The following is a 115,343-nucleotide window of genomic DNA, read 5'->3' as shown; positions in this document are numbered from 1 at the left end:
TTTAGCTACATATAAGCGTCCGTTATGTACCACAAATTGCCCGGCGTTATAGACCGTTCCAGATGACCAAGGTAGAACGCCGTTGCATGGAACCCTGAATTTAATTGATTGAGTGGACGGAATTGTAGGCATGTAACTGTTTCCTGCATGGCTTGGCATGGTTGAAGAGACCGCTCCTGAAATAGCTAAAGTAATCAGATACTTTGTTAAAATGTACATCTGATAAAATATTTAGGGTAAAAAAATATAATATTTCAAATTTAACGAGTGCCGCTGTTTTGTCCCAGCAGTGAAATTTTTTGCCACTCTTACACCGTTACCGGAATAAAAATAGACGATCTACAGGCTGAGCCCGGGCCTGGCGAAACGCTGATACAGGAAGAAAGCCGGGATTATGCGCCCGAATTTATCCCGGCCCGTTTTTCCGACAGCGCCGGGGCCATTGCTCCCAAACTCTCGGCATACAAAGCTGATGGCGCGGTAGTATCCATGGTGGGCGCGGTAAGCCTCCGGTATGGGCAGGAACATGGCTTTCATATCATCCCGCTGCTGACCGCAAAAAACAACGAAGCGTTGGCTATTGCGGCCGAAAGACAAGTACAAGGTAAAACGCAGCGGATCATCGTGACTGGTGATGCTGATTTTATGAGCTCCGGCGAGCTGGCGCGGCGCAAACCGTATATATGGAACCAGCCGCTGATCACGGAAATGTTCCGCTGGTTCACCCATGGCAAATTTCCCGTCAACACCGGCGCTATCAGGTCGAAAGATGTTATTGATACGAATGATAAGGGTATCCTTGCCATGCGGATATTTTTCTTTGGCGTGATACCGGGATTGCTCCTGGTGTTTGCAACGGTGCTGTTGCTGTACAGGAAAAGGAGATAAGATTGACGATAATACATATTCTTTCAAAGATTAAACAGCCGGTTTTTGCCGGCTGTTTTTTTTATCCTGGAAAAAGCCCATACCTGAGCGGTCAAAAAAACATGTAAATTGGTCAAAATGCATCTGGCAGGAGTGCGTTCGCACAGGCTACATTTGAGCTGACTGAAACAGATAAGAAAAAAGTAAAATTCCCGGGATGAAATTGGAGCGGCTTATATTGGGAACGGCCGGCATCGGCGGTGTTTGGGGGCCGGTGGATCCGGCGGCGTCCGTTGAAACGGTGCTCGCGGCGCTGGAACATGGAATTGGGGCGATAGACACCGCTCCGGCATATGCCCATGCAGAAACTTATGTGGGTGAGGCCCTCCGGCAATGGGAAGGCCCCGTACCCGCTGTAAGCTCCAAAGCTGGCCGCCTGCAAGGTTTTACTGCCTACGACGGCCGGTATGATTACAGCCGCGGCGCAATGCTTCAAAGCGTGGGCGAATCGCTCGAAAAACTAAAGCTCCCGGTACTGGATGTACTTTTCCTTCACGATCCTTCCCAGGTTCCCCGGCAGGATTTCGGGCATGTCGTGGACGTGTTGCGGGAAATCAAAGAGATGGGCCTCGCAAAGGCCATCGGGCTGGGCGGCAATCCACCGGAATGGGCCTGGCCATGGCTCCGGGATGGTGCATTTGACGTTTTGATGGAGTACAACCGGCTGAACGCCTGCAGTACCGTGGCGATGGAAACCTCCCTGCCGGAAAGCCTCAGCGCGGGAGTGCGTTACTATGCAGCCAGCCCGCTAAACATGGGCGCACTCGGCGGGCAATTTTCCGCATTCACCGGCAATCCCCCCGGGTGGCTGCCCGAAGCGGACATCGAAGCCGCCCGGCGGCTCCACGCCCTTGCGCAAACCGAATGTATGGAGCTTCGCGCCATGGCACACCGTTTCCTCCTTTCCCTACAATTTTCTTTCAACATCGTTATCGGCCCTTCCAACCCGCAGCAACTGGAAGCGACCCTCGGCGATTTCGCCGCCGGACCGCTGCCACAGTACCTGTTTGAGAAAATTTTGCATTACAGCAAGGACACATTACCAAGATGAAAGCAATCAACGACCAGATTTTTAATATTTCCCGGGTGAAGCTTAATGTGCTGGAAACAGTACCGGCCGTAACGCCCTTCCAGGACGCTACCATGGGCCCGTTCCTCACATTCGGCCTGGCGGTCATCACGCTGGAGGATGAAAACGGTATCCTCGGCGAAGCGCCGGTATACAGCAGCTACACCAATATCCTGGAATCCTGTTTCCTGCCCATCCTCCTGCACAGCAAAGGAATGCCTTACAGCGAACTGTACAGCAAGTTGTATTGGTCTATCCGCAACGAAGGATTCCGCGGTGCGGCGGCAGCGATGCTGGGGCAGATAGATTTCGCCCTGCACGATCTGGCTGCGCGCCGTGCAGGCAAACCTTTGCACCGTTACCTGGGCGCTGGAAGGGACCACGTAAAGGTCTACGGCAGCGGAGGCGGTACCAATTATACCTACGCACAACTGGAATCGGAAATAAGTTATTTTCTCGATAAAGGCGTGGACTGTTATAAAATGAAGATCGGGAAAGATTTTGGCGGAAGGCTGGAAGAAGATGTGGAACGCGTGAAGTTCGTGCGCAGCTTGCTGGGCCCGGGTGTACAGTTGGCGGTAGACGTGAACCAGGTGTGGGACTGCGATCAGGCCCTTCGTTTCCTCGATCTTTCCGCCGCGCAAAACATTGCATGGATCGAAGAGCCGGTGCATTCAGCCGGGATGGAACAGATCCAGCGTTTGTGCGCTGCATCGCCCGTGAGAGTTGCTTTTGGGGAATCGGAGCGTACATCGCGCATGTTCCCGACGCTGCTGCGCCTCGGTGTAAAACATATGCAGCCCGTGCCCACGCAGATTGGCGGAGTGCGCGAATGGGCGGAAGTGCGGGACCTCGCGCAGGCGGGCGGGGCAGATTTTTCATCGGGCGGATATTCGCTGTACACGGCGGGCCTCATGGCTACAGCGGGGGAACACTGCCGCGTTGAGTACCTGTATTCCATCATGTCAGGGCTGGAACAGTATTTTAGCGTACGGCCGGAATGGAGCGGGGGCGGCTGGGAACTGCCGGATATCGAAGGGGCGCCGGTGCGGGTGGATTGGGATTACTGGAAACGAGCCGGTAAAATCACGCGCACGGCGGAATGGGATGCCGCCGGTATGGCCTCTTACCTGCCCAATGTAATTTTATAAACTTTAAAATCGACCATACTTGGACATTACGCTGGACGGATCTGATTATGCAGTGTTGCTACTGTATGTAGCGGTGCTGATGGCAATCGGTTTTTACCTGAACAGCCGGAGCAAAGCCGGTGGCCGCGACATTTTCCTGGGCGGGCGCTCGCTTTCCTGGTGGCAGATCGGCTTTTCGTTGTTCAGTGCAAACGCAGGCCCTTCGATGCTCGTCGGTTTCGCCAGCATCGGATTCACCCAGGGCATGGTGGGCAGCAATTTCGAATGGCTCGCGTGGATATTCATTTTCCTCATGTCCATGTTTTTCCTGCCTCATTACATTTCCACAAAAGTATACACCATGCCGCAGTTCCTGCTCGTCAGGTTCGGCAAACGTTCGTATAATTTCCTCGTCATCTACAGCCTGATATCCATACTGGTCGTATGGCTGGGCTGCGCACTTTACGCGGGAGGGCTCATCATCTCACAGGTTTTTGATATCCCGCTCATGCGCGCGGTGGTGGTGGTAGCCGTTATCGCTTCCAGCTTTACCGCGGTGGGCGGGTTAAAAGCAGTGGTAAGGACCGGTATTTTCCAGTCTGCCGTTATCATCCTTTCATCCGTCATTCTTGTGTACCTGGCGCTCCAAAAGGCGGGCGGGATACAGGCGCTGGTGGATGCGGCGCCGGGGCATTACTGGCGGCTGTTCCGCCCCGCGTCGGACCCGGAATATTCCTGGGTGGCGATGATCCTGGGGTATCCGGTTGTAGGGATCTATTACTGGTGCACGGACCAGACGATCGTGCAGAAAGTACTGGCGGGAAAGGATATGAAAGAAGGACAGTATGGCGCGATTTTTATTTCGGTGTTGAAAATTATCATGCCCTTCATTTTTATTTTCCCGGGCATCATTTGTTTCGTGTTGTACAAAGACATTGCGCAGCCGGACAATGCCTACATCACACTCGTCAGCCAGGTAATGCCGCATGGTTTCCTGGGCCTGTGTATTGCGGCATTGATCGCGGCGCTGATCGATACGGTGTCGTCCGGCCTTAACTCTTTCAGCACCGTATTCACGCTGGATGTGCTGGCCCGCTTCCGGGAAATGGACGATGATGCCAGGAGACGGACGGGGCAGTGGGTGACCGTGCTGGCGGCCGCGCTGGCTGTTGGTGTGGCGTACTTGTTTTCCCATTCAGGGAAAGGGTTCTTCGAATTAAGCCAGGGCATGGTATCGATCCTGGCGCCGCCGCTGTCGGTGGTGTTTGTTGGCGGCATTTCCTGGAAACGGGTGAACCGCGCCGCGGCGGAGGCTGTGCTGTACGGCGGAGGGCTGGTGTGCCTGGTCGTGGGCGCATGCCATGTGCTGAACTTTCCGTCGAAAGAATTCTGGCCGCATTTTATGCTGTTGTCGTTTTATCTTTTCATTGCGATGTCTGCCGTATTGATCGTTGTAACTTTATGCACAAAGCCGCCGGCTGTGCAGGCCCTGCCGTCTATTGCTGAGTCGTGGCGGAGGGGAGGACGTACCAGCGCCGGCGTTTGGACAATGTGGGGACTGCTTGCGGCCGTCATGTGCGCGATTTACTTTTATTTTGCCTGACCTTAATCCGAAATAAATGCGTCATTTTCTAATAGTATCCTTGCTGCTTGTTTTTTCACTCGCCGCCTGCAAACAGGAAGAACGGTTAACCGAAAAGGTGTTCGTGGTGAACATCAAACCGGGCGATGACCGGCTTCGTGAATACCTCGATTATCATCAGGCCGTTTGGCCCGAAGTGGAACAGGGTTTTCGGAAAGCGGGTTACCGCAGCATCCGTATGTTCCGCAGTCAGCATACGCTGGTGATGGTGATTGCAGTGCCGGAAGGCGCCGATCTGGATGAGATGGGGAAGATAGCGGAGTCGCACGATAAACGGTGTGCGGAGTGGAACCGCCTTATGGCCGGTTACCAGGAAGGGGTGGCAGGTACACAGTCCGGGCAGACGTGGACGGAAGCTGTTCCGTTTTACCAGTTCGGGAAATAAGTGATGGGATTAACGGCCGGCGGGCATGTCGTATTGCCGCATGAAATCCCTGGGGGAGAGGCCCTTTACCTCTTTGAAATGTTTGTTGAAATTTGAAAGATTGTTATACCCGCTCATGTAACAGGCCTCTGTTACATTGTGTTTCTTTTCCAGCAGGAGTTTGGCGGCATGCCCGATGCGCACCTCCTTCACAAAATCGATCAGCGTACGATTGGTGCGCGCTTTAAAATACCGGCAAAACGCCGCGGGTGACATCGGCAGGATGTCCGCTACCGCTTTCAGCGAAATTTCTTCCCGAAAATTCTGGAAAATATAATCGAACACTTTGTTGATCTTTTGCGCTTCGCCGGAAGTATTCACAGAATTGTAGTACGGCGAAGAAAGCACGCGTGCCTGGTCCGCATTCGCCAGGATGTCCAGCAAACTGAGCATGAGCGCTACCCGTGCCATGCCGGTTGAGAACAACATCTGCTGCATGATCAGCTTGGCCGTCTGGATCGTATAGCCGGAGAAAGAGATCCCCTTGGCCGCGCGTTCAAACAGCTCATTTATCTGTCGCGCCTCCGGTTTCTCCAGCAATTGCCGCCCCAGGAAATCAGGAAAAAAATGAATGACGGTGGCCTGCGGCGGGATCATGGGATCAAGCACGGTGTAATATTGCCAGCAATGCGGGAGATAACTGCCCATCAGTACCAGTTCGGTGCCTTCGAAGTCTTCGATATGATCCCCGATAAACCGCTTGCCGCTGCAATTTTCCAATAATGCAATCTCGAAATTGATGTGTGATTTCAGCGCCGCATATTTCTTTATCTCCAGTATTTCTGAACGGACGGTAAATGACTGGTCTGGCGGAAAAGTGAAATTTTCATATATGTACTGCATATGAGATTATCTCATTGAAACGACCCTGGAATTTATGTCACTGTATGCTGTGTGCGACCAAATGTACCTAAATATATTGAATTACGCCACCCGGTAGCCGGGCCGAAAATAACCGGCCTGCAAAAAAAACATAGCTAATAGTCAAATTTAGGGTGGTGGAAGGAAAGGTATTGTTGGAATTTTATGTCATTGCTGACACGAAGAGGATATTCCGCCTATCGAGGGGAACTGTTGGTCATTTTTCCACCTATACAATTCCATTTATGAATCAATCAAATCTTAAGCGCTGGATGCTGGGCCTTTTTTGCCTGGTCTTGTATTCCACCAGTATGTATGCACAGGAAAAAATTTTAGTAAAAGGCGTCGTGACCGATTCCCTGGGGGCGCCACTGCCCGGGGCTTCCGTCAGCCAGACGGACGGGGAGAAAATAAATGTTGCCGCGGATGCGGAAGGCAAATTTGAGCTGAACGTTGCCCCCGGCGCCAGGCTCCGTGTTTCCATGACCGGTTACGAACAGGCAATGGTAACGGTTTCCGGTGCTTCTATCCGGATCGTGCTCAGGCAATCGGCCACCTCGCTGAAAGACTTTGTTGTAACAGGCTATGGCTCGCAGCGGAGAGATCTTGTAACCAGCTCCGTTGCCACGATGAAAATGGACGAAGACCGCCGCAATTTTCCAACCACATCGGTTGCAAACCTATTGGCAGGGCAAATGCCGGGCGTATTTGTTTCCACGCCTTCCGGCATTCCCGGATCGTCGCCGGGTGTGCGTGTGCGCGTGGGGACCTCTTTTAACAGTCAGAACGCGCTGTTCGTTATCGATGGTATGATCGCTTCGGGCGACGATTTTAACGCGCTTGCGCCGAACGACATCGATAATATTTCCGTTCTCAAAGACGCGGCGGCAGCCTCTGTATATGGCGCCCGCGCGGCTGGCGGTGTAATCGTCATCACCACGCGCAGAGGCGCAAGCGGCAGAGCACGCATCAGCTATTCCTTCAATACCGGGTTTTCCAAACGCGGTAAAAATGCGGAGCGCACCAGCGCTATTGAAACAGGGGAGATCTTTAACCGCCTCAACCCCGGTTCCAACACCACCTGGTCACAGTCTGATTTCGATTATTTCCGGAAGATCAACAACGGCTGGGGATACGACCAGCTGAACGAAGTGTATAACGATCCCAGCATTACGTCTCACAACCTTAGCGTGAGCGGCGGCAGTGAAAAAATTAAATACTTCGTATCCGGCGCCTATATCAAAGAAGACGCCGTGATGAAGAACCTGACCTTCGACCGCTATAACTTCAGGGCTAACCTTACAGCGGATATCACACCGGAGCTACAGGCCTTCGCCGGCGTATCGCTGGCCAACAGCCTGACCTACGGTCCTCCGAACACCGCGGTTGCCGGTAATCCCAATGACCTCTACCGTAAACAACTGCTCTGGCAACCCGAACAGCCTGTGTGGACAGACAACGGGAATCCCATCGACTACGGCTGGATCGCCAACGTGGGTGCGGAAGCCCGTGGCGACGGCGGTTATATCAAACGCAACTGGCTTTCTCCCAATATCAATCTGCGCCTTCAGTACAAGGTGCCCCGCATTCCCGGCCTCACCGCTTCAGGGCAGTTCTTTAAATCCTATTCCTACAACCGGTCCAAGGCTTTCGAGAAACAATACGACATGTGGGTGATGAAAACGACCGGAGTACGGCAGATCAGCACCGCCGACGCGGATCGTGTTGCGATCAAGAAGTCATCGCAGATCGGAAAGAACTTCCTGCAGGAGGATTATGCGTGGATGTCGTCATACACCCTGAACTTCCAGCTGAACTACGATACCACATTTAATAAAGTGCATCACGTGCGCGCCATGGTGCTGTTCGAGAAATCGCACTGGGAATCTGGTGGCATCAGTACAGGGCGTGATAACTTCCCCGTTTATCTTACGGACCAGTGGTGGGCTACCAGCGGGGACAGGCTTGATTCCTACAACGGCGGCAATACCGAGCAGGCCAACGGCCGCCGCTCCTGGGTGGGGCAGCTCGGCTATGACTACGACGGGCGTTATATCGCGGCCTTCAGTTACCGTTATGACGGTTCCATGCAGTTCGCCTACGACAAACGCTGGGGCTTCTTTCCTTCCGCTTCCGCCGGCTGGATCATTTCCCGGGAAAACTTCTTCAGTAGCGTTAAAAACATACAGTTCCTGAAACTGCGCGGTTCCGTGGGCATTACCGGGAACGACGCAGTGGGCGGCTGGCAATGGCAGCAATCTTACCAGAACGGCAGCTCCGCTTATTTTGGCAACGATGGTAAAACTAATACGGGCATTACCTACGGCCCTATTGTCAATACCGGCCTTACCTGGGAAAAGACGCTCAGCTACAATGCCGGTGTGGATGTGAATTTCCTGGACCACTTCAATGCCACACTGGAACTTTATAAAATGAAAACCTACGATATCCTCGGCCAGCGCCTTGCATCGGTACCGCCCACATTTAGCCGCACGCTTCCCAGCGCAAACTATGGGGAAATGGAGGCGAAAGGAATTGAGTTTTCAATCGGGATGAACCGTGAGGCCGGTGATTTTAAATATTTCGCGAATGCAAATATGGGTTACGGCGCCGCCAAATACATTACCCGCGATGAGAACATCACTTACCCCTGGCAAAAGACAGTTGGCTATAATGCGAACAGGGTAGTGTCCCGCGTGGTTACGGGGATGTTGCGCACGCAGGCGGATGTAGATGCGTTTATGTCAAAGAATCCGTACTACAAGTATTATGGTATTTCGCCCCAACCGGGACAACTGACGTATAAAGACATCAGCGGCCCGAATAACCAGCCTGACGGGCTGATCGACGATTGGGATGCGGAGGTGCTGAAGCCCAACAATAACCCGGTGACCGTTGGCCTGAACCTGGGTGGAGAATGGAAAGGCATTGCATTGCAGGCCTCTTTCAGCGGCAACTTCCACCAATGGCGGATGGTGAATAACCTGGTAGACGGCAACGTGGAATGGAACCGCATGTGGCGCAAATGGTATACAGACGGCTGGACGCCGGAAGCCCCGGGTGCTGAACTGCCCCGCCGTTATTCCGCAAATGACGGCGCCAGGAGAGTAACCAACGACGCCAGTGATTTCTGGATGAAAGACGCCAGCTTTATGAGGCTCCGTTTTCTCGCGGCGTCTTACAGCCTGCCTTATTCCATCACAAACAGGGTGGGCATTGCCGGGCTGAAGCTCTATTTCAACGGCTCCAACCTTTTTGTCATCAGCAAATTCGGGAAAGAATATTACGATCCCGAAATGGCCGACGGGTTCACTTACCCCATCATGAAAGCATTCAACTTCGGCGCCATCCTTTCGCTGTAATCACCTAATTCCGTCAATCATGAAATTCAACAATAAACTCTTTATAATACTTGTTGCGGGCGCCGCGGCGCTTTGCGGTGGCCAGTCCTGTAAAAAAGGGCTCGATTACGAAAACAACAACAACCTTAACCCGGAGACCGTTTGGAAAGATTCAGCCATGATCAAGGCGTTCCTCAGCGACATCTATGGGCGTATGATGCCGGGATGGCCGTTTAACGGCAACAGTTCGGACGAAGGCATCAGCAATGTGCGCAGCATGCCGGACTACAACCGGGGTATCATTTCCGTATCGTCCACCACTTCCGGCCTGAACTACGCACAGATCGACCGGATCAATTTTTTCCTCGACCAGCTGCAGCAAACGCAGCCGGATATTCTTTCTACGCCCACAAACCAGCAATACCAGGGCGAAGCGAAATTCTGGCGCGCATGGTCATATTTCGGGATGGTGAGCAATATCGGCGGCGTGCCGCTCATTCTGCATACCCAGGATGCTGAGAACGTGGATGCGCTGTTCGTACCACGCAACAAAACATCCGAATGCATCGCGCAGATTGTGAAAGACCTCGACAGTGCCATTCTGCTGCTACCGGGTGTGTACCCCAATGCGGCGATGGATTACGGGCGTATCACCCGCGTGGCCGCTATGGCGTTCAAGGGAAAGGTCCTGACGTATTGGGCCAGCCCGCTGTTTAATCCGGCTAACGACCCGGCAAGATGGCAGGCGGCTTATACTGCCACCAAAGCGGCAATGGACGAAGCGGTTACGCTTGGGCATGCACTGCATCCGGTATTTAACAAAATATGGGTACAGGAGCGGAACAAGGAGATCATCATGGTGAACCAGTTCCAGTACCCGAACCATTCCAACAATTTCAACGGCATCAGGCCGGAGCCGCTGACCAAAGATGCATCGAACAACAACCAGCCAATTTTGTCGCTGCTGCTGGCATTTCCTAAGCGCGACGGTTCGCCGATGTTATTCGATAAAGATCAGTTGAATGATCCGGCCTATAATGCGCAGTTTCTCACCGATTTCTACACCAACCGCGACGACCGCTTTTACGCCACCGTATTCTGCGGTGGAACACCTTACCCCACACCGGACGAAGTGGCCCCCATTTACGTGAAAGGGAACAGTTTCTGGAACGTTTGGCGTTACGATGCAGCCGGTAATAAATATGTCAATATCATGAACGTGATACATCCCGCTATGCCCGGGAACCCCAGCATTACCGGGTTCTTCCAGCGAAAAGGGCTTGACACCACGGTGACGGCGGGCCTGGGGGGACAGGCGCAGACCGACTGGCCGGAGATCCGTTTTGCGGAAGTGATGCTGAACTACGCGGAATGCGCCAACGAAGCCGCCCGCCCCGCCGAAGCCCTCCAGGTGCTGAAGGATATCCGCAAACGCGCGGGCATTCTGCCGGGTGCCGGCAATAATTACGGTGTCACAGCTGCCTCGCAGGGGGATATCAGGGAAGCTGTCATCCGCGAACGTTTTGCCGAGTTTGCATACGAAAACAAACGCTTTAGTGATCTCCGCCGCTGGAAACGGTATGATATCCTCAACAGCCAGGTGGCACGTCACGGTCTTTATATCACATTAAAAGATGGACAAATGGTCACACCGGCCGATAACATTATGACAGATGCCGTGAGGGCCAGGTTCACCGCCAATTACATCGACAATCTCGACAACGATCCGAATTTCAAATTTAACATGGACCTGAACCACTGGTTCTATGCGTTGCCCGAAAGCCAGTTGTCGCAGTCAAAAGGCGTGCTGAAACAAAACAAGGAATGGGGAGGAGATTTTGATCCCCTGCAATAGATAACACCATCATCTACAGAAAATACCGACCAGGAGAAAGGAAATGCTAGAAAGATGAACATTATCACCAAAACTTTATGGCTGAGCGCGGCGCTAACGGTTTTTACCGTTGGTGCCGGTGCTTTTGGTCAGCAGAAAATGTTTGGTACAGACCACTCCGCGTTTGCAAATGAGAAGGAATTGTATGCTAAATAGAATAAAAATCTTGTGTGTGTGGCTGATGTTGGGATGGTCAGGTAACACCTGCGCGAAGCAGTCTGAACTTCCCGCAGTCCTGCGCCCGCTGAATGGCGGGCTGCAGGTCAGCCTGATGCAGTATGAAGGAACGGATATCAGGAAAATACTGGTTTTTCACGGCGATGTACTCACCGATGGGGAGAACGTGTGGCAGCTCACCTGGAATACGAAGAAAAGCGAAGACGATGGAGACGCCGTTGAGCTAACATGCAGGCTACTGAAAGGGCGGGCAACGAATACCGCGCTGGCGGTAGATTTTGGCTTCGGGAAATGGAGCACGGACAACTATGTGATGGTGCCGGGCATTGTATACAACGGCAACAGGTATCGTTCCATCGGCAACGGTTATAACCCGGACTACCCCAAAGACATGTATTTTAATCCTGCTGTTCCGGTTACGATTTCCAACAGCCCGAGGCTTTCGCTGCCGGGCAACGATATTTCTTTTCTCGAACTGGCAACTACCAACACCGCGGCGCCCGGCATGAATTTTTACGCGCCGGCGGCGGGCAGGAGCTGGTTTATACTTACGGAGCAGCAGACCAACCTGGGCAATAGCGGCCTTTATATCTTCGAAAATAAAAAACGCGACAGCTGCACCTTCCGCATTACGGCGCCCGCCATGCGCAAAAGCGCCGCGGGGTTCGGTGATTTTCATCCCAGCGGGGACAAGGCCCCCGACTGGTCGGCAGGCGATGAAACAAAACTCCGCTTTAAAATATGCTCAAAGAACTCTTCCGGTATACCAGCCCATTTGCAACATTTTATGGCAATCCGCAAAACGGTTACCGGTCCCGGCCAGCCGCGCAACCTCGTGCCTATGAGCAAGCTGGCGCAGTTGGGGACGGACATTTGCAGGGGCAATTTTATTGAAACAAAAGCAGGCAGCTATTACCTTCCGGAAAACAGCCGTCACTTCCAGCTCGGATGGGTGAGCGGCATGATCAATACCTTTCCCATGCTCGCGTTGAACGACTCGTTGGAGCGTAGCCGCGTAGCGCGGGAACTGGATTTTATTACGTCTGAAATGCAAGGGCGCAGCGGATACTTTTATGGATTTATTTCAGAAGATGGAAAGATAGGCACAGAAAAAGCGCATCCCGATTTTCCGATGGTGCAGGCAATGGTGCGTAAAAACGGGGACGTCCTGTTTTGGCTGATGAAACATCTCATGCTGTTGAAGGACCAGGGTTATGGAAGCATCATCAACTCTCAGTGGGAAACGGCCGCGCAACGGCTCGCCGCCGCCTTCGTAAAAACCTGGAAGCAACATGGCGAATTCGGGCAGTACATCGTACCCGAAACCGGTGAGATGGCCGTTTTTAATTCCTCCGCCGGGGCCATTGTGCCGGCGGGCCTTGCACTGGCATCGGGATACTTTGGAAAGCCGGAATGGCTTTCCGTTGCGGAATCGTCCGCCGCTTTTTATTACCACCGCGATGTGGAGCAGCGGGGCTTCAACGGCGGAGCTTGCGGCGACATCTCGCAGGATGCGGACTCTGAAACAGCGTTCGGGTTCCTGGAATCGTTGATGGCATTATACCGTTTTACCGGGAAATCCATATGGCTATCGCGCGCCGAAGCGCAGGCTGCCCTTTGCGCCAGCTGGACCATCGCCTACGATCCCGTATTTCCTCCCGGCAGCGCCATCGGGAAACTACAGGGCCGGATGGCGGGAGCGGTGTGGGCCAGCAGCCAAAACAAACATGCAGCTCCCGGCGTTTGTACTTCTTCCGCGGATCATATTTTTAAGCTATACCGGGCTACCGGCAACAGCCGTTATGCCGAACTCATCCGCGATATCCAGCACGCGCACACCGAGGCGGTCAATATGCCCGGTCATATCACCTCGAACTACCGTACCGGCAGCAGCATGGAGCGCATACAGCCCAGCGACGCCGAGGGTAAAGGCGGTACCGGCAATTTTATCCATACCCGCAACTCATGGACCGAAACCAACGGTATACTGATGGCAATAGAGCTTCCCGGTATCTACGCGCGCCCGGGAGAAGGAAAATGGTTCGTGTTCGATCACATTGAAGCGGAGAAAGTGTCGGAAGGCAAAAATTCTCTCACCTTACGACTCACCAATCATACCCCTTACAATGCGGCTGTGTCCGTATTCGCGGAGACGGCGCGCCAGGCTGCCAAACCAATGGGATACACCGCGTTTTCGCACTGGCCGAAAGTATCCGTACCTTCCGGCGGAGAGGTTATCGTGCAAATCATGGCCGACGGCGCCGTCCGTACCAGGCCTCACAAACCTATAACAGCAAATTGAATATGTACGACAGCAAAGGAATTATGAAGACGATCTATCTGACGACGGTATTCGCGGTATTGTCCGCAGCTGCCTCTGCGCAGGATCATTCCGCGATTCACTACAATATGGGCCGGGCCGGCGCGGTTACCTACGCCACGGCGCCCGATACGCTCTGGCCTGCGTCAGGGCCCCGGCTTGCACTTAAGCGGAAAGGCCAGCCATTGTTTTTTGCAGACGCTCCGGCCGAAAAGAAACTCGCCGGAGAAGGCGCTGTGCTCTTTAAAGAGAACGCAGGTTATGCTTCTCAGGGCGTGCTTGGCATTGGACAACAGGATTTTGTGCTGGAAGCCTGGTTGCAGGCCAATGCCCGCCAGGGTGCTGCCGACCGCCTGCCTGCTAAAACTGCCGTGCTGGCTTTTGGTGGAGGAGGATCGGGGTATGCCGTTTGCAGGGAAAACGGGCAATGGGTTTTGTATCTGAACGGTACAGCTGCCGCGTCACCTATCGGGCCGGTTGTGCCAGGAGAATGGGCGCACATTGCCATCGCCGTTGCAGGCAATAAAGCGGTGGCTTATCTGAACGGGAAAAAAACGCCCGCTGAAGTTGCGGTAGCCCGCATGCCGGCGGACACGCTTTTCCTTGGCTCAAGCGCCCGTATGCAGGCTTTCTCCGGTCTCATTTATGAAGCACGTATCACGCCGCTCGCAAAAGGGAAATTTAATCCCGCGAAAGATCTTCATTTCAACCAGCAAGCCGTTGTCCGCAATAAACAATTAGCTGAAGCGCGGCAGAAAAAGGTCATTTCCGCTATCGCCTCTAACCGGCAGGTGCGGACAATGGAGGATGCGGACAAAGTTGTTGTGCAGGAAGACTGGTTGGTGTCACGTATTGCGACGAAATCGGAAGTTAGTTTCAAACCTTCTCCGGACGGACTGAGCGGCAAGCTCGGATTATCCAACGGCCTCATTAGCCGTGAGTTTTATATTGGGGACAACCTTGCCGGCGTCAGCTTTAAAAATCTTAGCAACGGCGCTCAATTCCTCCGTGCGGTTAAACCGGAAGCCAGGATTAAATTCGGTGATACCTGGTTTGATATCGGCGGCCTTTCAGGGCAGCCGGAAAAATCCTACCTCCTCGAATCCTGGCTCAAAGATATGGTGACCGACCCGATGGCCTTCCAGTTCTCCGGACTGGAAGTACTTCAGCCGCAGGCCCGCTATCCCTGGCAGCAGAAATACAACGCGGCGCATGCGGACTGGCCGCCGAAAGGATTGCAGGTGGTGATGCATTACGAGCCGCCTGCAGGCAGGGCCGAATGGAAAAACTCGTTGAAAGTTTCCGTTCATTATGAATTGTACGACGGCATCCCCGTGCTGGCCAAATGGATCACTATCCGCAATGGTACCGGTGCGCCCGTATTGGTGGCCGAAACGGAATGCGAAGTGCTGGCGGTGAACCAGGACCAGGAAAAACGGCTCCATGTGGAAAGCGATTATTCCTTCGCGCTGGCCAATGCTGACCGCCGGGGAAGCGCGCTCATGCATTACAAGGGCGAGCCGCCCGCATATCATGTGGGGGGCTCCACCACATCCTGGGAAGTGGACAAGGATTATCATACATGGGCGTCGCACAACCAGGCGGAAGACAAGTTCCTGGATTTTCCTCATCATTCACTGCTGGTGAGCCGCCTGCCGATGGGTCCTTCGGAAATGCTTGCGCCGCAATCCGTATTTACTTCTTTCACCACCTTCGAATTATTGCACGACAGCGATGACCGTGAGCGGCAAAGCCTTGCCCACCGGAGATTCTATCGTACACTTGCGCCGCAGGTGACGGAATCTTTGCTGACGGGCGGCATTACTTCCCATGATCGCGTGGAGCTGAAAAATTTCATTACACAAATGGGTGAGCTCGGCTTCGAAAGGCTGGATATTATGGCCTGGCCGGGTATTTCGCACGATAAACTCGATACTGCATATGTGGCGTTGTGGAAAGAAATTGCGGATTTCGCGAAAGGAAAGGGCATCGTGATGGGTGGATATGAATTGCAGGTAGCATCAAGAGGAAGAGGCGCGGATGTGGATTGTGTGGACCCGGAAACGGGAAAGCCCGGCAGCCTGTTTGGGCAAAGCGTTTGCATCGCCAGTAAATGGAAGGACACGTATTATCCGAATATGTGGAAGTTCTACGACCGAACGGGGCTTATGACTTACAATATGGACGGCCCTTACCACGGTGACGTATGTGCTTCCACTTCCCATGCGCATCACCGGGGACTGGAGGATTCGCAATGGAAACAATGGCAGACGCAAGTGGAAGTATTACACGAGCTGCAGCGCAGGAACATGTATGTCCCAATTCCGGACTGGTATTTCCTGAACGGGCAATCGGCTACGGGCATGGGCTACCGCGAAGCAAGCGCCAATCTTACGCCGCAACAGCAACTGCTGCTCGGCCGCCAGTACATCTACGACGGCACCTGGCACAAAACGCCTACGATGGGCTGGATGAGCCTTCAGCTGGTAGGTTTTTATACGAACGATCCACGGGTGGGACTGGAGCCGCTTGCCGATAACCTCGGGAGATACGAAACTGGCCTGTTCCAGCACCTGGCAAGCGGTTGCCAGTTTACTGTACGCGGCAAAAGACTCTACGATACGCCTGAAACAAAGGCGATGGTTTCAAAATGGGTAAACTGGTTCAAACAATACCGCGAAATCCTCACCTCCGACATTATCCACATCGGCCGCCCCGATGGGCGCGACATCGACCTGATGCTGCACGTCAACGCGGGTATTCAGCATAAAGGCATGTTGATTGCTTTTAATCCTACCGACCGGGCCATTACCAAAGCCGTGAAAGTGCCGCTTTATTATACCGGCATCAAAAGAAATGCGAAAATTACCGGTGGAGATGGTAAGGAAATGGAGGTGGCTCTGCGGGAAGGTGATTTTATTGATATGCAACTGACTATACCGGCCGGGGGATTCGGCTGGTACCTGATACAGCAAGGGAACTAAACCGAACGAATTGAACTTTCATTCACTGTCTGTCCTCATTTTCCACGTTTTTTACACGTAGTATCTGATTTGAATAATTGAATGCACCCTCCGCTTTTTACGGAGGGTGTTTTTTTATACTCCCGCCATCATGGTGCGGTTTCCAGCCACCTGAACGACTTTGTATCCGCTTCCAGTATATCTTCGCCATCATTTACCCGCCGGAACCGTAGCGCCACGACTGCCGTGGCACGGGGAGATACGCGATCGTCCGAGCGGTGAGTATGGAGGACATAATACATTTTCCCATCCCTGTCAAAGAACACATCGCCGTGGCCCGGGCCGTTTTGCCCGACCATTTGCCGGCTGATAACCGGGTTGCCGGTGTATTTTTTCCAGGGCCCGGTTGGGGAATCGGAAGTGGCGTAGCCCACCGCATAATCCTTGTTGCGGAAATCGTTGGCGGAATAGATCAGGTAGTAGATGTTTTTATGTTTGAGGACGGTCGGCCCCTCTGCTACCGGCCAGCCGGCTGCGGCTGTGTTTTCCCACCCTTCGGTACTGGAGATACATTCCTTTTCCGTGCCGGGCACTATGTCTGTCAGGTCCGGCTTCATTTCCGCGACGAAGATCCGGTTCCCGTTTTGCAGTTTAACATGGTATAAATAGATCTTTCCGTCTTCATCAAAAAACAGGAAAGGGTCGATCTGCTTGCCGGTACCGCTAAGCGGCAGGGGAGCATCCTGCCGGAAAGGGCCTGCCGGACCGGATGCCCTGGCAATTGCAATCTGTTCGTTGGCAGTATAGGCCATATAATAGCTGTTACCATGTTTAAACACCTGCGGCGCCCAGAAACCGCTGCTGCCGAAAGCGTCTCCGCGTTTCAGGGCAAGGCGCCGGGTGGAATCTTTGGGCTGGCTCCAGGTCTTCAGATCAGCAGATTCATAAAACAGGAAACCGTGGTTGCTGCCGGTCCCGTACAGGTAATACTTTCCTTTGTCCGCAAAAATGGTCGGGTCTGCGAGGAATATCGCCGGTTGCTGCGCTGCGCTGTTGATGGCCGCTGAGGTGATTGCAACTGTGAGTATAAATGTTCTGAGATTAGCCATAATTTAAATATAGGAAAAAAGTATTGTTTGATATGGAGAGCTTCCGCTGCGTGAAATTTTCAGCAATCAAACCGGGAATTAAACTACGAACACGGGAAGGGAAATTGAATCCGGACCGGTTTGTGTTAATTTTTGGTACACCCCAAAGGACTTTTCCCGAACCAATTTTTGGCAGGGGGTAAAAATTTTACCAGGTATGTGGATTGTATAATTGATTGAATATTAATAATTATCAATTCATACCCGCGCCCCGGACTGTATAGACAAACGACAATAAGCAGTTGCCGGACCCTGTGTTTTCGCGCAAACCATCCATAAGCGAATGCCCCGGGAATTGGCGGTAATCTGGGAAATTTCATTTAAACTTTTACCTTTGCCCCCGATCTGCCGTCTTCATCCGCGGCATTAACCATTTTAACCGACGTATTTTCCGTTCCTGTTCTATCCTGCCGCTCCCGATTACAATAACATTTAACCAGGAACTATTTAACAAGTGCCGGCTGAACCGCTACATAATGATGATACCGCGCTACTCCTGCGTATCGCCGAAGGCGACGAACAGGCATTTGCGTCCTTGTTTATGGCCTGGGCCACGCCGCTGGCCGCTATTGCCATGAGGATATTGAAGAGCGAATATGCGCGCCAGGAAGTGGTGCAGGAGGTATTCATTAAAGTATGGCTGAACCGGGACAAGCTGGGCAAAGTGGAGCATCTGGGTGCCTGGCTGCGGAAGATCACTATCAACCAGAGCCTGCTGGCGCTGCAGCGGCATGCCACCAGCGACAAACGCCTGGCGGAGTTGCGGCTGTCGCAGGAAGAATTGCAGGAACAGGCCAATGCCCTGGAGCTGAAAGAAACGCGCCGCCTCGTGCAGGAAGCCATCGAATCGCTTCCGCAACAGCGGAAGAATATTTACAAGCTGAACCGGGTGGAAGGAAAAACCACGCGGGAGATTGCCGAAGAGTTGCAGCTCAGCCACGGTTATGTACGGAACGCCCTGAGCGCTGCCCTGGCGGATATCCGAGACCGGCTTTCCACTTCCGGGCTGCTGGTATTGCTGGTGTTCGTCCTCTACTAAAATTTTTTTTTCTTCTCATGATGACATTCCTCCCTTTCCCCTGATCTTATATACGAACAGCATGGAAAATACCCGGTTACATAAACTTGTGCAGGACTTCCTGGATGATAAGCTGGATGCGGCAGGCCAGCGGGAGTTTTACGCACTGCTGGGCGATCCGTGGCAGCGGGAAGCCCTGGCGGGGATATTCATGGACCTTACCGGCCAGCCGGATATGACGCTGGCATTCGACGAATCGCTGCTGCCGCTGCTTGAAAAAGCAACAGCGGTGGACGTTCCACGCACAACACCTGTACGGCGCATGCGCTACTGGAGCTGGGCTGCAGCCGCGGCGCTGCTGATCCTCGCCGCCGGTGTTTACCGGCTTACGGATCATCGCGTGGTAAAGCTCGCCGGCCCGGAACAACATGCCAAACACGACATTCCGCCCGGCAAACAGGGCGCCGTGCTCACACTGGCGGACGGCTCCACTGTGATGCTCGACAGCATGGGAGATGGCGTAGTGGCCAGCCAGGGAGGCACCAGCGTGGTGCTGGACGAGGGCCAGCTGGCGTACGACCCCGGGGAGAGCGGTGCGGCGGGCAATTCGTTCAACACCATTTCCACACCCAGGGGGCGGCAGTTCCGCATCGTATTGCCGGACGGAACGAAGGTGTGGCTGAACGCAGCTTCCTCTATACGTTACCCGGTATCATTCACAGGAGATACACGGGAGGTGAGCATTACCGGCGAAGCTTATTTTGAAGTGGCCGCGGATGCATCCAAACCATTCTCCGTGTATTTCTCGGAAAAAGGTGTGGTGGAAGTGCTCGGTACTGCTTTTAATATTAACGCATATGCGGACGAGCCGGTGGCGAAAGCCACACTGCTGCGCGGGAGCATCCGTGTGAACAGGCAGCAGGTCTTACAGCCGGGAGAACAGGCGAATATTAACGACAACAACGATATGACCGTGAACAGCGAGGCGGACGCCGCGAATGCCATCGCCTGGAAAAACGGATTGTTTGTAATGAACAGCACGGACTTGCCGGCACTCTTCCGGCAGATTTCCCGTTGGTATGATATAGAAGTTATAATGAAGGGGCAGCTGCCCCACCGCTCTTTCGGTGGTACTATCGGCCGAAATGTAGGACTGGCGGACATGATCGAAGCATTGAATATATATGGGGTGAACTGCAGACTGGACAACGACCAATTGATCGTACAACCATAAAGACATTAACCAAAATAAAAAACCGCCCCGTCTGACTCACGGAGCGGTAAAAAGGTCGGGTTAATAAAAACCAATACAAGTTCTGTTTTATTTATCAACCAAAACCAACCCAATGTATGCATTTAATTGCGTTTTTGGCCCGGCAATCTTATGTGCCTGCCGGATTGCTGATGAGACGTTTGCGCTGTACGAGAACAGCCGCGTTCCTTCTCCTTGTTGTATGCCTCCAGGCCAGCGCCGCTAGTGCGCAAAGGGTGAACCTGAACCTGAAGAAGGCTTCCCTGAAAGAAATATTCGGAAAGCTGGAAGCGCAAACCGGTATGTCTTTTATGTGGGACGAGCAGCTGATCCGCCAGGCCACCCCACAGAACGTACAGTTGAGCAACGCCACACTGCCGGAAGCGATGGACGTGGTGCTGAACAACCAGCCGCTTACTTATCGCATCGTGAACAGAATGGTGGTGATCAATCAAAAGCCAGGCGCCGTATCTGTCCCTGTTGCCATGATCCTTACCGGCACCGTGCGGGACGAATCCGGTAAACCCGTTCCATTCGCCACCGTGCGTATGAAAGCGACCACTTTCGGCGCAGTCACTTCGCCGGACGGTACTTTCCGTTTTGAAGTAAGAGGTTTTCCCCTGGTGCTGCAGGTGAGTTGCCAGGGTTACGCTCCGCTTGAACTGACCGTAAAGGCGGCAGGACCGGTGAACGTGATGCTGAAACACTCGCAGCAGCAGATCAACGAAGTGGTGGTGACCACAGGGATTTTTAACCGGAAAAAAGAAAGTTTCACCGGAGCCGTGACCACCGTGACCGCTGAACAACTCGCCGCTTTCGGCAACCGCAACCTGGTTACTTCCCTGCGCAACATTGATCCTTCCTTCAACATCGTGGAGAGCAACACCTTCGGCTCCAATCCAAACCGCCTGCCGGAGATCCAGATCCGTGGTAACTCCAATCTGCCGAATGTGAACGAGCTGCAGGACGAAACCCGCGTGGGTATGAACACACCGCTGGTGATCCTGGACGGATTCGAGTCAACGCTGCAGAAGCTGCTGGACATCAACCAGAACGAAGTGGAATCCATCACGATGCTAAAAGATGCTTCCGCCACGGCCATTTATGGTTCCCGCGGCGCAAACGGCGTGATCGTGATCAAAACCAGGGGGCCAAGGCCGGGTAAGCTGCGCCTGGCTTACCGCGGGGATGTGAACATCGAGATGCCGGATCTTTCCGCCTACGACGTGCTGAACGCCCGCGAGAAACTGGAGCTGGAATATAAAGTAGGTCTGTACAACAATGCCCGCGCGGAAAACGACGTGCCGCTGAAACAGTATTACAACTACCTGATGAGTGAAGTAAACCGCGGCGTGGAAACAGATTGGTTGTCCAAACCCGTGCGCACCGGCATCGGGCAGCGGCACAACGTACGCATGGAAGGTGGGGACAACCAGTTCCGTTATTCTATCTCCGCGCAGCTGAACGACATCCAGGGTGTGATGAAAGGTTCCAGCCGCCGGGTGTTCAACGGTACCATCAATCTCAGCTATTATTACCGCAACGTACGCTTTACCAATAACCTGCAGATAGGGCTGGGAGAGAGCCATGAGAGCCCTTACGGCTCCTTTTCCGATTATGTGGGGATGAACCCCTACTGGTCCCCCTATGATGAAAAAGGCCGCATCAAAAAAATACTCGGCGACCCAGGTTCCACCATTTACACCAACCGCTGGAACCGCCTGCCCACCAATCCCCTGTACGACGCCACCCTTAACACTTTCCAGGAATACAAGACCTCGGACATCACGAACAACCTTTCCGTGGAATGGAACATCACCCCGGACCTCACTTTCCGCGGCCGGCTGGGCCTTACCAAACTTAATTCGGATTCAGACTACTTCCGCCCCGCGGAACATACTGCCTTCGCTTCCACGGAAGATATCCTTCGCAGAGGATCTTACCGCTACGGCGTGAACAAAGGTTTCCGTTACGATGCCAGTGCCAACCTGAGCTATACCCGCCAGATGGGGAGCCATGCGGTATTTGCGGGGCTGGATTACAACATCCGGGAGAACAAAGCCTCCGGCTACAGCTTCATGGCGGAAGGGTTTACCAATCCAAACTTCGACTTCATTTCCATGGCGCTGCAATACGCAGAGAACGGCAAGCCGGGCGGCAACGAAAGCCTTTCCCGTTCCGTGGGCCTTACCGGCAGCGTGAACTATACTTACGCCGAACGATATTTCATGGACCTGTCCCTGCGTTCTGATGGGGCTTCGCAGTTCGGACGGCTGAACCGCTTCGCGCCTTTCTGGTCCGCCGGCCTGGGGTGGAACCTGCATAAAGAATCCATGTTCCGGAACCTCTCCTGGGTAAACCGCCTGAAGCTGCGCGGCTCCGCGGGCGTGACCGGCTCGCAGAACTTCAACGCGTACCAGGCGCTGAGCACTTACCGCTATTACACGGACGACCGGTATTTTAACTGGACCGGCTCTTACCTCATGGGCCTCGGCAACGAGTACCTGAAATGGCAGCAGAAAATGAACTACGACGTGGGCCTGGAAGCGGAACTGTTCAACCGCCGCTTTTCCATGGTAGCTGATTATTATATCGAGACGACGAACGGCCTTATATCCTTTGTAAACCTTCCGGCATCCAGCGGCTTTTCCGGCTATATCGAGAACATCGGGAAGCTGGAGAACCGCGGGATAGAACTGAAAGCCACCGTGTACCTGGTGCGGAACATGCGGAAAGGGCTTGTATGGAGCGTGAGCGGCGCGATGGTGCACAACGTGAACAAGATCGCGGAGATCTCCGAGGCGCTCAAAGCAGCCCAGAAAAGCATCGCCGGGGCGGCGGGCGCAGTGCCGGGATTCCTGTACATGGAAGGGTATTCCACGAACACCATCTGGGTAGTGCCTTCGCTGGGCATAGACCCCAGCACCGGCAAAGAACTTTACCTGGACCGGAACGGCCAGCCCACCTATCTCTGGAATTCCCTTGACCTGCGCGCGAGCGGCATCAGCGAGCCGAAGTACTTTGGCAACTTCAGCACTTTGCTGCGGTATAAGAATTTCTCCATGAACCTGAGCTTCGGCTACCGTTTAGGCGGGCAGCAGTACAACCAGACACTCATCAACAAAGTAGAGAACGCGGATTATGCCTACAACGTGGATTCCCGCGTGTACGACAACCGTTGGCAAAAGCCGGGGGATAACGCTGCTTTCAAAGGACTACTGGTAACTACGCCGACAAACAGGACTTCCCGCTTCGTGCAGGACGAAAGAACGCTGAACCTGCAGAACGCGAACTTCCAGTATGATGTAAAAAGCGCCTTCGCAAAAAAGCTGAAGATGGAATCGTTGTCTTTCTCCGCGAATATGGCGGATCTCTTTTACCTGTCTACCGTAAGGCGGGAGAGAGGTACGGACTACCCGTTTTCCCGGCAGCTGTCCTTTACCGTAAACGCACTCTTTTAACCGGCAAATTTCGTGTTACATGACACAGATGAAATATATTCTCACAGGCCTGCTGGGCATCGCGATCTGCGGCAGCTCCTGTAAAAAATGGCTCACCGTGCAGCCCAAAACGCAGATGCCTGCAGACGTGCTGTTCAGCACGGAAAGCGGTTTCCAGGATGCCCTCACAGGCGTGTACATCCAGCTGAAGTCCCCCGGCGCCTATGGCAAACACATGACCTTCGGCACGATCGAAAGGCTCACATCCTCCTGGGATGTGATCGCTAATAGCACCGATCAGCGATTAGGCCTGTTCAACTATGCGGACGAAGGCGTGCAGAACTCGCTGTCTTCCATATATGAGGTGGAATACGGCATTATCGCCAGCATCAACGCCATACTCGGCGAAGTGGACGCCAGGAAGGACGTGTTCGGTGCCGCCGGGGGCTACGAAATGATGAAAGGCGAATGCCTGGCGTTGCGGGCGTACTGTCACCTGGACCTCCTGCGCCTCTTCGGGCCGGTGCCGGGCAACAATCCCGGTGGCACAGTGCTGCCATACGTGACGAAAGTGTCCCGCGTGCCGAACCAGCATCTTTCTTATGATGAATACAAAGCCGCACTGCTGAAAGACATTTCGGAGGCGGAGGCATTGATGGCGGAAGCGGATCCCTTCACCAGGTATTCGCAGGCTGAGCTATCCAACCCGGGCGGCAGCAGTTCCCCTTTCCGTCCTGAAAACACGTATTCCGGCTGGCGTTACCTGCGTATGAACTATTATGCCGTGAAAGCCCTGCAGGCCCGCGCTTACTTATGGTTTCAGGACAACGCGGCCGCTTATGCCGCCGCTAAAGCAGTGATAGAGGCGAAGAACCCGGATGGTAACGCCAAGTTCCGCCTCGGCACGCTGAGCGATATGTCCGCCGGCAACCTGAACCTGTCCGCGGAGCACATCTTCGGGCTGTATGATTTCCAGCTGGAATCCAAGTACAAGACGGATTTCAGTTCCGGCCTTTTAAAGAAAGGCAGCGCCGTGACCACGGTGAAGAACCAGCTGTATGGCAATACCGGCACAGACATCCGCGAGGCCAACCTCTGGGAGCTGGTCACTTTGCTGAACGGATCCAAATGTTACATCCTGAAGAAATACCGCGCGTCCACCGAAGCCACCGTGGTAGCGCCTTTCCAGATACCTATGCTGCGCATTGCGGAAATGTACCTCATTGCGGCCGAAGCCGCGCCTGCGGGCGAAGGCCAGCGGTACTGGAACGAGTTCCGTACGTCCAGGAACATTACCGTTTCCACTTTGCCGGCAGACCCTGTACAGGTACAGCTGGAACTCGTGAAAGAATACCGTAAGGAGCTTTTCGCGGAGGGCCAAAGCTTCTTTGCCTACAAACGCATCAATGCGCCCAAAGCCAGTTTCCTGTGGGTGCCTTCGGCTGCCGTGATCAATTACACGCCGCCGCTGCCATTAAGTGAATTCGCTCAATAAAAAAATGCCGGCAATGAAAAAGATATTGACACTGGCCGTGCTCACCGCAGCACTGGCCGCTTGTAAAAAAGACCAGTATTATCTCTACAATGATATCGCCCGCCTGCAGTTCGGCCCGCCGATCGCCCAGTTGTATTACAACCTCGCGGATATGGCGGATACCCTGAAACCATACACTTTCTATTACGAGCCTGATGCCGTAGGGCAGGACACGGTGAATTTCGATATCTACGCCATCGGCGGCACCAGTGGCGAAGACCGTCCCTACGAGCTGGAACAGGTGATGATGGAAGGAGAGGAGAACGCCGTAGCCGGGGTGCATTACAAAGCTTTCAGTGACGTTTCCCTCAAAAACACCTATGTGATCAAAGCAGGTGAAGTGCATGCCTACGCACCCGTGATCGTGCTGAGGGACGCTTCGCTGAAGAACAAGACGGTGAAACTTCAGCTGCGCGTAAAAGCCAACGGGCAGTTCCAGCCTGGGGAGATCAGGAAATTGTGGAGAAAGATGGAACTGACGGACCGCCTCAGCCAACCCGCCGCCTGGAACAATAGCGCCACACAATATTACTGGGGCAAATACAGCCGGGTAAAACATTCTTTTATGGTGGAGCAGACCGGTGAAAAATGGGACCAGGAGTTCTTCAATGAGATTAACGCGGACTACGCGCTGATCAGCTTCTGGCGGCTAAAGCTGCGCACATTGCTCACCGATTATAACAATGCACATCCCGGTGAGCCGCTCACGGATGAATCCGGCGAAACGGTAGTATTCCCTTAATCTCTTCAACAATGCAACCATGAAACGCACATACCAAAGCCTGGCTGCCTGCTGCATGCTGCTGCTGAGCGCCTGCTACAAGGACCATGGCAATTATACATACGATCTGCCCGAGGAGATCACCATCACGGGCATCGGCAGCGATTACGACAAAGTATCGCTGGTGGATCGCATCACCCTCGACCCGAAGGTGAGCTCCACGGATCCGCAGGCGGAATTCTCCTGCTGGTGGGGTATTTACGAAACCAACGTGCAGGGCAGCGCCCCGAAGGTGGACACCATCGGTCGTAGCAAAGCCCTTGACTACCTTGTAAAACAGCCCGCCAAAGGCTGGGTGCTCGTATTCGGCGCAAAGAACCTGCACACCGGCTTCAGCAAGATCGTGACCGCCCGGGTGAATGTGATCACCCAGTTCACCCGCGGCTGGTACGTCATGAAACACACCGGAGGACAAACGGATGTGGATCTTTTCCTCACGCCTTCCGGCATCATTGGGGAGGGTAAAATGGAGAACGTGTTCTCCCTCGTGAACGGCCGCAAGCTGGACGGCGCGGCGCGCCTCTTCGGCTACTATACTAACTACAAATCTGACGTGACCGGCGCGATGGCCAATACGAAAGGCCTGTTCATCCTCACGGACAAAGACGTAAGCGTGGTGAATATGAATACATTCAAAGAGATCCGCGGATTTAATTCACTGTTCTACGAAACGCCTGCCACAAAACGCCCCGGCAGTATCAGCGAAGGCTCTTCGGCCAACTACCTGGTAAACGACGGGCGGCTGCACAGCATTTACTCCATGTCCGCCAATGTGGGCATGTTCGGGGGCGTGCAACTGCGGGATGACAACAACAGTCCTTACAATCTTGCGGATTATTTCCTGACCCTTAATTATTATAATCCCTTCTTTTTCGACCAGTCGAGCAGCTCTTTCGTATCCGCCACGGGTACGGGTACGGTACTGTCTTCCGTATCGGATGCCACCGGTTCCGAAATGTCCGCCAACCGCAACAACAAAACATTGCTGTTCATGGGCATTGTGGCCTCGAGCCCTTACACGGGCGTTGCGCTTTTTAAAGATAAGACGGACGCGGGGCTGAAAATTTTGTCTGTCATTACACCGGAAAACTACACGCTGAAGATCGTGAACGATACACTGGACGCCGCGGAGAAATTGTACAATGCCCAACGTTACGGCCTGATCGTAACGGATGAAAGCATTCTTTATTTTTCCGTCGGTAATGAAGTGTGGTCCAGGAACCTGGCGAACGGTGCGGAGCGGTTGCAGTTCACGGTACCGGCAGGCGAGCAGATCACGTTTATTCGTCACCGCAAGTATACCGGTACCACCTCTACGGAGCTGCCTTATTATTTCAATTACATGCTCATTGGCACGGAGAGCGGCGGGCAATATAAAGTGCGCGTTTTCCGGAAGACCTCCGGTAATCTGAACGCCAGCCCGGACTTCGTGCTGGAAGGACAGGGGAGCGTTGGCGACGTGATCTACATCGCCCCGTCTATGAGCAATTACACATACCCGAATAGTTATTAACCAATCAGACGCTTACGAAATGAAAAAATTGCAACTCAGCCTCCTGGCCCTGGTGGCCCTGCCTGCCTTCCTGCAGGCACAGGTAACGGTAACCGGCGAATGGCTGCGCCGCCACGACGGCCGTGTGAAACTTTACCGTGTCGAACACGGAAGGCTGGAAGAGATCGCCGCTTCCAAACCCGGTGCTGATTCCGCATTCGGCTTCTATTTCAAACCCGAGCATGAAGGCTTCTACGTGATCGGAACCGGCACCCAGATGACGCCGCAGGACAAATACAGCTTTTACTTCAAACCGAAAGACCAGCTGAACCTGAAAGTGACCGATACCAGCTACGTGCTCACCGGTCAGAATTCCCCGGAGAACAAGGCCGTGGAAAAATGGCATAACACTGTGCTCCCGCTGGAAAGGAAAGGGGTTTATTTCAGCATGAGCCGCAGCTCGTACGTGGATTTTTTCCCGATGCTGGAACAGATCAATGCACAGGTGAAGCAAACGAAATATCCTTCCACAGGCAACAAGGCGTTCGATACGGAGTTCGCAATGTACCGGGAGATGGACCTGCTTTTCACTGCCTCAGAGCTGCTGAGCACGCCGCGCTCCGTACATCCTTCGGCGGGAGATTTTACGCCGTTCTTTAAAAGCATTGAGCCGGAACATTTCGCTACAGACACCCGCCTGCTGCGTTACCCTCATGGCATCCGCATGATGCGGTCCATACAGATAATGCCCGCGCGGCTGGGCAAAGGCGATGCGACGGACTACAGCCTGGAAAACCGCCTGAAAGGCATCGTAAACGATACGCTGAAAGGGGAAGTGGTGCTGCAGCAGTTTGCCGGGCTCAAAACCTATCTTGGTTATATGGATCTCAATAAGGAATATGGTAAATACATCCTTACAGCCGACCAGTCCCTCCGTGCCAAAGTTTTCGAAACGGAGCTGGCCAAAAAAGCCACCGCTTCCGGCGGAAAGGCTGTTGACTTCACCTATCCTGACGTGGACGGAAAAAACATATCACTGAGCGACTTCAAAGGAAAAGTGGTGCTGGTGGACGTTTGGGCTACCTGGTGCGGGCCGTGTAAAGGAGAAATTCCGCATTTGAAGAAACTGGAGAAAGAGATGCATGGAAAAGATGTGTTGTTCCTCAGTGTATCCGTGGACGAGCTGAAGGACCACCAGAAATGGAAAGACTTTATTAAGTCCGAGGAGCTGGGCGGCGTACAGCTTTTTGCCAGCGGGTGGAGTGATATTGCAAAGTTCTACAGCATCAAAGGGATTCCCCGTTTTATGGTGTTCGACAAACAGGGGAACATCGTTTCTACCGATGCGCCAAGGCCTTCGAATAAAGAATTGAAGCTGCTCCTGGAGAGCGAGGCTAAAAAGTAATATTGACAAACCAACCATTAGAATCAAAAAGGGCTGCCTGCCAGGCGGCCCTTTTTTGTTGATGAGGGTTGTTTTTAACGTTGGAGCGTTGGCCATCCTGCACTGTCCTGTGGGAGCGACCGGGCCTGTTTTTGTACCTTAACAGCTGAATGCCGGCTTCTGCGAATAAAATAATATATTGTTAATGTGTGAAAAAAGCTGAACTATATAACTTTGCTCGATTTTTCTAAAAAGCATTCAAATGGCTGATATCGAAAATCATACTCCGGGAGAAGAGCAGGAATTCCGGCAATTATTTGATATCTATTTTGAAAAGGTGCACTACCTGAGTATGCGATATATCCGCAATGGCAGCTTGTCGGAAGAGGTAGCTATGGATATAATGTTCCGGATATGGAAAAACCGGCAGCGTATCAGTGAAATTGAGAACAGGGACGGATATATATTCAAACTGGCTTACAACACAATCATTAACACATTACGCAAAAAAGAACATCTGTTATTTTCCATAGATTCCTTTGAAGAAAATAACCAGCCTGTGGCTGACCGTTCGCCACTTTATACATTATATAGTAAAGAACTTCATGCGGCATATGAAAATGCCATACTTGCCTTGCCGGAGAAGCGAAGGCAAATATATATAATGAACCGTGAGCAAAATCTTTCTTCTTCCGAGATAGCCCGCATTCTCGGTATTTCCCCCCGAACAGTTGAACACCAGATAGGCAGCGCTTTACGTACGATCCGTGAAGCCATGAAACAATACGGCGTTTTAATGCTGCCTTTTATCATTTGATGCGCCTGCTCCCAATGACGCCGGGTTTTCTGTAAAAAAAACTCTGAAAAGCTTACACTTTTGACTTTCAGCAACAGTTCACGTTGCCCTGCCGCTTCATTTTCCAAAGATTAAGGAATTGTTAAGCGATAGGTAATATTTCCGGGTACCTGTGTTTATATAAGTGAACACAGTACACAACACCCTTAACGGAAATAAATATAGAACATGGGTCCCGGAAAATTTCCATTCAACGAAGCATTGCTGCAAAAATACCTTACGGGCGAGCCCTGTACGCAGGAAGAGCTGGATGTTATAAAACAATATTTTACTACCGATGTGTATGCGCCGGTCATCAGGCAGGTAATGGAAGCGGAATGGTCTCACCTGGATACAGTTCAAGCCGGCAGAACGCCCCAGGATGAAAACTACGACCGGTTTATCACGACTAAACTGCAACCTTTCCTGGCACGGCGGCGGAAAGTGGTCAAAATGGTCATACAAAGTATGAAGTATGCCGCCGCGGCTGCTGTTTTGGTGCTGTGCGTGACAATATTTTACCCCTTTAAAAATGAAAAAAGGCAAGTGGCCGCCGCTAATCAATGGAATGAGAAATTTGCCGCCCGCGGCCAGCGGTTAAAGTTAACCATGCCGGACAGTACTGTCGTTTACCTCGCTCCGGAAAGCCGTATCTGGTATCCTGCCGCTGAGCAGTATATGTCCGGCCAACGGACAGTTCGCCTGGAAGGGGAGGCATATTTTGATGTAGTGCATGACACGGCACATCCTTTTACTGTACAGACCGGAACAATACGTACGGTGGACGTCGGAACGGCTTTCAATATCAGGGCCTACCCGGATGAACGGGCTATTGCGGTGACGGTGGCGGAAGGCGAAGTGCAGGTAGTGAAAATGGATCCCGGCCGGTTGGCCGTTTCAAAAACATTGATCGAAAGTGAGGGGATCGTATTCGACAAGGACTTGCAGCAATGGAACGATGTGGTGGTCAATACAAATGAAATAGGGAATTGGCGGAAAGGAGAATTTGAATTCGCGTCCGAACCCCTGGAAAATGTTGTAGCCATCCTGGGAAGGCACTATGATATGCAGTTTGCATGGAAAGATGAGTCGTTAAAAAGAAAAAAGATCACCATTCAGTTTTATAGCGATAGCCGGGCAACAGCCCTGGACCTGCTTGAATTAACGGCGGCAGTCAGGTTGGAGAAAAAGGGTGATACGATATGGATCAGTAAAAAAAGTAAAAAATAAAAAACGGTAATCATGAAAAAACGGGCGAAGAAGCCACTCGTGTCAGTCATATTTTTCTTAACGAGTTTATCCCTATACGCACAGGTTAGAATGGACCAGCGCGTTACCATCGATCTGAATAATGTCACGTTAGTGCAGGCAATAAAAGAGATTGAAAAAAGATCCGCTATCCGTTTTTCTTATGCAGAGGAAATCCCCGTGAGGTATCATCAACGGATTACGGTAAAGTTGGAGGATCAGCCTGTTCAAAAATTATTGGAGCAGTTATTTACCGGTAGCCCCGTTACTTATAGCATCCTGGGTGACCGGGTGATATTGCAGCCCGATCCTGCCTGGAAACCGGATTCCACGATCCGGCAGGGTGCTGCGATAGAAGGCCGCATCATGGAGGATACGCGTGATTATCCATTGCAGGGCGCTTCAGTTCAGCTGGAAGGCGCAGGTCGCTCGGCGGTCACCGACGAAAGCGGGTATTTTATATTTAACGGCCTGCAACCCGGCACATACAAACTTACCGCTTCGTTTGTCGGCTTCGAGAAGACTTCTTCCGGGAATATACTGGTCAGGGAGGGGGAGAAAGTTACCGCTGCAATCAGGATGCCGGTGTCGAAAGGTTATCTGCAAACAGTGGTTGTACGTACCGGCCGGCGGCTACAACCGGTGAACCACTCTTCTGACAGGATGATCATTGAGGAGATCAAACAATCACAGGGCGTGGTGTCTGGCATTTCCAGCGAGCAAATTGCCAAATCCGCCGATAACAATGCTGCCGAGGTAGTGAAGCGAATTTCCGGCGTTACCGTCACGGATGAGAGTTTTATCGTAGTGCGCGGCATGAACCAACGGTATAACGTAACCTACCTGGGCGACAATATTGCGCCATCTACCGAGCAATACAGCAGGGCCTTTGCGCTGCAGCTGATCCCTTCCCGGATCATAGACAAAATAATGGTGTACAAGTCGCCACGGCCCGATCTTTTCGGCGATTTCGCCGGAGGAGCAGTGAAAGTATATACCAAAGATGCTTTGGCCGTAAAACATTTCGACGTTGGCCTGCGCCTCGGTTATCTGCCGGTGTCCACGTTCAAAAACATGAACAGTTACAAGGGCGGCAAAACGGACTGGCTGGGCTTTGATGATGGCAGCAGGAAATTGCCCGCGTCGGTGCCCGGTTACGGCGATTTCAGGAAAGCGTCACTGACCCCTGCGGAATACGTCAAATCGTTTAATCCCGGGCTTTCTTACGGCACCAGGACGGCTTTGCCCGACCTTCAATTTACACTGAACTATTATGATGTCTTCAAGTTGGGCAGCAGGCGGCTCTACAACGTAACCGCCTTTGCCTTCACCAACGAGAACCGTTACAATGATGATATTTACCGCCAGCAGGGCAATACACTCGCCGCTACAGAATACGGTTTTCAAAACTCCATGACACGTGAATACAGGAGTATAGAAACCGGGCAGGCCAACCTGATGCAGAATTTTGTGCTAAAGCTCGATGGCCACCACCAGTTGTATTTCAGGAACTTTATCCTGCAGGATGGGAAGAAAAGCACACAGGTACGCGTATCAAGGCCCAATGACGGGGAAGAGTTGTCAAGCCTGACCAAAAGCAACGTGCTCGGGTTCACCAGCCGGTTGCTGTATACCGGCAATCTCGGCGGTAATCACCTGTTCGGCAAAGACAAACAAAACCTGGACTGGAACCTTGGCTATACAAACACACGGTATTATATGCCAGACCAGCGGGTGATCAACCTGGGCATTCCCGGGGGGCATACCCTGGAAGGCGTTTCCATGACAGATGCGAACTGGCTGGCGGCGGTACGTACGGGAGGACTGAAGGAGCGGCAGGTAGGGCTTATTTCAAGATTTTTCCTTGACAGCCGTGAAAAACTGTACAACGCTTCCGCCGATTACAACTTCCACCTGGCGGAGGGCGCAGATATCAAAGTTGGCACCTATCATTTCTGGAAGGAGCGCGCGCTGTTTCGCAGGGTGTATGTAGTGCACGACGCCCAGTTCTCATTCGACTTCACTAATACGCAAAACCTTCCCGGTACAGCTGATTATATAAATCCCGCACTGGTTTGGTTCAGGGAGAAGGACCTGGACAAAGTGTGGAGCACGGATTATTTCAGGGATGATGCAACCGGGCTTGCCATATTTGATTATACCTCACCCACTGATGCCTACAAGGCAACAGAACAATACAATGCGGGATATATTTCGATGGAAGCACGCCCCTGGAAAGGCAAAGTGGAATTGACGGGCGGCGTCCGCCTGGAACATGACCGGCAAAAGATCGCCGCTGCCCTGGAAATACCGTCATTCAATGTGCCGTTGCTGGTAGACAGGCCCAGGACCGTATGGCTCCCCTCCATCAACGGCAGCTTCCGGCCAAACGACAGCTGGGTGTTGCGCGCCGGGTACGGAAGAACCGTAAACAGGCCGGAATTCAGGGAAATAGCGCCCTTTACAGATTTTGATTACCTGAACCGGGAAATGGTGGTAGGCAACGTGCAACTGGAGACCGCCATGATCGACAATTTTGACGTACGGTTTGAATTTTACCCGCAGAAAAATAAAGGAGAAACATTCAGCATTGGCGCCTTTTACAAACACCTGGACAAGCCTATCGAACGGATCGTTTTCTCGGACGTACTGGACGAATCCGCTTTTAACAGCATCACTTTCCGGAATGCTGATGAAGCCAGGGTATACGGGTTGGAAGCGGAAGTGCGCAAAAGCCTGTCTTTCATTCCCGGCAAATTTTTCAGGCATCTTTCCGTGGTCGCCAACGGCGCCTGGATCCGCAGCGAAACCTGGAAGGACAGCCTGCGTGCCGATGAAAGAGGGCAAATAGCCTACGGGCGGACATTCCGCCGTCCATTGCAGGGGCAGTCGCCTTATGTGTTGAATGCCGGCCTCTTTTACGACAATCCGGTGATGGGCAGCAAAGTGTCCCTTATCTGGAACGTGTCCGGCGTCAATATCTATGCGGCGGGTGTTCATACGGAAAGCAATTATGCGAACAGCAGCACCAGGGGCTCCATTCTGCAACTGCCCCGCCACCTGCTGGACGCGGCCATTACGCAACGCCTTGCCAAAAGATGGCAGGCAAGGCTCAGTGCACAGAACCTGCTCAATGAAGCGATCACATTTGTGGAGGATAACAACTTCGATAATAAATATAATCCTGAAAAAGTGGTGGAAGATGGTTCGCCGCTGACGAAATACGAGGGTGACAATATTTCCCAGCGATACAATCCCGGCCGGTATTTTTTATTATCGCTCCTGTACTCATTTTAATTCCCGGATAAAAAACCTGAAAATATGTTCTTGAAAAATACATCTCATACAAACGCCCGTTATGTGCTGTACGTAGCTTTGTTATTGATTATTATCACAACGGGCTGCAAGAAAACAGACAAGTTTTACACGGAACTGGAAGACATTCTCCAGGTAGCGGGTGAAAAGTTCGGCTACAAATCCACCTATGCGGTAGGCGATACTATTTATTTTTATGGCCGTTTCGGTACGCTGGACAGCGATCTCCGCATCCGCATCGGAGATGCCGACGGGCAGCTATTGAGCAGGAGTTATGTGGAAGCTATTCAGAACAGTTACCTGGATGAAGTGCAGCACCATAAAACCCTGCAATTGGTAAAGGTGCTTGTTGATGAAAAAATGGGAACAGGACCAGATCGGCAGGTTCGTTTTACAATGGGCGCTCAAACCGTGACGGGCACTCCCGTATATATCCGTAATGGCGGCACTCCCGCCGTATTTAACGATACACTTAACCTGAAACAAACCGGCTTTGACTATGATCTGTCCAAACACTATTTTATCCAGGCCTGGACCGGGACAGGGAAGGTGTTTTATTTTAACTACATGGACAATACGCTGAATGTATGGCAAGATAGCGTGTCAACCATTCTTCCTGTTGTGTTTGAAGATGCTGTAGGCTTATTCACGATCACCACGGTGTATTCCGCCCATGTGAACAGGTCCGAAAGGCAGCTTGTTTTTTGCGCATCCACAAAGAACATTTCTACCGGTACTTCGGCTCAACGGCTTTGCAGGATAGACCTTTCCAATTTGGAGCTTACCACCCTGAACCTGACGGCGGGCTCCATCAGCGGCGGCCCCTGGGAAGGCCCGGTGGGCAGTGTCAAATTGCCGATTATCCGTTTAATGGCCGTTGGGGAAAGCGGCCGGATCTATTTTCATACCGGGCAGCTATACAGGCAATATTTAACGAGCGCCATCGGGATGGTGAACGAAGAAGGCGATGTAGCTTATATAACGGGCAGCCTGTCCGGCACTACCGTCAGCAATGCCCCCATCGTTTTTAGCAATACCGGTGGCGTAAACACCGCCGGCGTTGCGCCTACGCCTGTGGCCTTCGACCCGGACAAACATTTGTTCTACCACCTGGCGTATGCAGACAGCTATGCGTTTTTCCGGCATAGCATCCTTAATGTTTTTGACCTGTCGCAGCGACGGGAAGTGAATACCTTTGCGCCGGAACATGCCGACCTTGGTGTGCAAATGATACTGGACGCGCCTTTTAAAGCGGCGAAGTACGACCAGTGCGGGCCCTGGTTTTTGCAGGAAGGCAAACCGGTTTTTTTCCTGAGCGACAACTATTCGCGTAATGATGTGGGCGCTGCCGTTGTGGTTGATTTTGAAGGCAGGAAAACCTATACCTACGCCCCCAGCTTCATCTACCAGCGGCAGCCCTCGAGCGGGGCTATGGTTGACAGGATCGCAATGAACTATACGCCGGAAGGACATGTGATCTTCAGGCGGCCGTACACCTCATCTGAGCCTCAATATCCTAAATCGACACTGGAAATTACAGAGATCAAAAATTAAAGCATTGTATGCAAACGAGAAGAATATATATTGGTTTATTCGTGGCCATCGCCTTTTTGCTGGCATGTAAAAGAGAAATAGATCCCCCGGCATTCCCCGCGGATGCCCGTATTAATTTTTTCAACGCGGCGCATTATCCTACGCCTTACATTGCCGTGGATGCATCTGATGCCGCCCATTTCCAGCATCCCGCCGTGTTGGACTTTTTCGGGAGGCAGAGCTACCCGATCAGCTTGTATGGTGGTGAGGTCAAACAGGGCGCTATTGTCTATATGTCTTTACCCGCAGGGGCGCACCAGTTTTATTTTGCCGATACGGGAAAGGTGCTTCGTACGGAAAAAGAACTGGACATGCAGGCCGGCAGTTACACCGCATTGTACTTAACGGATAGCCTGCTTCATTATGATGTGATAGCAGTCGCGGCGAATCCTTTCGAACAGCATCCCGGTAAAATAAAGATAAGGATCATCAACCTGGTGCCGGACCTGCTGCTCAATGCAAAAATGGTGGCCGGAGATGGAAGCCAATATAGCAATGGTCTGCCCCGGGAAATACCGTACAAAACAATTACGTCCTATTTTGAGCCTGATACAAGCCAGGCGCTGAACGGGAGCTTTTTCTTTCGCTTTTATCACCAGGATGCCAATGGAGAAGTGCTGGTGGGAACAGCTCCCGCAGTAAAGGCAACGCCCGGTCGCGCCTACACGGTAGTTGTGCAGGGATATAGGGATCAATATTCCGTTTCAGGTATAGCATTCAAAAAAGGGATTACCGCAGTTGTAAGAGTAGAAAACTGAATCGTCCCTAGGCAATCCCCGGTGAACATCCGGGGATTGTTCCTTATTGCCACTCCGGCACATAATACAAACGTCTTTAGAAATCGCTCCCCCGTTACGGCGCCTTGTTCACCGGAGGCGCCCCTGTATAACTTTCCCTTACATACTGCCTGTAGGCGTCTTTAAAGCCCAGCTGCTGCCGGTAACAGAAATAATCGTGTACCGTCCGTTCACTGGTGCGGAAAGGCTGGAAGTGCCCGTCCATGCCCCTCATTTTCACACTATCAGAGGTTTTGATCACCTCGTTCCGGTAATTGCAGCCCAGGGTGGTGGAGCTCTTTTTCGATGGACTAATGGGTATCGGGCCCAGGAATTTTTTAAGCAGCACGCGGTCGCGGTCGTTATAGCCAATGTAAAAGAAGTGCTGCGCGTTGAGCGCCGGTGAAATGGTATTAAAGGTGGTGACACCGGGCATACCGGGAGCATTCATGAAAAAGAAGGTTTTTTGCGGCAATGGAGGCAGTTCGCGGAACGCTTTCACAAAATACCGGTTAAGATGTGAGCAGGTATCTTTCATTTTCTGTATCGGGTGCAACACCGTGCCTGCCGCTACGGTGGCGCCGAAGGAGTGCGAGATGATATTTACCTGAAGGGTGGGGTCTATATCCTTCATTAGCTGGCGGATCGTCAGGGAGGCCAGGTATGCAGTGTTTGTAATGTAGTTATATAACTTTCCCGTGCCCGGCTCCACGTCGTCTTTGATGGTGCAGCCATTCTTTGAGAACCGTAAGGTTTTGGCATCATTACTGGGCCAGAACACACGCACGAACAATACTTTCTCGTTAAATCCGGTCAGGCGGCATTCCGACATAAAGTCCCGGATAAGGTCATTTCCCTGCAAGTGCGCTACGCTGTAGGGTACGTTGTAGCCGTGAATAAAAAATACAACGCGGCGGATATTATTTTTACATATTACCTTCTTCATTGAATCAGCGAAGGCTTTCAGATACCGGTCGTTCCAGATTTGCCGGAACTTCAGCAAAAACGTGTCCGACGAGCACGCGGGATTTTTTGCATACGGCTCGATGGTCGCTTGTAATGTGTCGCACAATGTGTCAAGACGGGAGTCGAGCATACCGTCATGATATCGCATCATGGAATAGAAAGTGCGGGAGCGTAAATTTTTCCTTGATGGTTTATCATCGAGGAAAATAGATTGAAAGTCGTTATTGTTGATGCTGGCGGGGTAGACGCAGCCAGCTCCATCAAGTCGCAGTGAAAGGTTTACTACCGAATCTTCCCCGCAGGGTAAATGCGTTTCCAGGTTTTCACCGGCGAACTCGTACCAGTTATCCGCAATGACTTTTCTTTTTTCAAGATTGAACCGGTCGTACAGAAAACCGACGCACAGGAAGTTGGGCGTACACTCCTTACATCCCGGCAGCAGGTTGAAGTAAGAATACAGCCGGTTCTTCTTAAACCTGATGATCATATCCTCCCCATTTTTGCGGAATACGAAATAAAATTCCTTTTTTTGCAGGTCTACGTGAATTGCGCAGTCTTTAGATTGCAGCGTTTCTCCTTTGGATTTATCATCTCTTATCCGCACCTTTTGAAAAATCAAATTGAACGAATTCTGCTTCTCATAAAGCGGCATTAATACCAGCGATTCGCCGGTAGCCTTGTACTCGAATCCATCTGGTACAGCTATACGCACGGCTTCTACTTCTTTGCTGCTGCTATCACGATCGGCCAGGTCCCAATATTCCTCCCGGTTGTCTTTTGCATTCACACGGAAATAGAGCGTATCGCCGTAACCGTTTTTCAGGTTTCCGAACCGGATCTGGTTCAACTTATAAACATTTACATCCACCACTTTCGGCGTGTCTGCCGCCGGGAGGAGTTTAGAGCTAGACGAATATACCTTTTCATGTTTATTCTTCAGGTAATTGATCACGATTACCTTGTTGTGAACTTGGGATATGAACATAATTTCCGTTTCCACCGTATCCCGCCTTGCACCTGTCGGGTTCCGGTCGCTACAGTTACACGGAGCGGTATAATTTCCATCTCCCGTGTTGCGTGTGTCCGTGCAGATCAACCGCACATAGGTAACAAACGTTGTATCGATGACCGTTGTTTCCATCCGCCCGGGGCCGGATGGTAGCCGATCGGCGGGATGGAAGGACGGGCCTCCCGTCAGCCAGCGGTAAAACCGGGGTATGAACCAGTTCTGCTGCGCCTGGCTCTGGATGGTCATGCAGCAGCACACCAGCAATAGTAAGTATCTCATTTTTTTAACCCGATTTTAGATTGTTGATAATAACCTGTGATGCCGCCGGCCGTGCTGCCTTTGTAAGGCACCAGGTGCAGGGAGTAAAACATATTGTCGTGGATCCTGTGCTGGAAGTCGGTCCGGGGATAGTTATAAAAAATCGCGTACATGCCGTAACCTCGGGCGGTATTGGATGCACTGAAGATAAGGGATGATTTGTTGTAGTAGTTTTCTTCCATGTTCTTATACAGGACGTAGGAATGACCCAATTTATTACTGAGTTCGTAAGCGCTGGGCGAATAACCGGTGAACTTGCCGAAGCTGGCTTCCAGCAGGTTAAACGGCGCTTCATCATCCAGGTGATAGGTGATCAGCCCCCCACCGGTAAAGTACCGGTCTTTCCGGTCGCCCAGCGGCGGAATGAAGGGCGGACCGTCATTGATGTAACTGAACTGCAACCGGTCCGCATGCAGGTTGAGGAAACCTACAGCCTGCCGGTTATACAACTTCCTGGTGAGGAACAACACGTAATTGCCACCACCCGATACCGACCAGCGGTAAGGGTTTTGTAAAGGCGGCAACGTATAGTTCTGGAAGTAATACAGCGGGTAATTGCGTTCTCCCGGCCGGTATTTCCCATTTTCCAGCATACGGTAGCTGGTGCCCACCGTAAGTGTGTAGGAGAAGATAAAGTCTATTTCTATACTGTTGGCAAATTTTACCACGCCTGGTCGGTTACTGCCAAAGCCGCCGCTATAGATCATGAGATCGGCATGTGCCGAAGGATACAACCAGTCATTGCCTAAACTGCTGCCTACACCGGCAGAAAGGCCAAGCCGGAAATTAAATCTTTCCAGTTTTGAATAGTCTATTGACAGTTTGATACCATAGCCGATTTGTGTACCGGCGGCGTTATCATAAGTAGAAAAGTGTTTCTGGGCCCTTGCTTTGGGCACCAGGCACAGGTACATCAGGGCTGCCAGGCTGTAAGCCGGCCATCGTTTTCTGCATTGGGGCATTGTGCGATCGATTTAATGGAAATTCAAGAGTGATAGTGGTTAAAATGGGGAGGGGGTCGAATGCGGTTATAGGTTGTGCTAAAGTAAAAATAGTACAGATTCTTTAAAGTTCAATAGCTTTTGAAAAGATTTTTACTCTCGCTGTATTCTGCACTTCCGGATGTAAACACTATGTGTTAAGATCAAAGATATATGTGGAGGAATGCGGCGAAAACAAAAATGCTTGAAAATAAAATAGGTTGTAAATCTAACGACTTACAACCTATTGACGTGCCCAGAACTGGATTCGAACCAGCACACCCTTGCGAGCGCTGCGACCTGAACACAGTGCGTCTACCAATTTCGCCATCTGGGCATCTTGTTTCAGGGAGTGCAAAAGTAAATCATTATTTCATTTTTCCAAATTCCGGGTAAATATTTTTAATGACAGCTGTATAAAAAAAACTCCTGGAGGTCTTCCAGGAGCTGACATTTCCAATTGCTAACCCTTTGCTGAAGCAAAAGATTAGTGATCGGGATGATACAAACTATGAATAACGTATAAAGTTGCTGAGTGTTCGTTTTAGTTAAAAAAAGCAGCCGCGCATTCGCCCGGCGAGCCCGGCTGCTTTTTGTCTATGCTGAATGAATACTCCCTAAATGGTGAAACGGAAATAACACCAGCAGCTCCATGCACAATACCTGTCGCCGATCTTTGCCCTTACTCTCCAACGGCCCGGTTGCGCACCCACGAAGTTGTGGTTGAAAGTGGTGCCGGTAATGCCATGGTATACTGCAAAGCTCCGGAAAGATTGTGCGGCCCATTCGCCGCCGTTCACCGCGCCGTGTGCATCGATCTCGATGCTGTAGGTTGCGCCCGGAATGTTCACCGGCGCCCATTTGAGCGTCATGGTGCGGGGATAGTGACCGAACACGGAGCCTTCGGCCGGTTCCAGCGGGCGGGGCACGGCGCCTTTCCACCAGGTGAGCGTGGGGTCTCCCAGGACGCTCATGCCATAGAACCACTGTCTTTCGCCCAGGTCATGATCGGAGCCGCGTGCTTTCCACCAGTCTACCATCGCGTCGCCGATACATTTTCCTTTTCCGATCGGATCGTAGAAGTCCGCGAAAAACAGCATGGACCCGGTTTTGGTGCTGCCTACAGCGGTGAGGCCGTAATTGGTTTCCCCGCCGGCTTTGTCAAAAATGTACCAGCCGCCGAGGTAGTCGTTTTCTGTAAAACGTGCGGTGCTGCAGCAGAAAAGATTGTAAAAATGTGCATTCGGGGCACGGCTGTCACGGAAATAAGAACGGTCGATCCATTCGGTGGTGCCGGTGGAAGGAATGTGGAAGGAGTGCACATGCGGAGAAGAATGTGAACAAAGCTGCACGAATGAACGTGTTTTGTTCACTTCTTCTTTGTAAAGGTCCGCATCTGTGATGTCAGGGTTAGTGTATTTGGTTATATAGGCTGAGGGTGTCATAAGGTCCATTTCGCAATCGTCGAAGCCGGTCCAGTCATCTTCCACATAAGCCAGCGCCGAGCGGGAATGGCCCAGGTTGCCGGTACGGAAAAGATGGTTGCGGTCGAAATAATTGTTGATGAGCGCGGCATCATTGCCGTCCAGGGTAGGCGTCCAGATGCGGCCTATCCATATTTCGGGGATCACATCGCCGGTTACTGCATTGTATTTGCCGTCGCCGTCCGCATCCGCCCAGGTGCCGTTCGTGTCCATGTAAAACAGGTCGCAGGGGAACTCTGAGCTGGCGCCGTAAAAATCGTCGCTCATCTCGAACCATGCGGCGGGAATGGCGCCCACCATCACCGCGCCAACGGGGGATTTACCTTTGATATAGTTGCGGATAAAAGCCGGTTTGCCGCCGCGCACCACGTGAATAGTGGCCCAGTAACCATCGCGGCCGAGATCGAGCACGTAACGTTCCACACGGTCTTTCACCGCGGTATATACGTCCTTATGTACCAGCACGAGTACTTTGCCTTTGGGAAAACGCAGCCAGTTGTAGGTGTTGAGATAAGCCTCGTTGGCGCCGTATACGGGGCGGGGCTTTTCTTCTATCAGCGGCAGCAGGTCCAGGAACTTTTTATTTACCTCCAGGTACTCCGCGAAGGTTTTCAGCTGGATCTTGTTCGGGTCCATCAGCCTCAGGTTCCGCACGCTTTTATAGGCCTGCGCCAGTTTGTAGTTACGTCCCACCGCCGCCATATTAAAAATGGTACGGTCCTGCAGCACCTGTGTACGGATGGTGGACAGGTTCGAGACGGTCTGTTTTTCACCGGCTATTTTGTAGCCGTTCAGTGGATTTTTTTCAGTAGACATCTTCTTTCTTTTTGGGGGTTAAATGAAATTTGATGCCACAAATCTACTGATACAGTGCTGAGCGGAACAGGGAACAATTACCTGATTTTATCCGTACTTCTACGCACAGGATTTTTAAGGGAGAGTACTGCAAAATGCCCGCAGTGGTTGAGGGGCAAAGGATTAGAGATTATTCCCACCAGTGTGCATCGGGATAAGACACATCCAGTATCACCTGCTCGCCGATGCGGGGCAACGTAAGCCTTACGCCTTTTTCCCTGGCGCTGTTCACAGCCCTTACCGGCGGCTCGTTCCACGGGTGATAAGCCAGCGCGAATTTGCCCCAGTGTACGGGCATGATCACTTTTGACTGAAGGTCGATACCGGCCTGTACGGCTTCTTCGGGATTCATATGAATGTTCGGCCATTGGGTGTTGTACTGGCCTGATTCAAGAATGGCGATATCGAAAGGCCCGTATTTTTCACCGGTTTCGCGGAAGTGCGGGCCGTAACCGGAATCCCCGCCGATGTAGATCTTCCTGCCATTTTTTTCATATACAAAAGACGCCCATAAAGAGCCGTCGCGGCGGAAGCCCCGGCCGGAAAAGTGGCGTGCAGGCGTGGCCGTGAGTGAGGCGCCGGGGGCTATTTCCTGCCGGTTCCCCCAATCCATTTCTGTGATAAGGGAGCGGGGGATGCCGTAATGCGTGAGCGTTTTGCCGACGCCCAGCGCGGTGTATACTGCTTTTACCCGGTGGCGCAGGCGGCGGATGGTGCGCGCGTCCAGGTGGTCGTAGTGGTTATGGGTGATGATAAGGATATCGATGTCCGGAAGGTCTTTTACGCTGTATACATTACTGCCCTGGAATGCCCGGACGGTGAAAGGAACGGGAGAGGCGTTGCTGCTGAAAACGGGGTCCACGAGGATGTTTAGCCCCCTGTCCTGCAGGAGGTAAGAAGAATGCCCGAACCAGGTGATGGCCGTTTCGTTCGCCGGTGTTGTTTTCAGGTCTGTGTGTACGGAAGGAAGCGGGGCAGGGGGATACACCAGCGGGGGCTTCCGGAAAAATTTGAGCAGCAGTTTCAGCATGGATGTGCCCTTTACCATGATCTCCGTAGGCACCTGGTTGTGAAAGGTGCCGTTCCTGAAATTAGGGGATGTCCGTTCCATGAAAACGAAAGTACGTAACCAATGTCGGATTCTTACAATTTGGGAGAGGAGGTAAGCTGTACTTTAGCGGTATGATATCAATGGAAACATTCAGGGAAGTATGCCTGTCCATGCCGGAAGCATATGAAGTGCTGCATTGGGGCAACCCGGCTTTCCGTACTAAGAAACGCATTTTTGCCACTGTGCAGGAAGCCGCGCATACGGCCAATTTTGGTTTTACGCCGGAGGTGCAGGCTGCATTCTGCGGACAGGACGGGGATAGTTTTTTTCCTGTTAAAGGAGGCTGGGGCCTGCAGGGCTGGACGACCGTCCACCTGAAAAAAGTAAAAAAATCCATGCTCATCAGCGCGGTGCAGAGCGCCTGGTATGGCGCGGCGCCGGATAAGTTGCAGGAGCAGTACAGGATGCAGAACGGGTTGTGATCCCAGGGGCCTTCTGCATAAATATGATAGTATTTTGCTTTTTAGACAAAAGTAACCGGATGATAACTGTGCAATAACCGGAAAGTAGCCAGGAGACTATAGGATAGATATAGGATCGGTATAGGGTAAGCGCACTTGAGGTGGAGATGAGGTGGACTTGATCCGGCGTAAAACCGGGTAATATACCATCGGGGGCGGGCTAAACAGTAGGTGTGCCGGCGTTCATCAGCCCGCCTGTTCCGTTACAGGATCGTCAGGTTTTTCGCCCTGTAGGGTTGTATCTCCGCGCTGTCCGCGGGCAGTTCTGTGATCAGGTAATGTATCTCCTGCAGGTCAGCGATCTTCATTTTCATGGAGGAGTTCAGCTTCTCGGAAATAGCCAGGATGGCCACTTTGTCCGCCGCTTTGATCATCGCTTTTTTTACCTGGATGGTTTCCCAGTCGGAGTCCGTCAGCCCGTTTGCCGGGTCAATGGCGTTGGTGCCGATGATACAGAGATCCGCTTTGATATTGGACAAATATTCGAACACTTCCCCGCTCACGGTCATCTGGCTGTAGGTGGATATCTGCCCGCCGATCACGATCGTTTTGATCATCGGTTTATCCAGCAGCTCCACGGCGGAGAGAACGTTTACAGTAATAAAAGTAGCCCGCAGGGTGGCAGGTATCTTTTTGATGAACTCGCGGATGGTAGTGCCGCCGCCGATCAGCACGATCATATCGTCCTGCAGCAGCTGCAGTGTTTTTTCCGCGATCACCACTTTGTTGTTCTGCGCGTAGGTTTCGGATTCATGCCCGTAATGATAGGCGATGGACATAGCGCCGCCTTTGATCTTCACCACTTCACCATCTTCCGCCAGCTCGTTCACATCGCGGCGGATGGTGTCTTCAGATACATTGATGAGGTTCACCAGGTCGCTGTACGTGATCCTGGTGTGAATATTCACCTGTTTGATAATCAGTTCCTTCCTGGCCTTTTTAGTCAGGGAAACCGGGGGTAACTGGTCCTGCGTGTTCGTGTCCATAGTCATCTAAAAATTGCTCTTGCGGTTGATAGTTAGTGAAAATTCTCAGCTTTTGCAAAGTTTTACCCTTCTTTCTTTCAACTTCCAGCCTGTTTATCGGGCAAAAATAAGACATAACAGGACAAATTTGCACTTTTTTCGCTTATCTGCATAAAGTGAAAGGGTTTGTGTACCATTTACATAGCATTAAATTATTGTTAACCAATGGTATAATTATTTTCCTCGCTAAAATTCTGCAAGGATTGGGTAATTATTTTGCACAATATGCAAATAAATGCTGCAAATAATTTGCAATACTGCTTGTATTGACTATTTTTAGTGCAGGAATTTGCATTATTCGAAATATTTATCAACCAAACCACAGCGATGAAAACAATTCAACTGGCTGCCTTTCCAAAACTGCTATTGTTGCTATGCAGTATGCTCCTTTGCCTGGAAAGTATAGCCCAATCCCCGCTTAAGATCACCGGCACCATTACCGGCCCCGATGGACAAAAGATCATCGGAGCCACCATTTCCGTCGCCAACGCGAAAGGGGTAGGTACCGTATCGGACGCGGAAGGAAACTTCTCCCTCTCTATTCCCGATCCCAAACCGCCGGTTACCCTCGTGGTTACGTTTATCGGTTTCGACAAAACCTCCGTTACCCTGCAATCCGGCCAGACGCAGGTGAACATCACCCTCGCTGAAAACACCAAAGCCCTCAACGAAGTGGTGGTGACCGCGCTCGGTATCAAAAAGGCGCGTAAAGCAGTCACCTACGCGGTGTCTGAAGTTAAAGGCGCAGACCTCACTCAGGCGCGTGAGATCAACGTAGCGGACGGGCTTGCGGGCAAAGTAGCCGGCGTATCCGTGTCCAGCCTGGCAGGCGGCCCCGGCAGCTCCAGCAGGGTCGTTATTCGCGGCAACGGTTCCTTCGGGTCGGACAACCAGCCGCTGTACGTGATCAACGGCATGCCTATCGACAACTCCACCACCAACACGCCAGCCAGCGGCAATGCCTCCATTGGCCTGAATGCGGACCGTGGCGACGGTATCGCGGGCATCAACCCTGACGACATTGAAACCATCACCGTACTGAAAGGCGCCACCGCTTCCGCCCTCTACGGCTCGCGGGCCGCCAACGGCGTTATTATGATCACCACCAAACGCGGCGTGAAACAAAAAGGCATCGGCCTGGAATACAACTCCACGCTCACCATGGAAACGCCCGGCGTGATCCCGGACTGGCAATATGAATACGGCCAGGGCCAGCGCGGCACCAAACCCGTTACAAAAGACGATGCCATCAACACCGGCCGTCTTTCCTGGGGCCCGAAACTGGACGGCAGCAACGTAATGCAGTTCGACGGGGTGGCAAGGCCTTATGTAGCGCAGAAAGACAATATCAAAAACTTCTACCGCACCGGCACCACCTTTACTAATACGGTAGCCGCCACCGGCGGGGGAGATGTGGCGCAGTACCGCCTGTCTTTGTCCGACATGAACAATCACGGCCTGGTGCCCAACTCGGAGCTGAATAAAAAGATCATGAGCCTGAGCGTGGTGGCCAATCTCCACAAACGTTTACAGGTAGATGGTTACGCACAATACAACATCGAAAAGGCCCGCAACCGCGCGAATGTATCCGATGCGCCGGGCAACCCGAACTGGGGTACTTATATGATCGCGAACAACGTGGATGTGCGCAGCCTCGACCCCGGTTATGATAAGATCACCGGTAGCGAAACGTTGTGGAATCCTTCCGGTTTCGCCAGCAACCCGTATTTCGTGGTGAACAAATTTATCAACGACGACGACCGCAACCGTTTCATCGGCAACGTAAGCGTGCGTTACAGCATCCTGGACAATCTCTTCATCCGCGGCCGTGTGAACCATGACTATACGATGCTGAACTGGACAGGTATTGTGCCTTCCGGCACAGCTTATGCGCCCAAAGGGTTTTACCAGCAGCAGACCAACGGCATCACCGAAACAAACGGTGAGCTGACGTTGAATTACCAGGGACGCCTCGGCAAAAACTTCTCCCTGGATGTACTGGCCGGCGGCAACAGGCGCAAAGCGATCTCCAAAAACACGATCCTGCTCGGCAATGACTTCTCCGTGCCCGGCTTCTACGATCCTTCGAACGTGGTAAGCCTCACGAGTACCAACCAGCTGATCCGTTCTTCCGTAAACTCGCTTTTCGGTTCTATCGATTTCGGGTATAAAGACATGTTGTTCATCACCGCCACCGGCCGCAACGACTGGTTCTCCACCCTCGACCCGAAAAATAACAACATCTTTTATCCTTCAGTAGGCGCCAGTTTCCTGCTGTCCGAAGCAGCCACGCTGCCCGGGTGGATCAACTACGCCAAGATCCGCACCTCATGGGCGCAGGTAGGCGGCGGCGCACCGGCGGCATATGCGCTGAACCAGACCTACAGCCTCGTAGCGGGCGGCGGTCACCTCGGCCAGCCTTTGCAGGCGCCCACGCAAACGTCGGGCACCACTTCAGGCCTGTTGCAGGCGCCGAATGCGAACTTAAAACCTTACACTTCCCGCACGATAGAAGCCGGCTTTGAAGCGCGTTTCCTGAATGGCAGACTGAGCGCAGACTTCGCTTATTACGACCGTCTTACTACAGACGATATCGTGAACGTGAGCATTTCTCCCGGTTCCGGTTACAATTCCACCCTCATCAACGTGGGCGAGATGAGCAACAAAGGAGTGGAACTGATGCTGAGCGGCGTTCCCGTAAGAGGCAAGAACTTCAGCTGGGAAGTGACCTTCACCGGCGCTTACAATAAAAACGAAGTGCTGCAACTGGCGGACGGCCTGGACCGCATCCAGATGGACGCAGCGGTGAACAGCTACGCTTTTATTTTCGCGGAAGTGGGTAAACCCTACAGCACCATCAAAGGATATAAAGTAAAAAGGAACGCGCAGGGGCTGCCGATCTACAAACCCAATGGCTGGGAAGTAGCGACCGGTCTTGAAGACCTCGGCACCGGTGTAGCTCCCTGGACGGGTGGTGTCACGAACAGTTTCGCTTACAAACGGCTTAACCTGAGCTTCCTGGTAGACGCGCGTTTTGGCGGCCAGGTATACTCCGGTACGAACCTGTATGCCACCCGCTTTGGCCTCAATAAGATCACGCTCCCCGGCCGCGACGGCGGTTTGACTGTGAGCGGCGTGGATGAGCTGGATCATCCTTTCAGCACCACCATTCAGTATCCTGATCTGCAGGCGTATTATGACAACTACAAATTCCAGTCAGAGCGTTTTGTGTATTCTTCCGATTTCGTAAAACTGCGCCAGGTGGTGCTGGGTTACAGCATCCCGGTGGAGAAGATACCATTTGTGAAATTCCAGTCCCTGTCGCTGTCTTTCGTGGCAAGGAACCTGGCGATACTGCACAAAAAAACGCCGAACATCGATCCTGAATCTACTTTCAATAACTCCAACTCACAGGGCTTTGAAATGTTCGGGGTGCCGCGTACGCGCAGCTTCGGGCTGAACCTGATGGTAAAATTGTAGTAAACGATTAAAACGAAATGATTATGCAACGAATTGCCAGATATACATACACGCTCCTGCTGGGAGCAGCGCTGGGGCTTACGTCCTGCGACAAGGATTTTGAGGAGCTGAATACTAACCCGAATGCATCCACGGAGCCGAATGTGGATATGTTGTTTTCCCAGAGTATCCTGAAAGGGAACTATGTGTACGACCGCGTGTATTTCTACACCTCGTACCTCACCTGCGGCAACTACATCCAGCACTTCGCCACCGGCAAGGAAATCACCGTGGCCGGCTCCGGCGACAAATACGGGGTGTATGATTTTTACCAGGGTTTTTATTTCCGGTACACTTACACAAACGTGCTCACGACGATCACCGAGCTGATAAAGGCTGCTGATAAACAGCCCGAGCTGGTGAATAAAAAAGCCGCCGCGCGCATCTGGCGGGTGATGATCATGCAGCGTATCACGGACCTGTATGGCGATGTGCCTTTTACCGACGCGAACAAAGCCACTTCTGACCTTAATTTTTTCCCGAAATACGATCCGCAGGGCGAGATATACGACGGCCTGCTGAGAGAACTGGAAAGCGCCATCGCTTCTTTTAGTGATACGCAGGTGAAATACGGCAAAGCGGATTTTATCTATGAAGGCAGCATTCCGAAATGGAAAAAATTCGGTTACTCCCTGATGCTCCGCCTGGCGATGCGCATGACGAAAATAGCGCCGGAGAAAGCAAGGGAGTGGGCGACCAAAGCCATTGCCGGTGGCGTGATCACGACAGAAGTGGACCAGGCGGTCATAAAGTATACGAACGGCCCGCAGACGTACAACGACAACCCGGTAGCGTTTGAGCTGGTAGGGCAGGAGTATCAGCCCGGCTTCAACGGCGACAGGAATACGGAGTATGGCAAATACAGCAAAACGTTCATCGACTTCCTGCAAACCCGCAATGATCCGCGCCTGCCGGTAGTAGCGGTAGTGTGGAACGGGGCGAATGCGGATACTTCCTCCGCGGTGCAGAAAGGCATGCCCAACGGCACCAATGGCAAACCCGCGAACTTCGTAACGTTCTCCGAGCCTAATCCCGCCACTATCCTGCAATATTCGGCGCCGCTGATCGCACTGTCCGCCGCGGAAATGAATTTCCTGCTGAGCGAGGCCATCCTGCGCGGCTGGGCTACCGGTAATGCAGCTGATGCATACAGGACGGGCATCGAGATATCCATGCGGAACTGGGCGCTGTTCGGCGCGGGCGGCGTGATCGCCCCGGCGAAGATCAATGCTTATACCACAGCCAATGCGCTGAATACCGGCGGCACGTTTGACGCGCAGATGAACCAGATCCACTCACAGTTCTGGGTGGCTTCCCTGCTGGACGAGCAGGAGGCTTATGCCAACTGGCGTCGCACAGGTTACCCGCAGCTTACGCCGGTGAACTTCCCGGGCAATGCCACCGGCGGTACGATCCCGCGCAGGCTGCCTTATCCCGTGCAGGAGCAGGGCATCAACAAAAGGAACTACGATGCAGCGATTGCCCGCCAGGGTGCGGACCTGCTCACTACAAGGGTTTGGTGGGACAAACAATAATTCATGCGATCATTTATCCTCACTATATACTTTTTCATCACCTATGCAGCTGTACAGGCCCAACAGATCAGCGCTTCCGAAACGGGAGCGCTGATCCCGGCGCCTGTGTCCGCGAAATACGCGGGCAACAGTTACGTGATTCAAAAAGGCACAGCTTTTTATAACACAACTGAATTGCAACCCGCGGCGGACCTGCTCGCGATGTACATTCAACATGCCGGTATTCAAACGACCGGCGTTTCCAGTCAGGCATCCGGGAAGGACGGCATCCGTTTTCGTATAGATTCCGTTGCCGTTCCACAACCGGAAGGTTACCGCTTATCCATCAACCAACACCAGATCGACATCACCGCACATGATGCGGCCGGCGCATACCACGCCGTGCAGACGTTGCGGCAGAGCTGGCGCAAAAGCCCCGGTAAACTCAGCGTCCCGGGCGGCGTGATTGAAGATTATCCCCGTTTCCACTACAGGGGCATGCACCTGGACGTGAGCCGTCATTTTTTTGCGGTGGGCTACATCAAAAAGTTCATCGACAGTCTTGCCCTTTACAAGTTCAACAACTTTCACTGGCATCTCACGGATGACCAGGGCTGGCGCATCGAGATCAAAAAATATCCGGCGCTGCAAACTATCGCCGCATGGCGGAATGAAACGCTCATCGGCCACAAAAAAGAATTACCGCACCGCTTCGACGGCAAACGTTACGGCGGTTATTATACACAGGCAGAGATCAAAGAAGTGGTGGCTTATGCCGCCGCACGCGGCATCAACGTGATACCCGAAATAGAAATGCCCGGCCACGCACTGGCCGCACTGGCCGCATATCCTCAGTTGGGCTGCACCGGCGGCCCCTACCAGGCCGCTACTTTCTGGGGCGTGTTCGACGATGTGTTCTGCGCGGGGAAAGACAGTGTGTTCACCTTCCTGGAAGGTGTGCTGGATGAAGTGATGGAGCTTTTTCCTTCCCCATATATCCACATCGGCGGGGACGAATGCCCTAAGACACGATGGAACGCCTGCCCCGCCTGTAAGGCGCGCATGGCGCAGGAAAAACTGCCGGATGTGGATGCGTTGCAGAGTTATTTTATCCGCCGCATCAATGCCTATGTACAGCGCAAAGGCCGTCATATCATCGGCTGGGACGAGATACTGGAAGGCGGCCTGGCGCCCGGCGCCACGGTGATGAGCTGGCGCGGGACTGAAGGCGCGGAATCGGCGGCCGCGCAAAAACACCACGTGATCATGACGCCGGAAGACGAACTTTATTTTGATCATTACCAATCATTATACCCGGAGGAGCAGCTGGCGGCGGGCGGATACACTCCCTTGCAGGAGGTATACGCCTACGAGCCGCCCCTGAAGCACTTTATACAGGGCATCCAGGGGCAGGTGTGGAGTGAATACCTGTCCACGGAGCAAAGGGCGGATTATATGATCTACCCACGTATGCTGGCCCTTGCGGAAGTAGCCTGGAGCCCGCAAAGCATAAGGGATTACGTGAGTTTCAGGCGTAGGCTCAAAAAACGCAGTACGGCCGTGCAGTACGAAGAAGTGACATACCGGATAGAAGAATGCAGGCCGGGGCAGTTACGCGTGTCCCTGCGCGGCGGCGGCGATATTCATTACACCACGGATGGTACAACGCCCTCCGTAAAAAGCAGGAAGTATACAGGCCCGATCCTCATCACCCGCAATGCTGAGTTGAAGGCCGTCGTGATACAACAAGGAAAACCGGCAGGCCGGATGTTCCGTCAGTCCTTTCAGATGCACCAGGCGGTGGGGGCCGCCATCAAACTGAAACAGGCGCCCAATAGCCGGTATGCCGAAAACGCAGGTATACTGGTGAACGGGGTGTCAGGCTCGGACCGCTACAATGACCGGCAATGGCTGGGCTTCAGCGGCCGTGACCTGGAAGCCGTGATTGACCTGGGCTCCGTACGCAGCATACAGCAGGTGGGAGCAAACATTCTGAACTATCACTGGCAAAGAATGTGGGAGCCTGCTGTTTTGCAATTTCATACCTCACCGGACGGTGTTCATTATACGCTCGCGGCCACGCAACAGGCTTTCCCGGCAAACGGCATCAACGCCATACGGCTGCGGGTGCCACCGCTGCGCGCACGGTACGTGAAAGTGACCGCGCTGCACAAAGGCGTTATTCCCACCGGGGAATATGGCGCGGGCGGCAATGGCTTATTGATGGTGGATGAATTGTATGTGGACTAAATAAAATGGAAAAACCGAAAGCATGGCCTTTGTGATCGTCGTTTGTTGTATTGTTTTACTGATACTGCTGCTCACCTGGGGGAAGATGAATGCTTTCCTGGCCTTCCTCGTAGTATCCGTCGTGACGGGCATCTGGCTGGGCATACCCGTGCAGAAGATACCCGCCGCTTTACAAAAAGGCATCGGCGATACGGTGGGCGGCCTGCTGGTAATACTGGCGCTGGGCGCCATGCTCGGTAAACTGGTGGCGGAAAGCGGCGCGGCTAAACAGATCGCGCAGTCGCTGATGGACAGCTTTGGCGCGAAGTATGTGCAATGGGCTTTGCTCGTGGCTGGTTTTATCATCGGCATCCCGCTGTTTTACGGGGTGGGTTTTGTACTGATGGTGCCGCTGATCTTTTCGGTGATATACCGTTATAAATTACCGGCCGTGTACATCGGGCTGCCGGCATTGGCCGCATTGTCCGTCACGCATGGGTTTTTACCGCCGCATCCTTCACCGGTGGCGCTGGTTGGCCAGTTTCAGGCGAATATGGGACTGACGCTGATCTATGGGCTGATAGTGGCGGTGCCGGCCATTATCATTGCCGGACCGGTATTTTCTATCTGGCTAAAACGTATACCCGCCGGGCCTTTGCAGTTGTTTAAACCGGAGGAAGAGGGGAGCGGGAACAAACATGGAAATTCAACGAACAGTTTGGAAGCCTCCGGCAAAATGGGCGGATCATCCACAGCCGAAGCTCCCGCTGTTCCTGCAACGCCGGCCAAAGCCATCAGTTTCCTGACGGCCCTGCTGCCCGTGCTGTTGCTTATTGTTACGACATTATTACAACTGGCCGCGCCGGGCACGCCCTGGCTGCAATTTGCCGGGGAAGCGCCGGTAGTGATGCTTTTCTGTGTGCTGGTGGCCGCTTATACACTGGGCCCGTTACAGGGCAGATCTATCAAAACGGTGATGGGGATTTATGGCGAGGCGGTGAAAGATATTGCCATGATCCTGCTGATCATTGCGGGCGCGGGTGCGCTCAAACAGGTGTTATCGGACAGTGGCGTAAGTTTGCAGATCGCCGAAGCGATGCGCGGCTGGCATGTGCACCCGCTGGTGCTGGGCTGGCTGATGGCCGCTATCATCCGCGCCTGTGTAGGCTCCGCGACTATCGCCGGGATTACGGCCGCGGGTATGGTAGCGCCGCTGGTGGCGCAGGGCCTGGCAAGCCCTGAGCTGATGGTGCTATCCGTTGGCGCGGGAAGCCTCATGTTCTCACACGTGAACGATGCAGGCTTCTGGATGTTTAAAGAATATTTTAACCTGAGCCTGAAACATACCCTGCTTTCCTGGTCCGTCATGGAGACGATCGTGGGCATTGCGGGGCTGGCGGGTGTTATGTTACTGGATACAATCTTATAAAAACAGAATATCGTATGAATTACAATGCAGAAGAGCAGCTGGAGAAAACGGGGTTGATACTCCCGCCCGCACCTACACCACTGGGCGTTTACAAACCTTACCTGGTAGACGGGAAGTACCTGTACCTCTCCGGGCACGGCCCCGTACAAAACGACAAGTCCCTGATCATCGGGCGTATCGGGAAAGACATGGACATAGAAGCGGGCAAGCTCGCCGCGCGGCAGGTGGGCCTCACCATGCTGTCCACCATCAAAACGCACATCGGCAGCCTCAATAAGGTAAAACGGGTGATCAAGCTATTGGGTATGGTGAACTGTACGCCTGATTTTGAAAGACATCCTTATGTGATCAACGGCTGCAGCGAACTGTTTGCCGAAGTATGGGGCACAGAAAACGGCATTGGCGTAAGGAGCGCTGTAGGCTTCGGTTCCCTGCCGGACAATATTCCTGTCGAAATAGAAGCATTATTTGAATTGCATTGATTGGCGGTCCCGGTATCACGGAAAATATCTATTTTTCCAAAAAATGAAGGATCATGAATAACCGCCTCACAGCATTCGGTGAGTTTTTGCTCCGGCTTCATTGCAGCGATGACAAACGTTTCCTGCAATCTACCGGTTTTACGCCCTGGTATGCGGGCGCTGAAGCGAACCTCTGCGTGCTGCTGGCGAGGCTGGGCATTCAAACGCAATATATTACCCGCGTGCCGGAAAACGACCTGGCGGCAGCGGGCATACACCAGTTAAAAGGTCACGGCGTTGGAACGGATCATATCCTGTACGGAGGGCACAAGCTGGGCCTTTATTTCACCGAAACAGGCAATTTTATCCGTTCCACGCGCGTGATCTACGACCGGGCGGGAAGCGCTTTCACAGAACTGGAACCGGGCATGATCAACTGGGATAAAGTACTGGAAGGCCAGCAGTATTTCCACTGGACGGGCGTAGCCGCCGCAGTGTCCGCCTCCGCCGCCGAAGTATGCGGTGAAGGGATCCGGGCGGCACAACAAAAAAACATGACCATCAGCGCGGATTTTAACTACCGCGCCACGCTCTGGCAATACGGCAAAAGCCCCGCTGAAGTAATGCCCGCCCTGCTTCAGCCCAGCCATGTAGCCGTTGCGGACCTCGATGCATTAAAAGTATATTTCAATATCAGAACGGATGAAACCCTTTCCTGGCAGGATAAATTCATCAGCGCATGTAACCAGCTGAAAACGTATATGCCGCACCTTCGTACATTGGGCATGAGTTTCCGCCTCCCCGAAGGCGACAACCTGCTTTATACCGGCGCTATTATGCACAACGGCCAGCCGTATTTCAGTGATCTGAAAGTAGCCATGCCTCCGGTAAAAGAGCCTATCGGCACAGGCGATGCTTTCACAGCCGGCATGTTATTTGAGCTGATAAATCAGGCATCTCCGCAACAAATCATCAACTTTGCAGCAGCCTGCGGGGTACTCAAACAAAGCATTCCCGGCGACTGGGCGCTGATCAGCAAAGAGGAAATAAATGCATTGATAGCCGGCGGAATTTCCGGGAGAGTATCCCGTTAGGCCCCCCGGAAAATGATGTTTATTCACCTCCGGGCCTCTTCAGATAGGGTTAAAGTGGATTTTGAGGCCAATTTTCTCTATTCTAAGTCCGGGTAAAGTCCGGGTAAAGTCCAAGTAAAGTCCAAGTAAAGTCCAGGTAAAGTCCAAGTAAAGTCCAGGTATGCAGCTAGTGTGCCGCTATAATACCGTTGTAATGCCGCTCTCATACCGCTCTCATACCGTCTTCTAACTGCCCTTCTATGGCCTTGAACCGCTTTTATATTACCTCCTGGCCCTCCAGACCAGTTGTATGCCGCCCGTCCCGCACTTTGCACGGCTCCGGTAACCATCTTCTGATAGCATACATACAAGGCCCGCATTGAATTGCCGTATCAAGCCCTGCAACGGATGCCCGAGCTTCTCCTCACTTAAACGACAGTCCCAGCTCTTTCCTCCTCTGTTTGCTCACGTCCATTTTTAACGGCCATAATTGCAGCTGTGCCCAGGCACGCGATGCATCGAATACATGCAGCTGAAGATTGTTGGGGAACGCACTGAGCCAGCGGTCTCTTACATAATATAGTATCTCCCCATTGTCAGACAGCCCGTAACGGTCGTTTGCCGTGAGCTGCATGGCGGTCTTTTCTTCCATGTTCCTGCCCAGGAGGATGAGTTTGTTCTGCCTGGTGAGTATCAGCAGCTCATCTTTTTCCCGGTTATACTGGAGCGTTACAAACCCGTCCGGATGCGTATAGGGGGGCGCTGTTTGCCTGCCGGTGAGATCGCGGCGCCAGAGCGTGTCATAAGGCATTTCGGGAGATTTATACCAGGGCAGCCAGGAATCCCTGAAATAGATGGATGTCAGTGTGTCAAAGGGGTGGATGTAGTCGTTCAATCTAATGTTGCGGCTGATGAAAGTATTTTTATCAAAGTTAGCCGCTACCAGCGTCTCGTCGAACCGCCGCCGGGAATTATCCTTCATATCTATCAGTTCTACCACTTCTTTGTAAAAGGATATTTTTTTCCTCGCCAGCAGTTTTTTAATCTTCACACTGCCATATGCATATGCATAATCATAATAACCGCCGGCCAGGAACCGTAGTGTATCCCTGCCATCCAGTATGTTGATGTCACTGCCATTGCCCCAGATCAGATGCCCGTCCTCCGTAAAGTCCCCGAAAAGCACATTCTGGACCTGGTGCATGATATGGCCGTCTGAATTGTAGACGTTCATATAACTTATCGTTTCGTGGGTTTCATCCAGCGTAAGTAATTGCGTGAAGTCCCGCGAACTGGTGACAGTAACGCTGGAAGGCAGGTAAGCGAGGTGCTGCCCTTTGTCATCCAGCAATTGGGCTTTTTTGACGAGAAAACCGTCCGGGTCCATTTCAACATAGGGCACCATCAGGTTGCCATTGTCTGTAAAACGTACGCGGTAGGAATCGAACTCTGTGAATGGCCCGTCTTCCAGGTCATCATAAGCATGAAGGTACCGTCTGGGCCCGCCCAGGCGGATAGTGTCCACCGTTCCGTTCACACAATCAAACAGTAAAAATTCATTAGGCAGCGGGGATTCAGGCTGGTAGGGCTGGTCCTGCGCATCTTCCTCCTGTTCTTCCTGCTTGATCAGGCTATAATTTTGCGGTTTGTTGGACCATTTGGATTTTGATGCGCCTTTTTTCTTTTCCGGTTGTTCTTCTACGCCTTTATACGCCAATAGCAGTATGTTGGGGCGGTTGGTGAAATAAACATAATTGATGTCTCCGAATGAGCCGATATTTTTTCTGTTGTTGACGTCTATGTTTTCTCCTTTATTGTTAAAGACAACATAATGTCTCTGCTTGGAACGTACATTGTCACCGGTGGAATCCAGCACGATAAAATTCCCGTCCGCCGAAATGTCGATCCTGCCCGGTTCTATCAGGGATACGGTCAGTAGTTTGGAATACTTGCTGAACTTGCCCTGGATGGCCTGCGTCTGCATAAATTCCAGCAGCTTCTGGTTCACTTTATTGGTGTCTTCCCCATAAACTTTTTCCTTGATAGGGCCAAAGAGGTTGAGCGCTTCTTTGGGGTCGAGGTTTTTCATTTCATAACCCATGAACACCAGGCTTTCGTTTCGGTTAAATTCCCGGCGGAGCATTTGTGAATAGAAATACAAACCGGTGGAAGCGACCAGCAGGATGCCGCCCAGTACCCAGCCCCATTTCCAGCGGCGCTGGCGTTCCTTGAGCTTTTGCAGCTTCTGCGCTTCGGCCGCCCGTACCTGCGCGATCCGGTCCCTTTGCTGTACGCTCGCTTCGTAGAACGCGATGATCTCCGCCGGAAGGTTCAGCTGTTCCATAAACGGCCGGTACGATTCGATCTCTTTATTGGAAAGCAGTTCGCTGATCTTGTTTTGATAACCGGTATAGCGGCTGCGTATCTGCTGGTCCGTAAAACCGGCCCTGCGCTGGTCTTCCGTGCGCCTGGCGTCTATCAGCCCCGCCAGCACATCATGCGCCAGCTCGTAGGTAAGCCCTTCCGTACGCAGTATTTTGTTTTTCTCCATTTCGGCAAGGCAGCGTATCATCAGGTTGCCGGGGCGTTTCAGGAGATAGGGCGGCACCTGCCCGGTGAACCAGATGCCGTTGTTGATCCTGACGTATGCCAGCGGTCTTTTGGTGCCTTCGGCCGTTACAAATGCATCCAGTACGTTGCTCACGAAGTCTTCGGGTACGCCCGTGAATTCTTTTTCCAGCAGGTCCTGTATCACGGTGATGCGCTCGCGCACAAACCGTTCCAGTACTTCCTGCATACCGCCGAACCGTTTGATGATAGCATTGTTGAACGTCAGCGCGGGATAGGCTTTGCCAGGGGCCGTTGTTTTTACCGGCGTGATCATGTACACGGAGCGCCACAGCTGGTCCAGGTAGATCTGGAGATAGGGGAGGCTTACAATACCTTTTTCCATCAGCACGCTGATAATCTGTTTTGCATTTTCCGGGCCTTCCTGCAGGCTGATGGAAAATTCTTCGCAGCTTTTGGTGATCACTTCTTCCACGTTCCGCGCGTTCATAGCCTCTATGCGCAGGCGGCGGTCGCAGAAGTCCGGTATTTCTTTTTCAAAATCGCTGAGGCCCGCAAAAAACTCTTCCCGCATGATGAACAGCAGGCTGCAAAACTGCAGGTCCGGGTCCGTCAGTATATGATCGATGATGTCGATGAAGGTTTTCTTTTCCGCCTCGCTGCCCATGATGAGCAATTCCTCGAACTGGTCGAAGATGAGGTATACGGAACGCAGGTACCGCAGGTTCACATTTTTGAGGGTTTCGTATACCTGGTCGCAGACGTTGCTGGTTTTGATGATGTTGGTAGAAGGGCGGGGGCTTGGCGCCTGTATGAGCACGCTTTTGCCGGTGAGCGCGGCCGTTACGCCGGTTTCTGCTTCTGTTTTGTTGCTGATTGCTTTTTTGAGATTATTGAGCAGCGAATCATTGATATTATCGCCCCGGCGGATAAAAAAAGGCGTCCAGTCTATATCGTCCATCCGGTTCATGAGCCCGCACTGTACTATGCTTGTTTTGCCGGTGCCGCTGGTGCCGTATACCAGCACCAGCCTGTTTTTGTGAATGTGCTGGTACAGCTGGTTGATCTCCTCGTCCCGTCCGAAGAAAATATTATAATCTTCCCTGCCGTAAGGGTCCAGAAATTTAAAGGGGCTGTTGATGATCGGTTCCATATCTGGCTGAAGGGGTTGAAGCTTTGATGATTATCAGGTCTGGGGCGCTAAGGCCTGTAACGCGAGATTTTTAAACGCGGTGAGCTGGGAGCAGACGGCTTCGTAACGTCCCTGTTCCTGCTGCTCCGTTCTGCCGAATTTCCGGTTGATATTGATCTCCTCACGGTTCATTTCATCGTCCGGCTTGCTGACGTTGCGGAATACATACACATCGTCCGTTGAGCGGTACTGGCCGAAGAACACGAGGTTGGACCGGTCCGCCTTGCTTTCGAAGGAATTGATGTCCAGTACCAGGGGCGAAAGGTTCAGGAATTCCAGCGCATCGCCTTTCCATTGCCGCCTTTCCACGTTGTATACGGTGAGGTTTTGTTTGGTGAGCACCACGCCGCTGTTGTCAAGATGTTTGGCCAGCAGGTAATAGTTCACTTCATGGCTGGCATTTGAGTTCATCAGTTTCACCACCTGGTGGTCAAATACGGTGAGCGTATCATGCCTGTATTTGTTGATGCGGATATTCTGAATGCTGGTGAGTGTATAGCGGTGCAGGAATCCGAGTTTTTCAAAAAACGCGGACAGCATGGATTCCGCCCTCAGGCACAGCTCCGGTACTTCTTCTTCTTTGATGATGGCCGGTTTGTTAGGATTGGCGACAGTGAAATAAGTACCGTTGCGGATATAGGTAAGAAATTCGCAGGCTTCTTTGAACGGGAGATTGGCGGGGTCTTCCTCGCGCAGGGTATCCAGTTCGCTCACAAAATAATTCACATCGCCCAGCGAATCGATGTATTTGCGGATGTCGCGGATAAGATTGCTGTAGTTGTATACAGAGCGTTCGTCTATACTGAGTGAAAAGAAGTTTTCCAGCACCTGTGCGATGGGTTCGGGAAACACGTTCACGCGCCCGGTCACTTTCAGTTCCCAGAGCTGCGAGATCATGATGATGCCCATAAATTCGGCCGTAATGTGGAACACACGCCCGATCTGCTCCAGTCTCCTGCGCCCGGGCTGCTTCAGGGCTTCGGAGCCGTATTCGGCGGCAAACAGCGTTTTCAGCTGTATGGCTATGGGGTGGGGGAACACGTCCATGATCGTTTTCTGGAACACGTTATCCTCGATGATCTCCTGTTGTTTACGGGCGTTCAGCTGTTCTGCGGGGAGGTTTTTATCTGCCACCAGGGCGTTGAAGATGGACTGGGTCAACTGAAGGTTGGGCTCATAATTGACGGCGGCCGGTTCAATCGTCACCGGGGGAAGGGGATTGTTGTCTACCGCATCGGCCGTTTTATAGAACAATCCCCAGAATGGTTCACGGGGCACGTCGCCCGGTATGTGAAGGTCCCGGTGAAGGGCTTCGTCCGCGCCCAGGGCTGCCGCCGTGGCTACCTGCGCTGCCGCCAGCGCGGCCGTGAAAGCACTCCGGATGCTCATCCTTTTCTGTACGAGATTTTTGAACAGTTCTACACCGAAGATCCCGGCGGAGCTGTCTTCTATCGGGCAGTTGGTAGCGATCACAGCGGGGGCGCCCAGTGCCAGGAGCTTGTCCACCTGTTTGGCGGTGCTGCAGCCGTTCAGGATCACGAGTTTCAGATTGCCACTGTCTATACTGGGCTTCAGCTGGTAAGCGATGCCAACGCCGTTGGCTTCCTGGTCGTTGAACAAAAGGGAGACCTGCCCGGCGTGCCCGCCGTAATGAAAGATGCCTATTTCATTTCCATAAGCGCCAAAAGCGTTGTTCATATTGGCGATGGTTGCGTAAGATTCGCGGTGTACATTGAAATTGCCGCGTCTGTTGGCTATCAGGATGCCGTGGATACCTTCGTCTTCAGCCGTTATGGATTTTAAAGGCTTATCCGTGCTATTCGCAAAGGATATAATAATAGTTTTCATGACTAGATGCTTCGGGGTAAAATAATTCCTGTGCGCGTGTTATAACCGGTTCTTACCGGAACTTTTGGAGTAAACAATTAATTGTAATTTACGATTTTTACAGGAATTTGTAATTTTATTTGTCTGAGCCTCAATAAAGTAGTAGGTTTGGTACGATCCCAAAAGTTCACAACGTTAGAAAGGACAAACGTAACCCCGTAGTTTCGCATTAAAATATTAGCTGATATGCAAGAACGTAAGTTTTATGCCGCTTTTGTGGGCATAAATGCGTATTCCCAGGGCGCGCTGAGCGGATGCATACATGACGTGCTGAAAGTGGACCTGCTGTTCCGCGAACAGGTAGCCCAGCAGCCGGGTATGAAATATCTCCCGGCCTACTACCTGGCCCCCAACACGGCGGATGAACGGCAGATAGCTGCTTACCGCGAAGAGCAGAAGATATCGCTGCCATATGAAGCTCCCACTTTCGCCAATATCACCGGCAAACTGTTCTCTCATTTTGAAAAAGCCGGGGAGGAGGACATCTGTGTGCTCTTTTACAGCGGCCACGGTTCCCAGACCGATGCGCCGGAAGAATTTCACTACAACAATCCCGGGCGCAAACTGGAAACGCTGGTATGTGTGGACAGCCGCACTACCGCCCGCGACCTCATCGATAAAGAACTGGGTTACCTTATCTGGAAAGCCTTTTCACCCATCAAGGCGCATTGCCTCATCATCATGGATTGTTGCCATTCGGGCAACAATACCCGTTCGCTCATGAACGAAGACGATGTGCAATTCCGCTTCCAGCCTTCAGCGCGCAACAAAGTGCCGTTTAAGGATTTTATCGGCTATGGGGATAAAGACTTTTATACGCTGGAGGACGGGCATTTAAAAACCGCCATCCCGCGATATGTACACCTGGCCTCCTGCCGGAACGATGAAAAGGCGCAGGAATCCATGCGGGGAGGACTGTTCACCGGCAAACTCGCGGAAGTGCTGCGTGCCGGGGGCACCGCTGCCAGCTACCGCGACCTTGTACAGCGGCTGGCCATCACTGTCAGCAGCCGCGCGGACCGTCAGCATCCCGTAGCGTTTTCGTTTAACGATGCGGACCTGGACCAGCAATTCCTTTCTTCCAAGATACAGCCTTACATACCTTTGTTTGAAGTACGGTATAACGAAGTGGACCAGGTGTGGAAAGCGTACGGTGGTGAATTGCACGGCAGGGCCGTTGGCGATGTGATGTGGGTGAAGGATAAGGAAAAGACGGCGGAAGCAGAAGTTACGGCTGTTTATCCCCTGTATTCCATCATCAGCCTGGAGGGTTTCGATACAGAAAGCCTGGATGTACGGGCCTCCGTCCTCAAAGCAAAACGCACGTTCATGATCGTGGAAAGCACGGAGGACAAGGAGCTGGAAAACGATTATAGAGCCGGTAAATTTCCTTTCCTGCAATTATCATTCAAACCGGGTACGCCCGGCGCGCAGTACAAAGTGAGGCGCCTGGCGGACAAACAATACGTACTCACGGATTACAACGGCGTATTGCCGTTGTTCCGGAGAGAGCCGGAAGCTGTGGTATTCCTTGAAAAGATGAACACCATTGCGAACTGGCGTTCGGCAAAGGAATTGAAACACCTGGATACGGTGCTTACAAAAGACCAGTTCGTTTTTGAATGGAAAGCGGTGGAGGGGCAGGTGGCCAATGATAATGCCACCGGCGAAAAAGTAGAAGAAGACAATATCCGTTTACATTACAAAGATGGAAAATACCCCGCTTTCCGGCTGCATATCACGTTAAAACCGGGTGCGCCGGTGGAGCGTTGTTTCGTGAAGGCGTTGTATCTCGGCAGCAAATACGCCATTTACACGGACCTGATCCGAAACGATAAACCCGCGCTGTTGCCCGGCGAGGGCCTGGACCTTGAATATGCGGTGAACGGAAAAATGTCCGCCACCATACCTGTCAGCATCGACCCCGCTTATAAAAACTACCAGGTCACCGAAGTGACGGATTACCTGAAGATCATCGTGTCCACCCGGGAATTTGACGCGGACCAATACAAACAGAACGGGCTGGAGCTGGACCTTGCACCCCAGAGGGCCGCGCTTACCAGGGACCTGGGCGGTGAAGCGGATACGCCCGCGGACGATCAGCCTTACTGGTCGGTCTTTACGTTCCCGGTCACCTGTGTGGCGGAAAGCAATGAACAGCAGTTGCCCGATGGCGGTGTAGCGGACTTTGGCGCGTTCACCGTCACCGCGCCAAAAGGTTTTTCCGCAAAAGCGACAGCTATCACTGAAACGAATACACGAAGTATGACAGATGTGCCGTCACCGGACATTTGGGGAGAAGAAGAAACAGGCAATGCACTGAGCGGCAGCATAGCCGCCATCGAATTGCAGACGGACCAGGTGCTGGAGCCAGGCGCTCCGCTGGTGATACAGCAAACACTCCCCAGGGCCGCATTACGGTCATTGGACGGCGCGGATAAAGAAGAAGTGATCGTGCCATTCGGGTTTGATCATGAACTGCAATTGTATGTGCCGCTCGGATACGCAGATGATGAAGGGAATATCTACGTGGAGAAACTGCCCGCTTCGCCGGTTACGTCGCGCAGCCTGGTATCTGCTGTGAAGTTGTATTTCAAAAAAGTGTTCCGTCCCAAACAGGCAAATACACTGGCCATTTATGCTTTTAAAGACGGCAGATGGACGGAGGCGGACAAGCTGGAACCTTCCGCCAAAGCCACTCTACTGTTGCACGGCATTATCGGCGATACGAAGTATATGAAAGAAGTATTCATGGCGCAGGATTCCCCGCCTGATTATATTATCACGTACGATTACGAAAATCTTTCCACAGAAGTATCCGCTACAGCCGCCCTGCTGGACAAGGCACTGAAAGACGCGGGTATGGGCCGGCCCGGCATGCCGGAGCTGACCATCGTGGCGCATTCCATGGGGGGACTGGTAGCCCGCTGGCTCACAGAAAAAGTTAAGGATACCGGTTACATCAAAAAACTTATCCTCGTAGGCTCTCCCTGCTCCGGCTCCGAAATGGCCGGGCTGAGCGGCTCCGCCACCGGTCTGCTTACCCAGGCGCTGAACATTACCGGCCCTGTCAAATACGCGATCACCGGCCTCGCTTACCTGCTTAAACACCTGAAACTATACCCGGGCACCACGCTCAAAGAGCTCAGCCCCGGCTCGAAACTATTGCAGGACCTCGCTCTTTCGCCCATGCATCCCGGCGTGGATTATCATATCATTGCGGGTAATACCGCGTTGCTGGAAAACTACTCCGGCGATGACGTGTTCCTGCGCAAAATTGCCATGGCCGTAAAAGAGAAGATCGTGTACCCCGGGCTGTCCTTTGCCCTGTACGACAAAGAGGCTAACGACATGGCCGTGACGCTCAAAAGTATGTTTGCCATTCCCGCGCTGGACAAAGGCAAACAGGTGCAGGAAGTAGCGAGCAATCACCTGTCGTATTTCCGCGAGCCCGCCAGCATGATGGCGTTAATGAACCTGATTCACCACCCCTAAAACCCCGAAATATGTCTAAAGGTTATTCCCTTCACATAGGGCTGAATAAACTCGATACTGAGCACTATCCCGGAGTACCTGTACTGAAAGCAGCGGTGAACGACGCCGTTTTCTGGGAATCCTACGCCCGCAAAACGGGTTACGAATCACAATCCCTGCACGATGCCTCCGCCACGGACAAGGCTGTGCTGGATGCGCTGCACGGCTTTGCCGAAAAGCTGGAGCCGGGGGACATCCTGCTGCTTACCTATGCAGGTCATGGCAGTCATGTAAGAAATGAAAAGGCGGACGGGTTTGATGACGAAAGAGAAGACCAGACCTGGTGCCTCTACAACCGCGAGCTGCTGGACGATGAACTGTTTGAAGCCTTCCGGGCTTTCCGGGAAGGCACGCGCATCCTGGTAGTGTCCGACAGTTGCCACTCAGGCACCATCGTAAGGGCATTGCCCGATGAAACGGACCTGAGCGCGATGCTGGAATCAGGGCTGAACAAAAGCGCGGAGACGAGAGGGATGCGTTCCCGCAAACTGCCGCTGGAAGCAGAGCAGGATATTATGGCCCGTTTTGGCGAAAAAGTTTACGAGCCCATTCAGAAAAAATACCGCAAAACCAAGCAGGCCTCCAATGTAAAAGCCGCGGTGAAACTGATGGCCGCCTGCCAGGACGATCAGACCACTTACGACGGCGAAGCCAACGGCATATTCACCGAAGCATTTATCCACCTGTTCGATCAGCCGTCTATGCAGAAAGCCACCGCGGAAACGCTGATAGATGAAATACGGGAAAAATATTATTTCCCCCGGCCCAACTTTTTCCAGTACGGCGGCATCATTCCCGCCTTCGATACGGCATTTCCCTTCACCATTCATATCCCCGATGCGGACAAAGTGAAAGGCTCCCGCTCGCCGAACCTGCGGCCGGTGCCCATTCAGCGGAATATCTCGCTGGAAGAACAATGGGACAATGTAAAAGTGAAAAAGAACGCACAACTATTGATAGAATTTGAAGAGAAACCGGATGCGGACCTCACGGGCGGAAAGGACATTGAAGTGCTGGAGCAGGACGGCAACACGATATTGGTAGAACTGAAAAATACGCCCCACGAGCACGCCTGGAGCGCAGCCCACGCCCTGCACCAGGAATTGGTGGCAAAGGGCTGGAAAGCGACCGTAGAGCCCGTGCTGAGCGTAAATCCATCACAGGATAAAAGAGCCACGCGCGAAGGAGATGCGAACAACCCGGACTTTATCCGCGAATGGCCGCCGGCGCATCCTGAAGGCAGGATCGGCTGGCACCTGGACGATGACCACTCCCAGCTGAAAAAAGCCAGTGAAGCCGTAAGCGCCAAAGCGGGCGCGCACGTCCGCATTGCACACCTGGACACCGGGTATATTGCCGGCCACCCGGCGCTGCCCGAAAAGCTGGATGCGGCCAGGCAACGCAGTTTCGTCAAAAAAGAAGACCCTTCACAGGCGATAGACAAACCTGATACCGGGCAGGATGGCCATGGCCTCGGTACGATGGTACTGCTGGCGGGCAACAAAGTAACGCTGGGGGATACGTTTGAAGAATACGAAGGGTTTATCGGCGGCGCGCCCATCGCGGAGGTAGTACCAATGCGTATTTCGGAGTCCGTGGTGATCATGAACGACAAAAACTTCAGCGAGGCGCTTTCCTACGCCATCGAAACCGGCTGCGAGGTAGTGACCATGAGCATGGCGGGCAAACCCAGCAACCGGATGGCAAGGGCCGTGAACCAGGCTTACGAAGCGGGCATCGTGATCGTATCGGCGGCCAGTAACTGCTGGTACAAAGGCACGGGCAACCTGCTGCCGAAATGCGTAATGTTCCCTGCAGCGTTTGAGCGGGTGATAGCCGCTACAGGCGCTATGTACAACCACAAACCTTACGATGTGGACTTTTTGCAGCCTGGCAGTGAGCGCGCCATCAGCACACAATACATGCAGGGCTCCTGGGGGCCGGCTTCCCGCATGACGCGGGCGCTGGCGGCCTACACGCCCAATACGCCCTGGGCTTCTACCAAACACAAATTCCTGCGCAGCGGCGGCGGCACCTCTTCCGCCACGCCACAGGTAGCGGCCGCGGCGGCGCTGTATATCGCTTTCCACCGCGAGGAGATGGAAAAAAAAGGATATTATGAGGAAGGCCGCAAATGGCTGAAAGTGGAAGCAGTGCGCCATGCACTTTATACAGCGGCAGCAAAAGATAACCTGTTCCCTGAATGGCAAAAATATTACGGCAACGGAATCCTGAAAGCCTGGGACGCGTTGCAGGTGCCGGTGGCGGATGAAAGTACGCTTACCAAATCACCTTCCGCCGAAAGCACGTTGTTCGGCGTGGTGGAAACGATCGGTTCGTTCTTTAAACGCCGCAAGTTGTTCCGCAGCGCCGAACCTAAGCCGGAGCCGGAAGCGCTGGCGATGGAACTACTGCACCTGCTGCAAACGGACCCGCAGTTTTTCCCGCTGTTCTCCGAACTGGACCTCACAGACCCCGCCGCTGTGGAAGCGGAAGTGAGCAAACCGGAATTCCGCGACAAGGTGCTGAAATCGCCTTATGCCTCCGAATACCTGAAAGAAGCGATGATCGCCTGATGTATGGGCAAAACGGCCGTGCTGACATAAGGTTGTCAATACAGGGGCGTATTTTCAGGGAAATAGTATTGAATGACACCCATAGACGAATATTTTCATTACAAGGAGGAGCCGGTAAAAAGTATCCTCCAATCCATGCGGGAGCATATCCTGGCGCTGGGCCCGGACATTGCCGAAGCCTGGAGATACAGGATGCCCTTTTTGCTGTTTTAAGGGGAAAAGGTTCTGTTACCTCTGGGTGCACCAGGACAGCCAGCGGCCTTACGTTGGTTTCGTGGAAGGACGGCAGATGGAGCACCCGAAGCTGGTACAGGAAGGCCGTGCCCGTATGAAGATATTTTTCCTGGAGGAACCCTTGCCGCTGGCGGACCTTGATAAGCTATTGCTGCAGGGGCTGCAGCTGGCGGGGGCGAAACTGCCTTGAGCGGCTAACCAGGATCATGGTAGAACCTGACGCAGGTCAGTTCCGGGGGAGACAGACAGGCCGATCTTTGTGGTCTTCTAAGCAATTTTAGTGTTTTCATAAGATAAGGTTAGTACAAGCGCCGGGGATTCTTCTACGGCGCTTTTCTTATTTTTGTTATACTTTTATGACGTTGACAACCAATATCCTTGAGGGTAAGCAGTATATGAATACACCGCTTGTTCCGCCGAATGAAAAAGAACGGCTCGCTGCGCTTCACAGCTACCATATCCTGGACACATTCCGGGAAGAAGAATATAACAAACTCACCGAGCTGGCATCCCATATTTGCGGAATGCCGATGTCCCTCGTTACCCTGATCGACGAAGGCCGGGCATGGGTAAAAGCTTCCAGGGGGATCGACGTAAAGGAAACGCCCCGGGAGGAATCCATTTGCAGGTACACCATCCTGGGGAAAGATCTGCTGGAAATACAGGATGCATCCAAAGATCAACGCGTGGCGCAGCTGGAAGGCGTAAAAGGGGAAGAACATATCCGTTTTTATGCCGGGTACCCGCTGATAGACAGGAACGGCTTTGCGCTGGGCGCCCTCTGCGTCTGTGACCGGAAGCCGAACCAGCTCAACCGTGAGCAGCGCGAGGCCCTGAAGCTCATAGCCGAAACAGTCGTAACGCTCATTACCGAAAGACGTAAAAACCAGGAGCTGGACCATTTCGAAAAACTCTTCGACCTTTCCAACGACCTGATCTGTATAGCCGGCATGGACGGGTTCTTTAAACGCGTGAACCCCGCATTCAGCCGCGTATTGGGCTGGAGCGAGCAGGAAATGCTGAGCGAGCCCGTTATCAATCATATTCACCCGGACGACCAGCAGGCCGCCAGGGAGAGCATTAGCCGGCTTGCCACGGGTTCAGGCACGGTGAATTTCACCCGCCGCATCCGCACAAAAGACGGCGGTTACCGCGTGATCCAATGGGTAGCCAATCCGGAACCCGCCAGCGGTCACATTTTCGCCATCGGGCGGGATATTACCGAAGAAAGGAAACAGGAAGAACTGCTGGAAAAAAGCCAGCAGAGGCTCAGTGCCTTTTTTGAGCACAGCCAGGGGCTTATGAGCACCCACGACCTGGAAGGCAATTTCCTGTCCGTGAACATCGCCGGCGCAAGCCTGCTGGGCTATGCCACCGGGGAAATGAAGCATATGAACCTCCGGGACATCATGCCCCCCAGCCATCACCCGGAATTTGAAAAATACCTCGAAAATATAAGGGAAAACGGCCGCGCCTCCGGGCAAATGACCACCATTCACCGGAATGGTTCCCGCCGTATCTGGATGTACAACAATATCCTTGAACAGGGCCTGAGCGAAGAGCCTTTTATTATCGCAAACGCCATAGACATCACAGACCGTTACCTCCTCGAAAAAGACCTGGCGCGTACTACGGAAATGCTTGAGCAGACGAACCAAGTGGCCCGCGTAGGCGGCTGGGTGGCGGAAATGGCCAAGGAAAAGATATACTGGACCCATGTAACCAAAGAGCTGCACGGCGTGCCCGCCTCGTACGAGCCAGACCTTCAGTCCGCCGTGGGTTTCTTCAAAAAAGGCGAAAGCCAGACCGCCGTGATGCGCGCCATCAACCGCGCCATGCGCACCGGCGAGGGCTGGGACATGGAAGTACAGATCATTACCCGCCAGGGTGAAGAACGCTGGGTGCGTACGCAGGGCCATGCCGAGCTTGAAGACGGTGTGTGCAAACGCCTTTATGGTTCTTACCAGGACATCAATGAAAAAAAACTTGCCCAGCTGGAAGTAGCCAACTCCCGCAGGCTACTGCAGGACGTGATGCAGTCCGCCTCCGAAGTGAGCATGATCGCCACGGACAAAAACGGCATGATCACCCTGTTCAATAAAGGTGCGGAACGGCTGCTGGGTTACACCGCCGAAGAAATGATAGGGAAACAGTCCGCCGCCGTCGTGCACGACGAATTTGAAATGGAAGAACGGGCGAAGGAACTATCGCTGGAGATAGGAGAGGAGATCAACGCGATGCGCGCGTTTGTGTACAGGACGGAAAAAGAAGGTTCCGAACAGCGGGAATGGATCTATGTGAAAAAAGACGGCTCCCGCTGCATTGTGTCGCTGGTAATAACGCCTATCCGTGATTTCCGGAACAATATTGTGGGTTATCTCGGTATTGCAACGGACATCACTAAACGAAAACGGATGGAGCAGGCCCTCATCGCGGCCAAACAGCAGGCGGAGCAGGTAAGCAACGCCAAAACAGAATTCCTGGCCAACATGAGCCACGAAATACGCACGCCGCTGAACGGTATCATCGGGTTTACAGACCTGGTGATGAAAACAGGCCTGGACGATACGCAAAAACAATACGTGACCATCGTACACCAGTCCGCCAATGTGCTGCTCAGTATCATCAACGATATTCTTGACCTTTCCAAAATAGAAGCCGGTAAACTGGATCTGCATATCGAGCGGTCGGACCTGTTCGCGACTGGCCGCGAAGCGATGGACATTGTATCTTTCCAGGCAACAAACAAAGGCCTGGAGGCCGTACTCGAAATACCGGAGGACTTGCCGCGCTTTATATTTTCGGATGCGCTCCGCCTGAAACAGGTACTGGTGAACCTTTTGGGGAATGCCGTGAAGTTTACCGAAAAAGGTTCCGTAAAACTCCGGATCACCGCGCTCACCGATCCCAAAGAAGATGAGATCACATTTAAGTTCGAGGTGCGTGATACGGGGATCGGCATCAGGGCGGATAAACAGGAAAAGATATTCGAAGCTTTTGCGCAGGAAGATGCGTCCACTACCAAACGTTACGGCGGCACCGGTATCGGGCTGGCCATCTCCAACAAGATACTGGCGCTGATGGGCAGCAAACTTCAGCTGATCAGCTATTCCGGCTCCGGCAGCATATTTTATTTTTACCTCAAACTACAGGCGGATCATAATACCGAAGCGGAACTTGCCGCGCCGGCCAAAGCGCTCAGCGAAGATGAATCGCGCCGGCTGCGGGAAACAAAAGCAAGCATCCTGGTAGTGGAAGACAATACGGTGAACATGTTGCTGACCAAAACCATCATACACAAACTGATGCCGCAGGCCGCCATCATCGAAGCGGCCAACGGGCTGGACGCCGTGAAGATCTGCCGCCACCGGATGCCGGACATCATCCTGATGGACATCCAGATACCGGAGCTGAACGGTTATGAGGCCACTTTTAAAATCAGGGCGATGGAGCGGAACAGCCGTGTGCCCATCATTGCGCTGACGGCCGGAAACATCAGCGGCGAAAGAGAAAAATCGATCGCGGCGGGCATGGATGATTTCCTTTCGAAGCCCATTGTTGAAACCTCTTTGTCTGAAAAACTGCGCAAATGGCTGATCGGGGATGATGTGCAGCCACTGCAGGAAATGGAGGCGAAAACGGACATGTCGAAACATTTTGATGAAAACATCCTGAAGGAATATCTCGGTGAGGATAATGTGGGCAGAGAAATCCTGGCGCTGATCCGCTCGGAGCTGCAAAAGTCCGTGGAGGCCATGGAGCAGTTTGCAAAAGAAGAAAACCTGAAGGGGCTCAACGCGATGGGGCATAAACTACGCGGGACCACGTCCAGCACTGGCCTGGGAGAGCTGGGCCGCCTCGCTCTCGAATTTGATCATATGAAAACATTTGAGCCGGAAAAGGTGCAGGCACTGCTGGAGGAAACTTCAGCGGAAGTATCGCTGGTGATGGGGCTCCTTCAGCAGAAAATAGATAAGTCCGCGTAGGCTTATAGTTTTTCATAATCTGTCACGGACATCGTGAATTTGATCTCGCCATTCATCCGTATCCCCTGGTTTTTCCAGCCTTTCCGGAGATAAAACTTTTCCGCCCTTGTGCCGGGCGCGGTACCCAGGCGGAGGGTGTCTTCAAAAAAATCAAAATACCATTCCAGCATCGCGTCGTGCAGGCGGCGGCCAATACCCCGGCCTTCCGCATCAGGGAGTACAAATAAGGCCCAGACCTCGTGCGCGCGGGTGTTCACAACAGCGAAACCGATGATCTCGCCGTTTTCTTCAAACAACCAGCCTTTGCCGTCCGTGGTCAGGTAGCGGATATAATCATCCGTAGTCACCAGCCCGGGATTGCGGAGCGCATTTTCGCGCACGGCCATACGAACGGTGTGGAGAGCGGGAATATCGTCTATGGTGGCTTCACGCAGGGACATTGTATGAAATTTTACACAAAATTAGGACTTCGGCCCACGCAATCAATGTTAATTATGTGCGATAAACAGTGGGCATCTGAGGTGTTTTTGTATGGTGTCCGCCATACTGCTGCGGAACCAGCGGCTGACGGTGCTCCGCTGGTAAGCGCCCAGCACGATCAGCGTGGCTTCTCCTTCCTGCCGTAAGCGGTCCAGTATGGCAGCTTCCGGCTCTCCGTTCAGTACGGTGTAAAGCGCGTTCGGATTATGCCTTTTCATAAATTCTTTCATCAGTTTATTTTCCGGCAGATGCAGGTCTTCTTCTTTTACGGTGATCACTTCCGCGGGCAGTTTATTCACACCCGGCAGCGTGCCGGTGAACATTTTGATGGCGAATACGGAAGACGGCGCGCCGTCGTACAGCATCACAACCCTTTCCAGCGGTTTGTATTCCTGCGGAGTGATCAGCACGGGGCATTGTACGCCGCCCAGCAGGTCGCGGATGAAGCGGGTGGGCGGGGTTTCGGTAAAACGGGTGAAGGTTTCATCGGCGGAGATCACCAGCAGGTCTGCATAAATACTTTCGCGCATGAGGTCCGGGAGGGCGAAGGATTTATCACGATGCACGGCGTGGTTCACGCCCGCTTCACGGCAGTAAAACTCAAATTCTTTTACGGCGATGTTCCGTTGCTGCTGGTCTTTTTCGGAAAGTTCTTTGAGGTTATTTTTGTGTATCGCTTCCTCCATGCTGAAACTGTTGCGTGTAAAATCATCCAGGAAAACGCCCACCAGGTGCGCGCCTTCGCTTTTGGTAAGGTCAATGGCGGTTTTGATACTGGTGAGCGAGAGTTTAAGGCCGTCCAGGGCGACAATGATCTTTTTCATGCTGTAAAGTTCGGAGGTTTGGAGGAACGGGGGAATGAGGAGGATCAACGGCCGTGTTGATCGTGGTCAGCCCGTTCCTATAATGAAACAGCCGGAGGCGGGGTTCTGTTCATTCCATGAAATCAATCGTACCACAAAAAACACCTTCCGGTATACATATGCCGGTACAAAGGGCTGTACCAGGGTAAAATGCAAAAGCCTGTCTCAAATTGAAACAGGCTCTTACGTTTGCGATGATATCTTTATTTCAATTTTTTCGCTTTCACCCCTTCCACGGTGATCTCTACGGATTTTATCAGGCCCTGCCCATCAAATTCCATTTTTTCTATACACACTTCACGGCTGTTCGCATCCGTTTCGGTCAGCGGGCGGCGGTGATACACAATATACCAGCTTTCTTCGCCCGGCACTTTTATCACGGAGTGATGGCCGGCGCCTTTTGCAATGGCGGGATTCTGCTGCAGTATCTTCCCGATACGTTTAAACGGGCCCATCGGCGAATCGGCAATGGCATAGGCCACACAATAATCAGGCCCCGTCCAGCCGCCTTCGGACCACATAAAATAATATTTACCGCCCTTCTGAAACATAAACGGTCCTTCCACGTATTTATCGGGCGTTATTTCTTTGAACACGGAGCCGTCCGGGAAAGGCTCGAAGCCTGTGAAGTCCTCCTTCAGCCGCGCAATATTACAATGCCGCCAGCCGCCATAGATCAGGTAATACTGGCCGTTGCTGTCGTGGAATACAAACTGGTCGATGGGTTGTGCGCCATTATGAAATTTATCGATCAAAGGTTTGCCAAGATGGTCTTTAAAGGGCCCTTGCGGATGGTCCGCCACCGCCACGCCGATGCCGCCCGGCTGCTGATCGTTCTGGATATCGTTTGCCCCGAAAAAGAGATAATACTTTCCTTTCTTTTCTATCACAGACGGCGCCCACACGGCCCTTTTGGCCCAGCGGATGGCATTGGTGTCCAGGATATGCGAATGTTTGGTCCAGGTGACGAGGTCCGGGCTGGAAAAAGCGTCCAGGAACACCTGCTTGTTATAAGGCGCGGAATAGGTAGGGTAGATCCAGTACTGTTTTCCGAAGATGATCCCTTCCGGGTCCGCATACCAGCCGGGAAACACCGGGTTGCCCGCCTTTTTTTCCTGCGCTGAGACATGAATGGTCAAAATAGCCATTGCGGCCATACAAATAAGTCGCTTCATACGGGGAAATTACAAAAAACAGCTACCGTTCCGCATAATAATTATGGATAAACCCAAACCCCGATATCTGGAATTCACCTTCCCCTTTTGCCACCAGGAAAAGGTCGTGGATGCCAAAAGCGTTCCGCAGCTGGCCGGTGAGTTTGAGGTGGTAGGTGGTATCCGCCGTGTCCGGGATCCTGAGCGTTCCGATCTTTTTACCCTTCGGCCGGTCTATCCTGAACTCCAGCTTCGGCGCATTTTTCCCTTTGATATTGCTGGTGATCATAATCTCGAACCCGATTTCCCCCATACTCAGGTTCACCTGGCGGAAGGCAAGAAATGAACCGTCTTTCATCTGGTATTTTACCGTGTCCGGCGGTGGGGTACGCGAGAGCAACTGACCTCTTGCAGGCAGCGAAAGGAGAAATAAAATAGCTGCCGTTACAGCTAGTGCAAGAGGCCTCATAGGTTAAGGGCGTTCGTATCTTTTAATGGACAGCGGACCGGGTCTTGTGTCCATATCCAGGTTATCAATAATTTACATAAAGATAAATAATAATATTTACTTTGCAGCGCACCTATGGCATTAATAAAAAAACAATTATCTTTCAAACTCAGCTAATAAGAACGAAAGAACGTACTGGCGCTTTGTTCCATACATGAATTTGAGATGAAAGGATTTTTCCTGATTGTTTTCTGTCTGCTGTTTAACGGGGCTTCCACCTATGCGCAATCGCACGGGCTGGTTTTTTCATCTTTTGAAGCGGTGCAGGAAAAAAGGACTTCCCTGGACCTTGGCGGCGGCGTTCCGCTGTGTCTTTCCTCCGGCTTCAGCCTCAGCTTCGATATATCCTTCCTTCCCGGTCAGCCTGCTTATTTCGGGTACGTGTTCCGGCTGATCAACCAGGAGCATCAGAACATCGATCTTTTATACAGCCCTAATACAGGCGCATTTAACCTGGTAGTGGGAGAGCAGCTTTCCGGCATCAGTTTTCATGTGGAGAACCAGGGCCCGCGGCAGCAATGGAACCGGTTCAGGCTTACCCGTGAAGGCGGGGAACTGGCTTTTTATGTGAACGGAAAGCTGTGTGGCAAAACGAACGCAGATCTTAAAGACGATTGTTTTTATATCATATTCGGCGCCTGCAATTACCCGGACTTCCGCAGCACGGACCTGCCGCCCATGCAGGTGCGTAACATCTCGCTTGAAAAAGACGGCCGCCCGGATGCTTACTGGCCTTTGCGCGAAACCGCCGGCAATGTGGCCATGGACAGCCTGCGCGGGCAAAAAGCCATCGTAACGAACGCCACCTGGGCTGCTGCGCTACACCTGCACTGGCAGCCGCGGTACGATGCCGTGATAAAAGGTCATGCCTCCGTGGCGTTTGATGCAGAGCGGGAAGAATTGATCATCGTCGGGAAAGATTCCATTTACCGGTATGCGGAAAAGAGCGGGGCAACCCATGCGGAGCCTGTGAAAGATCCGCGCCATCAACTGCTCCTGGGCAGCCATACTTTCCTGAACCCGGATACGCGCGGGCTCTGGCAGTTTAATATCGATCATTTCTGGGCGGCAGCTTTCCGTGATGGCAGCTGGCAACCGCCTTTTGATTCTATTTATGTCACCGAATACTGGCAGGCGAACCGGTTCTATTCCTCCTCCTCCCGCTCCATATATTTCCTGGGCGGTTACGGCCAGTACCGTTATAAGAACAGGATATCCCGGTATGATTTTAATACAGCGGCCTGGGACAGCATCCGGCCTAACGGGGACAACTACACGCCGCGCTACCTGGCCGCGCTGGGCTCCGTGGGAGACACGGCTTATATCCTCGGCGGCTTTGGCAGTACCACCGGCGAGCAGATGCTGAACCCGCGTTATCTCTACGATATGCTGCGGCTGGATGTGCGTACCGGCGCCGTAAAAAAACTCTTCACACTGGATACCCCGAAAGAACAGTTCGTATTCGGCAATTCCATGGTGATAGATACGGCCGCCAGGTGTTATTACGCCCTCATTTTCCCCAACGACCGCTATGATTCAAGGCTTCAGCTGATCAAGGGTTCGCTGGGCGCACCGGGGTATACGCTGCTGGCAGATACGATCCCTTTTGAATTTAAAGATACCCGGGCGTTTGCCGGCTTGTTTTTTTGCGCTGCCAGCAAACGTTTGCTGGCTGTTACCACTTTTACAAAAGAAAACCGGCACACCCGGGTGAAGATATATTCCATCGCCTTCCCACCGGAACAGCTGCCGGTTACGGGCGTCAAACCCCCGCCTTTCAGGATACCGTGGTGGTATTATATGATAGGACTGATGTTCCTGCTGTTCGCCCTGCTGCTGTCCGTCAGAACAAAGCGGAGAAGGAAAAAACGGAAAGAAGGGGAGCGCCCTCACAGCGCATTCCCCCTTGACCAGGCTACCGTGGCGGAGGGATACCATCATGGGAACAGGAAACCGGCCCATGCGGTGCCGCGGGGAGACGAAGCGGCCGGTAAAAGCTATGAAGGGGGGACGCCTGGCAATCGCCTGAACAGGGAAACCGGGCCGTCCGGAGGCGTGCATCATGGAAACGAGGCCGGCCTGGCCGTGCACCCGGCAACCATACAGCAATTGCCTGAAGGCGTGGCCCCGGGAGGACGGTATGAAACCCACCCGCAGCAGGAAGATATCCAGGCGGCCGGGGAAACACCGCCTGTGTCCTGGATATACCTGTTCGGCAATTTCACCGTAAAAGATGCCGCCGGCCAGGACTTTACCCGCCAGTTCACCCCCCTGCTGAAAGAACTTTTCCTCCTGATCGCCGTGCATACCATCGAAAACGGGCATGGCATTTCGGTGGAAAAACTCAATGAGATACTCTGGAATGATAAGTCGGACAAAGCGGCGAAAAATAACCGCTCCGTAAACATCCTGAAACTCAAGAATATCCTCGAAAAGCTGGGGACCTTTGGCATAAGGAAAGAATCCGGCAACTGGCGGCTGGATATGGACCAGAGCGTATATATCGATCTGCGGGACCTGCACCGGCTGGCGCCGAAGGACTTCAACGGGCTGGATATCCGGGAAATGCTCTATATCGTCATGCGCGGCCCGTTCCTTTACCAGACGGAATACGAGTGGCTGGATGACTTTAAGTCGGAGATCTCCGGCAGGCTGCTGGACCGGCTGTCCAGAGAAGCGGCGGGCGGCCAATGGAACGACGATCCCGAGCTGCTGATCGCTGTTGCAAACTGTATGTTTGTGCTGGACCAGGTGAACGAGCAGGCGCTGGCCATCAAGTGCCGGAGCCTCGTGATGCTGGGGCGGCATTCGCTGGCGAGGCATGCCTATGAGCGTTTTGTAAAAGAATACCGGCATATTTACGGTGAAGAATACCCCCAATCTTTCAATGATATCCTCCATTAACGCATTAATTCTCTTAATGCCGGGAAATTAATGGTTCTGTTAATCGTTTATTATACTCCCTGTTAAGCCCCCGGAATTTACTTTGTGATCTGTTATTTTCCACGAAACGTTTCCACGATGAAAATAGATCACGTTTTACTTTTTATCCCCCCCTGTTCGCATTTTTCAATAAGTCCTTCCGCTCACCATCTCCTTAGCCCGCAAGGCCGGGGTGAAGGCCAAAACACGCCGGAGAACCAGCTTCCCGCACCCGTAGCCGGGGCACAGGCCGCCGCAGCGCCCGGCAAAGAAACAGTTCCCGGTAATGGCAGGGCTGCTTTGAAAGTCAGGCACCAGGCGTTTCCTGTCCCTGGCACGCCAAATCCGCCGGAAATGATGTGGCATACAACCCCTGGGTCCGGTATGGGCGAACGGCCGGTCCCGGCAAAGCATCCTTTCCAGGGGCCGGGCAGTCATCAGCCAGGCATCGCGGGGCAATCTTCCGGCAGCATACGGTTCACCGTGCACAGCCGGCGGATCGCCCGCACATTTACAACCGCAAATCTTCAATGTAATTAACGGATATACCTTATGCTCAAACAAAGCTTAAAATGGACAGGTGTTTTGTTGTTATTCATGCACCAGAGTTTCGGACAGAACTTTCTGCCGTATGTGGACCCAAAGGTCGGAAATGTAGGACAGCTGCTGCAGCCCACCCGTCCCACGGTACAATTGCCCAACCAGGTGATGCGGATGCATCCTATCAGGGCGGATTATATTGACGATCAGATCAAAAGTTTCCCGCTGCTGGTCGTGTCCCACCGCCTCGGCGAAGTATTCGCCGTAAAACCTTACACCGGCGCCACGGCGCCCAGGGCCATGACTTACGACCATGACCTGGAGATCACACGCCCCTGGGTGTACGAAACCTACCTGGTGGACGATGAGATCACCGTAAGATATACGCCCGGCGAAAAGGCCGGCATTTTCCGCTTCAGCTTCCCCGCGGGCAAACCGAAAAACCTGCAATTCAGCGCCTATAACCGCGGTTTCTTTGAATGGAAATGGCTGGACAATAAAACCGTGGCCGCGGTGGAAATCTGGCACGATGATGTGAAAGTGTTCATGTACGGGGAGTTTAACACTGCCGGTACCACTGGTAAGTCGCAGATCAGTTTTACCGCAAACGCACCGGAAACCATTGAATTCAGGTACGCGGTATCTTTCGTGAGCGCGGAGCAGGCGAAGAAAAACTTCGGGAAAGAAGTGGGCAACGGCATCTCCTTCGAAACCCTGGAAAAACAAGGCGAAGCCGCATGGGCCAAAGTGATCAACCAGATACAGGTGAGCGGTGGCACGGAAGCGCAACGCAGATCTTTTTATACTGCCTTGTACCGCTGTTATGAGCGCATGGTGAATATCACGGAAGACGGCGCTTATTATTCCGGCTACGACAAAAAAGTACATACCGGCGCCACCCGCCCGTTTTATGTGGATGACTGGAGCTGGGACACTTATCTTGCCCATCACCCGCTCCGCACTATCCTGAACCCGAAGCAGGAAGAAGACATGCTGCAGTCTTACGTGCACATGTACGAGCAAAGCGGCTGGATGCCTACATTCCCGGTGCTTTTCGGTGATCACGCCTGTATGAACGGCTTCCATTCCTCCGTCACTTTCCTGGACGCGTACCGCAAAGGCCTGCGCAACTTCGATGTGGAAAAAGCATACGAAGGCATGAAAAAAAATGCCACACAAGCCACCATGCTGCCCTGGCGCAACGGCCCGAAAGGCCCGCTGGATGATGTTTATCTCACCAAAGGGTTTTTCCCCGCTTTGCCTAAAGGCGTAAAAGAAACCGATCCGATGGTGCATGGTTTTGAAAAAAGACAGGCGGTGGCGGTAACGCTGGGCGGCGCGTATGACGACTGGGCGCTTTCGCAGCTGGCAGGTGAGTTGAAAAAGACAGGAGACAAAGAGACGTTTACAAAACGCGCATTTAATTACAAAAACCTCTGGCAGCCGCAGGCAAAAATGTTCATGCCCAAAGACGGCGCCGGGGAATGGATCAAAATCGATCCGAAGATCGACGGCGGCATGGGCGGCCGTGAGTTCTACGACGAAAATAACGGCTACACTTACCAATGGCAGGTGCAGCACGACATTGCCGGCCTGCGTGATCTTTTTGGCGGGGCCAAACCGATGGAAGCCGCGCTGGACCAGCTGTACCGCGAAGGGCTCGGCCGCAGCAAATACGAGTTCTGGAGCATATTCCCCGATGCCACCGGTCTTGTAGGACAGTATTCAATGGGCAATGAGCCCAGTTTTCATATTCCTTATCTCTACAACTACACGGGCAGCCCCTGGAAGACGCAGAAGCGGATCCGTTTCCTGCTGGACGTTTGGTTCAAAGACAACATTTTCGGCATCCCCGGCGACGAAGATGGCGGCGGGATGTGCGCCTTTGTGGTCTTCTCTTCCATGGGTTTTTACCCGGTGACGCCCGGTGTGCCGGAATACAGCATCGGCAGCCCGTTGTTTGAAAAAGTAAGCATCCAGCTGTCGGACAACAAACAGTTCACCGTACTGGCGCACCATGCGTCCGTCGTAAACAAATACATTCAAAGCGCGAAGTTCAACGGCCAGCCATTGCTGAAGCCGGTATTTACACACGAGCAACTGGTAAGCGGCGGCACCCTTGAACTGGAGATGGGCCCTAAGCCAAATAAAAGCTGGGGGGCAATGTAACACATCATTCCTTCACCTTTAAAATTTCATCCAAATGCTGAAAAGATTCCACGTACTCAATTTGCTGTTAGTGTGTTGGTTACCCGTGTTAGCCCAGGTAGCGCCCGCGGCGCAATCTGTTAAAGGAAAAGTGATCTCTGGTTACCAGGCATGGTTCAACTGCTACGGGGATGGATCCCCCGTAGCCAGGTGGCGCCACTGGAGCGCAGGCCAGTACAACTCCAATAACGGCAGCCCCGCGCCGGGCGCTATTTCATTTGAAGCGTACCCCGACGTAAAAGAGTACCCCGCATCCGTAATGTTCCAGACGAACCTGGGCAACACGAACATCGGCGATCCCGCCAAACTGTTTACTTCCTGGCAGCCGCAAACCATCGACCTGCACTTCTCCTGGATGCAGCAGCATGGCATAGACGGCGCCGCCCTGCAACGTTTTCTCGGGGAAACCCGCGATGGCGTATTCAAACGAAACCGCGACAGCGTGGCCGTACGCATGCGCCGCGCGGCGGAACAGTACCAGCGTATTTTCTACATCATGTACGACATGAGCGCGGACGACACCACTTATTTTAAAAATGACTGGCTGCACATCGAAAACAATCTCGGTGTGGTGAATTCACCTTACTACGCGCACCAGGACGGCAAGCCCGTGATCTGCCTCTGGGGCTTCGGCTTCACCGGCCGCACCAATGTGCCCGCGCACAGCATCGCCATTATCAATTGGCTGAAAGGAAAAGGGTATTACGTGATCGGCGGCGTGCCTACAAACTGGCGTACCAGCAGCGGCGACAGCCATCCCGGCTATAGCGCGGTGTACAATAGTTTCGATATGCTTTCTCCCTGGTCCGTCGGCCGCTTTTCCAATAATGCCGGCGCGGACAATTTTATCACCAATCACGTAACGCCGGACCTGGCTTATTGCAATACAAACGGCATCGATTACCAGCCGGTGATCTTCCCGGGTTTTGCATGGAGCAACTGGAACGGCGGCGCGGTGAACCAGATACCGCGGAACAAAGGCGAGTTTTTCTGGCGGCAGGTGTACAACCTGAAGAACCTGGGTTTTAACACCGCGTACATCGCTATGTTCGACGAATACGACGAAGCCACGAACATCATGAAAATGGCGGACAGTTATTTTGATGTGCCGCACAACCAGTATTTCCTGACCGCCAGTGCGGACGGTTCTTACCTCAGCCCCGATTTTTATCTCCGCCTCACAGGCCAGGCCACGAAAGTGTTCAAAGGCACCACGCCGCTCACTACGAATGTGAACATCCCGTTTTCGGTAGCGCCGCTGTGGTTCCGCACCAGCGTGCAAAACGGCTATGATGCGATGCCCACCTGGACGGACAGCCCTGATCCCACGTCCATTCCCAAAAGTGTGCTCAGCCCGCTTTGTGGCGTTGTGACAGGAGAAACCAGTTATACCGGCAATGCATCCATCCGCGCGGGGTACGGATAATGCCTCCAGCGGCGGTTCGTATCATTACTTCCGCGTGTTCGACGTGAACATTCCCGTGAATGCAAACACACGGCTCACCTGGCTGGCATATCCCACCAATAACCTTTCGCGCTACGTATCCGTGGACCTTGTGATGACGGATGGCAGCAACCTGCGCGATGCGGGCGCCACGGACATCAACGGCGTATCCATGCATCCCGGCGCGGGCCGTGGCACGGTGAATACATGGCAGAAACAGACCTGTTTCATTGGCAACTGGCTTAACGGTAAAACGATTGACAGGATCATGATCGCCTATGATCACGGCGCGGATGTAGGTGCGTTTAAAACTTATATAGACGACATCGTGATAAAAGACACCACGCAGTCATTTGCACTGGCGGCTTTTAAAACACAGAGCGAAGAAGAAAGTCTCGTACAGATATTTCCCCAGCCGGCGAACAAAACGGCAACGGTAAGTATCAGCAACTGGACCGGCAACGAAAGACTGGAGCTACTGAATGTCGACGGGAAGAGCCTTTTAAGACAGCAGGCTACTTCCAGCAGAACGGAACTGCCGGTGCAGGCATACCCGGCTGGTATTTATATTCTCAGGGTGGAAAGGAACGGAAAGTTCATCGTGAAAAAACTCATTATTACCCGATAAAGTTTAAGTAGTAACGTGATAACAATGAAAGCCCACTTGTGATCTCACAGGTGGGCATTTTTTGTTTGAAGAGAAAATATCCGTCTGTTAATTGTTGTATCCCGGAACGGATCCTCAAAAATCCTCGTCATCTGCCTCATCGCTGTTTGCGGGCGCCCCTGCGGAGCCGGCGGGAAGTATGACGGTGAAGACGGTGCCTTCGCCGGGGGTGCTTTTGACCAGCAGCTGGCCGTTGTTGAGATTGGTGAATTCGAGGCATAGCAACAGCCCGAGGCCGCTGCCTCTTTCGCCGCCGGTGCCGTAAGAGGGAATGGTCTGGAAAGAAAACAGCCCGCTCATTTTGTCCGCTGCAATGCCCGTTCCTTCGTCGCGCACGGTGAGCGTAACGGTGCTGGGGGACTGGCTGGCGCCAAGATATATCCTGCCCCCGGGATGGCTGAATTTGATGGCGTTGCTGACGAGGTTGCGCAGTATCACGGCCACCTGTTCCCGGTCCGCAAACAGGTATATTTCCCCGGGGATGTCCTGCGTGACCTGTAATGATTTTCCGTCTATGCCGGGCACGAACATCTGCAAAACTTCATCCGCCAGCGGGGCGGGCGGGAAATGTTCCGGCGCTGTCCTGATACCGCGCATCTGCCCCATGCTCCAGCGCAGCATATTGTCGATGGAGCCGCCGAGGTGATGTACTTTTTTATAGAGCTCTTCGGAGGCTTCCAACATACTGCTTTCGTTGTATTCTCCTTTGCGGAACATGTCCAGCAGCAGCTCCAGCGTGGCAAGCGGCCCGCGGATGTCGTGCGCGATGACGGAGAACAGTTTTTCCTTGTCCCGGTTCAGCGCGGCAAGGGCCTGGCGTTTGGCTTCCATCTCCTGCTGGTAATCCGCATGTACCTGTTTGAAATAAGTCAGCGCCAGGATGGGAAACAGCAGGGCGCAGGACACGTTAAATACGATACGGGGAACCGGAACGGTGAATTGGCCCGGCGCCTCCGCGCCGGTAAAATGGATGATCAGGAACGCGGAAATGGTGATCAGCGAAAGCGTGGCGATCAGCCAGGTGTTATCGTACACGAGGATGGTGACGATAAGGATGTTTAACAGGAAATATTCGGCGCCGTTGCGGTAAAGCAGGGCGGTGATGGTGTATAAAACGATGCTGTAAACGATCAGCAGCAGCCGGGCGCTGAGGTAACGCTGCCGGTGATGCAGCCATAGCACGGTGAGGCCGCCTGCTACGTTCAGGCCGTTCAGGAGGCTCAGCAGGTGCCTGTCCTGAAATGCGTTCAGAATACAGAAAATAAGCATGAGGGGCAGCCAGGGGAGGGCCAGCAGGTTCAGCAGCCGGGTACGCCGGGCTTCGATGAACGGCATCCCCGTCCGCACGCCAATGTTGGCAATACGCGTAAATATGCTGGTGAAAGGGTACGGGGAAAAAGCCGGCATGGGCACAAAGATAAACATCCGGGGCAGAACCGGCGGCAAGGTTTCCACATAAACCTGTACATTTGATCCCTGTAAAATTGAGCAGTATGGCAGACAGATATTTTACCCGCGAACAGTTTATCGCCAAATTCCCCGAAGAAGTGATCCTTGCGGCGGATGTGTACGACAGGATGACCGGCAGCGGTTTCCCGGAATACGCGCTGGCGGAGTTTGATGTGTATTTTATAGCGGACCGGCAGGAAAAGCTCGAAAAACTGGCGGCTTTCCTTACGGCTGTTTATGGCATGACCACCAAATCTATCAGCCAGCAGAACGGCCAGTGGGAACTGGAAACGCTTTCCCCGAAATTCCCCGTGGATGCGGACAACCTCCTCTGCTGGGCCATAGATCTGGCCATTAAAGGCTACGAGCATGACTGTCGCCTGGATGGTTATGGCACTTTTGCCGGGGCGGACAGCAAAGATTTCCAGGACGAAGCGCCCGCCAGGCTGGCGCATTATTTTGAGCTGGCCATGGAATCTTACCGGCAGCGGAATTTCGGCGCGGCAGTGATCAATTTCACCACCGCCATCCGTATTTTCCCCGAAAACGCGAATTCCTGGTATTCCCGTGCCATCGCCAAAGAAGAAATACTGCTGGGCGCCAAAGCCCGGGAGGATTACGATAAAGCCATTTCCCTTTCGCCGGAATTCAAGGAAGCATATATCAACCGCGCGGTGAACAAAGATGAAGCCGGCGAATACGAAGCCGCCCTGCTGGATTACAACAAAGCCATTGAACTGGACGCGCTGAACCCCATGGTGTATTTTAACCGCGGCAATACCAAACAGCACCTGGGCGACCAGGCGGGCGCCTGCGGCGACTGGAAAAAGGCGAAAGACCTCGGCGGGGAATACGCCGCGGCAAAGCTGGAAGCGTATTGCAAATAAGAGGGACTATCTGTAGATTGTGGGAACAGGATTTCCACGTCAAAAACCCTTGTCTTCATGTACAATTTTTCAAAGATCACCACCGCCTTGCTGCTGCTGGTCGGGATGAATATATCGGTGCTCCGGCCGGACACTCCCACCATGGTCACATCCACTCCCCGGCCGGCCATCGGCTCATGTCTTCTTAACGGTCCCGTCATTCCCCCGGCAAAAAATCCGCGTTTTAAAGTACTGGTGCTCGCCGAGCCCGGCGGCCATCACATCGCCTATACCCGCGCCGCAAAACCATGGCTCGATCAGCTTGCCGCGGACAGCAATTTTTCTATTCAATACATACAAAACACCGACCTTATCAACGAAAAGTTCCTGGAGGATTTCCGGTTGTTCATCCAGCTGGATTATCCGCCCTATGCCTGGAAACCCGAAGCGGCAAAAGCTTTTGAAGCGTACATCAATGCGGGCAAAGGCGGCTGGATCGGTTTCCATCATGCCACTTTGCTCGGTGAATTTGACGGGTTCCCTATGTGGCAGTGGTTCTCGGACTTTATGGGAAGCATCCGTTTTAAGGACTATATCGCGGATTTTGCGAAAGGGAAAGTGATGGTGGAAGATACCGCCCACCCGGTGATGAAAGGGATAAAAAACGGTTTTTGGATTGAAAAGGAAGAGTGGTACACCTACAACAAAAGCCCGCGTCCGAACGTGCATGTGATTGCCAGCGTGGATGAAAATACCTATTCACCCGAGACCGCCAAAAAGATGGGAGACCACCCAGTGATCTGGAGCAACCCGCGTATGCCGGGCAAAAACGTGTACATTTTTATGGGCCATAGCCCGGACCTGTTCGGGAACAGCGACTATACCACTTTATTCAGGAATGCGGTCAGCTGGGCGGCCAGGCCCTAATGATCCTGCCGCGGCGAAATGCTGTTACACCCGCAGGCGGTTCCTCTCCGCCTGGATCCTCACGCGGGGGCGGCTCCTGCCGGGCAGCAGTAAAAGATATCTGCGTATAAAGATGATAAACCTTGTCATGCAAAATCATTTTGTGATACGGAAAATACCAAGGATACCAACACCCCCGGCCTCATATCGACCAACTGCACGCAAGCCTGACCAAATGCCCCGGCCGGCGACGAATCTCAGTAGATAAGTTTCCGGAGATTGTCCGTGTAATTCCTGCCTATACTTAGCTCCGTGTCATTATTCATTACGATGAACATCTTGCTGATATCCCGGTATACTTCCTTGATATGCAGGATATTAACGATGTGCGAACGGTGTATGCGGATGAATTTTTCCGGGTCCATCCTCTTTTCCAGCGTGCCGATACCCTGGGAACTGAGATAGGACTGCTCCGCAGTATGTATCTGTGTGTAATCCTTTTCCGCTTTGAGGTACATGATATCGTCCACCGTAATGTTTTTCAGGCGGTTTCCTTTTTCCACGAGTATGCGGCTGGGGTAGTTGCCGGTGCTGGTTTCCGCGAGAAAGTGAAGGTTCTGGCCCTGGGAGTTTTTGCGTATGCGTTCCATGGTCAGGCTGAAACGCTCACGGGTGTATGGTTTCAGCAGGTAATCCAGCGCATTCAGCTCAAACGCGCGGAGGGCAAACTGATCGTAGGCCGTGGTGAACACGATGAGCGGTATGTGCGTGATCTCCTGCAATACCTGGAAGCCGTTGATGGCGGGCATTTGTATGTCCAGGAACACGAGGTCCGGCTGGGCCGCGTTGATGTCCCTGATGGCTTCCGATCCATTGCGGCATTCGCCGGCAATGTTGATTTCCGGGAAGTCCGCCAGGTACTGTTTTATCAGGAAACGGGAAGCTTCCTCATCGTCAATGATCAATGCTGTTTTTCGTTGCATGGGCATTGGTGTGAATGTAAAACGTAAACGTCAGGCCCGAAGGCTCGTTACGGGTGATATGTATGGTTTCCGAAAATAAAAGCTCCAGTCGCTGGCGGGTATTCTTCAAACCCACGCCGGTAGATGCCTGGAGGTTTTCCAGGTCCCCGGGGTACCCTACGCCGGTATCGCTGATCCTGATCTCCAGCTTGCCGGGTTTTTCTCCCACTTCAATACTGATGCGCCCCCCGTTGATGCTGGGCCCGATGCCGTGCCGGATGGCGTTCTCCACCAGCGGCTGCAGCAGCATGGAGGGTACCAGCGTGTTCCCCGCGCCGTTTAAAGGAGAAATATCGAACTCCAGCCGTTCTTTGAAACGTGAATGTTCCACTTCCAGCATGGTGCGGATGAACCGGATCTCTTCATGCAGGGGCACCCATTCATGCTCCGTACAGTATAAGGAATAACGGAAAGTATCCGCCAGCCGTGCGATCAGCTCGCGGGTGGGCTCCAGCTCCGGCGGTACGCTGGCGCTGATGGAGTTCAGGGTGTTGAACAGGAAATGCGGCTGTATCTGGGCTTTCAGCGCGTTGATCTCGCTGTTGAAGGCCAGGGCGGCCAGCTCTTTTTCCTTTTTTAATTGCGCTTCCCGCTCCCGGTAGAAATGGTAAATATGGAGGATGGAGAATACCTGTACGTAAAATGTAAGGGTCGGGAGAAAAGTATGCAGGATATCTTTTCCCGTGAACAGCGGGTTGCCCATCAGGTAATGGTAAGTATTCATCAGTACAAACCATATTACCATAAACAACGGCGCGCCGTAAAGATGCAGGAGGAACCGCTGCCTGAGCGGCAGGCTCTTGTATTTGCGGAAGACCAGCCACCATCCCGGCAGGCAGGCGAGGGCCATATTGGTGGAATCTACCGCTACTGTCCAGTACCAGGCGGCAGGCAGCTTTTTCCCTATCCCGGCGGAAAAGACCAGAATCAGCCCCTGGCATACAAAGATCAGCGAGTATAGGATGACTTCCAGCCAGGTAACGCCCATCAGGAATTTCCTTTGGAGAAAGGGGTGCTTTTTATTGGGGGCAGTTTCAGCCATGATGATATACAAAGTATTAAAGTGCAAAAATGGATTTTTTTTGCCTGATGCCGGTGAGTTTTATACCAGTGGTAAACACTTTTCCTGGTGAACAAATCCATGCCAGGTATGGGTATGGAATGCTGAAGAGCCGAAAAACGGCGCTCAATGGTCTTAAAAGGGGAGTGAAATGTATCCGGGGTGATTGAATGGATCGCGCAGATCTTATCCTGGACCATAAAAGTCCCGTTCATGTCATCCGGGTTGCGGGTAACGTTTTCCAGCTACAGCTAAAAACTGCAATAGCCAACGCCCTAAAAACAATTTTCACCGGCATGATAAATTTGTATGAAGCCGGTATCCGGACCAATAAAAAGCGGATATTTACTATTCTAAAACCATGAATTATGACTACGGAACAGATTGCAAAACGCCTGGCCGAATATTGCGCCAAAGGCGAGTTTGAAGCAGCACAAAAAGAACTGTACGCGGATGATGTGGTAAGCGTTGAACCTTATGAAACCCCCGCTTTCCCGAAAGAAGAAAAAGGACTGGACAATATCATCGAAAAAGGCCGCAAGTTTGAATCGATGATAGAAGAAGCGCATGGCATCACGGTAGGCGAACCTGTCGTGACCGGCAACGTGTTCTCGTTTGTAATGTCCATGGACCTCACCATGAAAGAGAGAGGACGCGCGAAGTGGGAAGAACTGTGTGTTTACACGGTGAAGGACGGAAAGATCGTTTCCGAGCATTTTTTTATGTAGGATCACTTTGTGACCTGCACGAGGATTACTCCGTCTTCATACTTTTTACCGGGTTCCTCAATGCCGCGGCCATCGTGTGATATGCCACCGTCACCAGTGCCAGGCAAAGGATGACGGCGGCCGTGAATACAAACGTCCAGCCGTTGATCTGTATGCTGTAGGCAAACTGCTGCAGCCAGCGCTGCATCACCCAGGCCGCGGGCGGCGATGCGACCAGCAACGCGATCATCACCGGTTGCAGGAATTGTTTCGACATCAGAAAGGCCAGCCCCGGTACACCGGCTCCCAGCACTTTCCTGATCCCGATCTCCTTTATCCGCTGATGCGTGGAAAGATGCGCTATGCCGAACAGGCCAAGGCAGCAGATCATTACGGACAGCACCGTGGCGATGGTGATGATCTTTTTCCAGCGCAGCTCCTGCTGGTAGGCTTTGGCATTCAACTCATCCATGTACTGGAAGGAGAATACGGCCGTGGGCATCATCGTTTTGTACGCCTTTTCGAAAGCTGCCAGCGCCTGCGGCTGGCGGTTTTTGTCATACCTGATCCACATGCCGCCGTAGTGCCGGTTGTTCTGGAACATGATCATGGGCTGCAGGCGTTGATGAAGAGAGCCGTTGTGAAAATCTTTTACCACACCGGTAACCGTCCTTGGTATTTTATCAAAATATTCATTGGCAAGAATGGTCTGCCCCAGGGGTTGTTTCCAGCCCGCTGCCTTTACAAACGCCTCGTTCACAATAACGCCGTAGGGTTCACCGGCGGATACATTGCTGCCTGTTTTTAAGGAGATCTCCATCGTGGGCAGGTAAGCATCATCAATCACCATATGTACCGCTTCGATGCGCTGGCCGCCGGTTTGCGCGATCATCGCGCCCGCGTCCCCGCCGAAGGTAATGGATCGGATGCCCGGTTCCCGGCCCAGTTCGGAACGCAGGAATTGCTGCACGGGTTTGGGATCGCGGTTGCCCGGTATATTGGAGCGGATCACCTGGTGAGGATTGTAACCAAGATTTTTGGTGCGTACAAATTCCATCTGCCGGTAATAACTCAGCGATGCGATAATAAGGAATACAGCCAGTGAAAACTGCAGCACGACAAGACTTTTACCAAACAAACCTTTGCCGCTGAGTTTGGGTTTTCGGTATAAAACAGACGAGGGTTTAAAACCGGAAAGCACATAGGCGGGGTACAGCCCCGCGAGTAAAATAATACCCGCCTGCAATATGACCGCATAGAGCAAAAGCCCGGGCGCATCACCTGCCTGCAAATCTTTGCCGCTTAATTCATTGAACACAGGTAAGGTTATCAGGGTGAAAACACCCGCAAGCACAAACGAAAAAATGCAAACGATTGCTGATTCCAGGAGGAACTGCACGATGATCTGCCCCCGGCTGCCGCCATTCAGTTTACGTACGGCCACTTCCTTGGAGCGCCTGAGCGCTCCCGCGTTGCTGATATGAATGAAGTTGATGGCCGCCATCAGGAGTATGAACGCCGCAATGCCAAGGAACAGCCGGGAGTACACCGGATCGCTGCCGTTCACAATACCGTTCTCAACGCTGCCGCCCTGCGTCCGTAAAGGGTTCAGGTGGATATCTGTAAGCCTTTGCAGGCTGTAACTGATCTGCGGGTCGAAGGGGTGGTTTTGTTTTTGTATGGCGGCGGCGGACTGGTAAATCTGGTTCATTTTAGTTTCCACGGCGGCCAGGTTTGCACCTGGATGGAGGATGAGGAAAGTGCCGAGATAGGCATTCAGCCAGGTATCATCCAGAAAGGAAAGCTGGAGAAAACGCAGGTTCATCAGCACGTCGAAGCGGATAGAAGACTGCGGGGGCGGATCTTTCACCACGGCCGTGATGGTGAGGGGCTTGCCCAGCTTTTGCGCGGAAGGATCCGAATCCAGATACAAAGGCCGGCCGGTCACGTCCGTGTTTCCGAAAAGCCGCATTGCAGTGCTTTCCGTGATTACCGCGGCGTCTATTTCCCGCAGGGCCGTGGCCGGATCGCCGGAGAGGGCGGGGAAGGAGAACGTCTCCAGGAAATTGTCATCCACAAACACCTGCTGCAGCCGCAAAGCTTTGCTGCCGGTATGCATGTCCCCATAGATATCGCCGCCCATGATGCGGGTGAACTGCCTTATCTCCGGGATCTGTTCCTTAAAAACAGGCCCCTGAACCTGGCCGGTGCCGCCCGTGGTGCGCAAGGCAGCGCCTTTATCGGCCACCAGCGTGGTATTGATGCGGTAGAGGTGGGGATTATGCGCATGGAACCTGTCAAACCTTTGCTCATCCAGCATAAACAATACAGCCAGCAGCATACACGTTAAACCGGTAGCCAACCCGAAGGCATTGATGGCCGTATATAACTTATATTGCCATAGGTTCCGAAGGGCGATCCGAAGATAATTAAGGAGCATGGGTCGGTGAATTTTTAATAATATAGTGACAAAAAGCGATATTTTCTACACATTATCAGGGCGGTCGAATTCCTTTATGGACGGGCGTTTCAGCATCATTTTGGCAGCGATGCGAATAAGAAAATACCACAAAACGGTAAAATGCTTGAAATTTTTTATTACAATCGATTGTTTTTAATACATTTGTTAAACTAGAAGTAGGGTAAAACCAAAATCTCAATTTTAAGCACCAAACAGAAACTAAACACAAACAACTCAAATCAAGTTTTCCACGTATGTCACCAACAAAATAGGACTGTTTTATATGTAAATAAATGCAAACGTTTGCATTCCATGGATGGCATTTGCCTGACGTGTCCGCGAAATGCCGGGCACATGCCTTTTTATTGCTGATACTTTCTCAAACTAAGCGTTATGTTCAAACATTCACCTCCTTTTTTACGCAGGCTTCCCTTTAGTTGTTTCTGCATGCTACTGCTCGCAGCAGTATTCATCTCCAACACGGCTCAAGCACAGCAAACCTATGCCATCACGGGCCGCGTAACAGATGAACAAAAAACGCCGCTCCCGGGTGTGAGCGTGGCCGTAAAAGGCTCCACCACCGGATCGGCCACCGATGCAAACGGCAATTTCAACATCAAAAGTGCGCCTAACGCATCCGGTATCCTCGTGATCACGTACATCGGCTACGCCTCACAGGAAGTACCTTACACCTCCGGCACCGCGGTGCTCGTAACACTCAAAACCGACCAGAAAGCGCTCGGTGAAGTGGTAGTGGTGGGTTATGGTACGCAAAAGAAAGTGAACCTGGTAGGCGCCGTGTCCGCCGTGAAAGTGGACGAAAAGATCACCAACCGCTCGCTTCCCAATGCTTCCTCCGCACTGTCCGGCCTGGTGCCCGGCCTTGCTGTATCACAGTCTTCCGGGATGGCCGGCCGCAACAGCGCCGCTCTCATCATCCGAGGCCTCGGTACGGTCAATAACGCCAACCCGCTCGTAGTAGTGGATGGTATGCCGGATGTGGACATCAACCGCCTTAACATGAATGATATCGAAAGCGTGTCCGTTTTGAAAGATGCGACTTCCGCTTCCGTTTATGGTTCCCGCGCGGCAAACGGTGTAATCCTCATCACTACCAAGTCCGGCAAGGGCCAGAAAAGGACCGCTATCAATTTCAACGGCACTTTTGGTTTGCAAAAACCTACCCGTGCCTACGACTTCATGGCAAACTATCCCCGCGCCCTTACACTGCACCAGCGCCAGGCCTCTGTAGGCACCTCGCGTTCGCAATGGCTGTTCAAAGACGGTACCATTGACCAATGGATGGCGCTGGGGATGATTGATCCGCTGAAATATCCGAATACGGACTGGTGGGATGTGATCATCCGCGACGGCCAGATACAGAACTATAATATTTCCGCGTCCGGCGGCAACGAGCAGTCCAACTTCTTTATGTCGGTGGGCGTGCTGGACGAAAAAGGCCTCCAGATCAACAACGATTACAAACAATACAACGCCCGTTTCAGCTACGATTATAAAGTACGCAAGAACATGAATGCCGGCGTGAAGTTCAACGGCAACTGGTCTAAAATGGTATATGCGCTGGAAGACGGCTTTACGGACGACAACTCCACCAATACCGCCGGCTTCGACATGCAGTATGCCATTGCAGGCATTACGCCATATGACCCCATTATCAATAAATACGGCGGTGTAATGGCATATGGGGAAGACGCACAGGCGTACAACCCGTATACCGTGTACCAAAACATGCTGAACCGTCAGAACCGCCAGGAGGCAAACGGCCAGGTGTATTTCGACTGGACGCCCATTGAAGGGCTGACGGGCAGGCTGGATTATTCACTGAACTATAATAACCAGTTCCGTTATAACGCGAACATCCCTAACCAGGCCTGGAATTTTCAGTCCAACTCCCAGGGCAGCCGTGTATATGTAGGGGATAACGCCGGCATCGGCAACTTCACTACCACCGGTTATAAAACCATGATGACGGGCCGCATCAGCTATAACCGTACGATTGCGGTGAATCATGAAATTTCAGTGCTCGGTGTATACAGCGAAGAATACTGGAACACCCGGATACAGAACAGTAACCGTAATGACAGGATCCACCCGGACCTTCACGAAGTGGACGCCGCGCTTCCGGCCATCCAGAGCGCATCGGGCAACTCCAGTACGGAAGGGCTCCGCTCTTATATCGGGCGTATCAACTATACTGCTTTCGACAAATACCTGCTCGAAGCAAACTTCCGGTATGATGGCTCTTCCAAGTTCCTGCCCGGCAGCCGCTACGGCTTCTTCCCTTCCGTGGCAGTAGGCTGGCGCTTTACAGAAGAAAACTTCATTAAGCCCATCACCGGTAAGATCCTCAGCAGCGGTAAACTGAGAGCTTCCTACGGAAGCCTGGGTAATAACAGCGGTATCGACAGGTTTGAACAAATGTCCACCCTGTCTACCAGCCACTATATGCTGGGCCAGGATATGATGAAGGGTTTTGTATACCGTAAACTGGTGAACCCGGATCTTACCTGGGAAACGTCCACTGTGCTGAACCTCGGTCTTGACCTTGGATTTTTTGAAGGCAGGCTTACCGCTGAGCTGGATTATTATGACCGTCTTACCACGGACATGCTGAGGCCTTCAGATCTTTCCCAGCTGCTGGCCGGCGCATATGTAGCGCCCCGCCAGAATATCGGCGAGCTGCGCAACCGCGGTGTGGAAGCAAACCTCACCTGGTCTGACAGGGTAGGGCAGTTCAATTACGGGATGAATTTTAATGCCTCCTATAACAGGACCAATCTTGAAAAATGGAATGAGTTCCTGCCGAAAGGCTGGGTTTTCCTGGATATGCCTTACCACTTCCTGATCACTTTCCAGGACCTCGGTATTGCAAGAACCTGGCAGGATATCTATAACAATACACCGCAGGGCGCGTCTCCCGGAGACCTGCTTCGTAAGGACGTGAACGGCGATGGCCAGATCACGGATGACGACAAAATAGCGTACGACAATGTGCAGCGCGACAGGCCTACTTCCAACTACTCCTTCAGCGGCAATGTTTCCTGGAAAGGCATTGATGTAGCTTTCCTGATCACCGCGGCAACCGGCCGTAAAGATTACTGGATCAATATCTACAACAACGTAAACCCGTCCGCCGCGCGTTATGCCTGGGGCTGGGACCAGTGGAACCTTCCCTGGAACTATGACAATCCAAACGGCGAATGGCCCCGCCTGGGCGGTTCCGGCAACAACCGTTCGGAAACTACTTTCTGGCTGGATAATCTGAACTACATCCGCTTTAAAAACGTGCAGGTGGGATATTCCATTCCGGCAAACCTCCTGAAAAGGGTAGGATTGTACAGCTTCAGGGTATTCGGCTCTGCTGAAAACCTCGGGACTTTAACCAAATTCCGCGGCCTTGATCCGGAACTGACAGGCAACAGGAGTAACGCTTATCCGTTAAACAGGTCTTACTCCTTTGGTATTAACGTAGGCCTTTAAAAGCACGAATTATGAAAAGACAACGCATTTATATACAGATATTAGCAATAGCGGCGGGTTGGTGTGTACTGGCTACATCCTGTGTCAAGAACCTGCTGGACCAGGAGCCTACCACCGAGCTACCTGAATCCGAGTTCTGGAAAACGGAAAAAGACGCAAAGGTGGCCGTAATGGGCGCGTATGCAGATGTACGCCCGCTTTTTGACCGTGAATATTATTTTGACGGGCTTACCGAATTCCAGCGTACAAGGGGTACCAGCTCTACCGTGAACGACGACCTGAACAGCGGCTCGTTACAAAAGGGCGGCGCTTACCCTACCGGTAACTGGAGCCCGGCTTCACCGGCCGGCGGCGGCGACCGTTATGACAGGATGTTCCGCTACCTGTACGGCGGTGTGAACAGAACGAACTACGTGATCGAAAACGTAAAGATCCTGATGCCGAAAGTGCCCACTGCCGCTATCCCGGAACTGGAAAGGATCATGGGCGAAGCACGCCTGCTGAGAGGCCTGGTGTATTTCAGGCTCATCACCATGTGGGGCGATGTACCTTACTTTACGCAGATCATCAACCCTTCCAACCAGTACGAAGTAGCGCAGCTTGCGCGTACGCCGATAGCAACGATCAAAGATTCCATCTATGCGGATCTTACTTATGCATTCGAGAAACTCCCGCAGATCTCCAGCGAGCAGGGCCGCTTTACAAAGGCTGCCGCGCTGGCCCTTCGCGGTAAACTGATGCTGTACTGGGCAAGCTGGAACCAGTATGGATGGCCCGAGCTTGAAACATTCAAACCTACTCCGGCTGAAGCTACGGACGCTTATACAAAAGCGGCGGCGGACCTCAGAACGGTATCTCTCGGAATGGGCCTCAACCTGTGGAGGAATGGCGATCCGGGCGAGATAGACACACTCGGCAAAGCGGAAAAACTGCCGAACTATTATTATCTCTTCACACCGGTGGCGAATGAGAACAACCCGGAATTTGTGCTGGTGTTCACCCACGGCGGTATTAATACCAACCAGGGCGAGGAACTGATGAGGGATGTGGCTGGCCGCTCCCACGAAGGATCTCAGTGCTGGATGACCCCGCGTTATGAAATCGCGGACAGGTACCAGCTCATCACCACCGGCGATTTTGCGCCCCCGCTGATCCCGCTGAAACCGACTGTTGCCGATGCAAGGACCCGCCCGAACTCCGCGCTGAACCCGCTGAGTTACGCGAACAGGGATTATCGTATGAAGTCTTCCATCATGTGGGATTATGAGCTGAGCGTAGGTTTCAACTCCCTCAAGTCAACCGGCTTTATTCCTTTCATTTACAATACCTGGAACTCGCCAAATATCGTGGTGAACGGCATCCGGTACGACAATGTGTATAACACGGACGGTTGCAATACCGGTTTTGTGTTCCGCAAGTTCCTGCGCAATACCGCGGGCCTGGGCCGCAGCGAGGGTAACTATTCTTATCCCTTCATCCGCCTGGCCGATGTATACCTGATGTATGCGGAAGCCTCCAATGCACTGGCGGGGCCGAATGCGGAAGCGATAGAACTGGTGAACAAGATCCGCCGCCGTGCTGCACTGCCTCCTTTGGCAGGGGACAAAACCGCGAGCAAGGAAGTATTCTTCAACGCTATCGAACAGGAGAGGATCGTGGAACTGTTTGCCGAAGGCCATCGGTTCTGGGACCTCCGCCGCTGGAGAGCGCTGGAAAGAGTGTGGGGACCTGCGAACGGACCCGGCCGCGATTTCAGGGATACGCATGGGGAGATCACCACAAGAGGTGTATTTCAGAACCAGCAGGAAAGGGCTTATCAGCGTGTATACATATTCAGGATACCGCTTAGCGAAAGGGAACGTAATCCCAAGCTGACACAAAACACTCCTTGGTTATAATTTTTAAAATTTTGCGAGATGAAGAAATATATTTCAGCAGTTTTCATGGTAATGTTTTTCGCGACGATCTGGATGGGTTGTAAAAAAGATAGCCCCGTGGATGAAGACGGCCTTCTTATCACTACCCGCGCGGAATGTTTTGTGAGCAGTTTCGAAATGCTGGGCTCCGATCACCTGGTGACGCACGGAAAATCCGCAACGATCGATACCGCCGCTCAAACGATCAAAATCACCGTACGTTTCGGAACGGACCTGAAAAAGATCTGGCCCCGCTTCGGCCTGGCACAGGATTGCAAGCTCGATCCGAAGATCACTACCTGGGTGGATTTTTCAGACCTTACCACGCAGAGATCCTGGACCGTGATCTCCGGTAACAGGCAGGTGAAAAAGACCTACAAGGTGTTTGTAACGGTTGAGCAATAATTGTCCCATTAAAACATTGAATCATGACAAAGAAATTCTTTCGATATACAACAACGCTTGCGGCTGCCGCGCTGATGTTCGCATCGTGCAGCGACAAGGACTATGCGGTGCCGCAGCCGAAGAACGAACTGCAGAATGATGCGATCAAACGCAGCATCGGCCCTTCGCTGGTAGGCCGCGCAATGGAATTCGCCTATGCAATGGCTCTCCCCGCGGATAAAGGCAAGATCGTGTCCGCGCAGGTGGAGGCTTCCATTGCGGGCGCTCCCACCACTTACCTGGAACACCGTTCTTTTTTTACGACCGGCGGTGGCCTGGATTCGGGAGTCGTGATCGGCAATCCTTCTGAAAATAAGGATAACATCACCACCGTGACCTTCAGTAAAGACACGATGGCCGCCACGCTCCGGTATTATTATGTTCCGGCGGAAGCCGCACGCGGTAAGGAAGTGAGCTTTAAATTCACCGCCCGCGCCAGCAATGGCGAAACGGTGACGTACAACCTCGGCCCCTTCAAAGTGGCCAATATGGAAATGAAGCTGGACATTCCCGTGTCGGATGCTGGTGCCAAATATATTTCCATTACAGATATGGCGGCATACAACCAGGCAGATGCTCCCGCGCATGCGGATAAGATAGACCTGGTATACCTGTACCGTACCACCCCCGCTTCCTTCGGCCACGCACTGGTAGCCCCGGCGGCGGACCCGAAATACCTGCCAGGCATCACCCTGCCCACAGGAGTGAACAGGAATACAAAACTGATGAAGGTATGGCAACTGCGCGATCAGCAGCTGGCCCGTGATCAGTTCGGGGTATTCATCGATGATGCCGATTTCCAGCAGCTTAATATCGGAGAAGGCATAAATTATACCCTCGGCCTGGCGAAAGATTATGGCGTGTGGGTGGAAACAACGGATGGGAAATACAGGGCGTATATTTTTGTAAACGCCGCGTCAAACCCTAACAAAACCGCGACGCTCAGCATCAAACGTTATACAATGAAGTAATGCAGACTAAAATAACGGGGGCTGGGAAACCAGTCCCCGTTTTCTTTTTTTATCCACTCCACGGAAGCTATGAAAAATATTATCCTGCTCTTTATCCTGCTTTTCTCTTTAGCAGCCAACGCTCAATTCAAACATCCCGGGCTGGACCAGTCCGCGGCGGACCTCGCCCTGATGAAATCACTCGTGCTCGAAAACCGCCAGCCTTACCGGGCCGCATTTGACCGGATGAAGGAAGGTATTGACACGGATGCGGAAATAAAGGCATTTGCACACGTTTTAAGAGGCCCTTACGGTAAACCGAATATTGGTGGAGGCGAACTGTCCAAAGGCGCAAATATGGCCTATAATGCGGCTTTGGTATGGTATGTGACCGGCGAACAGCGATATGCGGATTATTCCATGCGTATCCTCAACACCTGGTCCGCCGCGCTCTGGGACTTCGACTACAATGACGCCAAACTGCTCGCCGCCTGGACCGGCCACCTGCTCTGCAACGCGGCGGAGATCCTCCGTTATTCAAAATCAGGCTGGAAGCAGCAGGATATAAGCCGGTTCAGGAATATGCTGATGACGGTGTATTACCCGCTCATGCGCTTTTATTACCCGCAGGCAAACGGCAACTGGGATGGCGCAATTATCCATTCCATCATCGCCATGGGCATTTACCTCGACGATAAAAAGATGTTCGACAATGCAGTGGATCACTTCCTGCACGGGCCGGTGAACGGCAGCATTTTTAAATATATCTATCCCTCGGGCCAGTGCCAGGAAACCATGCGGGACCAGGGGCATGTGCAGCTGGGCCTCGGCGAGTTTGCCGGCGCGGCGCAGATCGCTTTTACACAGGGCACGGACCTGTTTTCCATCGCGGACAACAGGATCGGCTGGGGTTTTGAATACACGGCGCGTTTTCTCCTGGGAGACAAGCCGCACAGCTACGGTATTATTTCCGAACGCGCGAAAGACCTGCGCGACGATTACGAATATGTTTACCGCCATTACCAGCGCGCGGGGATCAGCTTTCCCTACATTCAGCAGGCTGCTGATTCCGTACGCGCGAAAGCCGGCCGCAGTGTGCTTACCTCCGTGCGGGTGGAGCCGAAAAAAACGGGCGGTCCACTTACCGCAAAACTAAAAACACACATAGGCGTAGCAGGCGCGGGAGCGGAGAAAACAACAACGCCTGAAGACGCCATCATCGTGGAGCCAGGCGGATCCATCCAGCAGGCGCTGGATAAGGCGGCAGGCAGCAAACGCTGGGTGCTGGTGAAAGCGGGCATTCATACGCTGGATACTACGTTGCGTATGCCTTCCGGCGTTACATTGGCGGGAGAGGGGCTGGGCACCATCCTTTTCCTGAACCCCGCTTCCGGCGGACGCGATGCAATCGTGAACGCTTTGGAAGACATGAGTGACGTGACCATCCGCGACCTGGTCGTGGAGGGCTCCACCAAAACGGACCCCGGCACCGATCCCAACAGCAACCGTTCTTTCAGAAGCAACGCGGGCAACCGTGGCGGCATCATCTTCCGCGCGCAGCGCGAAGGCCAGATGCAGCGCCTGAAATTCCACAATCTTACTGTTCAGAACTGCACTTTCAACGGCCTGCTTATCAGCGGGGCGGCGGATATTTCCATTACCAGCTGCAACCTCAACGAAAATGGCGGCAGCGTCGTGCCCGGCCCAAGGCTACAACACAACCTGTTTATCAGCCATTGCAAAAACGTCACGATCCGGAACAGCCGAATGGACACATCACCTTTCGGCAGCGGCATAGCCGTATTACATTCCGCGGCCGTCCATATCGATCACAACGAAGTAGCCAGGAATGCATTTTACGGCATCCTGGTATCCGAAAGCAGCCAGGTACAGATCACGGACAATCTCGTGGAAGCGAACGACCGCAGCGGCGTGATGCTGGAGTACCTGCACAGTGGTTCCAGAAATGTGACTGTCAGCAACAATCTCATTCATTACAACAACGGCTTCGGCCTTGAATCCTATGCCACCACGCTGCTGAAGCAGGAAAACAATCTGCTCGGCGGCAATGGCAACCAGTCTTCACAACAAAAGATCAGCAATGAAAAATATATTGTTATGGACTAAACTCGCGTTGTGTCTTGCGCTGAGCATGAACGTTTTTGCGGAGGACACCCCGCATACTTTTATGATGCGCCCGGAGGTGCTGGTAAAAGGCAAACAGCTGGTACAGCAGGGCGATCCCACGGCGGTAAAGGCGCTCGGGAATATTTTGCAGGAGGCGGACAAGGCGCTGCAAAATGGTCCTTACTCCGTAGTGAGCAAAGACAAAATGCCGCCCAGCGGGGACAAACATGATTACATGAGCGTAGGCCCTTATTGGTGGCCGGACTCTACAAAGACAGACGGTCTGCCTTATATCCGGAAAGACGGCCGCATCAATCCCGAACGTTATTCCATCCGTGATGCAGAATATCATACCGCGCTTTGCAGGGATGTGTATATCCTGAGCATCGCCTGGTATTATACAGGCAAACAGGTGTATGCGCAGCATGCCGCACGCCTTCTCCGCACCTGGTTCATAGACCCCGCCACGAGAATGAACCCGAACCTGAACTTCGGGCAGTCTATCCCCGGCATTACGGAGGGCCGGGGCATTGGCCTGATCGATACGAAGGGGCTCGTCAAACTGCTGGACGGCGTTTCGCTGCTGAAAGGCTCCGCCGTTCTTCAGCCGGAAGAAGAGAACGGCATCCGCGCCTGGTACACCAGCTTCCTGCAATGGATGCGCACCAGTCCCATCGGGATGGACGAAGCGGATGAACATAACAATCACGGTACATGGTACGACGTGCAGACCGTATCCATCGCCCTGTTCCTGGACGATAAGGCGCTGGCGGAAAAGATGCTGAAAGAACAAACCGTTCCACGCATTGAAAGCCAGCTGAAAGAAGACGGCAGCCAGCCGCATGAACTGGCACGCACGCTGTCCTGGAATTATTCGCAGATGAACCTGAAGGGATTTTTTGAACTGGCGCGCCTCGCGGAAAATGTGCAGCTCAACCTCTGGACGATGGAAACGCCCGGCGGGAAAAGCCTGAAAAAAGCATTCGGATGGATGCTGGGGTATGCGGACGAAGCACGCCCCTGGACTTACGAGCAGATCAAACCACGCGATGTAAAAGGATTCACGGATCTGGCCCGCCTCGCGGCGCCGCATTACCCCGATGTGGATGCACGGAAGCTGCTGGAGAAAGAGGAAAAGCAGAACGACCTGATATTACTGACCGGCAGTACTTTCTGACGGGGCAAACCTGGACGGGTGTATAAAAAAGAAATGCCGGCAACGTGCCGGTATTTTTATTGGTAGTGCAAGGGCTTTAGTAATGCGGGAAAATCTAATACAGAACTGGCTTTGTTTGGGGCGTCGTTGTGAAAAGGTCGTCATTGCGAGGAGCAGCGGGGGATCTGTGCAGGAGCCGCGACGAAGCAATCTCCATATCCTGGCGTACATCCATTCGATGCAGGAGATTGCTTCGTCGCCCCACCCACTTTAGCGCTGCAGCTCCTCGCAATGACGTGCTTTGCGCCCGCCTGGAGCACTCATGTTGAGGATCAGCACCGAAGCAGGACTTTAGTCCGGATTCCAAACCTCTGCACTTTCAATGCAGAGAATTTTATTTTTCAGCCCCGCCCAGCCACAGCAGGCTATTGATGATCATCTGGTTCTGCACGGGATTGTCAAAGGTATGGGAAAGGGTTTTATTGGTCCTGTTTTCATAATCGATATCGTTGTGCCCCATGTTCACATACACCATCTTGTAATTTTTGTTGCTCCATACCACGGGATAATACCCGCTGTGCCATATCTCATGCTGCTTGGGGCCGGTGCCCAGCGGGAAGCTGGAAGGGTCTATCGCCAGCAGGATGCGGATGTCCGGGTTTTTGCGGAGATCGTTTTCCCAGCGGTACCATTCATTCGGCGACGCGGAAAAGGTTTTGGGCAAAGCTTTCATGGCCGGATGCGTGGAGTCCTCCACCCGCAGCACTGCCGATGTAGGCCGCCAGGTGTTGCTGCCGTAGGAGCCCGAGCCGAGGAAGGTGTTGTGATACCAGTCCCAGTTCTGCGGAAACTGGGAGGGCGTGAGCGCAAACGCGGAGAAGTGAAAGCCCATCCAGGCGCCGCCTTTTTCCATATACTGTTGGAAGGCTTCGCGTTGGGCGGGTTTCTCAGGCCGTGTGTCCAGGAACAGCACAACGTTGTAATTGGCCAGGAAGGCGGCATTCAGGTTGTCCCAGTTGCTGGTGGAGTCATAGGTAAAATTGTACTTCGCGCCCATGGAAGGAAACCATTGATGGGCTTCGCGCACAAAACTGATGTGCGCCTGGTCGTTTTTGCCTGTAAAAAAAGCGATGACTTTAAAGGGGTGCTGTGCCAGGGCGCCGGTGCAGAAAAGCAAGGCAAGGCATAAGGTAGCGTGGAATTTCATACTTCTAAATCTACATTAATTTTTTAGAATCTTTCAGCCTCCGTAAATTGTAAAATGACTGCGCAAAAAGATAAAGAAAAACAGGCTGCGGCAAAGGTCGCGGCCGGCATGATAAAAGACGGGCAGGTGGTAGGCCTGGGCACCGGCAGCACCGCGGAATTCGTGATCCGGGAGATCGCCCTCCGTGGCCTCCGTATCACGGGTGTGCCCACTTCGGTGAGAACGGCGAGGCTGGCCGTTACGCTGGGCATCCCGCTGGCTGATATCAACTCCGTGGAAGCGATAGACATCACGATAGACGGCGCCGATGAATTCACGCCCGAGCTGTACCTCCTCAAAGGCGGCGGCGGCGCATTCCTGCGCGAAAAGATCGTGGCGGAAAGAACTCTCCGCGAGATCATTATTGCGGACAGCAGCAAACTCGTAGCGCAGCTGGGCGCGTTCAGGCTGCCCATAGAAGTGATCCCGTTTGCCCAGCGGTATGTGGAACAGCAACTGGAAAAGCTGGGTGCCAGCTGCCTCCTCCGGGAAGGGTTCGTGACGGACGAAGGCAACCGGGTACTGGATGCGGATTTTGGCCTGATCGGAGACCCTGCCGCGCTGGCCCTTGAGTTGAATAATATCACCGGCCTCGTTGCCCACGGGCTGTTTATCAACCTGGCCGATACGGTGATCATGGGGAAAGGAGCGGAGATCGTCCGCTTTAACCGCCACGGGAGCTGAAATACTGGTGCTTTTTATACCTGCTATATGCATATTTTCAGCTCTTTTGGAGTTCGGATCACCCTTTGTTAAATTGCATCAAACAGCATTCCACCAGTTATGAACACATTTGTCTTTTCCCGCAAGCCGGTAGCCAACCTGCTGATTGCGGTCCTCCTCTGCCTGGGTATCCACGCTTCCGCAAAGGATATCAATATCAGCTCCCGCGGCGCGGTAGGCGATGGGCAAACACTCAACACGAAGATCATCCAGCAGGCTATCGACGAATGCAGCCAGAGCGGCGGCGGAAAAGTGATCATCCCCGCGGGGAAATTCCTTTCCGGCACGGTAGTCCTGAAAAATAACGTGACGCTTCATCTCGAAGAAAATGCCGTATTGCTGGGCAGTACGGACGTAAACGACTACACGAACCCGGACCCCTTCACAGACGGCCTGGGCATAGACGTAGGCTGGGCGCTGCTCGCGGCGGTAGACGCCAGTAACGTGACCATCGAAGGCAAAGGCACGATCAACGGGCAGGGCTCCGCGCTGAAAGCAAAACAAATAGAGACGGACACCCGCTCCGAATCTCTCCGCTGGGGCCGCCGCCCTTTCCTCGTCAGGATCGTGCGCTGCAACGGCGTAAAGGTGACCGGCGTGAACCTCCAGTTTGCCGCCGCATGGACCAGCCACTATTTTCAATGTAAAAATGTAAAGATCGAAGATGTAAAGATCCTCAGTCATGGTGTGGCGCACAACGACGGCATCGACATAGACGGCTGCCAGAACGTGCAGATCGCCCGTTGCGACATCCAGAGCGGGGACGATGCGCTTTGTTTTAAAACCACTTCCAGCACCATGGCCTGCCGCGACATCACCGTGACGGACATGCGGTTGAAAAGCGGCCACGGCGCCATCAAAATGGGCACCGAATCCATGGCCCCGTTTGAGAACATCAAAATATCCCGTTGTTACATTTACGATACCAACAACGGTGGCATCAAACTGCTGACCGTGGACGGCGCGCATCTCCGCAACGTGGACATCAGCGACATCACCATGGAAAACGTAAAAACGCCGATGCTGTTCCGCCTCGGTTCGCGCCTGAGCGTATTCCGCAAAGGGAAGGACACCCAGCAGCTCACCGGCACCCTCACCAATGTGACCGTACGCAACGTAAAAGCCAATTCATCGAAGGTAACCCAGCTAAGCCCGCCTTCCGGCATCCTGATCACGGGTGTTCCGGGCCATTACATCACGGGGCTTACCCTGGAGAACATCGAGATCCGCCTCGCCGGCGGCGGTACTGCTGAAAACGCGCGCCAGGCAGTACCCGAGGCTATCGATAAATACCCGGAAGTGAAAACCTTCGGCCCTACCATCCCCGCGTACGGCATCTGGGCGAGGCACGTAAAAGGCCTGACACTGAAAAACGTTGTTTTTCACCTGGACACCAACGACGTAAGGCCCGCCTTTATTTGTGAAGACGGACAGGACATTACTCTCCAGGACTGGAAACTCCCCGAAACCACGGGCGGCGAATCCATCATCCGGCTGGAAAATGTGGAAGGAGCGAACATCTCCGGGGTGAATGCCAAAGGGCAGGCAACTTCGTTTGTGAAAGTGGAAGGGGAGAAAAGTAAAAATATCAAACAGGGGAAAAACATCGAACCTTCTAAATAAGACTATATTTTCAATGAGTAAAAAGGGCCGGTTTAAAACACCGGCCTTTTTTTTATGCATTTTCTCACCCTGATTAAGGAAAAATGCCACGCCTTCTATGAGTTGGGATGGGATGTTGTCAGTTTGAAGCAGGTGTTTGTCAGTTTTTTCCTCGACGTTGTCAGTTTTTACTCGGACGTTGTCAGTTTGAAGCAGGTAGTTGTCAGTTTTTTCCTCGACGTTGTCAGTTTTTACTCGGACGTTGTCAGTTTGAAGCAGGTGCTTGTCAGTTTTTTCCTCGACGTTGTCAGTTTTTACTCGGACGTTGTCAGTTTGAAGTAGGTAGTTGTCAGTTTTTTCCTCGACGTTGTCAGTTTTTACTCGGACGTTGTCAGTTTGAAGCAGGTAGTTGTCAGTTTTTTCCTCGACGTTGTCAGTTTTTACTCGGACGTTGTCAGTTTGAAGTAGGTAGTTGTCAGTTTTTCCTTGACGTTGTCAGTTTGAAGCCGGGGACTGTCATATTTAGGAGCCATGTCCCTGATCGGGCCGGGATGAATTTTTATAATTGCCCGGCCCTGCCGTCAAAAATGTTTGCGTTCTGGCCCGCAATTGCCGGCGGGTTGCTTAAGCCTGGTCACGCCTGGTAAAAATAAAGAAGCCCGCTGAAAAAGCGGGCTTCGATTCATATTGATGTATGATCACTGGACTGTTTGCGGTTCATACGGCGTGTAGAATGTATCTATCGCCGTTGCTTCAGGTTTAAAGGCAGTTCTGTACCTGATGGCTGTGCCCTGTTTGTACCCTTCAAGGAAAGTGGTATCCTTAAAAGCGGCGGGCCTGTTGGGGTCGGTGGGGTGTTTAAGCGCCACTTCCCTTTGTTTCACCACCTGGTCCGCCAGGTTCGTATACTCAATATCCACCGCCACCGCTTCGGGGTTGATGCCAAACCAGACGATCTCGGCTTTTTTGCCGGATGATTTGTAAGTGGCTTTGCGCACCGGGCGGTTAGATAAAGTGCTCAGGTAAACGGAACCGTATGCGGTGCCGATTATTTCCTCTTTTACGGATGAATGTCCTTTAGCGTCGTAAGTGTATACGTGAAATGCATACACGTTTTCATTCAGGTTAGGAATGATGATGCGGCAGGTATCCACACCGGAGGTGCGCTGCACCGGCACGTTCACCGAATCCGCGCCGTTGTTCCAGAACACCCTGCAATGGGTGATCTTGGGATCGGATACCAGCAGCCAGCTGAGTGCAATGCGGCTGTCGCCGGCGAAGGCTTTCAGCGAATCCACGCGCGCGGTATATATGATAACGCCGTCTTTAAGGAATTCCCGGTAACTGTCGTCCTGTTTGCCGCAGGCAGCGAGCAGGAGGCAGAGCAGGAAACCGGAGATATATTTTTTCATGTGCATGTTCGTCTTCATTTTAAGTTATTTGATCTGCCCCCAGATGGTCATTTCCGTGATATGGAAAAAGCCCAGCATACCCTGGATGGAGGCCCAGCTGTCGATGTGTTTCCAGGCGATGTAACGTACGGCGGGGGTGTTGAGAGGGAATTCGTATTCCTGCCCGTTGAGCACTACCTGGGTGTCTTCGTTTGTCACCTCACCGAGGGGCAGGCCTGAAGGTTTTACCATGGTGCGTGCGTCCAGCAGTACCCAGCTGTTCACATCCTTGGTATCGTTTGTGCCCCATATTTCCCACTGATGAGGGTTGCCGTGGCTGAAGGCGTAGCCGCCGGGCCTTTGCCAGATCTTGTACCGGCTCAGCTGCGCTTTTACGCCCAGGTCTATCGGTATCCAGAGGGGCTGGTCTTTATTTTCAGTGGTATGGAAGCCGTTGCCGCCCACGTTCCCGTCGAACATATTGCCAAAGGGCCAGGAGCTGAGGTTGCCAGGCTCCGCAATGTTCTTGCCTGACTGGGGCAGGGGGAAAAGCTGGGGAATGGGCCAGTTCTTTTTGCGGCCGTCCACGAACTTTTTCTTGTCCAGTTCTTCTTCATAGATGGGGGTAAGCGTTATTTCCATCGTGTCCGTATGGTTGTCCCAGCGGTCGCGCACGAACAGGCCAAACCTGGCCTGTACCGCGGGCAGGCCGCGAACGGAGAAATTGCCGGAATCAGCCGCGGTGTAGTAGTTGTCGTAGTGGTCCCACTGGTTGTCGTGGTTGTTCCATACCAGTACGCCTATTACGATGTTCCCGCCCAGGCCGTTTTTGAAAGTGGTATTGATACCGCCGAAGGACTCGCGTACGGCCAGGGATTTAAATACCGTATCGATGGCGGGGGGTAATGGTTTTATTTTTATTTCCACCGCGGCGGAGGATTGTTCGCTATAACTCACGGTGTAGAGTTTGACGGTGCGCTCGGCAACGTCGCCAAAACCTTCCACGATCACTTCACGTTTGTAAAAGGATGCTTTGGTTTCTTTTTTTTCGCCGTTCACTTCAAACTCCGCCCTTACATAGGCGAGGTTCTGATCATCGGGGAGGCTGTAGGTGATCTTTGCCGCTCCGGGTAACGCCGTAAACGCGGGCGATGATACCGGCTGTGGCGCGGAACCGTCTTTGGAAAGGGGGCTGGCGCCTTCTTCTTTACAGGCGGCCAGGCCCATGGTGATCAGTAGCAGGTAAGCAGATATTTTTCTCATGGTGAATGATTTGTCAGGTGAAAAATGTGCCGGGTATTACCAGCCGGGATTTTGAACCAGGTTGTGATTGATGGTCATTTCATTCAATTCTATCGGCCAGAGATAATCGCGGATGGTAAAACGCTGGTTGAACAGCAGGCGCTCCTTGTAATAGGAAGGTGCGTCTTTCTGCGTAATGTCCCAGCCTTTGATCGGCGCATTCAGGGCAATGTGCGCGGTTTTCCACCGGAGCAGGTCCCAGAAGCGTTGGCCTTCAAACGCCAGCTCTACGCTGCGCTCGTGCTGGATGATCTCCCGCAGGCCTTCTTTGGTCTGGTACTTCAGCGGTTCGTTGGAGAAGTTTGTCCAGGATTCGGCCACGCCTTTCAGGCCGGCGCGTGCGCGCACCTGGTCTATCCAGCCCATCGCTTCGGCGCTGGAGCCGTTCACTTCGTTCAGCGCTTCGGCGTAAAGCAGGTACAGGTCCGCCAGCCTGAATTCCGGCCAGGGGTAATTCACGAGGTTGCTGGTGAAGTTACCGTCCGCGGCTACGCTGGTTTCGATGTTCACCAGTTTTTTGATATTATAGCCGGTCACGGAATAGTTACTGATGCCGCGGCGGGAGCTGATCTCCCCGGCGCGCATCTTGGGGTAGAACAGTGGTTTGGTCACGTCGTAATTGCCGATCCAGTTGCCGAACCAGGTGCCGCGGTCAAAGGATACGCTGGCGTAAAAGCGCGGCTCACGGTCAAAATGCAGTTGCACGGTCTCCTGGTCTTCGGCAACGTAAAATCTTTCTTCCGGTTTTGCTTTGCGGAGGGTATACCGCCTGGCATAATCCCAGGTCCTGTCTTCATCGATGGGCACGCCGTTTTTGCTGTAGAACTGTTCCACCATTTTGATGGTGGGGGACAGGATGCCTTTGGGGCCTGATGTACTGGCGCCTTCGGCTATCAGCGGCATGCTCCATCGCTGCATATCGGCGGTGGTGCTGTTCGTATTGGCCCATATCACTTCCGTGTTGTTCACAATGGTCGTAAGCGATACGCGGAAGTCCAGTTCCGTCTGGATGGTATCGTTCAGCACGTAGCCGAACATGCCGGGGAAATGATACAGCGCATAACCCTGTGAATGGCAGAATTCAATGGCCTCGCGACATGCGTCCATAGCTCTGCGCCATTTTTCAACGCTGTAGGTCTGGTTGAAAAGGGGAGCGCCTTTGCCGGTTTTATCCTTTAAAGAAGCATAATCGGTATTGCCGTTGAACATCGGGCTGGCGGCTGTTACCAGTACTTTGGCCTTCAGTGCGAGCACGATGGGCTTGGTGATCCTGCCCATCTCGGTGCCTTCGCTGCCCGCCAGCATTTCCGGAAGGTTGGGGCTGGCATAGGCTTCGTCCAGCAATTGCACGATGTAGTTCACGCAACTGTCCACCGGCATACGCGCTACCTGTACTTCCTCCGGGCTGGCGGAGATCGGCAGGTTTTCCTTCATCAGCGGAATAGGACCGTACATGCGGAAAAGAAAAAAGTGGTAATAGGCTTTCAGGAATTTCACTTCCGCTTTCCAGCGGTCTCTTTCATATTCGGTCATTTCCTGCACCTTGTCTATGTTCGCGATAAAGGTGTTGCAGTCCCGCAGGCCGATGAACAGTGCTTTGCCGCGGTTGGTGCCTCCCCAGAAGTTGCCCAGCGGGTTGGATACGTTCTGCTGTCCTTTGGCGATGTTGTGAAACTGTGCCTGGATGTCTCTCGGCGGATCGTCGTGCCAGATCTCGTCCGCGCAGTTGAATGCCACGTTGTCGTTGAAGTGCCCGTTTGCCGGCATGTAGGAGTAGCAGGTGAACAGGAACCTTTCCGCACTGGAGCGCAGGGTGAAAGCGTTTTCTATCGTAGGAATGTTGTCTGGTACCACATCCAGGTAGTTACAGCCGCAGAGGGCCGCCAGCAACAGGAGAATATATGTCTTTTTCATCAGGTCGTTTTTTAGAATCCAATGTTGAGGCCGATATTAAGTACCTTCTGAACGGGGTACCCAAGGCCATTGCCCGCCATTTCTATATCCCAGAGCTTAAACCCGCTGATGGTGAACAGGTTTGTGCCGGAGCCATAGATGCGCAGCGATTCCATGTGCCAGCGTTTGGCGAGGTGCCTGGGCAGGGAATAACCGAGCTCTACCTGCTTGAGCCTCAGGAAAGAACCGTCGCGCATGAACCAGGTGCTTTGCTGCGCGCTGTTCTGGTTGATCTGCGGGCTCAGGCGGGGCCAGAGGGCATAGAGGTTCCTGTTTCCTTCGGACCAGTAGTTGTCAGAATACACTTTCAGCATTTGCGTTTCGGATACGGCCACGTCGCTGGCACTCTGCCTGTAGTCCACGAAGGGCGAGGTTTCTTCCACGTCTATCCAGAAGGAGGAACGGGCGGAACCTTGCCAGTAAAGAGAAAAGTCGATGTTTTTGTAAGTGGAGGAAAACCAGATGCCGTAACTGATCTCGGGGCGGCTGGGGAACCCGATGGGCACCATATCCCGCTGATCGATGATCTTATCGCCATTGATATCCCTGTATTTGATATCGCCCGCGCGGGTGATAAAGCCGTTGAAGCTCTGGGTGGGAGAACTTCTTACTTCCTCGTCGTCAATAAAAAGGCGCTCCGCGATGAAGCCCCACTGCTGTGCGGTGGAATGGCCTTTCCTGTAGCGGTAGGCCTCTTCGTACATCGGCTCTTCGTAGTTTTCGTAAAGGTTGCGGGCGAAGGTGAAAGTACCTCTCGCGGATATAAACCAGTTCTTGTTCACTTTGGCGTTGTAATCCAGCGTTGCTTCGTAGGATTTGCTGGAAGCACTGCCCACGTTAGCTTTGGGCGTGGCGCCCTGCAGGCCCATCGTTTTCGGGATGGATGCGCGGCTCATCAGGATGCTGGTACGGTGCTCGGTGAAATATTCGAGGATGATCTCCAGGTTCTTCAGCAGGCCGATCTCCAGGCCAAAGGTGGAGTTCTTCGCGGTTTCCCAGGTGATGGCCTGGTTGTCGTAACGCGAAATGGAAATGCCGGGGCGTGAATAAGAACCGGTATTGCCGAAACGTGCGCCTTTGCCCGCGTCATTCATATTCACGTTGGAGAGGTAGAAAAAGCGTTCGTCTTCATTACCGATCTGGTCGTTGCCCACCAGGCCGTAGTTCGCGCGTATCTTCAGTTTGTGGATGAAGGATTTGTACGGGTCCCACCATTTTTCGTTGGAGATGTACCAGGCTGCGCCCGCTGTGGGGAAGAAGCCGAAACGTTCCGCTTTATAAAAACGTTCTGAACCGTTGTAACCAAAGTTCGCTTCAAAGAAATACCGGTTGTCGTACCCGTAGGTGGCGCGGCCGGAAAGGCCCATGTTACGAGCGGGGAGCGACTTCTGTAAGCCGTCCGCATTGTTTCCCTCCAGCCTGTTGCGCGCAATGAAGATCAGCATGCCGGCCAGGTTGTGTTTGTTCTGGAAAGTGCGGTTGTAGTCCATCGCCAGCTCTCCGTAGAATACGGATTGTACCGTTTTGTCCCGGGGCACAAAGCCCAGGTAATCGGTGCCGGTTTCGGGATTGATGTTGTATATCTGGTATTCGTTCGTCGGTTTGTCGTAAGCGCCCACGGTATACCAGAAAGGCACGTACTGGCGTTGCAGCTCAAAGTAGGCGCTGCGGTTCGTGTTCATCATACCGCGGAGGGAAAGCCCTTTGGTGATGATGTTGGAAAGGTCCTGCTTCAGTTCAAACTGTGCGACCATCAACGAACGGGAATATTCCCTGTAACCTTTTACCATGTCCGCATAAGGGTTCAGGTACTGGCCCTGGTCTTCGTTGCCGAACATGATGTGGTTGATCCAGGCATGTTCGTTATCCTTCGGGTAATAGGCCGGGAAACGTACTTGGCTGGTGTGCAGCATTTTCCAGAACAGTTTTTCGCCGCCGTCTATAGGGCCGCTATAGTCGTCGAACGTACCGTTCAGGCGTACCATTACCGTAGTGGATTTTGTAACACGCAGTTCGATGTTGGAACGGAGGTTGTATGTTTTAAGATCGATGTTGTTGTTGAAGTTGTTGCGGTCGTCCGCTTTCAGGATACCATTGTCTTTGTTCACACCGCCGGAGATATAATAAGTGGCGATGTCGCTGCCGCCGCTCACGTTGAAGTTCGCACGTTGTGTAGTGGTGGATTTTTTAAAGAGCATTTCGCGCCAGTCCGTAGTGGGGTACACCACAGGATTCGTTCCTTCTTCCGTATAATCTATTTTAGCCTGCGAATAAGGCAGTGGCGCCAGCGGGTTACGCGTGGCCACGGCTTCGTTGTGCAGTTTCATATAGGTGACGGGATCGGTGAGCTCAATGTCGCGGGTAGGAGAAGAAAAAGAATTCTCCAGCCTGATATTGATCTTTGCTTTACCCGGACGGCCTTGTTTGGTGGTCACGAGGATAACGCCGTTCGCACCGCGTGCGCCGTACAATGCATTGGCTGTGGCGTCTTTCATGATGGAGAAACTGGCGATGTCATCCGGTTGCAGGCGCGCAAGTTCGGTGGTGGTATATTCGATGTTATCGATAAGGATAAGAGGGTCCTTTTTGTAACCGAAGGTGGTAGCGCCGCGGATGTAAAATTCCGCGTTGTCGCGGCCGGGCTCACCGCTCCGCTGGTAAGCGATAATCCCCGCCATTCTGCCTGCCAGCGCCGTGGTAAGGTTACTGGAAGGTACTTTTAATTCGCCGGGATTGATGCTGGTGATGGAGCCGATCACGGATTCGCGTTTCTGTTTACCATATGCAACGATCACCGTTTCGCCCAGCTGGTTATTTGCGGGGGCAAGGGTTACGTTGACGGTGGTTCTTCCATTCAGCGGCACTTCCTGTGTGGCGTAGCCGATCATACTGAAGACGATCACGAGGGTGTTGTCCGGAACGTCGAGGATAAAACGCCCGTTCATGTCTGATGTGGTACCGATGGTGGTACTGCCTTTCACAAGGATGGTCGCGCCGGGTACGGGGGAGCCGCTGCTGTCCGTTACCTGGCCTTTGATCTCCTTGTTGAAGGAAATGGCCGCCGCAGGCGGGGGCGCGGCTTTACTCTGTTGCAGTAATGGCAATAGCAATGCCAGTACGCAACAAATGCGCATGAGGAGGAGTCTTTTCATGTGTGCTTTTTTTGTACAGTTTTCCGGGCCGTCATTCAGTGGAAGAATGCAGCCGCATAGTTCATATTTGGTTGAAATGTAAAATCCTGCACCGGCGGTAGCCGGCAATTACTTGTGCAATCGTTTGCAGTATTGGTCCAGTAAAAAGCCCGCGATGGACTGTAGTTTAAGGAATCAGTTTTATAGGTGATAAATCTTCATAACGTGCGCCATTAGGGATAATCTAACGGATCTCTAGCTCTCTGTTTTCATTTCATGGAATACCGCTGTATGTTCGTTGATACAGAATCTGGTAATATAAAATTCTACAAATAAATCGAGCCTTCCTCCCGCGATTTTCCCTATTACTTGTACTTTTTTAACCAAGCGAGGTATTATTTACAGGGGGAGAGTGTGTATATGATACGGTATCTGATTTTTTTATGGTGATTGCAGCACGGCGGTTCTGGCGGAAACACCGTTTTCGTTGATCGCTTCGATCGAGAAATAATAAGGGAGCGTACGGTCCATGCCTTTGAAGTAGTATTCGTTGCTGCTATGTACCATAATACAGTTGTACAGCTTGTCCGGCGCCGTGCCGAAATAGATATTATAGGCATAGGCATAATCATTGGGCGCCCATTTGATCCACGCGCTCCGTTTGTCTTTCTCTGTACGCAGGACCATCAAACTTTTCACGGTATCAGGCTTGTTGCCTGGCCCGGCACCAAATACCCGTAGCCCGCTGATAGCGAATTTTCCGGTGGGCATATGGATATTTTCCAGTTTGATGAACCGGGTTTTTACAGGTTTGGGCAATTCTGTGTAATCGTGCGGCACGTCCGTCCGGTTACGGCTTTTGTCAACGAGCATTTCCCATTTTTTTCCGTCAGTGGAATGCATGAGTTTGTATTGATGATAGATGCCCGTCTGTTTACCGAGAAATTCCGCGTCCTGGTCCGCATAATTCACCTGGATGGCGCGCACGGTGCTCACCGCGCCAAGGTCTGTCTGTATCCATTCGCCGGCATTACCGGTGGCGGCGCTCCAATACGTTTTGATATTTTCATCTGTCGCATAGTTTGGGAGGAATGCGCCAAGCGTGGAAGAAACGGCCACGGGTTTATTGTAGTTCAGCAGCATCCAGCTGGTAAAGCCCTGCGTGATGTAATGCGGATAATCACCGAAGGCGGTATTGCAATACATCACCCCGTCTTTGTCAAAGCCGGCAGGCCAGAGGCCCAGCCTTCGTTCGAAATTATTTTTAACGGATAAGACCACCGTGGACACATGCCACCATTTTTGCGCATTGTCCTGGAACGTGGCGCCATGCCCCGCTCCCCGTGCAAATCCGCCGGGTTTGTAACTGAAAGGATCGGGCTGGGGGGTGAAAGGCCCGAGGGGATGATCGCCCACGACCACACCATCCGCGTAGCCGCTGAATTCTGTGCCCGGCGCACCGTACTGGAGGTAATATTTTCCATTGTGTCTGGTCATCCACGCGCCTTCGATGAACGGGTCCAGGAAGGTATTGTCCAGGTACTCGCCGAACCGCTGCCAGCCGTACCGCCAGTCTTCCAGCAGGTACATTTCTTTCCGGGTGCCGAGGGGTTGCAGCGTTTTGCGGTCCAGCTCCACGCCATACAACGGATACCTGTTGCTGCTGCCGTTGTACATATACAGGCGCCCATCGTCATCCGGGAAAAACGCGGGGTCCCAGCCGCCTATTTCAAAGGAATCGACTGCTTCTTTCCACTCGTTTTTTTTGGGATCGGTGCTCATCCAGATGGGGAAATTTTTGCTGTAGGTAGAGCCGAAGACCAGCATGGTGTCGCCCATGACAGTCACGGCGGGGGCGCAGAGCTCATCGTACACTTTATGCCAGGGTTTGAGGAATTTACGGGATACAAAATTCCATTTCAGCAGGTCCGGGCTCCACCAGTATCCCCATTGGTTGGTAGAAAACAGGTAGAAGTCACCTTTATAATTGACAATCACAGGATCGGCGGTAGCGCGGTGTTTTCCCCATTCCGTAAAATTCGGGATCGGGCAATAACCGTAATCGAGATTAAGCGGGTTGCAATAGGTGGTTTGGGCGCCGGAGTGCATGGCGGCCGTCAGCAACCAGATAATGAAGATCAGTTTCCGCATGTGCTGTTAAATTACAGGATTTTGAATCCCAGTTCCATAAATAATAACGGGAAGGGTTTCCCCAGGCTGTCCGTTTCGCAGCGCCCGGTCACCCTGAATCCGGAATGCAGGTAAAATCCTACGGCCTGTTCATTCTGTTCGTTCACATCCACACTGGTGGCGCCCTTTTCTATGATGGCGTATTGCAGCAGGGCTTTCCCGATGCCCTGGCCTCTTGCGGCGGGGTGAATGAACAGCATTTCTATCTTTCCATCCGCCACACCAATGAAGCCCGTGATTTTGCCGGCTTCGTCCTTCACGCAGGCAAGGTCCACCGCATACAGGTACTGCTCCAGGATCAGCGGCCTGAAATACTGAATGTCCGCTTCGGTGAGGAAATGATGGGTGGCGCGTACAGAGGCCTCCCAAACGTCTGTTAACTCGGGAAAGTCCTGGGTGGTAACCTGTTGGATCATGTTACAAATATAGGAAGACTATAGGTCAGTGAGGCAGAAGGGCTTTGTGTCGTAAATGGGTTATCGGGGATTAAACAGGGCAAATATGGCGGGGAAACAGCGAATCTGCCGGCGGTTCAAAAAAAATCCGGCGATTTGTACGTAATTTTCCTAAAATACCTGTCCTATCAGAACAAGCCGGTGTATAGCCCGTTAAAAAGGGGCAGCCGGCCAAGAGGGTTTAAGCGACATGACAGCCATCCACGCCAAAATCAGGGAGCTACAGCTCCAAATTGCACGTTGCGAAAATGAACAGGCATTCTCCGCCCTGTTCCGGCTGCTGTATGACCGCCTGCTCCGGTTCTGTATCCAATACGTCAACTCCCGCGAAGCGGCCGAAGAGATCGTGTCGGACGTGTTTGTGAAACTCTGGAACCGCCGCAAAGAACTGGAGCATATCGCAAACCTGGAAGTATATCTTTTCGTGGCCGTAAAAAACCACTCCCTCAACTATCTCGAACAATTTTCCGCCCTGCGTATTACCCCGCTGGACAATGGCCAGGCACAGCTCAGCTCCCCCGCGGACCCTGAAAAGGAAATGGAATGGAAAGAAATGCACCTGAAGCTGGACCAGGAGGTGAACCGCCTGCCGGACCAGTGCCGCAAAGTATTCCGGCTGATCCGCGATGAAGGTTTCCGCTACAAGGATGTGGCCGTGATCCTCAACATCAGCCCCAGGACGGTGGAGACGCAGCTTTTCCGGGCTATCCGCAGGCTCAATGAAGCGATTGCGCCGTTCCTTTCCGTGAAACCGGGAAAAAAGAAAAATACCCCTTAAAAAAAGAAATTGCCGGTGCGTTTATTACGACACACCGGCAACAGGTAATAGATATAGGGATAGGGTTACAATTGGCGTTGGAAAAAGGACCCTGTCAATTTGAAAGGCGGCCTGGTTACAATAATGTCACTGGGATAATAGCCGCCCGTATTATTGCCCCACAGCTGCGCTTTGGCCGCGGACAATGTTCCTTTTATCAGCACGTTTTCTATATAAGTTTCCACTGTGATCGTATGATCATCCACG

The 115,343-nt window shown here is 52.8% G+C and carries 76 protein-coding genes and 1 tRNA gene (2 of these 77 cut by a window edge); 50 read left to right on the top strand and 27 right to left on the bottom strand.

What is annotated here, in order from left to right:
• A protein-coding gene (locus EG028_RS28090; protein ID WP_394364027.1) for a carbohydrate-binding protein crosses the window boundary here: on the bottom strand, positions 1-132 show its 5' portion. It extends 66 nt beyond the left edge of the window; the window shows 132 of its 198 coding nt (coding positions 1-132); the start codon lies at positions 130-132; the stop codon falls past the left edge of the window.
• A gap of 135 nt (positions 133-267) precedes the next feature.
• Between EG028_RS28090 and EG028_RS17430 the strand changes: the two genes are divergently transcribed.
• The 5 genes from EG028_RS17430 (at position 268) to EG028_RS17410 (ending at position 5,153) form a co-directional block, all read left to right on the top strand.
• Positions 268-888 carry a hypothetical protein gene (locus EG028_RS17430; protein ID WP_120517765.1) on the top strand — a complete coding sequence of 207 codons (621 nt, stop codon included), beginning with the start codon at positions 268-270 and terminating at the stop codon, positions 886-888.
• 196 nt (positions 889-1,084) lie between these two features.
• The gene (locus tag EG028_RS17425) at positions 1,085-1,978 is read left to right on the top strand and encodes an aldo/keto reductase (RefSeq protein ID WP_120517766.1); all 894 of its coding nucleotides are present in this window, start codon (positions 1,085-1,087) and stop codon (positions 1,976-1,978) included.
• Positions 1,975-3,147, top strand: coding sequence for an enolase C-terminal domain-like protein (locus EG028_RS17420; protein ID WP_120517767.1), 1,173 nt, complete (start codon positions 1,975-1,977; stop codon positions 3,145-3,147). Before EG028_RS17425 ends, EG028_RS17420 begins: the two co-directional genes overlap by 4 nt.
• A gap of 19 nt (positions 3,148-3,166) precedes the next feature.
• Entirely contained in the window at positions 3,167-4,729 is a 1,563-nt protein-coding gene (locus EG028_RS17415) for a sodium:solute symporter family transporter (protein ID WP_120517768.1), read from the top strand.
• Between the two features lie 16 nt (positions 4,730-4,745).
• Positions 4,746-5,153, top strand: coding sequence for an L-rhamnose mutarotase (locus tag EG028_RS17410; RefSeq protein WP_120517769.1), 408 nt, complete (start codon positions 4,746-4,748; stop codon positions 5,151-5,153).
• Between the two features lie 9 nt (positions 5,154-5,162).
• On the opposite strand, the gene EG028_RS17405 is transcribed toward EG028_RS17410, so the two are convergent.
• Positions 5,163-6,035: a helix-turn-helix domain-containing protein gene (locus EG028_RS17405; protein WP_120517770.1), complete on the bottom strand. Its 873-nt coding sequence runs from the start codon at positions 6,033-6,035 to the stop codon at positions 5,163-5,165.
• Positions 6,036-6,298: 263 nt separating this feature from the next.
• Here EG028_RS17405 and EG028_RS17400 point away from each other — a divergent pair, with 263 nt between their 5' ends.
• From EG028_RS17400 to EG028_RS17385, 5 genes are read left to right on the top strand one after another with little or no spacing between them, the layout of a single operon-like run.
• Positions 6,299-9,415, top strand: coding sequence for a SusC/RagA family TonB-linked outer membrane protein (locus EG028_RS17400; RefSeq protein WP_120517771.1), 3,117 nt, complete (start codon positions 6,299-6,301; stop codon positions 9,413-9,415).
• 19 nt (positions 9,416-9,434) lie between these two features.
• On the top strand, positions 9,435-11,249 hold the full coding sequence (locus EG028_RS17395; RefSeq protein ID WP_120517772.1) for a RagB/SusD family nutrient uptake outer membrane protein: 1,815 nt from the start codon (positions 9,435-9,437) through the stop codon (positions 11,247-11,249).
• A gap of 54 nt (positions 11,250-11,303) precedes the next feature.
• Entirely contained in the window at positions 11,304-11,444 is a 141-nt protein-coding gene (locus EG028_RS27750) for a hypothetical protein (protein WP_162946555.1), read from the top strand.
• A 25-nt stretch (positions 11,445-11,469) separates the two neighbouring features.
• Positions 11,470-13,767, top strand: a complete 2,298-nt coding sequence (locus EG028_RS17390) for a hypothetical protein (protein ID WP_221198108.1) — start codon at positions 11,470-11,472, stop codon at positions 13,765-13,767.
• Between the two features lie 23 nt (positions 13,768-13,790).
• The gene (locus EG028_RS17385; RefSeq protein ID WP_162946556.1) at positions 13,791-16,769 is read left to right on the top strand and encodes a LamG domain-containing protein; all 2,979 of its coding nucleotides are present in this window, start codon (positions 13,791-13,793) and stop codon (positions 16,767-16,769) included.
• A gap of 128 nt (positions 16,770-16,897) precedes the next feature.
• Here the strand turns inward: EG028_RS17385 and EG028_RS17380 are convergent, their stop codons facing one another.
• Complete coding sequence (locus tag EG028_RS17380) at positions 16,898-17,857, bottom strand: glycoside hydrolase family 43 protein (protein ID WP_120517775.1); 960 nt, start codon at positions 17,855-17,857, stop codon at positions 16,898-16,900.
• A 493-nt stretch (positions 17,858-18,350) separates the two neighbouring features.
• Between EG028_RS17380 and EG028_RS17375 the strand changes: the two genes are divergently transcribed.
• The 12 genes from EG028_RS17375 (at position 18,351) to EG028_RS17320 (ending at position 36,546) form a co-directional block, all read left to right on the top strand.
• Complete coding sequence (locus EG028_RS17375; protein ID WP_120517776.1) at positions 18,351-18,935, top strand: RNA polymerase sigma factor; 585 nt, start codon at positions 18,351-18,353, stop codon at positions 18,933-18,935.
• Between the two features lie 61 nt (positions 18,936-18,996).
• Entirely contained in the window at positions 18,997-20,148 is a 1,152-nt protein-coding gene (locus tag EG028_RS17370) for a FecR family protein (protein ID WP_120517777.1), read from the top strand.
• Between the two features lie 116 nt (positions 20,149-20,264).
• Positions 20,265-23,627, top strand: a complete 3,363-nt coding sequence (locus EG028_RS17365; protein ID WP_120517778.1) for a SusC/RagA family TonB-linked outer membrane protein — start codon at positions 20,265-20,267, stop codon at positions 23,625-23,627.
• A 19-nt stretch (positions 23,628-23,646) separates the two neighbouring features.
• Positions 23,647-25,101, top strand: coding sequence for a RagB/SusD family nutrient uptake outer membrane protein (locus EG028_RS17360; RefSeq protein ID WP_120517779.1), 1,455 nt, complete (start codon positions 23,647-23,649; stop codon positions 25,099-25,101).
• A 13-nt stretch (positions 25,102-25,114) separates the two neighbouring features.
• Complete coding sequence (locus EG028_RS17355; RefSeq protein ID WP_162946557.1) at positions 25,115-25,882, top strand: DUF4843 domain-containing protein; 768 nt, start codon at positions 25,115-25,117, stop codon at positions 25,880-25,882.
• A 19-nt stretch (positions 25,883-25,901) separates the two neighbouring features.
• Positions 25,902-27,434, top strand: coding sequence for a PKD-like family lipoprotein (locus EG028_RS17350; protein WP_120517781.1), 1,533 nt, complete (start codon positions 25,902-25,904; stop codon positions 27,432-27,434).
• Positions 27,435-27,453: 19 nt separating this feature from the next.
• Positions 27,454-28,818, top strand: coding sequence for a TlpA family protein disulfide reductase (locus tag EG028_RS17345; RefSeq protein WP_120517782.1), 1,365 nt, complete (start codon positions 27,454-27,456; stop codon positions 28,816-28,818).
• Positions 28,819-29,059: 241 nt separating this feature from the next.
• Entirely contained in the window at positions 29,060-29,614 is a 555-nt protein-coding gene (locus EG028_RS17340; RefSeq protein ID WP_120517783.1) for an RNA polymerase sigma-70 factor, read from the top strand.
• 207 nt (positions 29,615-29,821) lie between these two features.
• Entirely contained in the window at positions 29,822-30,862 is a 1,041-nt protein-coding gene (locus EG028_RS17335) for a FecR family protein (RefSeq protein ID WP_120517784.1), read from the top strand.
• 255 nt (positions 30,863-31,117) lie between these two features.
• Positions 31,118-34,177, top strand: coding sequence for a TonB-dependent receptor (locus EG028_RS17330; RefSeq protein ID WP_162946558.1), 3,060 nt, complete (start codon positions 31,118-31,120; stop codon positions 34,175-34,177).
• Between the two features lie 30 nt (positions 34,178-34,207).
• Positions 34,208-35,749: a hypothetical protein gene (locus EG028_RS17325; RefSeq protein ID WP_123864703.1), complete on the top strand. Its 1,542-nt coding sequence runs from the start codon at positions 34,208-34,210 to the stop codon at positions 35,747-35,749.
• Positions 35,750-35,757: 8 nt separating this feature from the next.
• Positions 35,758-36,546 carry a DUF4397 domain-containing protein gene (locus EG028_RS17320; protein WP_123864702.1) on the top strand — a complete coding sequence of 263 codons (789 nt, stop codon included), beginning with the start codon at positions 35,758-35,760 and terminating at the stop codon, positions 36,544-36,546.
• 94 nt (positions 36,547-36,640) lie between these two features.
• On the opposite strand, the gene EG028_RS17315 is transcribed toward EG028_RS17320, so the two are convergent.
• The 5 genes from EG028_RS17315 to EG028_RS17295 form a co-directional block, all read right to left on the bottom strand.
• On the bottom strand, positions 36,641-38,818 hold the full coding sequence (locus tag EG028_RS17315) for an alpha/beta hydrolase (protein ID WP_120517788.1): 2,178 nt from the start codon (positions 38,816-38,818) through the stop codon (positions 36,641-36,643).
• Positions 38,815-39,819: a hypothetical protein gene (locus tag EG028_RS17310; protein ID WP_120517789.1), complete on the bottom strand. Its 1,005-nt coding sequence runs from the start codon at positions 39,817-39,819 to the stop codon at positions 38,815-38,817. The genes EG028_RS17315 and EG028_RS17310 overlap by 4 nt, the downstream gene beginning before the upstream one ends.
• A gap of 271 nt (positions 39,820-40,090) precedes the next feature.
• Positions 40,091-40,174: transfer RNA gene (locus tag EG028_RS17305), tRNA-Leu, on the bottom strand.
• Positions 40,175-40,454: 280 nt separating this feature from the next.
• Positions 40,455-42,137, bottom strand: a complete 1,683-nt coding sequence (locus tag EG028_RS17300; RefSeq protein WP_120517790.1) for a C25 family cysteine peptidase — start codon at positions 42,135-42,137, stop codon at positions 40,455-40,457.
• A 169-nt stretch (positions 42,138-42,306) separates the two neighbouring features.
• Entirely contained in the window at positions 42,307-43,287 is a 981-nt protein-coding gene (locus tag EG028_RS17295; protein ID WP_120517791.1) for an MBL fold metallo-hydrolase, read from the bottom strand.
• Between the two features lie 80 nt (positions 43,288-43,367).
• On the opposite strand from EG028_RS17295, the gene EG028_RS17290 reads away from it, so the two are divergent.
• The gene (locus EG028_RS17290; protein WP_162946559.1) at positions 43,368-43,709 is read left to right on the top strand and encodes an MmcQ/YjbR family DNA-binding protein; all 342 of its coding nucleotides are present in this window, start codon (positions 43,368-43,370) and stop codon (positions 43,707-43,709) included.
• A 242-nt stretch (positions 43,710-43,951) separates the two neighbouring features.
• Here the strand turns inward: EG028_RS17290 and EG028_RS17285 are convergent, their stop codons facing one another.
• Positions 43,952-44,734, bottom strand: a complete 783-nt coding sequence (locus EG028_RS17285; protein WP_120517912.1) for a DeoR/GlpR family DNA-binding transcription regulator — start codon at positions 44,732-44,734, stop codon at positions 43,952-43,954.
• A gap of 366 nt (positions 44,735-45,100) precedes the next feature.
• Here EG028_RS17285 and EG028_RS17280 point away from each other — a divergent pair, with 366 nt between their 5' ends.
• From EG028_RS17280 to EG028_RS17255, 6 genes are read left to right on the top strand one after another with little or no spacing between them, the layout of a single operon-like run.
• Entirely contained in the window at positions 45,101-48,253 is a 3,153-nt protein-coding gene (locus tag EG028_RS17280; protein ID WP_123864701.1) for a SusC/RagA family TonB-linked outer membrane protein, read from the top strand.
• 23 nt (positions 48,254-48,276) lie between these two features.
• Positions 48,277-49,827: a SusD/RagB family nutrient-binding outer membrane lipoprotein gene (locus tag EG028_RS17275; protein ID WP_120517913.1), complete on the top strand. Its 1,551-nt coding sequence runs from the start codon at positions 48,277-48,279 to the stop codon at positions 49,825-49,827.
• Positions 49,828-49,830: 3 nt separating this feature from the next.
• The gene (locus EG028_RS17270; RefSeq protein WP_120517794.1) at positions 49,831-52,056 is read left to right on the top strand and encodes a beta-N-acetylhexosaminidase; all 2,226 of its coding nucleotides are present in this window, start codon (positions 49,831-49,833) and stop codon (positions 52,054-52,056) included.
• Positions 52,057-52,078: 22 nt separating this feature from the next.
• Complete coding sequence (locus EG028_RS17265) at positions 52,079-53,464, top strand: gluconate:H+ symporter (protein WP_120517795.1); 1,386 nt, start codon at positions 52,079-52,081, stop codon at positions 53,462-53,464.
• Between the two features lie 14 nt (positions 53,465-53,478).
• Positions 53,479-53,946, top strand: coding sequence for a RidA family protein (locus EG028_RS17260; protein ID WP_120517796.1), 468 nt, complete (start codon positions 53,479-53,481; stop codon positions 53,944-53,946).
• A 53-nt stretch (positions 53,947-53,999) separates the two neighbouring features.
• Entirely contained in the window at positions 54,000-55,019 is a 1,020-nt protein-coding gene (locus EG028_RS17255; RefSeq protein ID WP_120517797.1) for a sugar kinase, read from the top strand.
• Positions 55,020-55,422: 403 nt separating this feature from the next.
• On the opposite strand, the gene EG028_RS17250 is transcribed toward EG028_RS17255, so the two are convergent.
• Both EG028_RS17250 and EG028_RS17245 read right to left on the bottom strand, forming a co-directional pair.
• Complete coding sequence (locus tag EG028_RS17250; RefSeq protein WP_120517798.1) at positions 55,423-58,719, bottom strand: ATP-binding protein; 3,297 nt, start codon at positions 58,717-58,719, stop codon at positions 55,423-55,425.
• A 33-nt stretch (positions 58,720-58,752) separates the two neighbouring features.
• Positions 58,753-60,606: a hypothetical protein gene (locus tag EG028_RS17245; protein WP_120517799.1), complete on the bottom strand. Its 1,854-nt coding sequence runs from the start codon at positions 60,604-60,606 to the stop codon at positions 58,753-58,755.
• Positions 60,607-60,831: 225 nt separating this feature from the next.
• Here EG028_RS17245 and EG028_RS17240 point away from each other — a divergent pair, with 225 nt between their 5' ends.
• The 5 genes from EG028_RS17240 to EG028_RS17225 all read left to right on the top strand — a co-directional run bounded on the left by EG028_RS17240 (position 60,832) and on the right by EG028_RS17225 (position 70,975).
• Positions 60,832-64,140: a caspase family protein gene (locus EG028_RS17240; RefSeq protein WP_120517800.1), complete on the top strand. Its 3,309-nt coding sequence runs from the start codon at positions 60,832-60,834 to the stop codon at positions 64,138-64,140.
• A gap of 11 nt (positions 64,141-64,151) precedes the next feature.
• Positions 64,152-66,755, top strand: coding sequence for a S8 family serine peptidase (locus EG028_RS17235; protein WP_120517801.1), 2,604 nt, complete (start codon positions 64,152-64,154; stop codon positions 66,753-66,755).
• A 72-nt stretch (positions 66,756-66,827) separates the two neighbouring features.
• A complete protein-coding gene (locus tag EG028_RS27745; protein ID WP_162946560.1) occupies positions 66,828-66,968 on the top strand; it encodes a hypothetical protein in 141 nt (46 codons plus the stop codon).
• A gap of 25 nt (positions 66,969-66,993) precedes the next feature.
• The gene (locus EG028_RS17230; RefSeq protein ID WP_120517802.1) at positions 66,994-67,179 is read left to right on the top strand and encodes a hypothetical protein; all 186 of its coding nucleotides are present in this window, start codon (positions 66,994-66,996) and stop codon (positions 67,177-67,179) included.
• Positions 67,180-67,384: 205 nt separating this feature from the next.
• Positions 67,385-70,975: a PAS domain S-box protein gene (locus EG028_RS17225; protein WP_120517914.1), complete on the top strand. Its 3,591-nt coding sequence runs from the start codon at positions 67,385-67,387 to the stop codon at positions 70,973-70,975.
• A 2-nt stretch (positions 70,976-70,977) separates the two neighbouring features.
• Here the strand turns inward: EG028_RS17225 and EG028_RS17220 are convergent, their stop codons facing one another.
• The 4 genes from EG028_RS17220 to EG028_RS17205 all read right to left on the bottom strand — a co-directional run bounded on the left by EG028_RS17220 (position 70,978) and on the right by EG028_RS17205 (position 73,941).
• The gene (locus EG028_RS17220) at positions 70,978-71,415 is read right to left on the bottom strand and encodes a GNAT family N-acetyltransferase (protein ID WP_120517803.1); all 438 of its coding nucleotides are present in this window, start codon (positions 71,413-71,415) and stop codon (positions 70,978-70,980) included.
• A gap of 48 nt (positions 71,416-71,463) precedes the next feature.
• The gene (locus tag EG028_RS17215; protein WP_120517915.1) at positions 71,464-72,279 is read right to left on the bottom strand and encodes a universal stress protein; all 816 of its coding nucleotides are present in this window, start codon (positions 72,277-72,279) and stop codon (positions 71,464-71,466) included.
• 242 nt (positions 72,280-72,521) lie between these two features.
• The gene (locus EG028_RS17210) at positions 72,522-73,493 is read right to left on the bottom strand and encodes a glycoside hydrolase family 43 protein (protein WP_120517804.1); all 972 of its coding nucleotides are present in this window, start codon (positions 73,491-73,493) and stop codon (positions 72,522-72,524) included.
• 22 nt (positions 73,494-73,515) lie between these two features.
• Positions 73,516-73,941 carry a carbohydrate-binding protein gene (locus tag EG028_RS17205; RefSeq protein WP_120517805.1) on the bottom strand — a complete coding sequence of 142 codons (426 nt, stop codon included), beginning with the start codon at positions 73,939-73,941 and terminating at the stop codon, positions 73,516-73,518.
• Positions 73,942-74,145: 204 nt separating this feature from the next.
• Between EG028_RS17205 and EG028_RS17200 the strand changes: the two genes are divergently transcribed.
• The 4 genes from EG028_RS17200 (at position 74,146) to EG028_RS27850 (ending at position 81,722) form a co-directional block, all read left to right on the top strand.
• Positions 74,146-76,884 (top strand): hypothetical protein, encoded by a 2,739-nt coding sequence (locus EG028_RS17200; RefSeq protein ID WP_120517806.1) that lies wholly within the window; start codon positions 74,146-74,148, stop codon positions 76,882-76,884.
• Between the two features lie 570 nt (positions 76,885-77,454).
• Positions 77,455-79,611: a GH92 family glycosyl hydrolase gene (locus EG028_RS17195; RefSeq protein ID WP_120517808.1), complete on the top strand. Its 2,157-nt coding sequence runs from the start codon at positions 77,455-77,457 to the stop codon at positions 79,609-79,611.
• Between the two features lie 34 nt (positions 79,612-79,645).
• Positions 79,646-81,076, top strand: coding sequence for a glycoside hydrolase family 71/99-like protein (locus tag EG028_RS17190; protein ID WP_206614470.1), 1,431 nt, complete (start codon positions 79,646-79,648; stop codon positions 81,074-81,076).
• Complete coding sequence (locus EG028_RS27850; RefSeq protein WP_206614471.1) at positions 81,048-81,722, top strand: T9SS type A sorting domain-containing protein; 675 nt, start codon at positions 81,048-81,050, stop codon at positions 81,720-81,722. Before EG028_RS17190 ends, EG028_RS27850 begins: the two co-directional genes overlap by 29 nt.
• Positions 81,723-81,836: 114 nt before the next feature.
• On the opposite strand, the gene EG028_RS17185 is transcribed toward EG028_RS27850, so the two are convergent.
• The gene (locus tag EG028_RS17185) at positions 81,837-83,168 is read right to left on the bottom strand and encodes a sensor histidine kinase (protein WP_162946561.1); all 1,332 of its coding nucleotides are present in this window, start codon (positions 83,166-83,168) and stop codon (positions 81,837-81,839) included.
• An 86-nt stretch (positions 83,169-83,254) separates the two neighbouring features.
• Between EG028_RS17185 and EG028_RS17180 the strand changes: the two genes are divergently transcribed.
• Both EG028_RS17180 and EG028_RS17175 read left to right on the top strand, forming a co-directional pair.
• Positions 83,255-84,097, top strand: a complete 843-nt coding sequence (locus tag EG028_RS17180; RefSeq protein ID WP_120517810.1) for a tetratricopeptide repeat protein — start codon at positions 83,255-83,257, stop codon at positions 84,095-84,097.
• A gap of 57 nt (positions 84,098-84,154) precedes the next feature.
• Entirely contained in the window at positions 84,155-85,003 is an 849-nt protein-coding gene (locus EG028_RS17175; protein WP_241559164.1) for a ThuA domain-containing protein, read from the top strand.
• Positions 85,004-85,239: 236 nt separating this feature from the next.
• On the opposite strand, the gene EG028_RS17170 is transcribed toward EG028_RS17175, so the two are convergent.
• Positions 85,240-85,965 (bottom strand): LytR/AlgR family response regulator transcription factor, encoded by a 726-nt coding sequence (locus tag EG028_RS17170; protein WP_120517811.1) that lies wholly within the window; start codon positions 85,963-85,965, stop codon positions 85,240-85,242.
• Positions 85,937-87,046, bottom strand: a complete 1,110-nt coding sequence (locus tag EG028_RS17165) for a sensor histidine kinase (RefSeq protein ID WP_120517812.1) — start codon at positions 87,044-87,046, stop codon at positions 85,937-85,939. The genes EG028_RS17170 and EG028_RS17165 overlap by 29 nt, the downstream gene beginning before the upstream one ends.
• Positions 87,047-87,432: 386 nt before the next feature.
• On the opposite strand from EG028_RS17165, the gene EG028_RS17160 reads away from it, so the two are divergent.
• Positions 87,433-87,792 (top strand): nuclear transport factor 2 family protein, encoded by a 360-nt coding sequence (locus EG028_RS17160; protein ID WP_120517814.1) that lies wholly within the window; start codon positions 87,433-87,435, stop codon positions 87,790-87,792.
• A 25-nt stretch (positions 87,793-87,817) separates the two neighbouring features.
• Here the strand turns inward: EG028_RS17160 and EG028_RS17155 are convergent, their stop codons facing one another.
• Positions 87,818-90,211: an ABC transporter permease gene (locus tag EG028_RS17155; RefSeq protein ID WP_120517815.1), complete on the bottom strand. Its 2,394-nt coding sequence runs from the start codon at positions 90,209-90,211 to the stop codon at positions 87,818-87,820.
• Between the two features lie 468 nt (positions 90,212-90,679).
• Here EG028_RS17155 and EG028_RS17150 point away from each other — a divergent pair, with 468 nt between their 5' ends.
• From EG028_RS17150 to EG028_RS17125, 6 genes are all read left to right on the top strand, one after another.
• Positions 90,680-93,733 carry a SusC/RagA family TonB-linked outer membrane protein gene (locus EG028_RS17150; protein WP_206614472.1) on the top strand — a complete coding sequence of 1,018 codons (3,054 nt, stop codon included), beginning with the start codon at positions 90,680-90,682 and terminating at the stop codon, positions 93,731-93,733.
• 11 nt (positions 93,734-93,744) lie between these two features.
• Entirely contained in the window at positions 93,745-95,631 is a 1,887-nt protein-coding gene (locus tag EG028_RS17145; protein WP_120517817.1) for a RagB/SusD family nutrient uptake outer membrane protein, read from the top strand.
• Between the two features lie 18 nt (positions 95,632-95,649).
• Positions 95,650-96,054, top strand: coding sequence for a hypothetical protein (locus EG028_RS17140; RefSeq protein ID WP_120517818.1), 405 nt, complete (start codon positions 95,650-95,652; stop codon positions 96,052-96,054).
• 23 nt (positions 96,055-96,077) lie between these two features.
• Positions 96,078-97,064: a DUF4466 family protein gene (locus EG028_RS17135; protein WP_120517819.1), complete on the top strand. Its 987-nt coding sequence runs from the start codon at positions 96,078-96,080 to the stop codon at positions 97,062-97,064.
• Positions 97,065-97,133: 69 nt separating this feature from the next.
• Positions 97,134-99,170, top strand: a complete 2,037-nt coding sequence (locus EG028_RS17130) for a right-handed parallel beta-helix repeat-containing protein (RefSeq protein WP_120517820.1) — start codon at positions 97,134-97,136, stop codon at positions 99,168-99,170.
• Positions 99,145-100,347 carry an alginate lyase family protein gene (locus EG028_RS17125; RefSeq protein WP_120517821.1) on the top strand — a complete coding sequence of 401 codons (1,203 nt, stop codon included), beginning with the start codon at positions 99,145-99,147 and terminating at the stop codon, positions 100,345-100,347. Before EG028_RS17130 ends, EG028_RS17125 begins: the two co-directional genes overlap by 26 nt.
• Before the next feature lie 373 nt (positions 100,348-100,720).
• Here EG028_RS17125 and EG028_RS17120 read toward each other — a convergent pair whose 3' ends face one another.
• Positions 100,721-101,533 carry a ThuA domain-containing protein gene (locus tag EG028_RS17120; protein ID WP_120517822.1) on the bottom strand — a complete coding sequence of 271 codons (813 nt, stop codon included), beginning with the start codon at positions 101,531-101,533 and terminating at the stop codon, positions 100,721-100,723.
• Between the two features lie 54 nt (positions 101,534-101,587).
• Between EG028_RS17120 and rpiA the strand changes: the two genes are divergently transcribed.
• Together rpiA and EG028_RS17110 are read left to right on the top strand one after the other, a co-directional pair.
• Entirely contained in the window at positions 101,588-102,256 is a 669-nt protein-coding gene (gene rpiA / locus EG028_RS17115; protein WP_120517823.1) for a ribose-5-phosphate isomerase RpiA, read from the top strand.
• Between the two features lie 99 nt (positions 102,257-102,355).
• A complete protein-coding gene (locus EG028_RS17110; RefSeq protein ID WP_120517824.1) occupies positions 102,356-103,918 on the top strand; it encodes a glycoside hydrolase family 28 protein in 1,563 nt (520 codons plus the stop codon).
• 677 nt (positions 103,919-104,595) lie between these two features.
• Here the strand turns inward: EG028_RS17110 and EG028_RS17105 are convergent.
• From EG028_RS17105 to EG028_RS17080, 6 genes are all read right to left on the bottom strand, one after another.
• Positions 104,596-105,327 (bottom strand): DUF4998 domain-containing protein, encoded by a 732-nt coding sequence (locus EG028_RS17105; RefSeq protein WP_120517826.1) that lies wholly within the window; start codon positions 105,325-105,327, stop codon positions 104,596-104,598.
• Between the two features lie 6 nt (positions 105,328-105,333).
• Entirely contained in the window at positions 105,334-106,551 is a 1,218-nt protein-coding gene (locus tag EG028_RS17100) for a DUF5000 domain-containing lipoprotein (protein WP_120517827.1), read from the bottom strand.
• Between the two features lie 36 nt (positions 106,552-106,587).
• Complete coding sequence (locus tag EG028_RS17095; RefSeq protein ID WP_120517828.1) at positions 106,588-108,504, bottom strand: RagB/SusD family nutrient uptake outer membrane protein; 1,917 nt, start codon at positions 108,502-108,504, stop codon at positions 106,588-106,590.
• Positions 108,505-108,515: 11 nt separating this feature from the next.
• Positions 108,516-111,695 carry a SusC/RagA family TonB-linked outer membrane protein gene (locus EG028_RS17090; protein ID WP_120517917.1) on the bottom strand — a complete coding sequence of 1,060 codons (3,180 nt, stop codon included), beginning with the start codon at positions 111,693-111,695 and terminating at the stop codon, positions 108,516-108,518.
• 420 nt (positions 111,696-112,115) lie between these two features.
• Positions 112,116-113,825: a family 43 glycosylhydrolase gene (locus EG028_RS17085; RefSeq protein WP_120517829.1), complete on the bottom strand. Its 1,710-nt coding sequence runs from the start codon at positions 113,823-113,825 to the stop codon at positions 112,116-112,118.
• An 11-nt stretch (positions 113,826-113,836) separates the two neighbouring features.
• Positions 113,837-114,280, bottom strand: a complete 444-nt coding sequence (locus EG028_RS17080) for a GNAT family N-acetyltransferase (RefSeq protein WP_120517830.1) — start codon at positions 114,278-114,280, stop codon at positions 113,837-113,839.
• Positions 114,281-114,509: 229 nt separating this feature from the next.
• Here EG028_RS17080 and EG028_RS17075 point away from each other — a divergent pair, with 229 nt between their 5' ends.
• A complete protein-coding gene (locus EG028_RS17075; RefSeq protein ID WP_120517831.1) occupies positions 114,510-115,097 on the top strand; it encodes an RNA polymerase sigma-70 factor in 588 nt (195 codons plus the stop codon).
• A 65-nt stretch (positions 115,098-115,162) separates the two neighbouring features.
• Here the strand turns inward: EG028_RS17075 and EG028_RS17070 are convergent, their stop codons facing one another.
• Positions 115,163-115,343 carry the 3' end of a hypothetical protein gene (locus tag EG028_RS17070; protein ID WP_120517832.1) on the bottom strand. Its footprint extends 917 nt past the window's final position, so the window shows 181 of its 1,098 coding nt (coding positions 918-1,098); the start codon falls outside the window, past its right edge — the gene reads right to left on this strand; it ends in the stop codon at positions 115,163-115,165.

The sequence above is a fragment of the Chitinophaga barathri genome, from assembly GCF_003807585.1.
Classification (GTDB): domain Bacteria; phylum Bacteroidota; class Bacteroidia; order Chitinophagales; family Chitinophagaceae; genus Chitinophaga; species Chitinophaga barathri.
The sequence above is the reverse complement of the archived record's forward strand: the minus strand, read 5'-3'. Positions and strand labels throughout refer to the sequence as shown.

Coding starts and splice junctions, on each gene's coding strand:
- EG028_RS17425 (WP_120517766.1), top strand. CDS start 1,085: ATGAAATTGGAGCGGCTTATATTGGGAACGGCCGGCATCGGCGGTGTT.
- EG028_RS17420 (WP_120517767.1), top strand. CDS start 1,975: ATGAAAGCAATCAACGACCAGATTTTTAATATTTCCCGGGTGAAGCTT.
- EG028_RS17410 (WP_120517769.1), top strand. CDS start 4,746: ATGCGTCATTTTCTAATAGTATCCTTGCTGCTTGTTTTTTCACTCGCC.
- EG028_RS17405 (WP_120517770.1), bottom strand. CDS start 6,035: ATGCAGTACATATATGAAAATTTCACTTTTCCGCCAGACCAGTCATTT.
- EG028_RS17400 (WP_120517771.1), top strand. CDS start 6,299: ATGAATCAATCAAATCTTAAGCGCTGGATGCTGGGCCTTTTTTGCCTG.
- EG028_RS17395 (WP_120517772.1), top strand. CDS start 9,435: ATGAAATTCAACAATAAACTCTTTATAATACTTGTTGCGGGCGCCGCG.
- EG028_RS27750 (WP_162946555.1), top strand. CDS start 11,304: ATGAACATTATCACCAAAACTTTATGGCTGAGCGCGGCGCTAACGGTT.
- EG028_RS17390 (WP_221198108.1), top strand. CDS start 11,470: ATGTTGGGATGGTCAGGTAACACCTGCGCGAAGCAGTCTGAACTTCCC.
- EG028_RS17385 (WP_162946556.1), top strand. CDS start 13,791: ATGAAGACGATCTATCTGACGACGGTATTCGCGGTATTGTCCGCAGCT.
- EG028_RS17380 (WP_120517775.1), bottom strand. CDS start 17,857: ATGGCTAATCTCAGAACATTTATACTCACAGTTGCAATCACCTCAGCG.
- EG028_RS17370 (WP_120517777.1), top strand. CDS start 18,997: ATGGAAAATACCCGGTTACATAAACTTGTGCAGGACTTCCTGGATGAT.
- EG028_RS17365 (WP_120517778.1), top strand. CDS start 20,265: ATGCATTTAATTGCGTTTTTGGCCCGGCAATCTTATGTGCCTGCCGGA.
- EG028_RS17360 (WP_120517779.1), top strand. CDS start 23,647: ATGACACAGATGAAATATATTCTCACAGGCCTGCTGGGCATCGCGATC.
- EG028_RS17355 (WP_162946557.1), top strand. CDS start 25,115: ATGAAAAAGATATTGACACTGGCCGTGCTCACCGCAGCACTGGCCGCT.
- EG028_RS17350 (WP_120517781.1), top strand. CDS start 25,902: ATGAAACGCACATACCAAAGCCTGGCTGCCTGCTGCATGCTGCTGCTG.
- EG028_RS17345 (WP_120517782.1), top strand. CDS start 27,454: ATGAAAAAATTGCAACTCAGCCTCCTGGCCCTGGTGGCCCTGCCTGCC.
- EG028_RS17340 (WP_120517783.1), top strand. CDS start 29,060: ATGGCTGATATCGAAAATCATACTCCGGGAGAAGAGCAGGAATTCCGG.
- EG028_RS17335 (WP_120517784.1), top strand. CDS start 29,822: ATGGGTCCCGGAAAATTTCCATTCAACGAAGCATTGCTGCAAAAATAC.
- EG028_RS17320 (WP_123864702.1), top strand. CDS start 35,758: ATGCAAACGAGAAGAATATATATTGGTTTATTCGTGGCCATCGCCTTT.
- EG028_RS17315 (WP_120517788.1), bottom strand. CDS start 38,818: ATGAGATACTTACTATTGCTGGTGTGCTGCTGCATGACCATCCAGAGC.
- EG028_RS17310 (WP_120517789.1), bottom strand. CDS start 39,819: ATGCCCCAATGCAGAAAACGATGGCCGGCTTACAGCCTGGCAGCCCTG.
- EG028_RS17300 (WP_120517790.1), bottom strand. CDS start 42,137: ATGTCTACTGAAAAAAATCCACTGAACGGCTACAAAATAGCCGGTGAA.
- EG028_RS17295 (WP_120517791.1), bottom strand. CDS start 43,287: ATGGAACGGACATCCCCTAATTTCAGGAACGGCACCTTTCACAACCAG.
- EG028_RS17290 (WP_162946559.1), top strand. CDS start 43,368: ATGGAAACATTCAGGGAAGTATGCCTGTCCATGCCGGAAGCATATGAA.
- EG028_RS17285 (WP_120517912.1), bottom strand. CDS start 44,734: ATGGACACGAACACGCAGGACCAGTTACCCCCGGTTTCCCTGACTAAA.
- EG028_RS17280 (WP_123864701.1), top strand. CDS start 45,101: ATGAAAACAATTCAACTGGCTGCCTTTCCAAAACTGCTATTGTTGCTA.
- EG028_RS17275 (WP_120517913.1), top strand. CDS start 48,277: ATGCAACGAATTGCCAGATATACATACACGCTCCTGCTGGGAGCAGCG.
- EG028_RS17270 (WP_120517794.1), top strand. CDS start 49,831: ATGCGATCATTTATCCTCACTATATACTTTTTCATCACCTATGCAGCT.
- EG028_RS17265 (WP_120517795.1), top strand. CDS start 52,079: ATGGCCTTTGTGATCGTCGTTTGTTGTATTGTTTTACTGATACTGCTG.
- EG028_RS17260 (WP_120517796.1), top strand. CDS start 53,479: ATGAATTACAATGCAGAAGAGCAGCTGGAGAAAACGGGGTTGATACTC.
- EG028_RS17255 (WP_120517797.1), top strand. CDS start 54,000: ATGAATAACCGCCTCACAGCATTCGGTGAGTTTTTGCTCCGGCTTCAT.
- EG028_RS17250 (WP_120517798.1), bottom strand. CDS start 58,719: ATGGAACCGATCATCAACAGCCCCTTTAAATTTCTGGACCCTTACGGC.
- EG028_RS17245 (WP_120517799.1), bottom strand. CDS start 60,606: ATGAAAACTATTATTATATCCTTTGCGAATAGCACGGATAAGCCTTTA.
- EG028_RS17240 (WP_120517800.1), top strand. CDS start 60,832: ATGCAAGAACGTAAGTTTTATGCCGCTTTTGTGGGCATAAATGCGTAT.
- EG028_RS17235 (WP_120517801.1), top strand. CDS start 64,152: ATGTCTAAAGGTTATTCCCTTCACATAGGGCTGAATAAACTCGATACT.
- EG028_RS27745 (WP_162946560.1), top strand. CDS start 66,828: ATGACACCCATAGACGAATATTTTCATTACAAGGAGGAGCCGGTAAAA.
- EG028_RS17225 (WP_120517914.1), top strand. CDS start 67,385: ATGAATACACCGCTTGTTCCGCCGAATGAAAAAGAACGGCTCGCTGCG.
- EG028_RS17220 (WP_120517803.1), bottom strand. CDS start 71,415: ATGTCCCTGCGTGAAGCCACCATAGACGATATTCCCGCTCTCCACACC.
- EG028_RS17215 (WP_120517915.1), bottom strand. CDS start 72,279: ATGAAAAAGATCATTGTCGCCCTGGACGGCCTTAAACTCTCGCTCACC.
- EG028_RS17210 (WP_120517804.1), bottom strand. CDS start 73,493: ATGAAGCGACTTATTTGTATGGCCGCAATGGCTATTTTGACCATTCAT.
- EG028_RS17205 (WP_120517805.1), bottom strand. CDS start 73,941: ATGAGGCCTCTTGCACTAGCTGTAACGGCAGCTATTTTATTTCTCCTT.
- EG028_RS17200 (WP_120517806.1), top strand. CDS start 74,146: ATGAAAGGATTTTTCCTGATTGTTTTCTGTCTGCTGTTTAACGGGGCT.
- EG028_RS17195 (WP_120517808.1), top strand. CDS start 77,455: ATGCTCAAACAAAGCTTAAAATGGACAGGTGTTTTGTTGTTATTCATG.
- EG028_RS17190 (WP_206614470.1), top strand. CDS start 79,646: ATGCTGAAAAGATTCCACGTACTCAATTTGCTGTTAGTGTGTTGGTTA.
- EG028_RS27850 (WP_206614471.1), top strand. CDS start 81,048: ATGCATCCATCCGCGCGGGGTACGGATAATGCCTCCAGCGGCGGTTCG.
- EG028_RS17185 (WP_162946561.1), bottom strand. CDS start 83,168: ATGCCGGCTTTTTCCCCGTACCCTTTCACCAGCATATTTACGCGTATT.
- EG028_RS17180 (WP_120517810.1), top strand. CDS start 83,255: ATGGCAGACAGATATTTTACCCGCGAACAGTTTATCGCCAAATTCCCC.
- EG028_RS17175 (WP_241559164.1), top strand. CDS start 84,155: ATGTACAATTTTTCAAAGATCACCACCGCCTTGCTGCTGCTGGTCGGG.
- EG028_RS17170 (WP_120517811.1), bottom strand. CDS start 85,965: ATGCAACGAAAAACAGCATTGATCATTGACGATGAGGAAGCTTCCCGT.
- EG028_RS17165 (WP_120517812.1), bottom strand. CDS start 87,046: ATGGCTGAAACTGCCCCCAATAAAAAGCACCCCTTTCTCCAAAGGAAA.
- EG028_RS17160 (WP_120517814.1), top strand. CDS start 87,433: ATGACTACGGAACAGATTGCAAAACGCCTGGCCGAATATTGCGCCAAA.
- EG028_RS17155 (WP_120517815.1), bottom strand. CDS start 90,211: ATGCTCCTTAATTATCTTCGGATCGCCCTTCGGAACCTATGGCAATAT.
- EG028_RS17150 (WP_206614472.1), top strand. CDS start 90,680: ATGCTACTGCTCGCAGCAGTATTCATCTCCAACACGGCTCAAGCACAG.
- EG028_RS17145 (WP_120517817.1), top strand. CDS start 93,745: ATGAAAAGACAACGCATTTATATACAGATATTAGCAATAGCGGCGGGT.
- EG028_RS17140 (WP_120517818.1), top strand. CDS start 95,650: ATGAAGAAATATATTTCAGCAGTTTTCATGGTAATGTTTTTCGCGACG.
- EG028_RS17135 (WP_120517819.1), top strand. CDS start 96,078: ATGACAAAGAAATTCTTTCGATATACAACAACGCTTGCGGCTGCCGCG.
- EG028_RS17130 (WP_120517820.1), top strand. CDS start 97,134: ATGAAAAATATTATCCTGCTCTTTATCCTGCTTTTCTCTTTAGCAGCC.
- EG028_RS17125 (WP_120517821.1), top strand. CDS start 99,145: ATGAAAAATATATTGTTATGGACTAAACTCGCGTTGTGTCTTGCGCTG.
- EG028_RS17120 (WP_120517822.1), bottom strand. CDS start 101,533: ATGAAATTCCACGCTACCTTATGCCTTGCCTTGCTTTTCTGCACCGGC.
- rpiA (WP_120517823.1), top strand. CDS start 101,588: ATGACTGCGCAAAAAGATAAAGAAAAACAGGCTGCGGCAAAGGTCGCG.
- EG028_RS17110 (WP_120517824.1), top strand. CDS start 102,356: ATGAACACATTTGTCTTTTCCCGCAAGCCGGTAGCCAACCTGCTGATT.
- EG028_RS17105 (WP_120517826.1), bottom strand. CDS start 105,327: ATGAAGACGAACATGCACATGAAAAAATATATCTCCGGTTTCCTGCTC.
- EG028_RS17100 (WP_120517827.1), bottom strand. CDS start 106,551: ATGAGAAAAATATCTGCTTACCTGCTACTGATCACCATGGGCCTGGCC.
- EG028_RS17095 (WP_120517828.1), bottom strand. CDS start 108,504: ATGAAAAAGACATATATTCTCCTGTTGCTGGCGGCCCTCTGCGGCTGT.
- EG028_RS17090 (WP_120517917.1), bottom strand. CDS start 111,695: ATGAAAAGACTCCTCCTCATGCGCATTTGTTGCGTACTGGCATTGCTA.
- EG028_RS17085 (WP_120517829.1), bottom strand. CDS start 113,825: ATGCGGAAACTGATCTTCATTATCTGGTTGCTGACGGCCGCCATGCAC.
- EG028_RS17080 (WP_120517830.1), bottom strand. CDS start 114,280: ATGATCCAACAGGTTACCACCCAGGACTTTCCCGAGTTAACAGACGTT.
- EG028_RS17075 (WP_120517831.1), top strand. CDS start 114,510: ATGACAGCCATCCACGCCAAAATCAGGGAGCTACAGCTCCAAATTGCA.